The sequence below is a fragment of the Fibrobacter sp. UWS1 genome, assembly GCF_002300445.1.
Taxonomy (GTDB): domain Bacteria; phylum Fibrobacterota; class Fibrobacteria; order Fibrobacterales; family Fibrobacteraceae; genus Hallerella; species Hallerella intestinalis.
Map to the genome: position 1 here is coordinate 516,648 of NZ_NSGW01000002.1, position 115,343 is coordinate 631,990.

The following is a 115,343-nucleotide window of genomic DNA, read 5'->3' on the forward strand; positions in this document are numbered from 1 at the left end:
AAGATCCGTTTCGGGCGGAAGAAATTCGTCGAATTTTTCTTCGGCGAGCTTGGCGATTTTGTCCAGATAGTTGCGGGCGATATCCGCTTCGTTTTGAAGAGTTTGCATATTTAAAATGTAGAAAATAGCCCGCAAAAAACAACGGCACCGTTTATAGGATGCCCTTGGATGTTTGGAATCGGGGATTTTTAGGGAAGATGCGTTCCGTAAAAGACAATGTCGTCCAGGCTGAGCTCTTGCCCGTTGATACCAAAGAAATGGATGCGGGTGACGGTGGTCCGGACGCTTTCCCAACCGGTAGAGAGCGAGTCGTCTTGAGGCTGCAAAAAATCGGAAGGTTTGATGGAATATCGGCTCCATATATTGGATAGGGGAATGTCCGCCGTCCAGGCTTTCAAATTGTCTGATGCAGAATTGTTCCAGCGTTCCAGGGCGAAACGCAGGGAACCCGTCCCTTTGGCAAAAAATGTTACGGAATCCAAGCCGCTTAAATCTACGCCTTCCGCAGAAATCCGCGAACCGAAAATGACGTAATTATTGTTTTGTATGAGAGGCGAAGAGGAGTAGTAGCCGCTGAATACTTTTCCTTGGCGGTCGGCATTTTCGACGACTCCTTTCCAGGCGGAATCCGCAGGGAACGAGATTGTCGCCAAGGATGCGGAATCCTTGCTGAAATACCACGCCTTTTCCGCAAAGGAAACGGAATCTTCAAAGCTTTCCCAAAGTATTTGAACGCTGGAATCTTGTGCGACCGTATCTTGAAACGAGGTGTCCGGTTGCAGTGTATCGGCGGGCAATGTGTCCGTCGGCGTGCGGGAAATATGAATCCATTCCGTGGTTGTCGCCGATTGAATGGATAGAAGCGTATCGGCGATGATGGAAAGCCGGGATTCATTGAGTGCGTAAAGCTTCAACGAACCTGCGGGGAGACCGTGCAGAACAAAATGGCCATTGGAATCGATTCGGGAAAGGATATCGAGCCCATAAACTCCAATCCATTCCGCTTTTTCCGGATCTTCTTGGTTCGCGATGGTTCCCGAAATGTTTCCCGGTTTTTTCAGGATGATTTGGCCCAAGTCCGTAAGGCTATCGGTGATGAAAATTTCTTGCGAGAAAATAAGGCTGTCAGATACAACTGTCAGACGGTATTCGCCGGGTTCGATGGCGTTTATTTCCAGAAGCCCCGCAGAATCGGAGAAATAGTCCGCCGAAATTGCCGCTTGGGAAGAGTCTCGGACGGTGAAGTCCGTTTTGCGGAGAGCGGCACCTATTGTGTGTGCGGGAATGCCTTCTTCGGTTAGAATTGTGGCGAAAATCCCGTTCGTCGTTTCGCTGCCGGGGCCGCTGGCCTGTGTCGAACTGTTGTCGCAGCCAGAAAACGTTATGGCAAGAATCGCCGGGAAAAGAAAGGTCGAAAAGAATCCCCGCATTTTCATTTTCCGCTCCCTTTTTGCAACAGGGCGATGGGAAAAAATTGCACATTCAGCTGGTAAACGGTATCGTCTCCGGTTCCCTCGCTGGAAAGGCGCAAAAGTTCCCGCCGAAATTCCCGGATGCGCTCCCGCACAAGGTCTATGCTGTTCCTGTTGAATGTCATTGTGGCCGTGCTGATGTCTCGCAAGGGCGGCTTGTGCCTAGAAAGGGATTGCCCTGCCAAAGAAATCGTGTCTTCTTGAAAGCGTCGCACCGCTTCGGAACGCCAGTTTCCTCCTGTGCCAATGAATGTATCTGTCACCGTCCATATTTTATTTTCGTCGAGACGGATCATTTTCAGGGATTTCAGGAGTTTTACCGCTTCTTTCGCTTCTTTCAAGGAAATTTCCGGAGTGCAGGATTCCGCAAGCCGCCGGTAACTTTCCTCGTCGTCGCGGAAAGTGCCGATTCCCAAAAGAGAACGGATCGCGTTGGAATGCCAGTGCCTGTAAAATTCCAGTTCTTTGACGTCTAGCCGTTTGATGGTGACGCCTTTGATGGAAAGCATTTTTTCGTAGTGGTCCAGGGCTTCCTTGTCGCTCTTGGCGCGTCCGAAAAGAACCAATTCCGTCCAGTAGGCACTTTGCTTTTCGTCTAGGGAAAAAAACTTGGCGATGGGCTGGATATATTTAATGGAAAGCTGGATTTTTCCTTGGGTCACTCGAAGAAGATTTCCCGGATCGCCGCCGATTTTTGCCGCCAAGTAACGCCAGGAAACCGCACAATGTTCTTTCTTGAAGTTGTCGAATGCGTCTCGCAGCCAGGCATGGTAATCGGTATAATCAAAAATGGCGTTCATCATTTGAAAAATAACGTCAAAATGGGAAATGAATGCTCAAGGAAGTGAAAATTTTGTTGTAAAGAATTACAATGTTCCTGCAAACCGCTACTTAAACATCAGAAAATTTTCAGATTTTCAATTTTGCCTTCGGTGTTGCAGCGGGCGGTAAAATTGCAGTTTTTTCCGCTTGAAAGGGAAAGGGGCACTTTTTCCATGTCGAAGCTTTCTGTTTGGACGGCACTTTGCCCTCGGAAAATCGCTTGCGTTTTGCCCTCTGTGGAAATGCCGAAATATTGAACGTGGTATTCCTGTACACCGGCGGAACATTCTCGCAGGGATTGGCTTTCCATCAATGCCCGGGTCATCGAAATCAGGCAAGTCTCTTCTTGGGACGAATCGATGGCTGCGGATGGAGCCTTTTCGCCGACGGATTGCAAATCGCCTTGGTATTCATACCAATTCAGCGAAATGGGAATGTATTCCGGATTCTTTTGGGCGCATCCCGAAAAAATGAAAAGGACGACGGGCAAAAGCAGTGCGCGGAACAGGAAAATTCTGGACTTCATAAAAGATTTCCTTTAAAGTCGAAGCTCGGTTGCAGCCCTTCGATAAACTCAGGGACCGCCGGTTAGTGTGCTTCGACAAGCTCAGCAGCCGCTTGTCGAACTAGTCGAAGCATTCGATGTTGCCAAAAATTAAACCCTCTTGATAGCGGCGGTCACGGTATTTCTGCCGTTCTTCTTGGAACTGTAGAGAGCCTTGTCCATGCGTTCGAACACCGCTTTCGGGTCTTCGTTGGGTGCCATTTCTGCAACGCCGAAGGAGCAAGTAATCTGCTGCTGGGAAATCAATTGGGTGCTTTCCACATTTGTCCGGAGTTTTTCGGCAAGGAATTGCGCATTTTGCAGGGGAGTGTCGCTGCACAGAATGACGAATTCTTCGCCGCCCCAGCGAACCAGAGCGTCGGTTGTCCGGATTCGGCTGCGGATCAGTTTGGAAAGATTCACCAGGACTTCGTCGCCGACGCTGTGTCCCCAAGTGTCATTGACCTTTTTGAAAAAGTCGATGTCGAGCATGATGAACGAGAGTGCTCCTCCGCCGTTGTTCAAGTGTTCCTGCTCTTGGGTCAGGACGCTGGTAAAGCCCGCTCTGTTCAGGCAGCCCGTCAAAGCGTCCTCTTTGCTCGCTTTTTCGTAATCGGATTTTTCCACTTCGAGGATGACCAAGTTGTGTTCCAGCTCTTCGCGGCGTTTCCGTTCCACATTCCGTTGGATGCTGTAATCGCGGAGCCGCAACATCAGGTAGAAGAAGAAAGTGAAGAACCAGAGCGCGATAAGTCCAAACATCAGCTTTTCGGAGGAGACGAGTTTTCCTTTAAAGGAAATTCCCATGATTTCCAAAGTGCCGTAGCCGAGCGGGGCGGCAGTTCCTGTCTGAATTTCTATCAAGGGGATGTTGGAAAAGTCCACTCGGGCGCGATGGGCATTGACATTGTTTTGCGAAACCCACCAACCGGCGACCCGGAATTCCTGAGGGACAAAGACCGCCGGACTGGTTTCTTCCAACGGGAAAAATTCGATCTCGTTGAACTTGAGAGTGGATTGCTCTCCCGGTTTGGAAATGGAATCGTCCCAGGCTCGCAGATAGAGGCGGACGGAGCCTTCGCCACGGGGCTTTATCCAGACATAGATGCTGTCGTAATGGGAAAGATCCTTGCCCCGGCTTTTGCCGTCTCCCAGATAGATTTGCAGATTGACGTAAGGATAGGGATAGCCTTCACGAAGTTCGTAGTCCATGATGATGGACGAATCCGTGCGCGAGATTTCCAAAATGGAAGACCCGCCATCGACCGAATCGGTTTGCGCTATAATATAAGGATAACTCGACGGAGAAATCGTGTAGATGTCGTCCATGCCGTACTGATACCCGAAGAAAGCGATGACTGTCACTGAGAGCAGGAACGCAATCATCAGGTTCAGACGGAAAATGGACATCAATTTATGCCAGAAACTCTTCATACCTTGTAATAAAATACATTATAATACAATTTTTTTGCGGGAAAAACTTTGAATTTCCTGAAACAATGCCTTGGCCATTTGCTCGTGGCGGGCAAAATGGGGGTGAAAATCCAGGCCGGCGTTGCGCGGAGTTTCTAAATACAGGTGGCGGACGTCTCGATTGCCTTTGGAAATTTCCCGGGCGCAAACGCTTTCCACCCGTTCCGATAGGCAATTTTGCGGATAGATGTCGGTAGAAAGCAGGACGAATTGCGGCGACTCGTAATGCGTGCGGAGAATGTTCAGAAAGTCGGCGTAGGCCGTATCGAAAAGCTGGGGATTGGGATGGCAGCATTCTCCTTGCCAGTCGTTGATGCCAATGAACAGGCAGACGACGTCTGGCGAAAAGCGGGAAAAATCCCAAGGAGGAGAATTGCCCAGCATCGCTTCGCCGCCAAGAGCGTATTCGTAGAGTCTGGGGATGTTCCAACGGGGAGCGATTCCCATATAATTCTGTACGAGACCGCGCCCGCTGTAGGCGTTGATTTGAAAATTGGCTCCGAGCTTTTGGGCGGTCAGCGCTCCGTAGCTGCGGGTGGCGTCCGTTGTCGTAAAGGCCGTTCCTGTAATGGGATCGCGCGCCATATTGCCAAAGCCTACGGTATATGAATCGCCGATAAATTCAAGTCGGGAGCGTGAATTCGGTTCGGACGGGGACCGGGGGACGGGTTCCGGTTGGATGCGAAACAGGGAAATGCAGCCTAGTTCGGTTTCGGTCTTTTTGACGATGCTCGCTTGATGAAGTCCCGCTTCCAGATTTTGGGCGACGACATACAGATTTCTTTCTCGGGTTCGGAGTTCGCCGGTTTCGACTCCGTCGATTTCGATGCGGAATCGCGCTTCCCCTTCGAGTTCTACAGCCAAAGAGCGGCCTTCAAAAGCAAAGCTGAAAGAGGTGGCGGGGGCGCTGGCTCGCGCCGCGGACGGTTCTAGCAACCATCGTCCGTGGAAAGTGACTTCAGAAAATGGCATGGAAAATAAAGAAAGAATTTTCTAAAAAATATAAAATGCGTTTTGGAAAAAAAGGGAACATAAGTCTAAAGGAAGCGGAGTTTCCAATGCTCCAGTGATGAGTGCCCTTCGGCAGGCGGTTCCTGAGTTTATCGAAGGGCAGGGACCACCCTTCGGCTAGTTCGACAAGCGGTTGGGAGTTGGAAGTTGGAACTAATAACTGAGTTCACCTTGCGAAAAGAAAGTACACGCTTGGAAAAATTTAATTGCGAGTATCTGTTGGTGGTTTGTGTATGATTCCTCAAATTAGCTATGTTGAAGCTATGAAACGGAGAACGTTGGGAAGAATACTTTGCGCTCTGCCAGCCGTTTACGCGGTGGCTCTGTGGATGGATGTCTGTTTTGGAGATTCCTCTTTGCCGGAGCCGGGGTCCCGCGGCGATACGCTGACCGTTGAAGATCGCCGGATGGCTTACCTTGTTTACAATTTATTGGATTCCAACGGGATGATTCTGGGGGCGGATTTGGCGCGGGGCGAAAAATTGTTCATGCGCAACTGCCGACCTTGCCACGGAGACGACGGTCGCCGGATGAATTTGTCCGGAGATATGAGGCGTCCGCATTACATCGGAACGACGGCTCATGACGAGGCCCCCACGTTTTGGTTTATGATGAACTTTGGGGATTCCATTCGGGGAATGCTGCCGTACATCGATGAGATTCCGCTTGCCGATATGGTGGATCTCGCCGGATTTGCGCAGACCTTGCCTCGGCTTCCGTGGACTCGGGAAGAACTTGCCGAAGTGGAAAAAGCGAACGCCCTTCGCAAGGAAGAGCGTGAAAAAGAAAGGCTGAAAGAAAAAGCGGGAAGTCCCTGAATTCGGAAATGCCTCTTAATTTGGCATCATATCGGAGAAGTCGTGCTTCTTTGCTTTTTTGGATGCGGACGGCTCTTTGGCGAATTTGCGGCTGGTGACGGAACCGACCGTATAGTAGCGCCCGTCCTTGTAAATAATCGCCGTATAGATATTGAGCGTCTTGTGGTTTGTCCATTGCTTGTAGAGGTTGTGGACGCTGGGCTTGATGTCGGCTTCTTGCAGTTCCGTCGTGCGGATTTTTTTGCCGTACCTGTCTGCGAATTTATCCGACATATATTCCAACGCTTCGAAAACTTTGGGAAGCCGATCGACTTCCATGCGTCCCGTGCGGACTTCAAATGCGTAGAAGTGATCGTTTTTGTTGAAGAGAAAATCAACCTGAACAGGCAGTTCGTCCATCATATAGACGGGGATGACCACCCGGTCTGCTCCGTCCGACGAGCCTAGCGGGTCGTAGCCCAGTTTCATGATTTCTTCGATGACCCGCTCCCGATCCAAGCCAAAAACGATGCCGGCAAAACCTGCTGACGTTTGAGCCCAGAGCTGGACCGATAGAAATGCTAAAACAAAGAAGGTTATCTTTTTCATTATCACTCGATGGATAAACCACACTTGTAAAACATAGCAAACAAATGTTAAAATGGAAGTTGAAGAAAATCAAAAAAAAGGGAAAATCCGGATAAAATGGGCCTGGCTCGCTTTTTACAACGCAATTAAAAGAAAATTCATTTATCAAGGCGGAGAGATTGGCGATTTCGGCGTTCTTTTTGCGGCGGCAGCATTGCTATATTTGGCGCATCTATGTCTAGTATTTACGGAAAGTTGTTTTCGGTTTCGACGTGGGGGGAATCCCATGGCGAAGCTGTCGGGGCGGTGATCGACGGCTGCCCAGCTGGAATTCCTCTTGATGCGGCAGAAATCCAGGCGGCCATGGACAGGCGGCGTCCTGGGCAAAATGCGCTGGTGACTCCTCGAAACGAAGCGGATTCGGTGCGCATCCTTTCGGGCATTTTTGAAGGCAAGACGACGGGAACTCCCATTTGTCTCGCGGTCTGGAATCAGAACCAGCATTCGGGCGATTATTCCGAAATGGCGAACTGGTATCGTCCCGGTCACGCCGATTTGACTTATGATTTAAAATACGGCTTTCGCGATTATCGGGGGGGCGGGCGTGCGTCGGCACGGGAAACCCTCGCTCGGGTTGCGGCGGGCACCGTGGCGAACAAGATTTTGAAAACCGCCTGCGGAACGGAGATTTTGAGCTGGGTGGAGTCCGTGGGCGAGGTGGATTCCCATGTGGATTCTTCGCAAGTGACGGCAGAAGCCATAGAAGCTTCTCCGGTTCGCTGCCCGGATCCGGAAGCGAGCGCAAAAATGGAGGCGCGCATTCGCGAAGCGAAACTGGCGAAGGATTCCGTCGGCGCGGTCTTGGCCTTGGAAATTCGGAAACCGCCGGTGGCTCTCGGGGAACCCGTGTTCGATAAAGTGCAGGCGGTTCTTGCCGGGGCGATGCTCAGCATTCCGGCGGTCAAGGGCTTTGAAATCGGCGAGGGATTTCGGGCGGCGAGAATGAAAGGTTCGGAGCACAACGATACGATTCGCTTTGAAAATGGAAAATTCCATACGCTTACAAATCATGCAGGCGGCGTTCTTGGCGGGATTACGAACGGGGAAACGATTCGCTGTCGTTTGGCGTTCAAGCCGACGGCGACGATTTTGCAACCGCAAGAAACGGCGGGCAGGGACAAACAGAACGGCGTTCTCTCGGCGCGCGGACGGCACGATCCTTGCGTGGCGATTCGTGCTCCGGTCATCGTCGAGAGTATGGCGGCGATAGCTCTTGTCAACTTGTATCTGGAACAGAAAGCTCGCTGTTAAAAAAGGACATTCAAAAAGAAAGGCAAAAGGAATTTCCTTTTGCCTTTTGCTTTAGTGCCTGCCGAATCTTCTGGTTTTGCGGAATGGCCTGTCGTCGCGTTCGCGGAAAGGCCTGTCGTGGGAATCCCGCTTTCCGTGTCGGCGTTCCTTGCGGCTGATGGAATCCCGATGGCGCTTTTCGCCAAAAGAAGGGCGCTCTTTGGGAAACGGCTTGTCGTCCGTCATCAGTCGGAATTTTGTCGGGTAGCCGCGGATAGTCATTTCTTCGAGAATGAGCTTGATTTCCGGAGCAAGGCCTTCGGGCAGTTCCACGGTACTGAAGCGGTCGAACAGCTTGATACGTCCGATTTCCGAAGATTCCATTCCCGATTCGCCGGCAATCGCCCCGACAATATCCCGCGGGGAAACGTGATCCCTTTTTCCCACTCCCAAGTAGTAGCGTTCAAATCCGGCTTCGACGCCGTTTTCGTTTTCCTCTCGGCGGCCTCGTTCGGCTCTGTCTTCTTTGGGGCCGTTCCCGAATTTGTCTTCGCGCGCTTTTTTGCGTTCTTCGCGGAGGGGAACCGATTTGATGTCGGGAAGATCGGTGGGGAAAATGGGTTGCCCGGCCTGAGCCAGCTTGGTGACCGCTGCGGCGATTTCGAGTGCGGGGATGCCCTTTTCTTCTACCAGCTTTTCAATCAGGTTGCGGAATTCTTCCAGATTTCCCGCATCGATGGTGTCGAACACTTTTTGCTTGAAAGCGTTTACGCGGTGTTCGCTAATCTGTTCTCCGGTCGGAACTTCCATCGGGTCGATAGCCTTGCGCGTCGCCTTTTCGATCATTTTGAGCAGACGTCTTTCGCGCGGAGTGATGAAAAGAATGGCATTGCCTTCGCGTCCGGCGCGGGCGGTTCTACCAATCCGGTGGACGTAAGATTCCGTATCGTAGGGGATGTCGTAGTTGATGACATGGGAAATGCGTTCCACGTCCAGCCCTCGGGCGGCCACGTCTGTCGCGACGACAATATCGATTTTGCCTTCTTTCAAGCGGTTGATCGTTCTTTCCCGGAGGGTCTGCGCCAGATCTCCGCTGAGCGGGGCGGCATTGAATCCGCGGGCTTCCAGACGTTCGGCGACTTCGGCAGTCGATTGCTTGGTGCGAACGAAAATAATCACACCGTCATAGGTTTCGCCCTCGAGAACGCGGGTCAGTGCTTCCATTTTCTGCTCGGAGCGGATGGTCAGGTAGCGTTGGCGCACTTTATCTACGGTTGCCGTCTTGGCTTCGATGCACGCCTCTTCGTATTTGCCGAGGTAACGTTCGATAATTTTTTTGACATTTGCCGGCATGGTCGCGCTAAAAAGTCCGCGCTGCGCTTCGGCGGGGATTTTGGATAGGATTTCTTCCACTTCGTCCATAAATCCCATGTCGAGCATTTCGTCGGCTTCGTCCAGAACGACGGCCTGCACATTTTCCAGGCTGATGGTCTTGCGCTTCAGATGGTCGATAAGGCGGCCGGGAGTCGCAACGACAATTTGCGGAGTCCTTTTCAGGGCGCGGAGCTGGATGCCGATGTCTTGCCCGCCATAAACGGGGACAATGTGCACTTGAGGCATTGCAACGGCAAAATGCTGGATGGCTTCGGCGACTTGGATGGCCAGTTCGCGGGTCGGCGAAAGAACGAGCATGGAAGTTTCGTTCTTTTTAAAGGCGATGCGGGAAAGGAGCGGGAGGGTGAAAGCGGCGGTTTTGCCGGTTCCCGTCTGCGCGGTTCCCAAAAGATTTTTTCCGGAGAGGAAAATGGGAATCGCTTTGGCTTGAATAGGCGAAGGCGTTTCGTACCCCGCCTTTTGAACCCCTTCCAATACTTCGGCGGAGAGTCCTAAATCGCTGAATTTCAGGCTTTTTTCGCTGGAATCCGAATTTTCTTGTTGAATGGCTGTGCTGTTTGGATCAAGGACTTCTTGACCGGGGAGATTATTGGGATTTTCAATTTGTGTCATCGGGGGAGCAATATAGAAATAGATGGCTTTTTTTGTAAGCCCCTAGGAATTTTTAAAAATTTTTGTAAATTTGGTTCTACCAACGGAGAGATGTCGGAGTTGGTCGATCGAGACGGTCTCGAAAACCGTAGACTCCTTTTCGGGGTCCGAGGGTTCGAATCCCTCTCTCTCCTCGCAAAAAAGGTCCTGGATTCCGGGACCTTTTTCGTTTTTCTCCTTTCTTTTTTGGAAACGGGGCGTACCCGGCTCGGGGAGAATGTGGAATCCTGTCTGAAAAAAAAATCCTTTGTCCGTAGGGACAAAGGAAATCGCATTTACCGGAATCTACCCGGGTATTGTCAAACCAGCTTGCTTCCGAATGCCTCGTTCCACGGGAGTCCCCATTTGCCGATTTCTTCCATAAACGGATCCGGGTCGAATTGTTCCATATTGAAAACGCCCTTGCCGCTCCACTTGCCGGAAAGCATCATGGCGCCGCCGAGCATAACGGGAACGCCTGTCGTGTAGCTGACCGCCTGGGCTTTGACTTCTTTAAAACATTCCGCATGGTCGCAGACGTTGTAAATGAAGTACGTTTGCGGCTTGCCGTCCTTGGTTCCGGTGAGCTGGCAGCCAATGCAGGTTTTTCCCGTGTAGTTCTGTCCGAGAGTTCCCGGTTCCGGGAGCAGCGCTTTCAGAAATTCCAGCGGGATAATCTTGTGTCCCTGAAATTCGACCGGATCGATGCGGGTCATGCCGACGTCTTCGAGTACCCGGAGGTGCGTCAGGTATTCCTGCCCGAAGGTCATCCAGAAGCGCGCCTGCTTGATTTCGGGAATGTGCTTTACCAGGGATTCCAGCTCTTCGTGCCAGAGCAAATAGCTTTCGCGCGGGCCGACTTGCGGATAATCGACGCTTTTATGCTCGGACATGGGCGGAATTTCGTGGAAGCCGCCGTCTTTGTAGAATTTGCCGTTCTGGGTGATTTCGCGGATGTTGATTTCCGGGTTGAAATTGGTCGCAAAAGCTTGACCGTGATTGCCCGCATTGCAATCCACAATGTCGAGGGTGTCTATGGTGTCGAAGTGGTGCTTTTTGGCGTAGGCGGTATAGACGTTGGTAACGCCGGGGTCGAAGCCCGAACCGAGAAGCGCCATGATCCCGGCTTCCTTGAATCGGTCGTGATAGGCCCATTGCCAGGAGTATTCAAAGTGCGCTTTGTCTTTGGGTTCGTAGTTGGCCGCGTCGAGGTAATTGACGCCCTCGGCAAGGCAAGCGTCCATAATGGGCAAATCCTGATAGGGAAGCGCGACGTTCAGCACGAGTTCCGGATGGAAATCCCGGATGAGGGCGGCGACTTCTGCGGCGTTGTCCGCATCGACTTTTGCCGTGTGGACGGGTATGTTTTTAATATCCTGGGCGATGGCGTCGCATTTGGATTTCGTCCTGCTGGCGAGAAGGATTTCGGAATAGACGGCGGAATTTTGCGCGCATTTACGGACGACGACATTGGAAACGCCTCCGGCGCCGATAATCAATACCTTGGACATTTTAAACTCCATTGAAAGGGTTCCGGGAACAAATATATTATTTTCCGTTTTTTGCAAAATGGAAAATTTCCATTCGTAATCGTGTCCCGAGGGGAAAATTATGGCGACAATTCTTTGGATAGCCGTCATAGCGAACGAAGTTATATGACAGTTGCCGATTTAGTGGAGTTGGCCTCTATGGGGAGAAGCCATCTGTTTAGCCGGCGAGATTGCCGCGTCATTCACTACGTTCATTCCTCGCAATGACGGTTTTTTCACTACTGGCCATCCTTCTTTTTTTCTGAAGACTGCTTCTCCTTTTCCTTTGCAAGGGAATCCAGATAGTTCCGCCGGTGCTTCTGGTAATAGGGCGAAAGGGAATCGAGCAGGTCCTTGAATTGTAGGGTGTCGAGAGGATAAGTGTCAAAATAATAACCTTCCCATTTTTTCCACAGACGAATTACGTCTTTGTCTATGATATCATGTTCTTTTGGGTTATCCAAATACCAAATTTCCCCGTCAGAATTCCCTTTACAGAAAGGGAAATATTTCTTGGTAACGGGATTTATCGGTGAATTTGAATGAAACGCCATGTGAGAAACTTTCCCGCAATCGAAAGTAATTCCCATACTCAGATAGCTTGTATCGTTTTCATCTGTTTGGCAGTCCAAACACCGATAACCTATATAATCCGTAACAAAGGAAGCCGCGATGCTGTCTTTTGCTCCGGGAAACAACAAATCCAAGGGAATTTTCGTACGAAATCTTTTGATTGAATACCAGTCGTCGTCTTGGAAAAGGAAGCAGATGTCGAGTCCTGTCAGGAAAAGGGTCGAGTCTTGAAGCCTGTATCGTCCGGCGAGACCGCTTAAAGGAGCCGATTTTTTTCTCGGAAAATATTTCGCGAATTTTCACCGTCAATGCGACTGATATAGGTTGAATCGGGAAGAAAAAAAGTTCCCTAGGGCTAGCCCCTGGGGAACCTGGCCGAAACTTTTCTACCTTGCCGATTCTACCAAAAAAGGACATGGCGGTGAGTCTCAACCAAGCACAAAGATACGAAATACGAGCGCTCAATGCGGCAAAGATCCCCCCGAAAAACATAGCCTTGCAGCTGAAGGTCCACAAATCCACAATCTACAGGGAACTAAACAGGGGCGGCGGCCGCCAGCATTACGACCCGGTCAAGTCGCAGGAACGGGCAGACCTCCTTGCCGCGACAAGTCACCTGCATTACGACTACGACGAGGACGACTGGAAAATCGTGGACGGGAAAATCAAGGAAGACTACTCTCCCGAACAGGTGAACGGACGCGCGAAACTCGATGGGATGGGTGTCCCTAGCGTCGCCACGATATACAGGCATGTGAACAAGGACGAGGACCTGAAGAAGCACTTGCGGCACGGCAAGAAACCATACCGTAAGCGCGGGGAGAAGAAGGACAAGAGAGGCCAGATTGTAGGCCGCGTGCCCATCGAGGAACGTCCGGCAATCGTGGACGAGAAATCACGCGTAGGCGACATCGAGATAGACCTGATAAACAGCGCGGACCATGACGCGAACCTGCTCACGATCAACGACAGGATGACGAATTACAGCCTGATAAGGTATCTTCCGACGAAGAACGCGAAAGACCTGAAGAGAACGCTTGTGAGGGCGCTGAAGGACTTTGAGAAAACGTTCGAAGTCAAGATTCTCACAATCACTTCGGACAACGGGAAGGAGTTCGCCTGTCACGCAGAAATAGCGAAAGCTATGAAGGCGGATTACTACTTTGCGAACCCGTACCACTCCTGGGAGCGCGGTGCCAACGAGAACATGAACGGTCTAATACGCCAATATCTTCCCAAGAAGGAGTCGTTCAAGGGAATCTCTCCCCGGAAAGTTCGCTGGATACAGGATAAACTGAACAACAGGCCTCGAAAAAGGCTTGACTTTATGACCCCTTTAGAGTATATTTATACGCAAGTTAAACTACAAACCTAAGTCGCGTTAGCGACGAAAATCCGCCTTTTCTAACGCATTCGTTAGTGCGACAAGTTCCCAATGATGACCTCCGTATTCCAGAATATCTCTACAGGGAAACGAATAATGTTGTTTGAAGTTGGAATCCTGTACATCCTCTTGGTCAGGATATTCGGGGTCGGACCAATTAGCGAGGCAACTTGGGTTATTTTTACACCCTTCCCAACCAATAACCTGCACAGAATCCTGGCTGGTTGCCAACAGGGAATTTGCCGATAGGGCGAGCAGGGCGATGAGGAAAATGGGGTTGCGCAAGGAAGGCTTCATTTGGAAAATTTCCTTTAGTCTTGTTCCAAAGTCGGTTTGATGTAACTAGAATGTTTGCCGCTATATTTATAAGACTCGTAGAGTCTTCGTGCTTTTTTATATGTATTTCTGGCATTTTCTGCTTGATTCTCTGCAAAAAATCGTTCAAGTTCCTTATAGCGGTGTTCTGACGCCAAAATAGACAAAGAATCCAGTTTCTCTAGTGTCTTCTCAAGGTAATCCATATAGTTTTGCAGGTGCATCTGGTAATAGGGCGAAAGGGAATCGATCAGGTCATTGAATTGGAGGATATCCAATTGCTCGGGAAGATTTTTCGGACCTATGCGATGCAAATCATCTACAGCAAGAATTTCTTCTTTCGAGTTTTGAATCCAAATGTAGGCAACCACTAAAAATAGCATAGAACGCCGTCATTCCGGCATTTTAATGTCGATTTATTCGTAATTTAGCCGTTTGATGGGCCTTTTCGGCTCCGGTTCCCGGGCGTTTCCGCCCGGAGTATGCCCCGGAGGGCGCCCGCTATGCGGGCTGGGCGCACTTCTCCCGTGGTCGTTTCGGCCCCTTTACGAGGGTGGCGAATCTCGATATGTTGTACACGAACACGCTCCCCATGATTGTAGCCTTCGCCCTGGCCATGCCGATAGTCCGTATGAACAGTCCCATGCTTCCGAATATGAACCCGTAAACATGCTCGACCCGGGCGCGGATGTGCGACTTCTTCCGGTTGTTCCTCTTCTGTTCATCGGTGAGCGGATGGTTGCGGTAGCCCTTCTCGCAGACGACCTCCTCGTAAGTCTGCGGCAAGGCGTCCTTGCTGTTCAGATAACCGCTGTCCGCATGGACTCGCTTCACGTCGTTCTTGTCGCCCTTGGTAAGCTTGCCGTACACGTTGCTGTCGTGCACGCTGGCGTCGGTGACCATCGCCTTCCTCACGAACTTGTGCTTCACGTCCACCAGTGTGTGGAGCTTGTAGCCGAAGTAGTTCTGCCCACGTTTCTGCACCCAGCGGGCGTCGGTATCCTTCTGCCTCAGTTTGTTCGGGACCTTTTCCCATTCCTCGGGGATATTCCCCTCCTTGATTGTCCTGTTTTCTTCGGGGGTATTGCGCTGGCGCGGGGCCTCCACGATGGAGGCGTCAACGATGGAGCCTTCCTGGGCCTTGTAGCCGGCCTTCTCCAGTATCTTGTCGAACGTCCTTATCAACTTGTCCCAGGCGCCGGTTTCCTTGTATTGCTCGAAATAGTTGCGTACGGTGTTCTCGTCGGGTACGGTACCGTTCAGGCCCACGCCGACAAAGCGCATGAAGGAAAGTCTGTCCTTCAGCTGGTATTCCACCTGTTCGAAGGAAAGGTTGTAGAGATGCTTGAGTACCAGCACCTTGAGCATCGTGCGCGAACCGAAGCTCTTGCGCCCGGCGTTGCTGTGGCACTCGCGTGCCTCGCGGCCTTTTTTCTTCACGTAGGCGAGAATGTCGTCAAATTCTTTCCAGTCGATAACCTCGTCAAGTCTCTCCAACGGATCGCCCTTCTTTGAAAGCTGCGAATAACGGTCCGTAAGGTCAAAGAAGCTGAGCTGGTTATCCATAAGGGCATCCTCTTGGTTATGCCCTCAATATAGAAAAAGTTAGTTTGTTTGTAAATACGGAAAATTAGGAATTTTTAGTGATTGCCTGTATCCAGTTAGAGCCTTCTCCCTTTCTATAAAAGGCGTCTTTGTCATAGGATTTAGCGGAGAATGTGCTTTGAACATCATGTGACTGATTTTTCCGCGAAGAAAGCTGGCGTACATATTGATGTGAATGGTTTCATTTTTATCCGTTTGGCAATTCAAACAAGAGAAAATCGTAAAATCCGAGAAAAAAGAAGCCGCAACTTGTTTTTTTGCTCCGGGAAATAGAATTTTCAGGGGAACTTTGGTCCGATGTTTTTTTGCCGGATTATCGTCATCTACTTGTGCATAAAAGCAGATGTCAAGACCCGTCAGGTAAAGAGTCGAGTCTTGAAGCTTGTATCGCCCGGCGATGCCGCTTAATGGCCGCGAGGATTTCTCTCGGAAAAAATCCTCTAGAATAGGAGAAAACAATCCCTTCCACTCATAGCCTCCGTATTCTAGAATATCTTCACAAGGAGACAAATAATGTCGCTTGAAGTTGAAATCCTGTACATCTTCTTCGGATGGGTAAAATGGTTCTTCTGGAGAGGAAGACGCAAACAGGGAATTTGCCGATAGGGTGAGCAGGGCGACGATGAAAATGGAACATTGAAAGAGGTGATTCATTGGGAAAACCTTCAAATGGAATCATTTACGAAAGGAGAAAAGCAATTCTAAAAACGGGTCGGCGATGCACACTACTGGCCATCCTTCCTTTTTTCTGAAGACAGCTTCTCTTTTTCCTTTGCAAGGGAATCCAGATAGTTCCGCCGGTGCTTCTGGTAATAGGGCGAAAGGGAATCGATCAAATCCTTGAACTGGAGGGTGTCCAGCGGATACTTGTAAAAATGGTCCCATTTTTTTGCATGACGATAGAAATCTTCCTGTAGGAGATCGTATTCTTTTTTATTGTCCAAGTACCAGAACTTTCCATTAAAAGAGCCTACGCACAATGGAAAATACTCCTTTGTGATGGGATTTATCGGTGAATTCGAAACGAATGCCTTGTGTGAGATTTTCCCGCGTTTGAAAGAGATTTCCATATTCACGAGGTTCTTGCTGTCTCCATTTGTTTGGCAATCCAAACAGATGTATTTCATATAATCTGTGACAAAAGACGCCACGATGCTGTCCTTCGCTCCGGGAAACAACAGGTCCAAGGGAACCTTTGTATGGAATTTCCCGTCCGGATAAAAACCATCGGCTTGGGAATCGAAACAGATGTCCAGCTCCGTCAGGTAAAGAGTCGAGTCTTGCAGCTTGTACCGTCCGGCGAGACCGCTTAATCGATGTGATTTTTTTTCAAAGAAGAAATTGTCCAAAGCATACGTTACAGTAACAATAAGCGCCCAGTTGTACCCCTTGTATTCCAGAATGTCAAAACAGGGCATCGAATAATGCTGTTTGAAATTGGAATCCTGTATATCCTCTTTGTCGGGATAGTCTTCGAGTGCAATGTTGATTACGCAATCTTTGCAATTTTCTAGATCAATAGCAAACAGGGAATTTGCCGATAGGGCGAACAGGGCAAAAAGGAAAATGGAACATTGAAAGAGGTGATTCATTGGGAAAACCTTCAAATGGAATCATTTACGAAAGGAGAAAAGCAATTCTAAAAACGGGTCGGCGATGCACACTACTGGCCATCCTTCTTTTTTTCTGAAGACTGCTTCTCCTTTTCCTTTGCAAGGGAATCCAGATAGTTCCGCCGATGCTTCTGGTAATAGGGCGAAAGGGAATCGATCAAATCCTTGAACTGGATGGTGTCCAGCGGATACTTGTAAAAATGGTCCCATTTTTTTGCATGACGATAGAAATCTTCCTGTAGGAGATCGTATTCTTTTTTATTGTCCAAGTACCAGAACTTTCCATTAAAAGAGCCTACGCACAATGGAAAATACTCCTTTGTGATGGGATTTATCGGTGAATTCGAAACGAATGCCTTGTGTGAGATTTTCCCGCGTTTGAAAGAGATTTCCATATTCACGAGGTTCTTGCTGTCTCCATTTGTTTGGCAATCCAAACAGATGTATTTCATATAATCTGTGACAAAAGACGCCACGATGCTGTCTTTCGCTCCGGGAAACAACAGGTCCAAGGGAACCTTTGTATGGAATTTCCCGTCCGGATAAAAACCATCGTCTTGGGAATCGAAACAGATGTCCAGCTCCGTCAGGTAAAGAGTCGAGTCTTGCAGCTTGTACCGTCCGGCGAGACCGCTTAATCGATGTGATTTTTTTTCAAAGAAGAAATTGTCCAAAGCATACGTTACAGTAACAATAAGCGCCCAGTTGTACCCCTTGTATTCCAGAATGTCAAAACAGGGCATCGAATAATGCTGTTTGAAATTGGAATCCTGTATATCCTCTTTGTCGGGATAGTCTTCGAGTGCAATGTTGATTACGCAATCTTTGCAATTTTCTAGATCAATAGCAAACAGGGAATTTGCCAACAGGGTGAGCAGGGCAAAGAGGAAAATGGAACATTGAAAGAGGTGATTCATTGGGAAAGTTTCCTTTCGTAATAGTCCAATGGAGGAAGAAAGTAATTAGATCCTTTATCATCGTCTTCATAAATAGAAAAAATTCTTCTTGCCTTTGCACGATTCTTTTGTGGCAGATTCATGCAATCATCCTCATCTATTGTTTTAAAAAATTTCCGAAACGCATCAATGGGGCGTCCAGACGCCGGAATGCCCAGCAAATCATCAAAATGCATCTGCTGCACATAAGCGTCAAATTCAACGTCAATATTATGTTCCTTGTTTGGACCGCTATGGTAGAGGGAACTCCACTCCGGATTGTTCCTTTGCCATACATGGCGGAATTCGTGCAAAAGATCGGACTTCATTCTGTCCGAAACGAAGGGACCTTGGGGGGAGAGTAAATGATAGTTTATGCCTACTTCATAACCATCGTCCTTTTGAACCGTGTAGCCGTCAGGGGCTTTTTGGGAGGGATCCGTGGCAAATATGTTCAGATAGGTCGGGACATCTTTCATCTCGTAGAGCCACGTCGCATCCGCGCGTTTTGCCTTATATATGGCCGCAAGTTCATTAAAAAGCGCAAGCCGGTCTTCCTCTGTCAAACGCAACAGGGACTTATTTGGGGTAATTTGCCCCGCTTCTTGCATTTTTTCGACAATGCCCTGTAGCTTCCTATTCAAAGCGTCCATCCGGATTTGTTGCAGAATTTTGCTGGCGAGGACACCGAATTCGTTCACCATCCGCGCGTTGTAATTGTCGTAGAGGGTGTAGATGACGTCATCCGAAGCATTTTTTTCGGCAAAGAACTTGCTTTTCGAATAGCGACGGGCCTTTTCCAAAAGGAAGTTTGCCATATTTTGCCGGTTGCCAAAATTCTTATTTCGCAGAACCTGGTCTGCAATGGCTGCAGCGGTGATTTCGTTGGTGCCTAATTGGAACGGCTTCAAAAGCGGACTTAGGATGAAGTCGTAGTTTTCCCGGAATTCCTGAACTCGACGGGGAAGGTCTTCTGGAAGATCGACTTGCAGAAAGTCGTTGGGAATGACTTGAAAAGTTCGATTGCCTGTAACTGTTTTTCCCGAAAAAGCGATAGTGCGGTTCGCCCATTCTTTGTCGCGGATGTCTGCATTATAGGGATTGATGCCGAGAGCATCTGCATAGTTTGCAAGCCTCTGCCGGATGCCCTGGACGATTTCCCGCTTCACATCGTTCAAAATGGGATTTTTCTCGAAAAGAGCGAGGCACTCTGAGATATTCCGCACCTCTTCAAAAGTTTGGGGAGTTTCGTTTCTTTTCGCCTTTTCCAAAAAATCCAGGACTCTTTCTGGAAAGTCCGTTGCTGGTAAATTTCCCCGAACAAACTGGATGGTGGCGTAGTCTGCACAGTTTTTCAGGGCATTTAGCTCGTTCACGTCGAGAAAGTCCGTTGAATTTTGGTTCAAATTTGCCTGGATGGAGTCCAGATGGGCTTTGTCTAAGAGACGGTCGGATGTAAATGGCATAGGCACTCCTGGATTATTTGTCGCGTAGATCCGGCGGAGGTATCTCGCTTATCTAAAATATATTCTTTGCTATTTATTTTGGCAAGTTTTTGGGGATGCAATCCGTCCCAGCGAGGAACGCCAGCGACCCATGAGCCTTGGAAGCTCTGCTTCCTTTAGGCGAATTGTGCAAAGCCATAGCAATTCATATGGGCATCTCGTCATTGCGAGGAGCAAAGCTCCATGGCAATCCTTGGCTGGCACCTCGTCATTGCGAGTCGCGATAGCGGCGTGGCAATCTAGTCTGCAAAAAAAAAAGGATTGCTTCACCCCTGCGGGGTTCGCAATGACGTAAAAACAACAGCCTGCACAAGGAGCGCAAGCGGGCAGGCAGTCCTATCTGCAAAAAAAGGATTGCGCCTCGCCGGGTGCTTTCGCTACTATCAATGACTCGAGAGGAATATGCCGCTCCCGAAAAATCGTCCAGGGCATCCGGCAGAGGCTTGCAAACTATGCAGATGCTCTCGGCATCAATCCCTATAATGCAGACATCCGCGACAAAGAATGGGCGAACCGCGCTACCGCCTTCTCGGATAAAACAACCACAGGGAACCGAACTTTTCAAGTCATCTCCAACGACTTTCTGCAAGTCGATCTTCCAGAAGACCTTCCCCGTTGGGTTCAGGAATTCCGGGAAAACTATGTAATGAAGAAGGATGTCCCTATGGGTAAAATTCGTCTCATTTTGGCTTTTTTATTTTCGGTAACTGCGGATTGGGTTCTCGACGGGAAATTGACAAAAAATGAAAATTCCATGGAAACGGATATTGTCGGCGTAACGGTTTCACGGACAGGGTATGTAATCAGGAATTTGGATGGATCGACCCTAAGTGGCAAATATAAAACTCCCGATTTGCCTGCACTACGCATTCTACTTTCGAGGTGAGCATGGTTAAAGTTTTCCCATTTTTTATTTCTTTGCTGTTATTGGGGTGCGGACTCGCTTTTAACGGGGACGAGGGTTGTGAAGAGACGTACTCATTAAAGACAACAGTGCATAAGCCATTGGGTTTTGATTTTGTGTGGATAGATGGTTCTTTAGCATCAGCTTATGCCTATTTGCAATCCGAAGAAAGTGTTCAACATTGCTCCTATTGTAGCTCGAAATGTTGTTGGTGTAAAATTACTTCTGGCCACTATGCCTTAGAATCCAATGCAGCAGGTGTAGATTCGTTGCATGTAGGAACGTCAGTTGGATTCGGATATAAAATAGATTCAACCTTTGTAGATTTGCTCCATTCTATCGATTCTACGCAGCACCTTAAATTCTCCCTGAAGGACTCGATTGGAGTAATCAAATCTTATGATCTGGATTTTGCCCCCATACTTCCCCATATCAATAATCCGAAACCTTGCGAAATTCGTGGCGATTCCATCGACATATTCCTTCCCGAAGGGAATTTTTATGTCGTGTATTCCGGTTCATGCTATAATGGCGTTGATAATTTTAATGATTTTAGTAAAGAATGCAGAAAATACAAAACATCTAAAGACCCGCAAACCATTACTTTGGAAATAGCCGCGTTGGGCCGTTTATCTTATGAGATTCGCTATGATTTTGATGAAGAAGACAAGATGGGAGAAGACACCTTTACTTTTAAGTGGATTTACTATGACGCGTTATAGAATCCTTTGCCTTTTCAGCCTGATATTTTTAGGTTGCTCCGATCTGTCGGATATTTTCTCTTCTGATAACTCCCAAGAAGTGGAGAAGGCAAAAACCCACGGCTCTTATTTATTTGTTTATCTTGCCGTTCATTGCGAACGGGACATGTCGTGTCGTTCCAGCGTACGCGTTAAGGGAACTCCTTCACCCAAAAGCGAATACAAATATGGATTCCATTATACATTCATCGCCGGAAACGATACCCTTGTTGCGGAATCCGACCGATTTATTGATAGTGGGGACACGTTGCCGTCATGGAATTTTCCCGTGACAGATGGGCATGTCCGCTTTTCCCTTTTGGATAAGAAGAAAAGGCACAAGGATTACGACTTTGATTTAGCTCACTGGCTGGGAGAAGCATCGCCATCGCAGGATTCGGTCGCCTTTACCAATTTTGAGGTGGGTTCTAGAGTTTGCTTTTACAAAGTTCAAGGCGAATCCTACTGCCAAACCATTCAAGAAAGAACGGAAAAGATCACGGTTCCGAACGACTCCACTTTCTATCCGTTTTTCAGAGTTTGGCACGACGATTTTTACTTTGATGTCGGCAAATATACGGATGAATTGTATCTTTGGCTTACTGCCTATTGGCGGTAGCCGAACTCGTTGAACCACGGTTGGTGAGCATCTCGAACCATCCTCGCGGTGGCGGAACAATCCACTCCCGACTTCTTTCTATATTATTTGAAAGATTGTATGGAAAAAGTTTTTTTCAGAATCATTTGCGTTGCGCTGTTTTTGGGATTCGCCTTCGGGGTTGCCGGTTGCAATTCCTTGGAACAGTCGGGGAGCGAAGCTCTTCAGGTCGGCGATTATGATCGGGCGATGAAAGCTTTTTCGGCTGCCCTGGACAAGCGTCCGGCAGACAGGAATGCCCGCTATGGTATGGCACTTGCCTGTTTCGGCAAAGCGGAATCGGCGGAAAAAATCGGCCAGCATTCTGTGGAACTTTGGACAAAAACCCTTTCGGAATTTGCAATTCTTGCCAAAATCGATTCTTCGCTGGCTCGGGAAATGCACTCTTCCGCCCTTTTTTATTTGGCTCGCGCCAAGGTCGAAGAAAATCCCCGGGCAAAGGTTCTCGGCATTTTGAACCGTTCCCTGGACTTGGACAGCACCAATTATTTCAGTTTGAATTTGAAAGCGCTCGTCTTGCAGAAAATGGGGGAAAACGATTTGGCGCAGAAAATTTTTACCGGAATCCTTTCCGAAAATCCAGATTTCGCTCCCGCCTATTCCAACTTGGGAAATCTGTATTGGGAACTCGGGTCCGTCGAGGACGCTTGGGACGTCTGGTCGCTGGGGGCCGCCCAGTTTCCCCAAAACCGTCATTTGCAGCGCTGGATGAAAGTGGCGGAAGACAGTTTGAAAGCGATGGAACTTCGGAAAGGAAAGTCTCGTGGACGCTGATTGGGGAAAAAGGCTTTCGGCTTTTCGGAAAATGGGCGAGGGCGGCGAAGCCGTCGTTTACCGCGCTTTGCTGGATGGGACGCACCCGGTCGTTTTGAAATGGGCGCGCGAAAGTCCTTCGGGAAATGGGGAAATGGCGGAATGGATCGGGCTGGAATCGCCGGGCGTTGACCGCATTTTGGGCAAGGGAATTTTGAACGGTCGTCCGTTTGTCGTCTTGGAATATGTCAGAGGGGTATCGACCGCTTTGCTTGCTCCCATGCCGCCCCGCGTTGCCGTAAAAATGCTGCGGCAGATTTGCAGAACTCTTTTGGCGCTGTCGGACGCGGGAACTTTCCATGGGGATTTGAGCCCGGAAAACGTGCTGGTCGATGGGGAGGGAAATCCGCATCTGGTCGATGGGGGAACCGGCGTGTTGGGAACTCCGCGGTATGCGGCACCGGAACGTTTTGAAGGTTCGGAACCGACGGAAAAAAGCGAAATGTTCAGCTTGGGCGCCCTGCTGTATTTTTGGATTGCGGGCGAGCCGCTGTTTGCGGGCGAAAGCTTGGGTCTGGTAGAGAACGCCGTGTTTCAAGTGGATTCTTACGATGCTTCCATGCGTCTGTGCAGCTTGGGAAAATTGCCGCCGGAGATGCTCCGAAAATTTCGCCCCCTGTGGAAAGGAACGCTCCGGAGGTTTCCTGCGGATCGGTTCGAAGATTTGGAAGAACTCGACGAAAGTCTGGAAATTGCGGAAAGCGAACTCTCTTTGGATGACTCGTCGGAAAATCGGGCAAAGGAAACGGCATGGAAAAACGAACTGGTGCTCCGGATTCGGGAGTGGGAAGCGGGCATTGCTCGGCATCCAGAAGAAAATCCGTTTCAAAATGCGGACGGGGAAAGTTTCGGGGTGAATCGTTCCAAAAGGGTGGCTCGGCTCAAAAAACTTTGCGCCGGTTTCGCGGTATTGCTGGCCGTTCTTTTTTCTTCCTATATATATTCTTTGGGAAAACGTCTTTGCCGGATGTCGAACAGGTCGGAAAAACGATGTTGGAAAATACCCGTTCGCTGCCTGTAGATGAGTCGGCGGCGTCCTTGTCCCGAGACACTCAAGCTGTCCGTGGCATTTTGACGGATGCCGACACTCTCGCCGACGAAGTTCGCTAAAGGAGAACGGATGAATCAGGAATCGATGAAAATGTCGTCGGATTTGCTGGATATGCTTTCCCAGCTTTTGGACGAATCGACCCCGCAGGAACTGTTGCCGATGATTGCGCGGGTGGCGTGTCAGGCCTTGCGCGCCGATGCGGCGGTCTTGGAAATCCCGGCGGAACTTGCGAACGAGCCGTTCCGTTTTGCGTATCCTTCGTCCGTGGCCATTTCGTCGAGTGCGGTTCGCCGAGCCCGAGAAGAAAAAAAGGCGATTCTCTGGAATCAGGTGGATTGCGATGCCGGGGACGTTTCCAAATCGATTGTGCGGAACAGGCTGACTAGCATTATGGTGGCGCCGTTCCAGACTCTTTCGGCGGATGTGGTTTCGGGATTTTTGTATTTGCAACGGGAAGCCCGGCGGGATCCTTTCGGTGAAGAGGAGAAGAAACTTTTCGACAAGTTCGTTTCCGTTTCGGAAAAAATAGCGTTTTCCGCCTACAATCGCCAAAGCGATAGGGAAACTTTGGACGCGTTCCGCGGCGTGACTCGGAAAGGCTCCATCGTGTATGTTTCCAAAGGAATGTCGGATGTGATTTCCCAGGCGGAAAAGTTCATTGCGCTGCCGACTCCCATTATCATCCGCGGCGAAACGGGAACCGGAAAGGAAGTGCTTGCCCGCTGGATTCACAGTCAGAGTCCTCGTGCCGAAAAGCCTTTTGTCGCTATCAACTGCGGTGCCATTCCTGAAAATCTGATCGAATCCATTCTATTCGGCCATGTCAGGGGATCTTTTTCGGGCGCGATTGATACCCGCAAGGGCGTATTTGAAGAAGCGGACGGAGGGACTCTTTTTCTCGATGAAATTGGGGATCTTCCGCTGGGCATGCAGGTGAAGCTTTTACGCGTTTTGCAGGAGCATCGGATTGCTCGAGTGGGGGACAATCGGGAAATTCCCATCAACGTGCGCATTATTTCGGCAACGCACGTGGATTTGGAACTGGCGATGAAGGAACACCGCTTTCGGGAAGACCTCTATTACCGCATTCAGGTGATGTCTTTGAAAATGCCGCCGCTCCGGGAACGCGGTCAGGACGTTCTTCTGCTTGCCGAAGATTTTGCCAAGCGTTACGCCTCCGAATACGGCCTTGGAAAATTCCATTTTTCCCGTGCAGCGGAAAAGGCGCTGCTCGCGTATTCCTGGCCGGGGAATGTGCGGGAGTTGGAAAATCGGATTCAAAAAGCCCTTGTTCAGGCCGAAAAATGCGTCATCCAGCCGAAAGATTTGGAACTGGATGTTTTGCGGGAAAAGGTCAAGGAGTCGCCGCGCACTTTGAAAGAATCCCGTGAAATTTCGGATCGGGCGGTCATCGACGCTTCGCTCCGCGACGCGAATGGGAATCTGACCCTGGCCGCGACGATTCTGGGAGTGGACCGCAAAGTTCTCCGCGAAATCATGGATCGCTTGAATATCCGCAAAGAAGACTATAAACGGAATTCCCCGAAGAAAAAGTAGAGGCGGCTTCTAAAAATGCCTTTTCAAAAATCGGTAGCATTAAAGCGGCTAGTTGTCAGAGATTAGCCGTTAGTTAGCCGTTAGTGAAAAGTGACTAGAGTTCAGAGCGGAGTTTTTTTCAAACGGGGCATTTTCTTTTGCAAGCTGAACTCATCTTCAAAACGTGAATTTCTTTTTCAAAGTGCATTTTTCTCGATGGCTGCGAGATGCTTCGCATTCTTTAAGTTTTGAAGGAATTTTAGAATTGAATACAGGGAAAGCTGCATAAAGAAAATACCAAGTAGCGAAAGAACGGCCTCCCGATTGTCAAACTAATCGAGGCATGGTTGCTGAGCTTGTCGAAGCATGGTTGCTGCCCTTCGACAGGCACTCGCCGCTAATCGCTAATCCCTAATTCTTCCCCATTTTTCTTCTCCGGAGCGATTTTTTTTAGATGATCTAGTATGATTTTAGCTATCTTAATAAAACAGGCATACTTTTTGCAAGAACCGCGGATATGAATAAGAATTTCTTTTGTATTTCCGTATTGTTCGGTGCCGCTCTTTTGGGGGCGGCTCGCGCTCAGTCCATGCCCGAATCCCAGGTTTCCAGCCCTGTGGAAGAGACCGTCCAGTCCGGACGCAGCCTAGATGGTACAAAGAACGCTTCTTGGGAGCAGAAACGCGCTGAACGTCGCGTAGCACGGGAAAAACTCCTTTCCAAATTGCGGGAAAGTTCGCCGCAGGAAAAGATTTTTATCCATGAAGCGCTTTCTAAAAAGCGAAACGAAAGTTCTCGAAATACGGGTGATTTTTCAAAAAGAGGTACGCCGCCACGCCGTATGGAAAATGAACGTCGCCAGATGAACGACAATCATCGGGCGATGAACTCGGGAAGGGACGTGTTTGCGCCGCCCTCTCCGGAGTATGGCGACCCGAAATTCTGATCGATGGCCGCTGCTCAAAATTCATTTTCAAAAAATCGCCTGTTGTGCCTTGACTGGCTCGGCAACCGCTTCTTGACGCATCGCTCGGTCTCACGCGATTTTTCTTCGCCAAAACAATTTTTAGAAGAGGCCTGATGCGTTTCGGGTTTTCGTTCTGGTTGTTTGGAATCTGTATTCTGCTGCAAATGAATGGAGTCTTTGCCGATACGGTGCAGGATTCGCTGTTTGAAAAAGTGCTGGAAGCGGAGGATGCGGGCGACGCCGTGCAGACCATCGCACTGCTGGAAATGGCGCGTGAGCGGGAGGGAACCCATAGTGAGGAAATCCGCCAGATTTTGTCGGAATATTATGACGCTCTTGGCGTTTCGGGAACGGACTTTGGGGAGGAACGGCGGCTGCATTTTTTCTCAAAGATGGAACTGGTGGGAATTTATTATAAGGAGTTCGGCGATTCGCTGGAAGCCAGTGAATTTTCGGGAGAAGGCTACTTGTTGCTGGGCGTGGAATACAGACGTCGCTTTGGCGGTCTTCAGCATACTTGGGCGATTCGCGGAATGTCGAACCTGTTTTGGCATGAAGACGAAACCGTTTTTGACACTAGCCGCTGGGTGTTCTTGCCGATGTTGGAGTATTCTCTTCAGGGGGAACGCTTTGAAGTGGATGCGGGCGCAGGCGTTCAGTTCTCGGATGGAAACGAGGCAGTTTTTTCGGGAACGTTTTCGGGAAAATTCGCCTTGTATTCCCAAGGAAATTTTCAAAACGGATTGGAACTTTTCAGTTTTTTCGACGAAAACGGGCGAGGGCGGGTGAAATTGGGTGCCTATGCGGAAAATCGACCGGCTAAAGGATTTTGGGCGAACGCGGTTTTGTCGGCGCGCTTTGACCGGGATACTTCGGTGAACGCCTATTTTTGGTATCCTAAGCCGCCTTCGGATTTTCCAATACCCGGTGAAGATGCTGGCTTTGAATTTGGAAACGGTTTTGCGGTGGCGGATTCTGTCCGGGAACGCTATTATTATGGCAGCGATAAAAAGCTGGGTCCGGAAATCGATGGAAAAATCGGGTATCGTTTTCAGGAATTGTTTTCCTTGGAGCTTTGGGGGAATCTCTTTGTCGCCTGGAATCCCGAAGCGGACGAATGGAAAGCGGCGCAGGAAGATTTCGGCGGCGTCCCTCGTTGGAAAAATGTGACATGGAACCGGAAAACGCTTCAGGGCTTTTTTCGGTTGCAGGGTGGAATTCAAGGAGAAGTGCTGGGCGCCTATCTTTCCGTGGGAATGTTTTTCCACCGATTCTTGGATTTGCCGTCTGGACATCCCGAATACAGTGCCGACACCTATTGGATTGGCGACATGAGGATGGGCGTGTCCGCCTGTTTTTGAACGGCCACGACGAGGCGTGTCGCTTGCTTTTCGCTGGGTGAATTGCCCCTAATTGAAAAGGAAAAGGGATTTCGGCAAACAAAATTTCTATTTTTGGCGGTATGTTTACAGGAATTATTCAAGCGACCGGCGAAATCCTTTCTTTGGAAAATCGCGGTGACGCCCTTTCGATGCGGTTGCGCTCTCCCGGATTTTTTGCCCATTGTCACGAGGGCGACAGCGTCGCCAATGATGGCGTGTGTCTGTCGGTGGAAAAGTGCACGGCGGACGAAGCGACCTTCTGCATCATGCACCAGACTGTGGAAAACACCTCTTTTAAACAGGCTTCAGTCGGAAAATGGGTCAATTTGGAATTGCCGGTTCGCGCGGATTCCTTGATGGGCGGACATTTTGTAATGGGTCACGTGGACACGGTGATTCGGGTCCTGAACGTTTTTCCTCGGGAAACCGGCGTGGAAGTGGATTTGGAACTTCCCGCGGATTTGAATCGCTATGTGATTCGCCGTGGATCGATTTCCTTGAACGGAATCAGCCTGACCGTCGCCGAAAAAAATAAAGATTCGCTTCGGGTCTGCATTATTCCAGAAACCCTTTCCCGTACGAATTTGAAGAATTGGATTCCCGGCACTCTCGTGAACGTGGAAGTGGATATGCTGGGCAAGTATATCGAAAACTATTTGAAGGACAGAAACCTTGCTGAATAAAATTGAAGACGCCATCGAAGATTTTAGAAACGGCAAATTTTTGATTGTCGTCGATGACGAAGATCGCGAAAACGAAGGCGATTTCATTATCGCCGCCGAAAAAATCACTCCGGAAAAGGTGAATTTCATGCTGCACGAAGGGCGTGGCGTCCTTTGCTGCCCCTTGCCGAAAAGCCGTTGCCGGGAATTGGAACTTTCCCGTCAGACGGTGGAAAATACTTCCGCTTTGGGAACGCCTTTCACCATCATGGTCGATAAAATCGAAGGCTGCACGACGGGGGTTTCTGCCCACGACCGCGCGGAAACGATTTTGGCTTTGGCAAATCCGAATTCGAAGCCGAGCGATTTTGGGCGTCCGGGGCACATCTCTCCGCTTTATGCGCAGGACGAAGGCGTGCTGCGCCGCGCGGGGCACACGGAAGCCGCTGTGGATTTGGCAAGGCTAGCCGGTTTTCGCCCTGCAGCCGCTCTCATTGAAATCATGAATGAAGACGGCACGATGGCTCGGATGCCGCAATTGCAGGAAGTCGCTCAAAAATTCGGGCTTAAAATTATCTCTATCAAGGATTTGATCGAATACCGTCTGCGCACGGAATCATTTGTGGAGCGTATCGCTGCGCCGAATGTGCCGACTCGGTTTGGGCTGTTCCGCGCTTATGGCTATCGTAGCAAAACGGATGGCTCGGAGCACGTCGCCTGGGTTTCTGGCGAATTGGATTTTTCAAAACCCGTTTATGTGCGCGTTCACAGCGAATGTCTCACCGGAGACATCTTCGGTTCAAAGCGTTGCGATTGTGGAGCCCAACTGGAAAGCGCCATGCGCTTTATCGGCAAGAACGGCGGCGTTTTCCTTTACATGAGAAATCAGGAAGGTCGGGGTATCGGCCTCTGCAACAAGCTCCGCGCTTATGAATTGCAGGAGCAGGGATTGGATACGGTGGAAGCAAACCGTCGCCTCGGGTTTAAACCGGATCTTCGGGAATATGGAATCGGGGCGCAGATTTTAAAAGATTTAGGAGTTCGCCGGATGCGTCTTTTGACAAATAACCCGGCAAAGGTGACTGGCATCGAAGGCTACGGACTTGAAATCGTAGAACGCGTACCTATCGAGATTCCTCCGACTCCGGAAGATCGTTTTTATCTGCAAACCAAAAAAGAAAAGATGGGACACATCTTGAATAATCTGAACGAATAAGGGCGTTCCTTTTATGAAAAACGAAGTCAATGTTTTTAAAAAGCGTCTTGCGGGAAATGGAATGAAAATCGCCATTGCCGTCGCGGACTTCAATACGACAGTGACCGAAAGCCTTCTTTCCGGGGCTATTGCCAAATTGGAAGAAGTCGGCGTTGAAGCGTCGGCGATTTCTGTCGCCCATGTTCCGGGAGCTTTTGAACTTCCTGGAGTCGCCAAGCGCTTTGTGGATTCTCAAAAATTTGATGCAGTGATTGTTCTTGGGGCTGTGATTCGCGGAGAAACGCCGCATTTCGATTGCGTGGTGAATGCCGTGACGAGCGGCATTGCGAATCTGGCGGCTGCTGGGCAGATCCCGGTTATTTTCGGCGTGCTGACGACGGATACCGTGGATCAGGCGATGGCTCGCTCCGGGCTCAAGGGTGGCAATAAGGGCGCTGATTGTGCAGAAAGTGCTGTGGAAATGGTGAATCTTTACAAGGAACTCGCATGACCTCTTTCGGTATCAGCAAAAGAAGTGCTCGGGTTTTTGCCATGGAACTTCTGTATGCCATGGAATTGACCAAACAGCCCGTTGGCAAATGCGTGGACGGCATTTTGGACAGTATGCGGGCAGCGTCCAAAAAAGAACTTGCCGCCGAAATGAAACGCTACGGCATGTCGCTGGTGGATTTGATTCAGGAGCATCGCGCAGAACTCGACGCTCTTTTGGAAGAATATTCGCAAGGTTGGTCGCTGGATCGTTTGGCGATTCTGGACCGTCTGCTCTTGTACATCGCACTTACGGAACTCCAATACAAGCCGGATGTTCCCGTGAAGGTCGTCATCAATGAAGCCGTGGAAATCGCCAATAAATTCAGCACGGAAAACTCTTCTCGTTTTATCAACGGAATTTTGAACCAGTTTGCCCGAAGCAAGGGAATGCTCGCTTCGGATAATCAGGAGGAACGCTCAAAGTGAAAAAAATATCGGAAAATCTGCTGAAGTATATGACGGCGGGACTCGCTGCCGTTGTTGCTTTTATTGTTTACGCCATGACGATGGCGCCGACGGTGAGTTTCTGGGATTGCGGTGAATTTATCGCCTGCTCGAATATTTTAGGCATTCCGCACCCTCCTGGAACGCCGTTTTTTGTACTGCTTTCTCGAGCGGTCATTCTCGCACTTCCGTTTGTGGAAGAAATCGCGAAACGCGTCAATTACATTTCCGTATTCTGTTCCGCGGCGACGGTTTTTGTCACTTCGCTTTTTGCGTGGGACTTCTTGGCGAAAATCCTTTCCAAAGACAGTCTGGTGGACAGGGTTTCGGCGGGATTTCGCAAGCTGATTCTCTTCACGGCGGCTTTGACTGCCGGAACTTTGCTGACGTTCAGCGATACTTTCTGGTTCAATGCGGTTGAAGCCGAAGTTTACGGCTTTGCCATGTTCATCGTGATGCTGGTTTCTTACCTGGCGTTCAAATGGCTCGACCACAAGGACGACGGTTGGGGTAATCGGATTCTCATCTTTATTTGCTACATCGCTTTTGTCGGTGTCGGGGCGCATCTGTACACCCTTCTCACCATTCCCGCCGTTTTCGCTCTGTTGCTTTTGGCGGAGCCCAAGAAAATCGTTTCGCGGATTCCCGTCTGGATTACCGGCACGCTGCTTTGCTCGGTCATTTATGCGGTTTCCAGTTTTATCGCGATAGCGATTGCGTCGGCCTTTGTGCTGGGCGTGCTAGTTCTTGCTCGGGTGGGTTCGCCCGAAGTGAAAAAGAGTTTCCGCCTTTCCTTTGCCTTTGCGCTGGTCGCCCTTTTGGGTTATAGCTCGCATCTTTATTTGCCTATTCGTTCGGAACTGAATCCGGCAATCGACGAAAATGATCCCGAAATCAATTTCAAGGACGAACAGGGAAATCTGCAGCTGGGGAATCTTTTGGATTCCAAGAACTGGAAATCTTTCAACGATTTTGTTGAGCGCAAGCAATACGGTTCTGAAAGCATGTTGAGCCGAGCAATGCACCGCCGCGCTCGCACGGCGCACCAATTCCTCTCTTTCCCGAATATGGGCTATGGCGGATATCAGATCGCGCAGTATTTGCCGTTCAAAGTCGGCGGGGTTTCTTTTGGAAATGGAACGTATGTTTTTGACCCGTCGGAAAACGAGCCTCTGGAACGTTTCGGTTTTTATTTCCCCACCCAGATGCAGTTGATGGGCGACAATGTCCCGGCGCAATTGATCTGGTTCTTGCTCTTTAACGGGGCGATTGTCGCTGTTTGCGTGTTCTCTTACCGTCGGAGCAAAAAGCTCGGCGTTTATTTGGGCTTTCTGTACGCGCTGTGTTCGTTCGGGCTTCTTTTCTATGTGAATTTTGCCGATGGCACGCGTATGGATTCTTCAAGGGATTTCAATTACTGGAAGTCGGCGATGGAATCGAACGTCCGCGATCTGAAACAGGCGGGAATTTCCATTCCGTCGGTTCCGAATCCGAACGCTCTGATCGATGCCCGCCAGAATATCGAGCATGCCAAGATGGCTTTGAATACGCTGCGCTACCGCAACGCATCGGCTTCGGAAATCTCGGCTGCGGAACAGAAATTGCACGCATTGGAAAGCGCTCCGATCTGGCAGAGTTGGAAGCTAATAGAAGCCGCCTATGCCAAAGTGGGACGCCGCGCGCCATTCCCGGAAACGGTGCACATCGAGGTCCGTGAACGGGATTATTTCTATACGCCGGCCTTTATTTTTATGAGCCTGATTTTTGGCGTGGGCGTCGGCATTCTGGTTTATCTGCTGGCGATCAAGGCTTCTGCGTTTGCGGCTCCGGTCGCGGTGGCGTTTATTGCCATCTGTTCCGTAATCCCGTGCATTTCGAATTATCGCGAACACGATCGCTCCGGCCTTTGGGTGCCGTGGGATTATGCGTATAACCTGCTGATGAGCTGCCGCCCGAATGCGATTTTGTTCACGAACGGCGACAATGATACTTTCCCGCTGTGGTTTGCCCAGCAAGTTGCGGGAGTCCGCAAGGATGTCCGGGTGGTGAACCTCTCTTTGGGCAATACGGACTGGTATATCAAACAGATGCTGACCCAGGAACCGATTCTCAAGTTGAGCTACGACAAGGAAGGCATTGAAAAGCGCATGGCGATCGGCGATTTGAACGAGCGTAACCCGGAACACTACACGCAAACATGGATTGCCAAAGCGGATAGGGCTATTCCGGCATTGCAGAGTCGAATTGCCAACATGACGGACTCCACAGGGGCGGCAAAGCCCGATGCGGATACCCTCAAGCTCAAGCAGTACCGCGTGATGCTGCAGGTCTATTCCGCATTCAAGGAATGGCAAGCGAAATCGCACGCCGGTCTGATGCTCACCCAGTATAAGCTGGTTCTGGACTTGGCGATGAACAATGTGGATCGACCGCTGCATTTTTCGACGACGGTCGGACAGTCCAATTTTATGGGGCTGGAAAAATACATGGTTCAGGAAGGCATGATTTTCAACCTGATGCAGGGTGACACGACGGACAGGCGTTCTGTAAATCAGGATTTCGATTTGGAAAGAACCGCCTACTTGATCGACAGCGTTTACAAGTTCCGCGGCTTGGGCGATGGCACGGCTTACATCGATGGAGAAACGACGCGTTTGCTTTCTAGCTACACTTCGCTTTATTTGCAAATCGCTTTCCAAGTGCGAGAAAATATCGTGGCTTTGCTGCAAAACGCTCCGCTCACAACTTCAAAGAAACAGCAGATAGACGCCTTGGTCGAAAAGGCTCTGCATTTCTTGGACAAGGGCATTGCGCAATTCCCCGAAGAATGGCGTTGCTATTGGGCGGCTTCCTATATTCTGGAGCCGGTTCGCGAGAAAAAGCGGGCTTTGGAATACTTGGACAAGGGACTTAAAAATGTGTCGGTTTTTGACGAGCAGGGACGTGCCCGTCTAGAAATAAACCGCCAGTCTTTTGAATCGATGCCGGATATGCCGCTTGCGGTTGTTCCGGATTCGGTGGCGGTTTCGGATTCTTCGGCCTTGCCTACCAAATAAGAGCGCTCTAGGAATTTTGTATGGATTTAAGTCTGGTCATTCCCGTCAAAGATGAAGCGGAAAATCTGCCGCCTTTGATGGAAGAAATCGTCGCAGCGATAACGCCGACGGGAAAAACGTTTGAAGTCATCGTCATCGATGACGGGAGCCGAGACGCTTCATGGAGCATCCTTTTGGACTTGGCGAAGAAATACGAATTCTTGCGACTCTTCCGGTTCCAGTTTAATTGCGGAAAAGCGGACGCCCTTTCTTTGGGCTTCTCGAAAAGCCGTGGCGATTTGATTGCGACTTTGGACGGGGACCTTCAGGACGATCCTCGCGAAATTCCCAAAATGATGAAAATCCTTGACGACGGTTACGATTTGGTTTCTGGTTGGAAAGTGCGTCGGTATGATCCGTGGCACAAGACTTGGCCGTCAAAGCTTTTTAATTTGACAGTCTCCTTGATTTGCGGCAAGCGTCTGCACGATTTTAATTGCGGCATTAAATTGTACCGGAGTTCGGTCGTTCGCTTTATCAATTTGTATGGGGATTTTCACCGTTTCATCCCGGTGATGGCGAAGTGGCAGGGCGCGCGGATTACCGAAATGCCTGTCGCTCATCGCGCTCGGGTTCACGGAACATCCAAATACGGGGTTTCCCGCTTGGTTTCGGGATTCTTGGATTTGCTGACCTTGCTTTTCTTGAGTCGGTTTGCGACAAAGCCCTTGCATTTCTTTGGACTTTTCGGGCTCTTGTTTTTGCTTTTTGGCGGCGGAGTCTTCGGCTATTTCGGGTGGGAGTGGTTCCGAACGGGAGCTTTGCATTTGCGCCCGCTCATCGTTGTTGGCGGCTTTTCGCTTTTAATGGGCGTTCAGCTTTTTTCGCTGGGCTTTTTGGCGGAACTTTTCAACCGCAATAAAAAGCAACGCTATCCGATTGCGGAAACGGTTCGTGGAAACATGGATTTATCGTTGGAGGCAAGCGCATGAATTATCCCAAAAGTCTGGTCATCATTCCGACGTACAACGAAAAAGACAACATTTCGTTGATTATTCCGGCGGCATTGGCGCAGGATCCTTGCTTGGAAGTTTTGATTGTGGATGACGGCTCTCCGGATGGGACGGGGGACATTGTCGAAAAGATGGCTGCGGAAAATGCGAAGGTTCACCTTTTGCGTCGTCCGGGAAAAATGGGACTGGGTTCTGCTTATGTCGCCGGCTTTCGCTGGGCTTTGGAACGGGACTTTGAACGCGTCTTTGAAATGGACGCCGATTTCAGTCACAATCCCGAAGATTTGCCGCGATTTCTTGCGGCGGCAGAAGAAGCGGACTTGGTTCTCGGCAGCCGTTACAATGAAAAGAAACTCGGCGTGGTGAATTGGGATTGGAAACGTCTTCTTCTCAGCTATTTTGCCAACCTTTACACGAGAATCGTGACTGGGCTTCCCGTAAAAGATGCGACTGGCGGTTTTAAATGCTTTCGGCGTTCCGCGTTGGAATCGCTTGACCTTTCGGGCATGAAAAGCGACGGCTACTGCTTTCAAATCGAGACGACTTTTAAAATTTGGAAGAAAGGGCTTCGCGTCAAGGAAATCCCGATTGTTTTTACAGATCGCATTCGCGGCGTTTCCAAGATGAGCGGGGGAATTATTTCCGAGGCGTTTTTTCTGGTGTTGAAGCTCCGTTTCAAGCGCTCTTGATGGAGATGGTCGATGGAAGCTCCGTACTCCTGTTCTGTGATTATTGTCGCTTATAATTCCCGGGATTATATTCCGGCTTGTCTTTCTTCGGTGACGAGCGCTCTGGAAAATATCGATTCCGAAATTATTGTCGTGGATAACGGTTCGCCGGTTCCGATTTTGCCCGCGCAAAAACAAGCGTTCCCTCAAGTCAAGTGGGTGGACAGTTCGGAAAATTTGGGATTTGGAAAAGGCTGTAATCTGGCAGCTCGCTCGGCAACCAAGGACGTTCTGTTTTTTGTCAATCCCGACACGGTCGTATCCAAGGAAACCTTTGCGAAAACGTTGTCTTATATGGCATCGAAAGCGGATGCGGGGGCCGTCGGCTGTAAAATTTTGAACGGAGATGGAACGTTGCAGTGGGCTTGCCGCCGCTCTTTTCCTTCGCCATTTGCGGCCATTTGCAAAACGATCGGCCTCTCTGCTCTCTTTCCCAAAAGCAAACTTTTTGCTTCGTATAATATGACGTATTTGAACCCGGATGAAGAAACTCCCGTCGATGCGGTGAGTGGTTCTTTTCTGGGCGTCAAGCGCAGCACTTTTGAACAGCTGGGCGGCTTTGACGAAGACTACTTTATGTACGGCGAGGATTTGGACATTTGCCTGCGGATAAAAAAGCTGGGGTTCAACAATTACTATTACCCGGGAACGAGCATCCTGCATTTTAAGGGGCAGAGCAGCAAAACCAGACGCTTCCGCACCTTTGTGGAATTTTATTTGGCGATGATTATTTTTGCCAAGAAACACCACAATTATCATCTGCCGACTTTTGTCATCGCTTTGGGCATTTTTTTCGCTTCGCTTGTCGGCGTTTTTTCTCGTCTGGTTCCCCAGTGGTGGAAAATGCTGGTCGATATTTTTTGCGTTGGCTTGTGCGCTTTCGGCTACTCTTACCATACGGAAATTTCGGGGCATTTATTCGGGGTGCTCGCTTTATCCATTTGGCTTCCGATGGTCGCAGCCGGGGATTATGTCTCGCCCAAGCTCGCGGGATTTTCTCTTTTCAAATTTTTGTTGCCGTTTTCCGCCATCGGGGTTCTGGTCTCGGTATTTTTGCTGAACGCGGACTGGGTGATTTCTATCGCCGCCCTGACATCGGTCTTGGCTTGCGTCTTTTGGCGAAGGCTTTTGTTCTGGCTCCGCTATTTTTATCGGATTTTTTCGGGAAACGCAAAACGTTCCATTCTGCTCGGCGGGACGACCGACGCGCTTTCATGCTGGTTTGACCGCTATCATTTGAAAACCGGTTTGAACATCTTGGGCTGTGTCACGAATAATCCGGAGCGAGTTTCAGAAGAAAATCGCGAACATCTTTTGGGAGGATTTGAACAGCTGTCAGCGATTTGCAGACGAACGGGCTGCAAGGAGTTGCTGGTTCTTTCGGATGCCAATGGCTTTCGGGAAAATTATGATAAGGATTTGATTGCGGCTCTGGGAATCCGTCCGAAGTTGTTAATCGGGACGGAAAATAACACAAATTACGCCGTAGTGGATCTAAATTACTTTTGCTGACAGATTCAAATAAGAAAAAGAATTATTTTTAGAGAAGTCAAAAAGGTGAATTATGGATTCTGAAATGCTTTCGATTTTGTGCACTCCCGATACCCGGGAACCCCTTGAAGGGGCTTCTGAAGAATTGCTTTTAAACGTCAATGAGAAAATCGCTCAGGGAACTGTAAAGACTGCGGGAGGAACACTTGTGTCCGAAACTCTCGAAGAGGCCCTGGTTTCTAAAGATGGAAAAAAACTTTACCCTGTAAAAAACGGAATTCCCATTCTTTTGGCGGATGAAGCGATTGCGTTATAAGTTTTAGGATTGAGGTAAATATGGCAACAACGGTTGAATTTCTGCGCAAGTCAATAGGCAAAAAGAAACAGTCGATGGCTTTTGCATGGCTTGCCGATTTGATGCGTCAACGCGGTGATTTAGACGAAGCGTTGCAGTGTGCCAGGTCGGGGCTTGCCGCTTTTCCGGAAAGTTTAGAAGGGCGTTTAGTTCTTTCGCAAATTTTAGAAGAGAAGCAGGATTGGGACGGCGTTATCGAAGCGTGCGAATATGTCCTTCTTCGCAACACCTATTGCCTTTCCGCTCTACGCCGGATGTATGTTGCCTACGCTGCCAAGGAAGATTTGGCAAACCGGAATCGCTATTATCAGATGTTGCGTGATTTGGATCCGTTCTGGAAAGAGCCGGCAATCGATGAGGCTTTGGAACAGCAGATGAGCGCACTTGAAATGCCTGTGGAAACGACCGCAGCTGTCGCCATCGAAGATACTTCTTTGGATAAATTGCTTCAGGAACAGCCGTTGGATTTGCCCGTTGCAGAAGAACCTTTGCTTGAAAAAAGTCCGGAAGTTGCTTCAGAACAATCGGCGGTGGAAGAAGAGGATCCGTTTGCTTCTTTCGCTTCCATGACGCCTACGGATGATGAAAACGACGGCGAAGTCTCGTTCAACGATTTGGAACACAGTTTGAACGATGCGATTGCGGGTTTTGCTCCGACCAATACAGAAAAGGATTTTTTCCCTGTCGATGAAATTGAAGGGAATGATATTTCGGCAGCTTTATCGGGAATTTTTGGAACGCAGGAAACGGAATCCGAAACGTTGCCGGAAGAAAAGGCAATGGGGGCGGTTGAAGAGGCTTCGCCCGAGTCTTTCACCGTTCCCAAAGCGGAAGATAAACCGCAGACTCTTTCCGATGCTTTTGATGATATCTTTGGCGAAGATGAATTGCCGGAAGAATTTGTGCCGACAAAATCTGCTCCGTCAAACGAAAACGTTTCTCCTACCGCCGAATCCATAGAGTTGCCGACAGCGAGCAGCGTGGAAACTCCCGCAGAAGCAGCACCGGCATCACCCAGCGAGACATTGGACTTGGATGCGGATGTTTCCCAATCCTTCGACAGCCTTTTCGGTAAGGACAGCGACGACATTCCGACCGAATCCTTGGAGTTGCCGACAGCAAGCAGCGTGGAAACTCCCGCAGAAGCAGCACCGACATCACCCAGCGAGACATTGGACTTGGATGCGGATGTTTCCCAATCCTTCGACAGCCTTTTCGGTAAGGACAGCGACGACGTTCCGACGGAATCCTTGGAGTTGCCGACAGCAAGCAGCGTGGAAACTCCCGCAGAAGCAGCACCGGCATCACCCAGCGAGACATTGGACTTGGATGCGGATGTTTCCCAATCCTTCGACAGCCTTTTCGGTAAGGACAGCGACGACGTTCCGGTAGAATCCTTGGAGTTGCCGACAGCCAGCACGGAATCCCCCGCAGAAACAGCACCGGCAGCACCCAATGACACATTGGACTTGGATGCGGACGTTTCCCAATCCTTCGACAGCCTTTTCGGTAAGGACAGCGACGACGTTCCGGTAGAATCCTTGGAGTTGCCGCCAACGACCGGCGCGGAAACTCCCGCTGAAGCAGCTCCGGCGGCACCCAGCGATACATTGGACTTGGATGCGGACGTTTCCCAATCCTTCGACAGTCTTTTCGGCAAAGACAGCGACGACGTTCCGGCTGAATCCTTGGAGTTGCCGACAGCGAGCAGCGTGGAAACTCCCGCAGAAGCAGCTCCGGCAGCACCCAGTGACACATTGGACTTGGATGCGGATGTTTCCCAATCCTTCGACAGTCTTTTCGGCAAAGACAGCGACGACGTTCCGGCTGAATCCTTGGAGTTGCCGACAGCGAGCAGCGTGGAAACTCCCGCAGAAGCAGCTCCGGCAGCACCCAGTGACACATTGGACTTGGATGCGGATGTTTCCCAATCCTTCGACAGTCTTTTCGGCAAAGACAGCGACGACGTTCCGGCTGAATCCTTGGAGTTGCCGACAACGAGCGGCGTGGAAACTCCCGCAGAAACTTCTCCCTCGGCACCCAGTGACACATTGGACTTGGATGCGGACGTTTCCCAATCCTTCGACAGTCTTTTCGGCAAAGACAGCGACGACGTTCCGACCGAATCCTTGGAGTTGCCGACAACGAGCGGCGTGGAAACTCCCGCAGAAACTTCTCCGGCGGCACCCAGCGACACATTGGACTTGGACGCGGACGTTTCCCAATCCTTCGACAGTCTTTTCGGTAAGGAGAGCGACGATGTTCCGGCTGAATCCTTGGAGTTGCCGCCAGCGAGCAGCGTGGAAACTCCCGCAGAAACTTCTCCCTCGGCATCCGGCGAGACTTTGGACTTGGATGCGGACGTTTCCCAATCCTTCGACAGTCTTTTCGGTAAGGAGAGCGACGACGTTCCGGCTGAATCCTTGGAGTTGCCGCCAACGAGCGGCGTGGAAACTCCCGCAGAAACTTCTCCCTCGGCATCCGGCGAGACTTTGGACTTGGACACGGACGTTTCCCAATCTTTCGACAGCCTTTTCGGTAAGGACAGCGATGATTTGCCGTTAGAAGATGCCACAACCAGCACACGAACTTTGGCGGAAATTTATTTCGGACAAGGTGTTTATGAAGAAGCGATTCGGATTTATAAAGATTTAATTCGCAAGTCGCCGGACGACGCTTCTCTTCAAAAGCGATTGGCTGAAATTGAAAAAGCCCGTAACGACAAATCGAATTTCGGTTAGTTCGGCAAAACGGAGAATTTTATGTCTGCAGTAAAAATTGAACAGCTTTTGCGTTTGATGGCGCAAAAGAAAGCTTCGGATTTACACATTCGGGTCGGTGTTCCTCCGATTTATCGTATCAATGGGAAATTGACAAAGCTTGTGGATATTCCGATTGATGCGGCGACCATGGATGAATTTTTGACCGACATGATGAATCGCGATCAGATGAACCGTTTTGAATCGGAAAAGGAGTGCGATTTCGCTGTAGGCGCTCGGGACATGGGACGTTTTCGTGTAAACGTTTTTCGTCAGCGGGGATCTTCGGCAATGGTGATTCGCCATATCAAAGCGAGCATTCCGAAGTTTGAAGAGTTGAATTTGCCGCCTGTTATTTTGGAACTTGCAGAACGCAAACGCGGTCTGGTTCTGGTTACGGGTACGACGGGTTCCGGAAAATCGACGTGTCTGGCTTCGATGATCGACCATTTGAACGATACGGTTTCGGACAACATTATCACGGTGGAAGACCCGATTGAATATCTGCATCGGGATAAAAAATCCATTGTTTCCCAACGTGAAATCGGCGTGGATACAAATTCTTATGCGAATGCTCTGCGCTCCGCCTTGCGCCAGGATCCGGACGTTTTGCTGGTCGGTGAAATTCGAGATTTGGAAACCATGCAGATTGCGCTGACCGCAGCCGATACGGGACACATGGTGTTTGCAACCATTCACACGACGAATGCGACGGAAACGATTGCTCGTGTGCTTTCCATGTATCCGCCCCACCAACACGATGAAGTTCGTTTGCTTTTGGGAGAATGTCTGGCGGGCATCGTAAGCCTTCGCCTTTTGCCGACTGTAGAAGGTCAAGGCCGAGTTCCTGCGGCAGAAATCATGATAAACACGGCGGCAATTCGGGACTACATCATTGACAAAGATAAAACGGGCATGATTGAACAGGCGATTGCAGAAGGCCACATGCAATATCATAGCCAGACGTTTGACCAGGCGCTTTTGGATTTGTATGCGAAAAAGCTAATCACTTATGAAGTCGCTTTGGCGGCGGCAACAAATCCGGATGATTTCGATTTGAAGGTTCGAGGAATTTCTGGAACATCGGATCGCGGCTGGATGTAGCTTACGCTTTTTGGGGCGAATGGATAAAATAAAATCCAATAGAGAAAATATGAAAATCTACATTGCACAGATGGAAGTCATTCCCGGAAGTCCGGAGAAGAATTTTTCCGCTATTCAAAAATTTGTTGAAGAGGGAAGGCGACAAGATGCCGATTTGGTCGTGTTTCCTGAAATGGCGGTTCCAGGATATTTGCTTTCGGACTTGTGGGAAGAAGATTCTTTTGTAGAACGTTGTTTGCACATCAATGAAGCGGTTTGTGCTCTGTCCAATCAAGTCGATATTTTATTTGGCAGCGTTGCCAAAGAAAAAGAAAACGGAGAAAATGGCCGCCCGCTTTTGTATAATGCAGCCTTTTATGCGTCTCGGGGAGAGTTTAAAACCCTTGTGGACTGCAAAGGCGTACGCAAAAACTTTTTGCCGAAGACATTGCTCCCTTGCTATCGGGAATTTGAAGAAACGCGTTATTTTTCGGACTTGAGAAAACTCGCGCAAACGATAAATGCCCCGATGTCGGAAATGATTGCCCCGTTGCAGTTGGACGGTTTTCAATTGGGCATCACGATTTGCGAAGACGGTTGGGATTCTCTGTATAAAATCAAGCCGTTTGAAATTTTGCGAAGCAAAATGGGCGCTGGGGATTTGCTCATCAATATCTCTTGCTCGCCTTATACTCAGGGAAAAGACCGGGCGCGGGATCGTGTATTTGGAACTCATGCAAAACACGCCGGCATTCCGCTTTTATATGTGAACGCGGTGGGATCGCAGAATAACGGGAAAAATATTTACGCTTTTGAAGGGGATTCCAGCGTTTACGATGCCGCGGGCAAGAGCATTTTTTCTTTACCGCTTTTTGAAGAGCATGGAACTCTGGTCCATTTTGAAAAAGGCATTGTGCGTGTGGACGAAGCGGAATCGCCGAGAACAACGGGAATTGCCGAAGTGCACCAGGCTCTGGTTTATATGATTCGCAAGAATTTGGCGCGATTTGGCATTCAAAAAATGGTAATCGGCGCTTCGGGCGGAATCGATAGCGCTGTCAGTGCGGCTTTATATGCCGAGGCCTTGGGCGCAGAAAATGTTTTTTTGGTGAACATGCCCACGCGTTTCAATTCCCATACGACACGTAATGCGGCAAAGGATCTGGCGGATAATCTGGGTTGCCCTTATATGGTGGCTCCTATTGAATCGGTGGCGAACGCCCTCTGCGAAAGTCTTGCCGAAGATTCATTTGTGCGAAATCCGGTAAAAATGGACGTGTCCGGCATTCATTATGAAAATTTGCAGGCGCGTCTTCGCAGTGCCGCTTTTTTAGCGACGATAGCAAGCGTTGTCGGTGCGGGATTTACTTGCAACGGAAACAAGAGTGAAGTGGCTGTAGGCTACTGTACTTTGTATGGAGATACTTCGGGAGTGATGTGCGCTTTGGGCGATTTGTGGAAAACGCAGGTGTATGAACTCGCCGAAGAAATCAATTCTCGGCGTTCGGTCATTCCTCAGGCTTCCATCGATATTCCAGCAAGCGCAGAACTTTCCAGTGCGCAAAACGTTGATGAAGGCAAAGGCGACCCGATAATTTATCCGTATCACGACAAGCTTTTTTCTTTTTGGATGGAACGCTGGCAGAGAAACAGCATTGCGGATTCCGAAGCTTTGTTAAATAAAGGATTCGATGTTTATTGCGAACAGCTCGGGGTCGATAAGGAATTTTTCAAAAGTAAATTCCATACAAAAGAAGAAGTGATGGACGATATGCGCCGCTGGTGGCACCGTTACAAGGGAATCGCTTTGGCAAAACGCATCCAGATGCCGCCGATTCTTTCGGTCTCCCGTCGGGCATTCGGATTTGATTTTCGGGAATCGCAGCTAGGATAATGTTTCGCATTTTCGGACATTTTCTGACGATTACAAAACACCGCCATGAAGTCGTCCGGTTGTGCTTTCGTGCGGGAATCGGTTTTCAAGGATTGTTCCATGACTTGTCGAAATACTCGCCGACGGAATTTATTCCCGGGGTTCGTTTTTATACGGGAAAGGAATCGCCGAATAATGGAGAAAGGCGTTCCTGCGGTTACAGTCTCGCATGGATGCACCACAAGGGAAGAAATAAGCACCATTTTGAATACTGGTATGATTACGACATGGTGACGAAAAAAATTGTCCCCGTCGATATGCCGGATCGTTACATCAAGGAAATGTGCTGCGACCGGATTGCGGCATCAAAAGTTTATAACAAAGAAAATTACACGACCAAATCCCCGTTGAACTATCTGCAAAAAAGCGTCGCTAGAGAAAAAATGACGGAAACGACGTACCGAAAATTGCTGTATCTTTTGACGATGCTGGCGGAAAAAGGAGAAAAGGAAACGTTGAAACGGATGCGCCAAATGCGGGAAATTCCCGAAGCGGTGGCGAATTCTGCATCGGATATTGAAAGAAATGTTTCCTGTGAATAAAGAATTGGAAAGCGGTTTCAAGCATCGAAACGAAATAGAATCGCAAAATTTTTACCGCTGAATCTGTAAAATTTCGAAGTCTTTGAATAAATGATGCACGGATGAGCATTGTGACGGCGGTCGCTGTATATTTTGACATCTTTAAAAAATGAGGGGAATCCGTCATATTCAGTTGTTCACTATTGAAACCGGTGGGGAATTGTGGTTATATTTGTAGTGTTGTGGATTAAAGTGGGTAAACTTTTAATGGAAGACTTGAACGAATTCATAGGACAAGCCAAAACGGCTCTCGACGAAAAGGGACGTACACCCGTTCCTAGGGAATTTCGTCGTCTGCTCTCGGATGAAGAGAGCAAGTCGTTGATTGTGTCCTTTGGAATTGGCGAATCCCTCATTTTGTGGACCATCGAGGAATATCGCAAGTTCGTTGTCCATATTGAAACGCGCCCAGCAACCCCGAAGAACGTAAATTTCCGCCGTTTGTTTAAAGCGAACTCGCATCTGGTTTCTATGGACGGGCAAAACCGCATTCTGCTCTCCAAAGAAGACAAAAGCCGGGCGAAGTTGGAAGGAGAGGTGCTTTATGTAGCCCGCTCTGGCAAGTCTGCGGAACTTTGGAATCCTGCAATCTACAACTCGAAGTTCGGCTTCAATACGGAAGAAGACAATCAAGAGTTCGATGACGGATTTTTTGATGACGTGTCTTTGAGGGGTGCGGATGAAAATCGCTGAATACCATTCCCCGGTTCTTTTTGAAGAAAGCTTGCGGGCTCTGCTTTGGAACCCGAACGGCGTGTATGCGGACTGCACTTTGGGCGGAGGCGGTCATTCTGAAGGAATTTTGAAACGGCTGGAACCTGCGGGGCATCTGCATTCTTTTGATCGCGATCCGGAAGCCATTGCCTATGCGAGAAAGCGGCTTGCGCCCTTTGCCGACCGCGTGACTTTTCATCCGGTTCCCTTTGGCCGACTGGCAGACGAGGTCTGCGCAAACTCTCTTTCGGGAGTTCTTTACGATTTGGGAATCAGTAGTCACCAAGTTGATGACGATTCTCGAGGCTTTACTTTCCAAGGGACGAATCCTGTCGATTTGCGAATGGACTCGCGCGCCGCTTTTAGTGCCCAGGATTGGATGCGTACAAATTCACTTGATGAAATGGCGAGGGCCTTTAAGGAAAATGCGGATTTGGATCGTGCGTATAAATTAAGTCAAAATGTACAGAATGTCGTTTCGGCTTTATCGACACCGATTTTGCCGGAGCATTTGAAACTTGCCGCCGAAAAAACGTATCCGGATCGTATTCGAGATATCAACAGCATTCTGGCTCGGATTTTTCAGGCGATTCGGATGGAAGTCAATGGCGAGTTGGATGAAATTCGGACAAGCATGCGCGCGGCGGTAGAGGCTTTGGTAAAAGGCGGGCGCCTGGTCGTCATTTCGTATCACTCTGTAGAAGATCGCACGGTGAAACTGGTCTGTGCAGAATTTGAAAAGAACTGTATTTGTCCTCCACAGTCTCCTGTTTGTTTGTGCGGAGACAATCATCAGAAACTGAAAAAAGTTTTCCGCAAGCCCATCCTTCCGACCGGAGAAGAGATCGCCAAGAACCCGCGGGCCCGTTCTGCAAAACTGAGGGTGTACGAAAAAGTATGAGACGCCTTGTTTTTGCTAGTATGGTATTGTTGATTCTCGTAGCGGCATATCTTTGCGGGAATTTATGGCTGCAGAATCGCTACGAAAAAATCGCGATGGAAAAAGCGGCTCTGCTTCGTCAGATTACGGAGCTTCGCGGACAGGTCGTTTTATACGAATTGGAAAATCGGGAGCTTGCTTCGTTGGAGAGAATTTTGCAAGTCGCCCCCTTGCTCGGCCTGGACTATATTCAGGTTCCTCGGAAATTGAGAAATGCGGGGGGACGATAGCGATGCATTTATCTGGGATTACATGGGTGATGGTCATCGCGGCGGCTGTATGGGCGATGCTGCTCGCTCGGACTTTTCAAATCCAGGTCGTCGATGGGGAAAAATATCGTCAGATTGCCAGCAATCGCGCTCAGGATCGCACGATTCGCGTCGCGCCTCGAGGAAGAATTTTAGATAGGAATGGCAATGTTTTGGCGCAAAGCATTCAAGAGCGGAATAAGGACGAAGCGAATAAGTGGGACACCCGCCGTGTGTATCCTCAAGGCGTTTTGGCTTCGCAACTGTTGGGACGCGTGGGAAGAGACGGTCAAGGCCTTTTTGGCTTGGAATATCAATTCGACGAAGAATTTCGGGGAACGGACGGTTGGCAAATTCGTGTGCTGAGTGGAAATCGGGTTGTGCAGGCTGGTCGCAAAATGGAAGGTGCCGATCCGATCCCGGGAAAAGATCTGGTGCTTACAATCGATAAAAACATTCAAGAGATTGCCGAAAATGCTCTGAAAGCTGGCGTGGAAAAATACCGTGCACAAAGCGCAAGTGCCATTATAGCGGATCCAGCCACGGGCGAAATTTTGGCGATGGCGAATTATCCCTCTTTTGACCCGAATGTTCCTTTGACCGCGAAATCTCAAGCGAAGCAGAACGACTGCATTTCAAAGATTTATGAACCGGGTTCTACGTTTAAAGCGATTACGGCGGCGACAGCGATAGAAACGAAGTCGGTGAATCCGAAAACGGTTTTTAGCGGAGAAAAAGGACGGTGGGCTTTTGGCTCTGGATCGAAAGATGTGATTCACGATGACGGAGGAAGAGATCATGGCGATCATGATATGACAGGTGCTATGGCCGTTTCGTCGAATATTATTTTTGCAAAAATAGCGGATAGCATCGGCGATGAAAAATTTTTCTCTTATATTCGCAAATTCGGCTTTAGGACGAAAACCTCGATAGAACTCCCCGGCGAAGAAGTAATGCCGTTGAAAGAACTGGGCGAATGGAGCGGGCGCACGGGAAAGACCGTGGGTTTTGGCCACGAGATTATGGTCAATCCGATGCAGATGGTGATGAGCTATTGCGCAATCGCCAATGGCGGAAATCTGTTGCAGCCGACGATTGTCCGGGAATGGCGATCTTCAGACGGCGAGGTTTTGGAAAGGAATTCGCCGGAGAAAGTTCGTCGGGTTATTTCGGAAGAATCCGCAGCTCAAGTGCGCACGATGCTTCGCAAGGTGGTGGAAACGGGAACAGGCCAAAGGGTTAATTCTAAATATTTATCCGACATTTATTTTGGCGGAAAAACCGGCACGGCAGAAAAATACAGCTCGGACTTGAAGGGTTACGACAAGTCAAAGCAGATATCTTCGTTTATCGGGCTCGTTCCCGCAGAAAATCCTAGCTATGTCTGCATGGTTTTTGTCGATGAACCCAAGGGTAGCACTTCCGGAGGAGCGACTGCAGGACCGATTTTCCGCAAAATTATGGAGGACATTTATTTTAGTCCGCTGATTTCTCCGGCTTATTACAATTTGGAAAATATCGTGCCGAATGAAAAATGCAATTTGGAATTTGTCGGATTGTCCCGGATTGCGGCGAAAAAACAGGCGGATCAAAGCGGATGTCCCATTTCTTTTGTCAATGGGGAAAACGAAGGCTCTACGGTCGTAGCGACGGAATATGACTTTGAAAATGGAGGGCGCAAATTGCGTCTGGGTTCTTTGCGGCTTCAAAAAATGCCGGATCTCAAGGGGCTTTCTTTGCGGGATGCCTTGGAACAAATCGGAGAACTTTCGGGAGTTGTCGAATACGAGGGAAAGGGCTGGGTGAAACGGCAGATTCCCGAACCGAATGCGCCTTTGAAACGCAATGAAAAGTTTAAACTCGTTCTTTCGGAGAAGGGGTAATCGTATGTTGTCTGAAACAGCTTTGAAGAATATGGGAATTCGGGGACTTTGCGATGATTCTCGCAAAGCTTCTCCTGGAGATTTGTTCTTTGCTTTGCCAGGAGCGCAGGCGGAAGAATTTGCCCGCATTGCGTTGAGTAAGGGGGCGGTAGCAGTCGTTGGCGAAACGGAAGCTCCCCAGGATTTGGCGAGCAAGTGGATTCGGGTTTCGAGCGTCAAAGAAGAGCGCGCATCGACAGCCAAAACTTTTTTCAAAGACCCCTTTTCCAAGCTTTCGGCCCATGCCGTCACGGGAACAAATGGAAAAACGACAAGTGCTTTCTTGATGGATGCGATGCTTTCGGGCGAAGGGCGAAAAACCGCTTTGCTCGGAACGATTTGCAAAAGAATCGGCGATCGTGTAGTCGCTTCCAATTTGACGACTCCCGGAATTTTGGAATTGTATGCCTTTGCTGCGGAAGCGGTGAATGCAGGCTGCTCCGACTTGGTGATGGAAGTCTCGTCGCATTCCCTGCATCAGGGACGCATTCAGGGGATTCATTACCAGAGCGCCCTTTTTTCCAATTTGACTGAAGACCATCTGGATTACCACAAAACGATGGAGAATTATTTTCAGGCGAAGAAGTTGCTGTTTACGCATTACCTCTCGGAAGATGGCGTTGCCGTTATCAATATCGACGATGCGTATGGAATGCGCTTGTTTGACGAAGTGGATGTCGCTCAAAAAGTTTCGGTTTCTCGCTTGGGTAATGCGAAAGCCGTGATTGTTCCTCAAAGCGTTCAAAGCGGCGAAGATGGGATGATTTTACAAGTTCCCGCTATTTCGGAAAAGCCTTTTCAAACGGGGCTTGTTGGGGAATTCAATGCGGACAATGTTTTGCTGGTGATGAGCTGGGCAAAAAGCATTGGCATTTCGGAAAATTCGATTCGGCAGGCTTTGAATACGGTCAAGGTCCCCGGGCGTTTTGAAATGACATTTAATGACGGCTCCCGTCGCGTTTTTGTGGACTATGCGCATACGCCGGATGCTTTGGAACGGGTTTTGCGGGTTGCTAGAACACTTTGCCGAGGAAAGCTTTCTGTGGTCTTTGGCTGCGGAGGCGACCGCGATCGCAATAAGCGGCATATCATGGGGGAAATTGCAGAACGGGATGCCGATTTTGTTTGGGTGACTTCGGATAATCCGCGAACCGAAAAACCGGAAGATATCATTGCCGAGATTATCGGCGGAATGCACTCCGACCATTTTAAAGTGATTGTTTCACGAGAAGAGGCAATTCGGGCTGCTTGCAAGGCGATGCAGGCGGGAGACGTTCTTATTGTCGCGGGCAAGGGACATGAAAATTACCAGATCATCGGAAAGACAAAGCAGCATTTCGATGACCATGAAATCATCCTTCGGGAGATGTGCTGATGCAAAATTTGGATTTGACAATTGGCGAATTGTGCAAAATACTGGAAAGCGAACCGGTGGGCCTTACCGCTCGTGTTGCCAAACGCAAAGTGAAACTCTGTTTGGACAGCCGAGAAGCTGCGCCGGGAGTTGTTTTTTGGCCGTTGAAAGGAGGTCGTTTTGACGGGCATGATTTTATTCCTGAGGTGATGAAAAAAGGAGCTCTGATGAGTGTGATGGATGCCGATAGAACCGGAGATTCATTGTCGGACGTTTATGTCCCTGTAGATGATTCCAATAAAGCGTTGCTCAAGCTGGCAAAGGGTTATCAGCGCTTGTTCAAATTGAAAAAAATCGCTATCACCGGATCCAACGGTAAAACGACGACCAAGGAAATGCTCAAAACGATTCTTTCGGAGCAGTTTAAAACGGTGGCGACGGAAGGGAATTTCAACAACCAAATCGGCGTTCCCAAAACCATTTTCCGTTTCAAGCATTCCGATGAAGTCGCGGTTGTGGAAATGGGAACGAGCGCGCCGGGCGAAATCCATCCGCTTTCGATGACCGTGGAACCCGATATTGCCGTCATCACCAACGTCGGCGCAAGCCATTTGGAATGTTTAGGCGATATGGACAACGTTTTCAAGGAAAAAATCACCATTGCGGACGGATTGAAAAAAGGCGGTCTTTTGGTCGTCAATGCGGACGACTCTCGTCTTTCGAAATTGCGAACGAATACGCGCTACCGCGTTTTGACTTTCGGCATTAAGCGTGGAGTTGTCAAACCGGAAAATTTGACTTGGGATGCGAACGCCTGCGCCCGATTTAAAATCGGACGGACGGAATTTCATCTGAATGTTCCGGGAATTCACAATGTCTATAATGCGTTGGCGGCTATCGCTGTGACAACGGCAATGCGTATGCCCAAATCGGTCATCGCTTCGGCTCTCGAAAAATTTCATGCGGCGAATATGCGCATGGAAATTCGGAATGGCGTCGGGATTAAAGTGGTGTCTGACTGTTACAATGCGAACCCTTCTTCGACGAAAATGGCTTTGCAAACGATTGGTGCGCTTTCAAATACGAACCGCAAAATCGCGGTCCTCGGCGATATGCTGGAACTCGGCAGTAAATCGGAAGAGCTTCATCGGGAAATCGGCGGGCTGGTGTCGCAGTTCCATTTCGATATGCTTGTTGCTGTTGGAAATTTGAGCAAAGCAATCCAGGCTGGAGCACTTGCTTCTGGAATGGACGAAAAGAGCGCTCTGCATTTTGATTCGGTTCAAAAGGCAATGGATTTTTTGAATGCGAATGTCCGTTTGGGAGACATCCTTTTGGTGAAGGGTTCCCGCGGAATGAAAATGGAACAAATCGTGGATCAGCTGCTGCGTTTGGAACCGGCGGTTTGCTCAAAGTAGGCGCAAAAAGATGAATAACAAAATGGCTTCCATTATGAGTTTGGACAAATGTCTATTGGGCGCAGTACTTATACTGCTCTTCATTGGGCTGTATGTCATTTATAGTGGAAGCAGTTTTGATGCGGCAAGAAAAGGCCTCCCGACATATTACTATGCATTAAAACATTTCAAATTTATGTTGGCCGGTTTTGTGTTGATGGGAATAACCACAGGCCTGGATCACAGTTTATGGTATAAGCTTTCTCGTCCGATTTTTTATGTGGTGCTGTTGATGTTGTTGGCTGTTATTGTTTATGGCTCTGTGACAAAAGGCGCTGCTCGTTGGCTTTCGTTTAGCGGTTATTCTTTGCAGCCTTCCGAACTGATGAAAGTCGCTCTGTTTGCTTATTTATCCCGCCGTTTTTCGGAGATGGGAGATGACATTGCCGATATAAAAAAAGGATTGATTGCGCCTGGAATTATTGTGATAGTCGTTGCCACGTTGATTATGTTGCAGCCGAATTTTTCAATGACTTTGATGATGTTGGCCACATCGTTTGCGTTGTTCTGTGTTGCTGGAGTGAGAGTGAAAACCCGCTACCTTTTGGGATTTTTGGGCGTATTTGTCGTAGGCTGCGTGGCGGTTGGATTAGGAGCTTCGTATCGGTTAAAGCGCATAGAAGCGTGGCTTCATCCCGAAGAACATTTAAATGATGGCGGCTATCAACTTTATAGCGCTCTGATCAGTTTGGGAAATGGGGGCTTGACAGGAACGGGCATTGGACAAGGAACGCAAAAGTTGGGTTTTTTGCCCGAAGCTTATAAGGATGTGATTTTCAGTGTGCTAGGAGAGGAACACGGATTTGTAGGGACCACAATAGTACTCTTGCTTTTTGGCGTTGTTGTTTGGCGCGGCTTGGTGATTGCCCAAAATGCGCAGACCCGTTTTTCCAAGTATTTTGCGCTATGTCTCACTTGTACGATTGCGCTCAATGCGATATTCCATATTTGTGTCAATACGGGACTCATGCCGACGACGGGTCAGCCGTTGCCTTTTATTAGTTTTGGCGGTTCCAATCTGATTGTGTCCATGGCGTCTGTCGGCATTTTGCTGAATATCTCCCGTTCGGGAACAGGTCGGAACATTGTGGAACCCAGAAGCATTATTCAAGATGTGAGGTCAATGTGAAACAGAAAAAGTTTTTATTTGCGTGCGGCGGAACGGGCGGTCATGTTTTTCCGGCGATTGCGATCGCGGAAAGCTTAAAGAAAATGGGAATTTCCCAAATCTCTTTTGCGGGCCGAAAAGATTCGATGGAATCTCGCTTGGTGACGCCTTATTTTGAATTTGATGAAATTTCGGCGGTTCCTTTTCATCGCGGTTCGTTTATGCAGAATCTTTCCCTTCCGTATAATTTACTGAAGGCCGTACAGAGCGCAAAATTGGTTTTGAAAAAGCGCAAGCCCGATGTGGTTGTCGCAACCGGTGGATACGTGTCTTTGCCGATTGTAATTGCTGCGGGGCGTGCAAAAATTCCGGTTTATATTCAGGAACAGAATGCCGTTGCGGGAATTGCCAACAAGTGGGGTTCTCGCAGTGCTAAAAAGATTTTTGTGACCTCGGAAGATGCGCAGAAATTTTTCCCGAAAGCGAAAACGATGGTCTTTGGAAATCCCGTTCGCGAATTGCCGTCGTTGGAAAATCTGCCCCGTCCTCAGGAATTTCGGGAAGGGACAAAAAACATTTTGATTGTCGGAGGTTCTCAGGGAGCGCGCGGAATCAATTTGAAAATGGAAGAGGCTCTGCCGGAAATTGCCAAGCGTTCCGATGTTTCCGTTGTTTGGCAAGTCGGAGCGAAAAATGAAGAGACGATTCGGCAATCGGTTCGGATTCCTGAAAATGTGACAGTCAAGGCTTTTTTGGACAATATCTATGCTTATTTGGGTCATGCGGATTTGATTGTCAGCCGTGCGGGAGCATCGACTTTGGCCGAAATTTTGGCGTTTGGAAAGCCTTCCATTTTATTCCCGTTCCCCTTTGCGACCGCAAACCATCAGGAATTTAACGCCCGGGTGATTGAAAAGGCGGGTGCTGCTTTGGTCGAATTGGATAATGAACCCAATGATTTGTGGAACAAGGTGCAGTCGCTTCTTTCCCATGAAGAGAAATTGAAGCAGATGTCGGTGGCGGCAAAGTCCATTGGAATGCCGGATGCGGCAGACCAGATTGCCAAAGTCATTATCGATGCGGAGTGTTAAATGAATCTAATTCCTAGCAGTCGCGTAAAAAGGTTGCATTTTGTGGGCATCGGTGGCACCGGAATGTCCGGGATTGCCGAAGTCCTGTTCGAAAATGGTTTTGTAGTGACCGGAAGCGATACGGGCGACGGTCCCTCTATCGAATATTTAAAAGAATTGGGCATCCCGATTTTTCCTTCCCATGAAGCGAAGAATGTGGAAAACGCCGACCTTCTGGTGTATTCTTCTGCGGTGCAAATGGACAATCCCGAAATCGTGGAAGCGAAGTCGCGTCGTATTCCCGTCATCCGTCGCGCCGAAATGCTTGGCGAGTTGATGCGTCTGAAATACACTCTCGCGGTTTCTGGAACGCACGGCAAGACGACCACAACGTCTATGCTGGGCTCCATTTGGGAAGCTGCGGGCGAGGACCCGACGGTGATTGTCGGAGGAGTCGTCAAAGGAAAAGGCAGCGGGGCGAAAGTCGGTCGCGGGCGTTATCTCATTGCGGAAAGCGATGAATTTGATCGGAGTTTTCTTTCGATGATGCCGTCTTCGGCGATTATCACGAATATCGACCGGGAACATTTGGACACTTATGGAACTCTTGATGCCATCAAGGATGCCTTTGTGGCTTTTGCCAATAAAGTTCCTTTTTATGGACAGGTCGTGGTGTGCATAGACAATCCGAACATCCAGTCTGTTTTGACCCGCTTTACCAAGCCGGTTGTGACCTATGGATTCAGCCGACAGGCGATGTATCGGGCGGAAAATGTGCGCGTGGAACAGGGAGTTTCCCATTTTGATGTCCTGAAGAATAATCAGCTTCTGGGCGAATTTTCGATTCGCATTCCCGGCAAGCATAATGTGCTGAATGCGACGGCGACGATTGCGCTTTCTCACGAAGAAAATATTCCGCTGGAAATTGTCCGCCGGGCGCTTTCGGAATTTACCGGGGTCAAGCGGCGCTTTGAATGGATTGGCGAAGCCGCTGGCGTGATGGTTTATGACGATTATGCGCATCACCCGACAGAAACCGCAGCGACTTTGCAGGGTGCCCGCGACACTTTTCCGGACAAGCGGATTGTGGTTGTTTTCCAGCCGCATCTTTACACGCGTACGCGCGATCAATATGAAACCTTTGCAGAAGTCTTTGCCAACTGCGATGAGCTTCTGACTTTGGAAATTTATAAGGCTCGGGAAAAACCGATTCCCGGAATCTCTGGAAAATTGATTGTCGATTCGGCAATCGCCCGCGGACATCAGAATGCCAAATTTGTGGAGACCAAGGAAAATGCTCTTGCCGTTTTGACGCAAGATGTTCGGCCCGGAGATCTGGTGCTTTTTATGGGTGCCGGTGATATTTGGAAAATGGAACGCCCCTTTTTGGAGGCCTTGAAAAAATAATGGCCCATTACGGTTACAACGCTATTCGGCAACGTCAAAAGCGACGCGAATCCCGCAAAAAGTTTTTTGCGAGTTCCTGGAGCTGGTTCCGAAAGAAAGGCTGGAAAATTTTTCTGGTTGTGGCCGTGTTGTCTGTCGCTGTTTGGCAGGGCTGGTTCTTTATTCGCAAGTTCAATCCGATGGGATGGCGTACGTTAAAAACGGTGTCCATCACTGGAAATCATATTTTGACGTGGGAAGAAATTCTTCAGACGGCAGGGCTGGAAACGGGAATGCCCATGTCGGAAATCCATGCGGATTCGGTGCGGAATAATCTTCTCTCCTTGCCCTTTTTACATGACGCCCAGGTCGATGTAGGTTTTTTTTGGAAAGTGTCGATAAATATCGAGGAAACGACGCCGCTGATGCAAGTTTATGAAAACGGAGAATGGAATGCGTATTCGGAACGGGGGCAGCAGTTGCCCGCTCTGGCTTCCGCCCGTTTTGAATATCCCGTTGCAACGATTCAAAAAAAGCGGGATGTAAAAGCGCTCGCCCATTTTTTGCAAAAGTTGCGCCAGTCGGACGCTTTGCTTTACAAGGAAGTTTCCCAAGTTTCCGTGGACGAGAAACGCCATGCGGTAGAAGTGTTCTTTCGCAATGTGCGTTTTAAGGTGCTGTTTCCGTTGGATAGCGTATCGGCAAGTTCGTTTTCCCATTACCGCTTGCTGGTAGATGGACTTTCGACGGAAATGAATCAATTGAAATTGTTGGATATGCGTTTTGAAGGTTTTGCTTATGCTCACCCTTCCAATCATGAGGTCAAATGATGGCAAAAGAAGAAAAAACGGTCGGCGTTGAACCGAACCACTTGATTGTTGGATTGGATATCGGAAGTTCCAAAATCGATGTCTTTATCGGCGAAGAAACCGATAAGGGCAACATTCGGGTTTTGGGACTGGGAACTCCTCCGCTAGGAAGAGGCGCAGCGAACGAATTGGAGGCGACCGTTGCCGTATTGAAAAAGGCGGTCGAAGATGCCGAGATGACTAGCGGCATTGATGTGAAAGAAGTTTATGTGGGCATTGCTGGGAACAATACCCGTTCGTATGCGAGCCGAGCTACGATTCCTCTGCGCGATTTTGGCGGAGTCGTTACAAAGATGGCAATGTCCCGCGTTGTGGAACAGGCGAGCGAACTGGTTCAGCGTCCTGCCGATATGGACATCATCCATATTTTGCCCGGCGACTACATTCTGGACAACAGAACCGGAATCAAGAATCCGCAGGGAATGGAAGGCACTAGTCTGAGCGTTGACGTGCAGCTTGTCATGGCGCAAAAAGGAATCATCCGAAATATCAAAAAGGCTGTTGAAAATGCGGGGCTTACGGTAAAAGAACTCGTGTTGGAACAGCTCGCCGATGCTTACTGCGTCTTGGAAGATGCCGAAAAGGAATTGGGAGTGGCCATTGTCGATATTGGCGCGTCTTCGACGGATGTCGCCGTTTTTAAGGACGATAAAGTCATTTACACCATGTCGTTTGAATTGGCGGGCAATGCGGTCACGCATGATATCGCAATCGGTTTGAAAACTCCGCTGGACAGGGCCGAGGAAATCAAAAAGATGTACGGGACTTGCCGCAGTTCAAATTGCTTCAATGACGAATCGTTTCCGGTTCCTGGAATCGGCGGTCGGCCCAACACGGAATGCAGCAAGAAGCATTTGGCCTATATCATCTATTGCCGCATCGAAGAAATTTTGGGAAAAATCCGGGACGACTTGAAAAATAAGGGCTTGTGGGAAGGCCTGGGGGCGGGCATTGTCATCACGGGTGGCACGGCGATGCTGGACGGAATTTTGGAACGGGCGGAACAGGCCTACGATGGAATTCCCGTGCGCAAAGGAATGCCCCAAAAAGCAGAAGACGGATTGGGTGAAATCGTTTGCTTGCCCATTCATTCGACGGGTGTCGGGCTTTTGTACTATGCGGCAAAAGCGGATTCGCCGAAAGATCTTCGCGACACGAGAACGACAAAAATTGTCGGCACTGTTGGAAACGGCTGGCGTCGTATCTTGCATTTTATCAGAACTTATCTCTAACCATGGAATTTTAAACAATAAAACAGGGAGTCCAAAATGAACGAAAACCAGAACAACATGATTCCGGAAAAATCCGAAGTCAAACATATTTTTGCCCAAGCGGATTCGGACCATTTGGCAAAAATCAAAATCGTCGGTGTCGGCGGTGCCGGTGGAAACGCCGTCAATCGTATGGTAAAAATGAACATCAAAGGTGTTGAATACATTTCTATCAATACGGATGCGCTGGCTTTGGACAATAATTTGGCCGATGAGAAAATTGCCATCGGTATGCAGACGACCAAAAATCTGGGGGCCGGAGCCAAGCCGGAAATCGGTCGCCAGGCGCTGATGGAAGACAAGGACATTGTCGAAAAGAAAATCGAAGGGGCGGATATGCTCTTTATTTCGGCGGGTCTAGGCGGTGGCACGGGAACGGGTGCTGCTCCGGTTGTTGCCGAAATTTCTCGCAAGCTGGGCATTTTGACCGTTGCTGTCGTCACGATGCCTTTCCAGTGGGAAGGCGTCATTCGCCGTCGCAATGCGGAAAAAGGCCTTGCCGCCCTTCGCAAGTGCGTGGATTCGATTATCGTCATCAACAACCAGCGGATTTTGGATGTTGTTGAAAAGACGACGTCCATCCAGGACGCGTTCCTGAAGGTGGATGAAGTTCTGGGCAATGCGGTTCGCAGCATTTGCGATATTATGTTTATCCATGGCACGATCAACGTGGACTTTAACGATGCCCGCACGATTATGTCGAATGGCGGTTCCGCTTTGATGGGAACAGGTACGGCGTCGGGCGAAGGCCGGGCGTTGAAAGCGGCTCAAGAAGCGATTCATTGCCAGCTTTTGGACAATGTAAGCCTCAAGGGTGCTTCGGGAGCTTTGATCAACGTTTCCCATGGCGAAAATTTCTCGATGATGGAATATGGCGAGGCTCTCTCCTTCCTGTATGAACAAATCGGGGAAAACAACGACCCGAACATTATTGCGGGCGACGTGGTGATACCTGAATTGGGCGACCGGGTAAGCATTACGGTTATCGCTACCGGCTTTGACAAGCGCCCTGCGGATGACATCGAAGATGTTCCTGCGGAAGCAACCCAGAATGCAACTGTTCGGCAGACGGTGAAAGCCACTCCGCGCCGTTTTGATGGCCTGGATTTTGTAGCGGCTGCGGGCATTGCCGAAATGCCGACGGTGGCGATGCCAAAGGTTGCAGAAGAACCTCGTCAGCCCATTCAGAAAAAAGAGGAATTTTCTTCGACCGCTCGGATCCCGGTGATTAAACCGGTGGAAGAACCCCGTGAGGAAGCGCAAGAAGAAGCGCGAAATGAAAATCGTCCTTTTTTCAATTCGAACTTTAATGCAGCAAGACCTGTGGGAAATGAAGAAGAAGTTTCCGTGAATACGACAAAGATGTCCTCGACGGCTTCTTTGATGCTCGACAACGAAGAATCTCTTTCTATAGAGAGCGATTCCCGCTACGGAATTCCCACATTCCTCAAAAACGCATCGATTTCGGAACAAGACTTTTAAAATTTCCACAACAACAAAAAAAGACTGGTACGGTATCCCTGCCGCGCCAGTCTTTTCTTTTTGAAAGGAACGGATTATTCGATATTCATCGTCTGCTCGCGGATGGTTTCCACGCTGTCCTTGAGCTGAATGGCGAGTGCCGCAATTTTTGCGCTTTGGCATTTGGTCGCGAGCGTATTGGCTTCTCGTCCCATTTCCTGCAAAATGAAGGTGAGCTTTTTGCCTTGATTCGCTCCGAGCTCCAACGTCGAAAGGAAAAGTTTGTTGTGGCTTTTAAAACGGGTGATTTCTTCGTTGATGTCCAGGCGGTCTGCGATGATGCTCGCTTCCTGAACAACGCGGACAGGATCGATTCCGGAGTTTCCGACGAGCGCTTTCAGGCGTTCTTCAAATTTCTTTTTCCATTCGACAATGCGTTCCGGATCGAGCTGCTGGATTTCGTCTAAAATTTTGTCCATGGCGAAAACGCGTTTTTCCAAATCGCTTTTCAGGTTCAGCCCTTCCTTTTCGCGCATCTGCACCAGGGATTGCAAAGCTTTGTCCAAGGATTCCTTGATGCGCTTTTCGTTTTCCTTTTGTTCGGCGTCCGCTCCGTACACCAGAACGTTGGGAAGAGCCAAGACCTGCTCCAGAGAAGGTTCTCCGGATACGCCGTATTTCTTTTGAATGTCCCGGGCGATTTTCAGGTACGCTTCCACGACGTCGTCTGCATATCCGGTGGGAATCGCCGAGTCCTCCCGGTCTCCCAGATTGAGCGAAAGATTGACGGAACCGCGCGAAAGAAATTTTTTGACTTCTTCTTTCAGCTCAAATTCCAAATAGGAATAGTTTTTGGGTAGATGGCAGGTGATTTCCAAAAAGCGACTGTTTACAGAACGCACTTCAACAGAACATGGCATCCCGTGAAGAAGGAAGGTGTCTTTGCCATAACCGGTCATCGATATAATTGCCATGGGGCAAATATATTTTAATTAAGCTTTTTTGACCATAGCGACGACCCGTTCTGCCCCCAAGTTGACAAGTCCCATGCCTGTCAGCCATTTGCTCAGGCTGTGCTCGTTTACCGTGACGATTTTTTCGATTTCCAGTTTTTCCGCTTCGGCCAACCGGACAAAATCCCGATAGGTAAAGCAATGGATGTTCGGCGTCTCGTACCATTCGTAGGGAAATTCGGGGGATTTGGGCATCCGTCCGTGGTAGCAAAGTGCCCAGCGCATTTCCCAGGAACCGAAATTCGGGAAGGTGATGATGGCGTGCTTGGCGATTCGCATGATTTCCCGGAGGATCAGTCGCTGATTCCGTACTTCGGGAAGGGTCCTGTTGAAAACCGCATAATCAAAGCTGTTGTCCGCAAAGGATTCCAACGCTTTGAGGTTCAGTTTCTTTTCGATGACGGGAACGTCCCGTTCGATGCAGCGGAGGATGTTGGCAAAATTTTTTTCGACGCCGACGCCGGTCACTTTTTTCTTTTTCCAGAGGGTGTCTATCAAAAGTCCATCGCCTGCGCCTAAATCCAGAATGCTCGCTTTCGCCGGAATCAGGGCGTCGATAATCGAAATGTCCTTTTCGCTGTGGAATGCCGGCGTCCCTGTCGCTTGGATTTCGCCGATATGCCCGCCCAAAAAGCGGGAAATCGCCATGCCAAGAGCACCGCATTCGATAAGAAAGCCGTCGTGTCCGAAGTTCGTGTCGAGTTCCAGGCTGGTCACGACCTTGCCCGCGTTTAACAGGGCTTCGGTAATTTTCCGGGATTCGTTCGGGGGGAAGAGCCAGTCCGAGGAAAGGTTCACATTCAAAAAAGTGGCCTTGACGTTTTTAAAGGCGTTTTCCAAAGAGCCGTATTCCGTAGCGAGGTCGAATGTGTCGGTAGCGTGAGCGATGTGCAGGTAGCTGTTCGCGTCAAAGCGGTCCACAAATTTGGAACCCTGATGCTCCAGATAGGTTTCCAGCGACGAGCCGGAATAGAATTTTTCGGGATGCTCGATGCGAATGTCGGAACGGGTGAATCGGGACTCCATGCCTTTGGCGGAGAGGTAGGTGATATGGGCGAGCTTTCTCGCGTTGGAAAGTCCGGTCGCCGGAATTTGCTTGTCGTAGTAGTCGCCGTTATTGTAATTCGGGTCTTGTGTAATCACGTCCCGCCCGACGATTTCAAAGCCGAGCGCCTGCGCCGAAAAACCGGGAGACGTGGCGATAAGAACAACGCGGTCGATGATTTCCGGGTAGTAGATGGCCCATTTCATCGCTTGGAAGCCGCCCATGGAGCCGCCGATGATGCAATAAAAACTTTGAATGCCCAGAGTGTCGGCTAGCAGTTTCTGGGCTTTGACCATATCGCCGATGGTAATCGTGGGAAATGTGGAGCCGTAGGGCTTTCCCGTTCTTGGGTCGATGCTTGCGGGACCCGTAGAACCTTTGCAGCCTCCCAATATATTGGAGCAGACGACAAAAAATTTATCCGTATCGACGGCTTTTCCTTTGCCGATAAGGGCGTCCCACCAGCCGACGTGCTTGTCGTCCGGATTGTAGAAACCTGCCACATGAGCGTCGGCAGTCAGGGGCGAGCAGATCCAAATGACGTTGGATTTGTCCGGATTGAGTGTCCCATAGGTTTCGTAACGGATGGAGACTTCGGGAAGGGATTTTCCGCTTTCCAGAATAAAGCCTTCTGGACCGAGTGGCAATTTCTGGTCGTGGACGGAAACGGGGCCGATACTATCTTTATGCAAAGATTCGCTCATACGCATATAATATAGGAAAAGCAAAATGTTTTTGCGGCAAACAGGATTGAAATCGTATTTTTGGCCGTTTTGCTGTGACTTTCGTTGAAAAATACTTGGAAACGATTTTGCTCTTCAAGTATTGGAAAGGGAATCAAAATTCTGGGTTAAGCGATGACGAGGGCGGCCAGAGAAAGTTCCAAGCCCATGCGGCTTTCGCAGCGTCCGTTTTTAATGTCGCTGTCCAGTTCGCCCAAGCGCTTGATGACCCGGCATAGCCGGGTGGACGACCAGTTGCGAGCCATGCGGGGTTCGTTCAGCTTTTTCTCGAAAAGCCACAGATTGGCACCCAGGGCGGCGGCGATGTCTTTGACCGCCATGTTCCTTTTGAGCATCGTGTTGATGTGCAAAAGCCGGACAGCGTAGGCTTCCAGCGTGGCGATGATTTTGATGCCTTCAACTCCGGAGTCCAAAAGTTCACGAAGCTTTTGAGTGTAGGCGATGGGGTCGTGGTTGCCGAAGGATTCCCGAATTTCAAATGCGGCGATTTCCCTCTGCGGGGCGATCATCAACTTGGCCTGTTCCAGCGAAATGTTCTTGCCGTTCGGATCCAGTGTCAGAATTTTTTGCAGCTCGGCATCGACGAGTGCCTGGTTGTTGCCCAGCGCGTTGGAAACGTATTCGGCGGCGAGAGGATCTATCCGGCGTCCCAGATTGGTTTCGCAGTGGGTCGTAATCCACTGCGGCATTTCGTATTCCCTGGGGGATTTGCACTCCTTGATTTTGGAGAGTCCGGCGAGTGCTTTATAAAGTTTGCTCGTCTTGAGAAGTTTTTCAAATTCCAAAAGCAGATTGGCGTCCGGATTGGTCTTGAGCCAGCTCTCGATGGCGGACGCATCGTCGGCTTTAAGAGTTTCGCCTTTGCGGACGACGACCGTCTGTTCGGATGCAAAAAGGGAGCACGAGTCGCAGGCTTCGATGACCGCGTCGGCGACGGAGGGAATGTTCGAATCGTTGGCGAAAATGATTTTTCGCGCCAAGGGATCGTCCTTGCGGTTTCCCAAAGTTTTTTGCAGAAACTGCTCGATCAGGCGTTCCTTTTCAAAATCGCTGTCTCCGATCAAGACGACAATCATTTATTGCACGTCCAGAATTTCAAAGAAATTTTTGCCTTTGGGCGTGATGACTTCGGCGACGTCGCCTTTCTTTTTGCCTAGAAGCGCTTTGCCGATGGGACTTGTGAAACTGATCTTGCCGTTGATGGCGTCCACGCCTTCCGGGGAAACAATCGTATAGGTGATGGGACGGTTCGTCTTTTTATTTAAAAGCTTGACGGTGGCTCCGAATTTGATTTCGCCGCTGCCGTTGTATTTGACGATGACGGCCCGGGCCACGCGGTCTTCCAGATAATTGATTCGGGATTCGATTTCCCCTTGGCGATCCTTGGCGGCGTGATAGGCAAAATTTTCGCTCAAGTCGCCTTGTGCGCGGGCTTCGGCGATTTCGTCGATAATCTTGGGACGCTCCACTTTTTTAAGCTGTTCCAATTCCTGCTTGAGCTGATCGTAGGTTTCTTGTGTTACGGGTATATTGTCCATACCGGGAAAATTATAAAATTTTGAATTTTTTGCCTGCCTCTTTGAAAAAATTGAGGCAAAAGGAAGCGAAAATGCGTTTTCAAAAATCGTTAGTATTGGAAAGTCTAGTTGACGGCAGGGAGAGTGGAGTTGGGAGTGGGAAGTTGGGAAGTGTCCACGTCGCTCCGAACCTCTTCTTTCCCGTCATCCCAAACCCTCGCTTCCGCGTCATTGCGAACCCTTTAGGGTGAAGCAATCTTCTCGCACACAAGGATTGCCGTGTCGCTTTGCTCCCCGCAATGACTGAATTCGCTCCGCTCCTCGGGGTGACGGTGTACGTTCCGTTTCTCGGGATGAGGCGAGATACCGTTTCATGCTTAGCAATGACGGAATTTATTTCGCTTTTGAGGGATAATTTCCTGACATGGGAACGTTATCTTCTTCGTCCCCCCCTGAACGTAGTGAAGCAATCTTTAGCGCGTATAAAGATTGCCGTGTTTTTCGCAGAATCTCTCGTTCCTAGAAAACCTTCTAAAAGTGCTATGGCTTTGTGAGTAGTTTTCTGGATGGAATTTCGTATATAATTCCCAGAAATTGCTTTGGCAAAGAAGAAACAGGAGCGCACGATGGGAGAAACAAAAAGCGGCCAATAAAAAAGAGCGGAATTAGAAGCGGATTTGGAAATTGCGGGTTCCCTTTACTAAATTTTTCATGCCTCGACAATCGGGGCAAAGGAATTGGAATATGTTGACGATGCTGAAAGATGGAGGCGTTTGTTCTCCCAAGGGTTTTACCGCTTGCGGATGGACTGCGGGAATCAAGGCCAGTGGAAATCCGGACATGGCACTTTTGAAAAGCGAGAAGGCGGCTCGTTGTTTTGCCGTGTTCACTACGAACAAAGTGAAAGCGGCTCCGGTTCTTTACGACAAATCGGTTTTGGAACACGCGCACTTTGCGTCCGCCGTCATTGTCAATAGTGGCAACGCCAACGCTTGCACCGGGCCGAAGGGCTTGGAAGACAGCGCGCGCACGGCGACCCTCGTGGAAGATCTTTTGGGGCTTGCGCCGAAGAGCGTTCTGGTTTGCAGTACGGGCGTCATCGGGCACCTGATGCCTATGGACAAAGTGGAAGCGGCGATTCCGCATTTGGTCGAGGGGCTGCACGCCGATGCTTCGAAAGATTTCGCTTCGGCGATTTTGACGACGGACAAGGTGCTGAAATCGTTAGCGATAGAAATTGAAACCGCCAAGGGAAAAGTCACGGTGGGAGGCTGCTGCAAGGGCAGCGGCATGATTCACCCCAACATGGCGACAATGCTCGCATTCATTACGACGGATCTCGGGCTTCCTTTGGATTTCTTTGCCGAGTTCCGCGCGGATATTTCCGATTCGTTCAATGCAATTACGGTCGATGGCGATACCAGCACGAACGACACCTGTATTCTGCTTGCGAACGGTGTTTCGGGAATCCAATACGAAGACTTGACACTCAGCGAAAAAAGCGAATTCCGGGCGGCATTGATGACCGTGATGAAGGAGCTGGCCAAGGACATTGCACGGGACGGCGAAGGGGCGACGAAGTTTATTGAAATCCGGGTGGAAAAAGCGGAAAGCCATGCGGACGCACTGAAAATGGCGCGCTTTATCGGAACGAGCAATTTGGCGAAGTGCGCTATGTTTGGCGAGGACCCGAACTGGGGCCGGATTCTTTCGAGCGCGGGTTCGAGCGGCGTGAACATGATTGCCGAACAGACGGATCTCTACTTTGGCGACGTGCAGGTTCTCTCGGGCGGGCGCCCGTTGGAATGCGACCAGAAAAAATTGGAAGAGGTCGTTAAGCAGCGGGAATATAAAGTCACGGTGGTGCTGAATATCGGAGACGCCGCCGCTTCTGCATATACCTGCGATTTGAGTTATGAATATGTCAAAATCAATGCGGAATACACGACCTGATTTTTAGAACCCCCGAAATGCAAATCGCCTGGAAATCTTCCGGGCGATTTTTTATGAGTTTTTGAGTCTTTATCAAAAGTGTTGTGGAATTAAATCCGGCATAAACTCCCGAACGAAAACGCCCCTTTCCCTGCAAGCAACATTTTACACAAATCGAGGTGGAAAAAACGTCCGCAAAAACGTTTAAAGGAGTTGGACTTTCATTGGGGAAAGTCCGTAAAAACGAGATATGAAATGACAAAAATCAACAGCACCCCGCACGACTCCTATTTCCGCTCCGTCTTCAAGGCTCCCGACCGGGCTGCGGAACTTTTGCGCCTCGTCGCCCGAAACAACAGGAGTCTTTCCGAATTCCTGAAGACCGTGGACCTCTCGACCCTCACCGAAATCTCCGAATCCTTCAGCGACACGGAAACCTTCGGCTACGCGGACCTGGCGTTCACCGTCAAGATCGCCGGGGATGGAAGCGGCAGCAACGATGTAAAAGACGGCGAGAAAACGAAGCGCTCCGCTGATCTCTTGGTCGGCATCCTCGAGGAACACAAGTCCTCGAAAGACCCGAATGTCGTGGCGCAGCTCGTCAAGTACTGGTACCACATCATGGTCAAGAATCAAAGGAACATCCCCACCGTCGCCATCGTCTTCTACAACGGCAGGGAACATTGGGAACTGGACGTGAGAACCATGTTCCCGGACTACCCGGAATACTACCACCGCATCGGCCTGCCGTTCGTGCTGGAGCTGGTGGACATCGGCGACACTTTCAGCACAAACGAAATCCGAGAAATTTCCCCGAAAATCGCGCTGGCCCTGGTCGCCATGAAATACGTCTTCCACGGCGAAAAGATGCAAAGCCACTTGCGCACCGCCGTGAAAATGCTGAAGGAATTGCCCCGGGACGAGGCGGAAAACTTTCTCACGCAGACTTTACTATATTTGAAGAAGCTTCTCCCCAAAGAAGAAAAAGAGGAATTCAAAATGGACTTCATCAAGACATCCGAAGCCTACGGCTACGAGACCATCGCCGACGCCGAAGAGAAGGCCCTCGCCGCCAAGTATGAGGAAGGCCGAAGTGAAGGTCGCGACGAAGGCATCGGGATAGGCATGGAAAAGGGACGGGAAGAAGGTATTGAAATTGGCGATTTAAATGCCCGCAGGGAAATGGCGAAAGCTCTTAAAAACAATGGAGCGTCTCTAGACCTTATAGCGAATGTTTCCTGCCTTTCTGAAGAAGAAATCCGGAATTTGTAAATCCCATTTCCGAACTTAAGCTTTACTTTGTTTTGGGCTTTTTTATTGGGTTTCAGCTCTTTATTATGCTGTTCTTCCCTGCGAAGAGGCTGAGAATTTCCTCACGGAGACTTTTCTATATTTGAAGAAGCTGCTCCCGAAAGAAGAGAAAGAGGAATTCCAAATGGACTTTGTCAAGACATCCGAAGCCTACGGCTACGAGACCATCGCCGACGCCGAAGAGAAGGCCCTCGCCGCCAAGTACGAAGAGGGGAGAAGCGAAGGACGGGAGGAAGGCATTGGAATTGGTGTTGAAAAAGGTATCGGGATTGGCATGGAACGGGGACGAGAAGAAGGTGATATAATCGCCTGCCGAAGAATTGCTAAACGTCTCAAGGATGGCGGGGCTTCGTTGGATCTCATCGCGAATGTTTCCGGCCTTTCCGAAGAAGAAATCCAAAGCCTGTAAAAAGCTGTCTTGACTTTACAAATTCAGCCCCGCCTCGTGCGGGGCTTTTGAAAGTTCTTTTTTGAACCGAAAGACTTTGTGAAGTTTTTCAGTTAGCCTTTTCTATATTTGAAGAAACTGCTCCCGAAGGAAGAGAAAGAGGAATTCAAAATGGACTTCATCAAGACATCCGAAGCCTACGGCTACGAGACCATCGCCGACGCCGAAGAGAAGGCCCTCGCCGCCAAGTATGAGGAAGGCGTCGGAATCGGATTTGAAAAGGGTCGTGACGAAGGTATCGGGATTGGCATGGAAAGGGGACGGGAAGAAGGCGACTTGAATGCCCGCAGGGAAATGGCGAAAGCTCTTAAAAACAATGGAGCATCTCTAGACCTTATCGCGAATGTTTCCGGCCTCTCTGAAGAAGAAATCCGGAATTTGTAAATCCCATTTCCGAACTTAGGCCTCGCTTTGTGCGGGGCTTTTTTTGATGATGATGCAAAAAAGGTCAGTTAAGAACCGACCTTCCTTGAATTCGTTGAATGGTTTTAAACATTGTTGTTGGCGTCGTTGTGACTTCAATTGGCGAGGCAACAATAAACTCGAAACAATCTTTTACGGAATCAAATGTTAAAGTTAAAGAAGAAATCCGTATTGTGGAAGATCATCTTGCAATTTTGAAAAAATGCTTGGATAATACTCGTGGTCAGGGTCTTTCGCAAAAATAGTTTGTTCCTACTCCAGCTTCCTTCGTCTAGTTACTCCATCACTTCGGCGATAAGCGCAAACGCTTCGGCGCGAACGATTTTCACGGTTAGCGATTTGCCGACGGGGTAGTCTCCAGTCAGCGCGATGGGGCGATACGCATGGTCGCGAGCAATCGTCGTTCCTACTCGTTGCCCCGGCTTTTCGACGACAACGGTTTCCGTTTGCCCGATAAGGCTCTGGTTGTTTTCGAGAGCTATCTGCTGAAAAATGCGGGAAAGCTCTGCGGACCTGGCGTTGCGCTCTTTAGGTGGAATGTCGTTCGGCAAGAGGTATGCCCGTGTGCCTTCGCGCGGAACAAATCGGGTGATATTGCAGATGGATGGACGGGTCGCTTTGACGAGTTCTACGCTGGCCTGGAAATCGGCGGGCGATTCGCCGGGGAATGCGACGATGATATCCGTTCCCAAAACCATGTCGGGAAAATGCTTGCGGAAAGCGTCGGCGATTTGAAAGTATTCGACGACGGAATGGCGGCGGTTCATCGCTTTTAAAATACGGTCGCTTCCGCTTTGAACGGGAATGTGTAAAAATTTATACAGGTGGTCGTCGTGAAAAGTTTCTTGCAGGGCGTCCAGATAGCGCAGAATGTGCCGCGGGTTTCCCATGCCGACCCGGATTTTGTAATCGCCACGGACCTGTACGAGAATCTTTTGCAGAAGCTCCGCCAAATTGGTGTTCCGATCGAATCCATAGCAGCTGGTGTCTTGCCCCGTCAAAAAAATCTGCTTGGCACCGTCTTCCACTTTGCGCTGCACCCGGCGGACAATCCATTCGGCGGGGATGCTTTGCAGCGTGCCTTTCACCAGATGGGTCGAGCAGTAGCTGCAAGAATCCAGACAGCCCTCTTCGATATTCACCAGCCCGATTCCCGCATGGCAAAATAGGGAAGGAAGCGGCTCTGTTTTTTGGCCATCGGCAAGTTTGCCGGACTCTAGCCGGGAAAGAAATTCCTGGAAGGCGTTTTCGTTTTGATGCGCGTCTTTGGGGCCAAAGCAGAAGTCGGGATAAAGGCGGGCGAGTTCCCTTTTCAGGTCTTCGGTGGCGCAGCCCGTAACCCATACGGGTGCCGGAAATGTCGAACGGATTTTCTTGGCGAGCTTGACGGCGCTGGAAATGCCTTTGACCGTACAGGCGTTCAGGACTATCGCGTCGGGAGGTGCGGAGGGCATTTCAAATTGGACGGCGAATCCCTCTTGGGCGAAGCGTTCCCCGATCTTTTCTCCGTCCCCAAAGTTCGCCGCACAGCCTTCGCTGAGAATGGCTACTGTTCGCTGTGAACGCATTGGAGAGATGTCCCCGGGTAGTAGGCTTGCAGAATTTCCTGGAAACTTTGGCCGGCTTTGGCGCGCGCCCGGGCTCCCATCTGGCACATGCCGATTCCATGTCCAAAACCCGAACCGTCAAGAACCCACGCCTTGCCGTTCTTTTCGATGGTAAAGCGGGAAGAGGGGAGAATTTTGGAACCTTCTTTAAAAAGGAATCGGATTTTGTCGCCTTGGACGGTAAAGATGCCTTTATCGGTAAGGACTTCAAGGGTGTCGATGCGTCTGCCGGGAAGGGTGGTCCGTATTTGGACTTGCTGGATTTTGCTGAATCCCGATTTTCCATTGGCGCGGGCGTCCTTGAAATTTTTTTGGAATAGGGAGACGAGTTCTTTTTCGCTGTAAACTTTTTTCCAAGAAGAATAGGAGCTGGCAATGCACCAGGAGGAATCCGCATTTTTCTTGTCGATTTGGCTTTTTAAATAGGAGACGGGGGATATTCCCCAGGTTTCCACGCCTTCCGTTGCGCCGCCGCAAGTGGAGTGGTAATACGCTTCGATCAGTTCGTTTTCAAAGGTGAGGACGATTCCCGCTGTGGAGTCGATGGCCGCGCTGGGGAGGGCGGATTCGTTTGCACAGCCGTTATACACCTGATCCTGCACGGTGGCGTAAACATCAAAGCCGAGAGAACTGCGGGAATTGTAGTGGCGGTAGGCGTAGGTTCTGGCGGCGACGGCTTGCACTTTGAGCGCTTCGAACATGCTGGAATCGAGTTTGCCGATTTCATTGGGCACGACGCCTTTGAGGTAATCTTCGATGGGCAGAATGTTGATGATGGTCAGTTTTTTGGATCGGTTGATGACCAGAATTTTTCCTCGGTATTCTCGCCCGTCCACGGACAGGCGCGCATTTTCGGCTGGAGTGATGCAGACCGAGTCCGCATTCTCGGAATTGACGGCGATTTTGGAGCCGCTGGCGGATATTTTGATCGTTCCCGATTGATCGGAAAGCTTTTCGCCTTTTCCGTGGAGTTCGATGGTGTAATGGCTTCCGGAAATTTCCGCTTTGGAGACGCCGACTTGAATGCCTACTCGAAAATCGCGTTGCGCTTCCGCGGGAAGAGTCCAAGTTGGGTAATTTTGCCGGGATGCTTCGGGGTTGCTTGCCGGAGCTATTGGTTCAAAGTTTTCTTTGGAGAGGGAATCCGGGCTTTCTGCTTCGGCGACTTCGGAGTGAGCCGTTTTTGCGGCGACCGTTTCGGTGGCGGTAGAGGAATCGTTTTGCGGAGTGGCTGTGGCAGCTTCTTCCGCGGGCTGTGCTTCTTGGGGCGGGTCTGTAACAAGCGGTGGCAGAGGTGCGCAGCTGACAAGTCCAGCCGCAAGGAAGAGCAGCGAAAAACGATTCATCTTTTAGAGTTCGCCTTTTTGGATTTTTTGGCCATGTCGCGCAGTTTGGAACGGTTGAGTTCCCTGTCCGCAGTCGAAATCATATCGACGAAAAGTTTTCCGTCCAGATGATCCGTTTCGTGCTGGAAACAGCGGCAAAGGAGGCCTTCGACGTTGTGTTCTTCGACGGTCTCTCCGTTTTCGTTCATGTAGCGGATCCAGATTTTTCCCGGCCGATAGACGTTGCAGAAAATGTCGGGAACCGAAAGGCAGCCTTCGTCGTAAGGGACGTTTTCGGAATCGGGTTCTTCTCCCCATTCCGGATTGAAAATAATCCGCGGTTCGGGCTTTTCGTCTTCGTCAGGTCTGGCCGGGTCGATGACAACCAGCCGAATGTCTTTAGCGACTTGAGGAGCGGCAAGTCCGACTCCGCCAGCGTCGTACATCGTTTCGAGCATGTCGTGCGCCAAAGCGACGAGTTCCGGCGTTATTTGCGAAACCGGTTTGCACTTGACGCGCAGCGCCTGATTCCCGTAGATGGTAAGATCCAATATGGCCATTTTTATTTTGCCGCTTTCGTTTCTGCTTTTTTGTCTTCGGCGTTCAAGACGCGGACGATAGCGCTTTGTTCAAAATCAAGACGCGTGTCGCTGCCGGTTTTGACAGAGACGATGTTGCCTTCCACGCTCATGACGGTGCCGATAATGCCTGCGGCGGTCAGAACCTGGTCGCCCTTTTTCAAAGCCTTGCGCATCGCGTCGAGCTTCTTCATTTCCTTTTGTTTCGGCATGATGAAAAAGAGATACATGACGACGAACATCAGGATGAACGGGAGAAATCCCATAAGGGGAGATCCCTGCTGTTCCGGAGCGGCTTCCTGTGCAAAAGCGGATACGGCAAGTGCGAGGGCAAAAAAGGCGGAAAATTTCATAGAGAATCCTTTTGAAAAAAATGTTGCGTTCAATTTAGAAAAATAATGGATGAAATTATGGCTCTCTCGAAATTCATTTTCAAAAAACGGAGGAGTTGTCGGTGATGAGCGGTTAGTGCCCTTCGACTAGTTCAACAAACGGTTGAGAGTTGGAACTGAGAACTGAGAATTAAGTTCCCTTGCGGAAAGAAGTTCCCGTTTTGAAAATTTCATCTGCTTTCCATCGACTCGATGAGCTTTTTGTCCAAAAGGGGATAGACTCGGTTCAGCTCCAGCAAATCCTTGACCGCTTCTTTGTCGGCGTAGAATTGTGAAATGTCCTTGAAATTGGGTGTCGATAGGAATTCGGGAACGGAAAACAGATAGCCGCATTGTACCAGATTTTCAAAAGCGCGGTGCGTCAGCTTGACTCCGGGAAATAATTCCTTGTATTTGGCGACAAAATCTTTTTGGTGGATAAACGTGGTGCCCTGCTTTTCTTGCCCCTTTGTTTTGGCGACCGAAGCGAATACGGTGAGAATCGTCTGGTCGTTTGCCGAAAGCAGGGATCGCGGAATGTTTTTGCTCTTTTTTCGAGCGAGAAGAGTGCGATAGAGGAGCGACGGCAGATTTTTGCGGTAAAAGTGAATTTGTGTGAGGTCGCCTGGAATGAGCTTGGCGGTGCCGAGGTCGCAGAGTGCGCGGAGCAGTTCAAAAGCGTCGTTATGGCCGAGTCCATGGATGACGCCGAGGTCTTCGATTAAAGGGGCTAGTGGGAAGGTTCCGTCTTCGCTTTTTTGGGCATATTTTGCGCATAGAAACAGGAGCGCGGGCAGGGCGTAAATCTTGGCCAGTTTTTTCCGGTTATGCTCCAGTTTTCGCGCATGCCTGTCCATAAAACGCAACAGCGGAGGAAACCAGACGGGGAGCTTGTCAAAAGCCTCTTGCAAATTTTCGGGAGTGATTTCCAAGACTTCGACGGGTTCGGTTGCGCGGAGCGTATATGCGTAGGGCATTTTGCTCAACAGAGCTTCTTCGCCGATGATGGAGCGCGGACCCCAAAATCCATAGTTTTGGAGCTTGGTCCCTTCTTTTTTTTGAATTTGCAATTCCCCTTTGAGGACGATGTAGAGCTTCTCTCCCGCATCGCCTTCTTTGACCAGAATGTCTCGCGGTTGCAATTTTTTTCTCATAGAAGCCCCCGGATATTGTGCTCTCCGTGGATGGCGTTCAGGTATTTATCCAGGACGCTTGTCTCCAGGAAAAGCTTTGGGGATTCCGGAATTTCCGAAAAAATGCCGAGTTCCAAAAATTTGATGACGATAATGATGTCGGCGTCGGGGCAGGAGATTTTCAAGTATTGAATCCATTCGTCGCGGGTCCGCGTAAAAAGGGAATTTTCGAGCCCTAAAAATTCTAGGCAGGCTCGCTCCCTTTTGGAAAGTCCGTAAGCGGGGTAGGTTTCCCCTCGGCGTTCCGATTGCAGATATTCTACGAGAATGCGGAACAGCTTCGGCTTGACCAGGCGCATTTTGGCGTTTTGTTCTCCGTTTTCTCCTGCTACCAGCTTGACGAATTTGCGCCGGATAAGCTCTTTCAAAGCTTGATTCGCTTTGTCGGCGTTGGCGCGGGACTGCCAGAGATATTCCCGAAGGGTCGGCTCTGTATCGAGCGGCTTTCCGTTGGCTTTGACGGCGAGGAACAAGGCAAGGCTTTCCAGCGTATTTGAAAACAGCGGCTGTTGGGCGGCTGCCTTTTGCTGCTTTGCTTTTTGGGAAAGGGAATTGATTGTCGCGAGCATCCAGGGCGGAACCTGTTTGAGAACTTGCGCCATGGAACTTGGACCGATTTTAATAATGGTCGAGGGTTTTCCCGCTCGGACGGAATAAGCAAAAGCGCTCCCTTCCATCACAGAGGAAACGCCGATAAGGGAGCCTTGAGGGATGTTGTACAAAATGTCTTCGTTGTCGAAAGCTTCGAGTTCGCCTTCTTCGACATAGAGCATCTCGGCTGCCTTTTGCCCTTTTTTAAAAAGCAAAAAACCCGCTTGGACGGAAACCCGCTCAAGCGGAACGTTTTTTTTTGTATCGGGATTGCCCGGATTCACGGGACACCGCCGCAGCAATTAAGCGTTTTGCTTCTCGACGCGTTCTTCGATACGGGCAGCCTTGCCAGAAAGCTTGCGCATATAGTAGATGCGAGCTTGGCGAACTTTACCCTTGCGGTTTACTTCGAGGGAAGCGATACGCGGGCTGTGCAGCGGGAAAATACGTTCGATTGCAACGCCATCGGTCATTTTACGGACAGTGACGGTTTCGCCGATTCCGGTATTCTTCTGCTGGATAATGACACCCTTGAACGGCTGGATGCGTTCTTTGGTGCCTTCGATAACTTTCACGTTCACCGTGATGGTATCGCCGGCGCGGAGTTCCGGAATATCCGTTTTCTTGTTTTCTTGCTGAATCGTTTGAATGTTAAGGGACATAAGATGTGACCTCTGTTATTGTGTGCCAAATTTAGTATCTATTTGCAGTTTTTCGTAGATGTCGGGGCGTCTTTCTTGCGTTCTTTTTAAAGATTTCGACCTTCTCCACTCGGAAATCCGCTTGTGGTGCCCAGAAAGGAGCACTTCGGGGACGGATTTGCCTTCAAAAACTTCGGGTCTGGTATAGACGGGCCAGCCCAGGGGACCTTGCGCGAAGGAGTCGGTTTCGCCGGATTCCTTGTGACCGAGGGCTCCGGGAAGCAGGCGCACGACCGCATCGATAAGGAGCATTGCCGGAATTTCGCCGCCGCTGACCACAAAATCGCCGATGGAAATTTCCATATCGACATAATTTTCGCGGATGCGCTCATCGATTCCCTTGTAATGCCCGCAAACCAGCGTCAGGTGTTCTTCTTGAGAAAGAGCCGCTGCCATCTGATGCGTAAAGGGGACTCCGTCCGCCGTCAGGTAGATGACTTTGCCGCCATCTTCTTTGACCCGAGTGCTTCGGATGGCTGCAGCCAGCGGTTCTGGTCGGAGCACCATGCCCGGTTCGCCTCCGTAGGGAGAATCGTCCACTTGACCGTAGTCGTTGATGGCGAAGTCCCGAAGGTATATCGGATGAAACGAGAACAGTCCGTTCTTTTGCGCCCTGCCGACAATGGAGTGCTCCAGCGGGGAGAACATTTCGGGGAAAATGGTGATGCAGTCGATTTTCATTTCACCCTCATGTCGAAAAGCTTGGCAAGGAATTCTTCCGAAATGCGGACTTTCTTGCCGTTTTCATCGATTTCGCGGACGCATTCGTTAATCCATGGGGCGAGGATTTCGCTTCCTTTATATGTAAAACGAAAGGCGTTTACGCTGGGAAGGGATTCCACCGAAAGGACTTTTCCGATTTCCTGACCGGCGTCTCCGATAATGGAGAAACCTTCCAGATCCGAAAAATAATACTGGCCGACGGGCGCGGGAATGCGTTCGCTCATCGGGACGCCAATGTCTGCATTGACAAGTTCTTTCAGGGATTCCGAAGAATCGTAGCCTTTGAATTTGAAAATCCAGATGTTTCCGGCCAACCGCACGTTTTCGACTTCAATAGGGAGAACCGCTTTGGGGGCAAGCGCATAAACCGTTGCCAACCGTTTGCAGCGTTGCAGGTCGTGCGTTTGTGGAGCGCATTTGATTTCGCCCTTGAAACCGTGGGGGCGCATCAAGTGTCCGATGACGACCAAATCTTTGTTGTCGATAACGTTTGCCATATTCTTCAAAAGAAAACCCCGTGCGAATTGCGGCACAGGGTTCTGCCTTGAAGTTGAAAAAATTAAGCCTGCGGAGCTTCTTCGGCTTGAGGAGCTTCCTTGGCGGCCTTTTCCGCTTCGATACGGGCTTTTGCCTTAGGACCGAGCTTGGCTTTTTTCTGCTTGTCCGGACGAGGAGTCGCGGTCTTACCTTCAATGGAACGGCCTGCCCTGATTTCGTGGAAGAGATCGAGGATGCCGACTTTCTTCAGAAGGGAACGGACGGTGTCAGACGGTTGCGCACCGGTCTTGAGCCACTTCAAAACTTTTTCCTGATCGAAAGAGATGTTGGGCTGCTTGAGGTTCGGATCGTAGAAGCCGACCTGTTCGATAAAACTGTCGTTGCGCGCTTTGCGGTTGTCGATGACGACGGCGCGATAAACAGAGTGGTGACGCTTGCCAAAACGAGCGAGACGGATAACTGTGGACATTGAAGATACCTCTTGTTTGATTAACGCCCGCAAATATAGAAAGAATTTTGAAAAATCCGTCGTTTGAATACAAATTAATTTAAAAAAGTCGAAAAAATGCCGATTTTGGCGCAAAAAACAAAGATTTTAAATGAAGATTCTCTCTAAATAGAGGTGCCAGAAAATAAAAACTTACGCTTTTTTTCGGTTTTGCCATACGTCGGTGTGAAAAAGCTGCCCTTGGGCGATTCCGTATTTTTCTTCGGCGCCGATGAGTTTTGCGGCGGTATCGAAGGGAAGCCTTCCCCGGATGGCTTCTGTATAAAGGCGGATCTTGTCTGCGGTTTCGGAGGAGCTTTCTTCGAGCATTTCCAACCGAAATCGATAGACTCCCCGTTTGGCAAATAGGGAGACCAGATTTAGGGCGGATTGCGGCTGTTCCAAATAGAGCGTATTGCGGCATTCCGCGTCGGGAACGAGGGAATGGCGGGCTCCCTTGTGATCCACGATGTCGATGTGGTGCTTGGCGCAGGCCTGTTTACAATAGGGAAAGCGAATCGCTTCCGTCAGATGGGCGGCGTAAAGGCAATGCTCCATATAGAAAGCGGGCAAGTGGAGAAAAACCGAAAGTTCAAAATGGGAACCGCCGAAATTTTCGAGCAGGCGTTCGGTTCCCTTCGCATTTAAATCCAGGGACGGGTGCAGGGAGCGCAGCCCTTGTTCCAAAAACCACTCCGCCGAAAGGACGTTGGAAATGTTCAAGCTGTAATCGCCTTCCAGCGGTATTCCGGAAGATTGCAGGTAGAGTAGTGCGCCTGGATTGCGGACAAGGATAAAGTCCGGCTTGAACTCTACGATTTTTTTTAAGTTTCGCGTTTCGCCTTCTTTGAGTACCCGGATGGTGGCGATTCCCACTTGGAATCCGAAAGAGCGGGCGAGTTCCATGGGCTTTTGACAGTCCACTCCCCAATCCAGATCGAGAATGACGCGGTCGATGTCTTTGCCCGCCAAATCGTGGAGCTGTTGCGGACGTCGGATGAGAACGGTGATTTGCGCTCTGCTTTGGGGGGCGGATTGGTGCGCACAGCGGGCGTGAGAAAGTAAGGATTTTCCGTCGTCGGCAGAGGCTTTGGGCGGCTGGCTGTGAAGGCGTTTACGGTCAAGCGCTTCGACGGCTTCTTTTCGCAGGTGCCGAATTTCCTTGTTGAGTATAAAGGCGTCGCTGGGGATTTCGATACGGATGCTCTCTGCAAAGTAGGCGGTGCCGCTCAATGCCGAAAGTTCCTTTTGCAGTGCTTCGACGTTGTCCCGCGGGTTTTGGGCTCTTTCAAGAAGACCTTCGGATTGCGCTTGCGCAGTGTTGCCTTCGTCGTCTTGGAGTTCCAGGGTCAGAGGCTTCCCGAATTGGCCGCAAAGACGAATCCGGATGGGGAATTGCCGTTCGTTTTCCCGATTTGCAAAAGTCTTGCCCAGCCTTTTTTCGATAGCGGGCGAGTCGTTGCGGAAGGCGCTCATCCCTGTTTGAATGCGGCGCAAATCAAAAGCGTTGCCGAATTCCATTCGGGTGCTGCCGTTTACGGATTGATGGGCGAACAGGCGTCCGCCGACGGAATTTTCTTCTCCCGGATTTTCAAAAAGAATGCCGTCGCCCGCTTCAAGATGGTGGTTTCCTTCCACGAAAACGTGTTTGTGATCGACGCGTTTCACGTTGCCAAGGAATTGCCCGTGATGATTTGAAAAAAAGCCATTGACCAGATTTTGCTGATCTACGCCGTGGAGCCAGCCGGGGCCGAGCCCGCGGGAAAATAGGACTTCCAACGGTTCACGCAGCTCCGGGCGGACGTTGCCGCAGTCGATTTTTTCTCGGAAAGCCCGAGTGACAGCAGCTACGTATTCCGGGCTTTTCAGTCGCCCTTCCACTTTAAAAGCCTTGATGCCGATGGATTTTAGCTCGTCCATGTCGTCGAGAGCGGAAAGGTCTCTGGGACTGAACAGGTAATTTTTCCCGTATGAATTTTGCTTTTTCCCATCGACAATCATTTGATAGGGGAGTCTGCAACTTTGTGCGCATTGCCCGCGATTGGCGGAACGTCCACCGATATTTTCACTGGTCAGGCATTGCCCGCTAAAGGAAACGCAGAGTGCGCCGTGTACAAAAACCTCCAGTTCCAAAGATTTGCGTCCGGCGATTTTCCGAATGTCTTCCAGGGAGAGTTCCCGAGCGAGAACCGCCCTTGTACAACCCAGGCGCTTTGCCATTTCGACCCCTTCGGCAGAGGCGATGGTCATTTGCGTGGAAGCGTGGATTTCCATTTCGGGGGCGATGGATTGAAAAAGCCGCATCAATCCGACATCCTGAACGATGATGGCGTCGGGTTCCAGAGCGGCGAGATTTTCGATGTACTCTGTCAGCGCGTCAATTTCGTCTTCGAAGACGAGGATGTTCATAGCGAGGAAGGTGCGGACACGGCGAATGCGCGCATAGCGAATCATTTCCCGCAAATCATCGAACGAAAAATCCAGAGAACGTCCGCGGGCGTTCCAGCGAGGAGCCCCCAGATAGACGGCGTTCGCCCCATTTTTCACAGCGGCGTAAAACATATCCTTGTCGCCTACAGGGAGCATCAGTTCGAATTTTGGAGAATTTCGCATTTGCAGAGGAAAGTAGAAAAATTTGACGACTGGCGATTTTGCAAAATTCATTTTCAAAAATCGGAGCGATATATAGCGGGAGTTTGGCGGCTTGTTTTCGACATCGCCAGCAGAACGCCCGTGCCGAATGAATTTATATTGCCAATGTTCTTTAACGTCAAAGGAAACTTATGCATAAAATCGGAATTTTGATTTTTCCTTTTGTGTTTTTAGCTGCGTGCGGAGATTCTTCCAGTTCGGCTTCGGATGAAAATTTGCCGTTCTCTTCGTCGCAGACATCGGATTTTTCTTCATCCTCGTTCGTGTTGGAAAGTTCGTCGGCAGAAATTCCCGCTTCTTCGGAATCGGAAGGCGAATGGAGTTCTGCCTCTTCGCCGGATGCTTTGCCGATAGTTCCCGATGCTGATGGATTTTATGCGATGGAAGAAATTTACAAGGCTACCCCGGCAACGAGCAAAATCGTTTTCGTCATTCGCCATGCGGAGCGGGAAGACAGCCTTGGGCGACTTTCGGATTTGACGGAAAATGGCAAAGCGGCGGCTCGCTCTTTAGGAGAAAAACTTGTCGGCGAATCGGAAAGTTTTTTCTACGCATCGACCGATTTTGTGCGGACCCGCGAAACCTGCCGGCAAATCGCTTTGGGCCGTGGCGAATCGGATGCAGAAGCGCAGACTTGGGAAGGCATCGACGGCGGCTATTTTTTGAAAGTTCCATCGGACAGCTTGGACAAGTTTGCCAAAAATCGCGGCGGGACCTGGAAAATCATTTCCCGCTGGGCGTATGCGGATCCGAAAATGAACGAAAATTTGGCGTCGCTTGTCAATGCGCATTTTTACGATTTGTTTGAACGGGGCGCGCAATTTGTTCAGGAAAATATCGTCCCGAACATTCCCGACTGGAAACGCGTCAGCGTCTTGGTCTCTCACGACGTGCTTTTGGAACCCTTGCTGGTCTATGCGACGAATCGGCAAATCGACTTGCGATTTTATGAAAGCGGACGTTGGGCGAATTATCTTTCGGGAGTCGCGATTGTGCAAAGCGAAAACGGCATTTCCCTCTATCCGGTTCGCGGAATGGATGTCGGCTACATGACGGCGAATTCTTCAAAATAAAGTGCAAATTTTTGGGCGTGCCCCGGCTAGAAACAATGCGGAACGTGAATTTCCGCCGGGTCGGGCTATATTGCACTAAGCGACAAATCGGAAAAATAAATGCGCACGGGATGTCGCCAAGTGCAACGGAGCCGCTCCGTCGCGTCTCCGCCCGTTCGGGTCACTATCCCTCACGCAAAAATCACCTACATTTATCGCTCCGCTGGATGAATGGAAAAAGCGGAGAAATGAAGAGTGCGCTTTTGGGGCGGCAAAAATATGGGAATTATGTACAATCCTACGCTAAACTTTCGCAAGCATTTTTTTCAAAGGGGGAATTTTTTTCAAACTGGAACTCTCTTTCACAAGGTGAATTTCTTCTCGCGGGCCGCGAGGTACTCGCCTGCCCATGAGCCTTGGGAACTTGTTCCCTTAGACGAATTGTCCCTTGCAGGGATACTTCAACTATGGAATCAGAGATTCCTAGTTTCAGGGATGCGCCGCCGAAGCAATCCTTGCTGGCATCTCGTCATTGCGAGGCGCGATAGCACCGTGGCAATCTGTGCGGGTTTCCCGTCATTGCGAGGCGCGATAACGCCGAGGCAATCCAAGCCAGCGGTACGTCATTGCGAGGCGCGATAGCGTCGTGGCAATCCTGTCTGCAAAAAAAGGATTGCTTCACCCCTGTGGGGTTCGCAATGACGAAAAATCCCCAGCGGGGTTGTGGGAAACCGGAAAAACACTCAAAAATTGTCAGCGAGAGTTTGGGCAAATGGAAAAACGCCAAACACAATGGCGAAGTAATCTTTGCAGCCATCCCGTCATTGCGAGCAAAGCGCGCTTCTCCTCATTGAGCATAGACCTCCGGTTACTTTCTGCGCAGAATTGTTTAAATTTTTTGGACGAGGATTTGATGATGCGTAAAATTTTATTCGTTCTTGCGGGCTTGCTTTGCTTGTCCGCTTGCTCCGACAAAGAAGCGGAAAAGGAAATCGTTCGCAAACAAAATGAATTGCAGCAAATTCAAACGCAAATAGACAAGGTGAATGCCGAAATGGACAGTCTGAAAGCTGTCGATGAAATGCTGAAAAAGGAATTGGATTCGCTGGATATGAATCCCTGATGCGGACGTTGATTCTTTACAGTTCTTCGGCGTTATTTCTTTTGCTGACGGCGGCTTTCGGCGTTGTTTTGTGGAAAGGCATTGACGGGGATTGCTTTCAAATATACCGGTTTGAATGTATCGGCGTGTTGCTCTACATTGCGCTTCGGATTCTTTTTGTTTTTTTGCGGCGCAATCTGGAATTTGCCGAGACTTTTTACCATGAATTGAATCATACTTTTTTTGCGCTCCTTTGCTTTCATAAAGTGGAATCTTTTTCGGCTCATGCGAAAAAAGGCGGACTGGTGACTTTTAACGGCGATTTAAATCCGATTATTGCGCTTGCTCCCTATTCGTTCCCGCTGTTTGCATTTTGGTGTTCGCTGCTTTCGTTGATTCTGATTCCCGAAGCCCGATCCGTCGCGCGGATTTTCGTCGGCTTTTTTTTGGCATTTCATCTGATCTGTGTTTTGCGAACGACGCGCCCATATCAGACGGATTTGCAACTTTACGGTTTTGTATTTTCTTATTCTGCCATTTTATTTTCCAATGTGTTTTGGATTCCGCTTACGGCAAGGCTTTGCGCAATGGGAATTTCTTCTGCTATGTCTTGGTGTTTGTCGGGTTTTGAAATGGCTAAAAACGGAATTTTTCTGGCGGTAAATTGAAATGAATCAGATACTAATTCGCTCCGTTCTTTTGGACAATCGATTTTCCGACGTTCTGATTGAAGGCAATGTTTTTAAGGCAATCGCTCCGGCAGGAACGCTTCGGACGACGGAACCTGATGCGATGGAAATAGACGGTTCGCATCGGGCAATCGTTCCCGCTTTTTACAATACGCACACCCATGCGGCAATGACTTTTTGCCGCGGACTTTCCGACGACGTTCCTCTTCAGGTCTGGTTGGAAAAGTATATCTGGCCGCGGGAGGCGAAGCTTTCTGCCGAAGACGTCTATGTCGCCTCTCGCTTTGCCATTTTGGAAATGATCCGTTCGGGTACGGTGTTCTTTGCCGATATGTATTGGCATCGGACGGAAACGGCTCGGGCGGCGCGCGAAATGGGCGTTCGGGCTTGCATCGGCGTGACTTTTGCCGACGTTCTCAAAAAGGATTCCGATGAAAATTTCCGTTTTATCGAAGAAAACATCTCGGCGTATTCGGACAGGATCCGCCTTGCGGTGGCGCCCCATGCCATCTATACGAATTCCGCAGAATCCCTGAAACGCTGCGCGGAGTACTCGGAGCGTTTCCATTTGCCGCTTCACATTCACGTCGCCGAAACGGTTGGCGAAGAAAATCGCAGCGTTACGCCGACAAACGGACTTTCTCCGGTGGAATATCTGGATTCCTTGGGATTGATTTCGGAGCGGACGGTGGCGGCGCATCTGGTTCACGTTTCGGAAAAAGACTTGCAAATCCTTTCAAAACGCAAAGCGACTTGTGCGCACAATCCTTGCTCCAATATGAAACTTTCCAGCGGAACATTTCAAATGAAACGCTTTTTGGAACACGGTATTCGCGTCGCGTTGGGGACGGACGGTGCAGCGTCGAACAACAATTTGGATATGCGGGAAGAAATGAAATTCGCATCGCTGCTCGCTAAAATGACTTCGGGCGATCCGACGGTTCTTTCGGCGACGGAAACTTTGAAAATGGCCACGCGGAATGGTGCAGAAGCCTTTGGCCTGAATGCCGGCGTTATCGCCGAAGGAAAACTCGCCGATGCGCTTTTGCTGAATTTGGATGAGCCGTGTTTTGCGACGGGAGATGTCGTTTCCAATTGGGTTTATGCGGCAAATTCCTCGGTCATCGACACCGTTATTTGTGACGGGAAATTGCTGATGCGCCATCGTGAAATTCCGGGCTCGGAAGAAATCGAACGCGATTTCCGCAATCGTTTTTCCGCGCGTTCCTAGGCGAAAATATGCGGCATTTTATTCGTTATAATCTCATTGGAATTGTCAATACGGCGATTACTTTTGTTGTCGTTTGGATTTTATATGAATGTTTCCATTGGAATTTGGAACTTTCCAATTTTTTGGGTTTTGTCGCGGGCGGTATCAATTCTTATATCATGAATCGCTCGTGGAATTTTAAAAGCAAAAATCGAAAATCCAAAGAAATGCTTCGATTTGCCATCGTCTTTTGTTGCGCCTATCTGGTGAATTTATTTGTTCTGGAATCGCTGAAAGAAGCGGTGCCGGCAGCGGGAAATTATTTTAGCGCGGGCTATGTCGCCAATGTTTTGGCGAATTTGGCTTATATCGTGGTCAGCTATATATTGTATCGCTTTTGGGTTTTTAAAGCGAAGTAGTTTCTCGCTAAGGTCAGCGAGTAAAGTGGTTCACTTTTTCCAACAGAAAAAATTGATTTCTTAGTTGAATTAGTCCGACCTAGGCGACCTTGTCTGCATTCCGTCACGGTCTCGTATCCCCTGATGTAGTCAACTAGGAAAATATCACCATCGCTATAATTTTTTCTAGGAAATTTTCTGCCGTAGTCGAAATTTTTCAAATTCTGCATCAGCATAGTGCCCGTAGGAAATCCGTACGGGACACTGCAACTGGCATCTATGATAAAGACATCAGACATTATTTTTTATCGCCACTTTTATCGCCGTTCAGGATTTCTATTCTACCTAAATATAGCTCCATCGACTTGACACAAAGTGACAAAATGAGTTATTCATGTTTTTACCGCAATCATTTATATTTGACCTGATTGGTTTTCGAGAGTTCCAGGAAGCCTGCGGTTTGGAGGGAGTCTATCAGGCTTTGAATATTTGCTTCGGTCAGCTTTTCTGCAGCGAACCAGTTCTTTAGCGTCTTCTGCAACTTGGCCTTGGTGGTGGGCGGATTCTTTGACATACCCTTCAGATTCGCCTTCGCCTTTTCGAGAGACTTTTGCAAGTCAAATGCCTTTTGTGGCGTAGCCTTTTTCGCGGCCTTCGCCGGTTGCGGAGCGGGCTTCTTGGGCGCAGCGACCTTTTTCGCTTCCTGTGGCTTCGCGATTAGCCCCAGGCGTTTCGCCAGTTCCTCGTACGATTCCACGCGTTCGCAGCGGTCTTCGCCGAACTGCTTTTGCACGTGCAGGACGAGCGGGTCGTAGTCGTGATCTTTCGAAAGAATCACGCAATGGCTGTTGAACGGTTCGCGGGGCATCACCTGGCCCATGTAAAATGCGATGTAGAAGTCGAGCGCATTTTCGGCCTGCTTCTTGGTCATCTTCTCGGGAATCGCAAGTTCCACAAGTTCGACGCGACCCTCGTTCAGGGCGTAGCCGAAATCCTTCAGCTGCGTAAGCGAAAGGTTTATCTTGTTCGTGGAATTGTGGAACAGCACGAACTTTAGCGGAGAGCCGTCCGTATTCACGACAAGGTCGGTCAGGCCGTTCAGCCCGACATTTTCGCAGTCCACAAGGACATGGGATATGGGGAATTTAGGAGTGGGCATAAACAAAAATCCTTTAAAAATTGTAACGTCAAATAGTCGGTAAACTATAGAAGTTTATCCGTATTTTTTACTTTAAATATTCGATACAATACATTTTTTTCTTTGCAATAATCGTCTTTTGAAAGAAAATCTGAAGGCAATACACTTGGGAAAGCGGGTTCTCCATCCACATTTCCAACGAATATAACGCGATAATCCTTTCTTTTTTCAGAGGCTACCGCAACTTCATTATCTGACATAAAGAAGACACATTTATTGCCCCTAGAGCCTTTCACTTCAATATAAAGCATCTCGCCATTGGGGCCGCATATTTCCATATCATAGCCCAAAGCATCGTCACAGTTTGGCTTACCCTCTTTTTCTGCATTACCTGATCTCCAATCTAACTTGGCGCCCACTAATTCAAATGGAGAACAAAGAGCGCTTTTCAAATCAGAACTGGCCTCGGGATCATTCTCTATAATCTTTTTCAACTCTGAATACACAATTTTTTCGGCCCGCATACCAATTTTTTCATTTTCTAGAACCTGTTGTCCTAATTCGTCTGACGAAACTGTTCTACCGGATTTCTTTTTCTTAATGTCACCTTTTCTCTCAGGTGGCTTTACGTACGGAGGAACAACCTGCACAACAATTTTCGGCAAAGGTTTTGTTCTACTTTGCTCTCCAGCCCTTTTATTTTTATTCTTTTCCTCTATCCACTGTTTTAAACAACTTTTCGTTGGTTCAACATCAAAAAAGAGAAGGCTTTTGTATTCCACATTGTGTTTGAAGAAACCGTTTATATCAATACCAGTCTCAATTTCCATTTTTTTGAAATTTTCAGAATATAACGCATCAACATCTATAATTTCAGCCACACTTATGTCTTGACCAAAACGTTGATTATATGCCTTTGACAAAGTTTCTTCTGCATCAAAATTTAAAGTTTCAAATTCAATCTCTTCCAACAAGTCGTCTTCCAAAGATTGTTTTTCTCTTTCAAAAGTCTTCTTTCGCTCCTCTGTTTCAGAACATTCTCTCCATAAAGCAGAAACAAATTTAGGCTTTTCTTTTTTAAAGCATTTCCTTAGGCTCCATTCATTTAATTCCTTAAAGGAATAATGTTCGCCCATTATCTCCTCAAAATCGTGCAGAGGCACCTGTAATTCATTTAGCAGATTCTTTATTTTTTCACGATTCTCAAAATCAGAATTCCAAGGAGAAAAGTCTATTGAAGCTATTCTTTCTTTTAGGCCATCCTTCCAGAGCCCTTTCTCCTTTAAATAATTCTCTAAATCAATTTCATAAGAAGAATAGCCATACAATTCATCGCGGCATCCTCTTATCGTCGCCTCATAATCACCAAAATCTTTTTTTATTATGTGTATATTATCATTTTCATTGGCAAAGAAAAAGCTCACCAATTTCTGGAGAAAATCGCTATTCTCAGATTTTAAAATTATTGAAAGGATTTGCTCTAAAGAATCAAAAAGAGCATTCTTCTGTGATTCTATGATGTCATCAAAATCAATGGACGGAACCTTGATAACCCATTCTTTAGTTCCACTTTGTAAAACGGCAAAATCTGGAATATCTTGCCCTACATTCGATTCCTCAGAAAGAGAAATGCTTGACGCCAAATGAATAGACCATTCCTTGAAAACCCTCTTCTCTTGCTCCGTTGCCGAATCACGGCGATAGCAATAGACTAGAGGACGATAATCCTGAAATCTATTTTGAAATTCAGTATCCGCATCCGCTTTCTCATAATCATGCAAAGTAGCGTTTTCCGTAAACTTTTCCACAAAAAATAATTTTTTTGCATTTTCCGAGCTTCCTGTTCGCAAGGGCATATCTAACAGGAATTTCTGAGAAATATTGACCTCAACCTTATTTGAAAAGTAAACTTCGGAATGGTGATGGAACTGGCCGTCATTCTTGCTTAAAACAAGGCCGTCGTTCATAAATTTCGTTCTATTATTAGAACTGGCTGTTATTCGTTCAATATCATCTAATGCAAAACATTGACGATAGATTCTTCGAGTAATATCTTTTGCTTCACGTGAATTTTCTTCTGATAGTTTAATCAATAGTCCGTATAAGGTATCTGATGGCAAGGAAACAAAACTATCAGGGACATCCATTTTTTGAAGGAACTTTTTTATTTCCTTCATCATAGAACTATTTTTAGACCATCTTTTTAATTCCTGCTGCGAAACACACGATGGCAATATCGTTTTAAGATACTTGTCATCCGTCAAAAAGCATTCATTTAAAGAATAGTACGAACCGTTTATTTTCAGCCATTTTGCATTTCTGAGAAAGAAATGCAAATAACTAAACGATCTGAAATTGTAAGATTTTCTACGTCGCTCTTTGAAGTAAACGTAGTCTCTATTTGAAAAAACAAAATCATTCTCTATTTCAAGCAACCATTGAAAAACGTCTTTTGGATCCGGATCTTTTAAAAAACAAAAATTTACATATCTCAACTGTGTGGCATCCCCAAAATAATAATCAAAAGTGTAATCTACTTCTGAATCATGCGAAGACATTTCTCCATAAAGATAATCCCGAAATCCTATCGAAAAAGGTGTTTGTTCTATATGATTAACAATTATTGTTATCCGCTAAACTTTAATTCATGAATTCATAATCCCCAAAACGTCCCGTTTTCAAGGAAAACGGGACTTATTTCAAAATACGAGCCCCCCTCAGTTCAGTTGGGACAGGAATGACTGCTGTGATTGCGGTGGAGCGAGTCCACCGACGTATGCATCCCTTACAGCCTTTATTGGAGATTCCAGGAGTTTGTACAGGTCTACGTAGTAGGTTGCACACTGGCGTATCAGCAGAACCGTGCTGGAGAAACTCAGCTTCCTTTTTGTCTGCGCACGAACAATGGCTGTCAGCAGGTTAGCTATCATTACTATCCAGATCTGTATCCGGATCGCATTCTCGCTGTCTCCGTAAAAGAAATGAAGCGGAAAATTCTGCTTGAGACTGCGGTAGAAGGTTTCTATCTGCCAGCGTCTTCGATAAATTTCGACTATTTCCTTGGCAGGAAGTTCATTGTTGTTCGTAAGCAGCCGCCATGTCTTTCCCGTCTCCTCGACATAATGTTCGACTATGCGGGCCCTGTGAACTCGCTCCTTCTTGCGGGAGACAAAATGAAATTGGACATTCTCGTCCCGAAGTATGTTGTCTGAAACGGGGTTGTCCGACACATGGTCGTACTTGAGGTTCTTCTTCATCCTGGTCACGTAGGTCGTTTTCTTTTTGGAGAAGCTCTCGAACAACTTGTAGTCGATGTATGCCCTGTCTATAGCAAGAAATGATTCCGAGGGAAGCTTGACTTTCTTGAGTTCAGTGCTGTCATGTTTCGCTGCCGGGGTCACGATGACGAACTCCGGCGCTCCAGACGAATCCTTCATCACGGTGTGCGCCTTGACTCCGCCCTTCTTCTTGCCCAGCTTCGGGTTCCTGCCGGCACCCTTCATCACGTCGGTGAAGAGGGAGACAGTCGTCGAGTCCATGACATAAAGCCTTTTGGACCAAAAATAGTCCCGGCTGTCCGCTAAACAGTGCTCGTACTTCTTGTGCAACTCATGGTAGAGCCGTTCGAATATCGCGGCCGGTCTCCGTCCGTTCGCGTCAGCGAATGTGCTTCTTTTGGGGATCTCCGTAAGTCCGGCGTGGACTAGCCGTCTCGATTCCGCTTCGAGCCCCAGCAAGATTTGATTGATGGACTTGTACTGCTCCATGACGGAAAACAAGAGCACAAGCAAATGCTGGTACGCATCGAACTTCTTGACATAGCGTTCCCCGCCGTTCTGTCTAGATAGGGACAGGACAAGGTTCTTGGGAATAAGCTTCATTATCTGGGAAAATACCGGCTGTCCGCTAAAGTTGCTATCTTTCATACTGCTTTTGGTTCCTTTTATTTGTGGTTATTTAAAACGATACCAAAAGTGACGGCTCTCGATTATCGGGAACCGTCTTTTTTTATAACTTTTCTACGAAATTGATTAACTTTTAGCGGACACTATTAATTAACAATATATATGGGAGGCCGTTTTCGAACATCCATTTTAATCAGCAATTCTTTCAAACTTTCTAAGTCACCTTCTTGCGTAGCAAACTCAAACCAGCTAGGAGCGCAAAGGCGTGCAAAATCGGTCGATGAACGGAAAAGCGATTCAGTTATGGAGTATTCTTCTCCATAGTCAGTTCCAAAATAAAGTTTTTCCGCCATTTTTAAGTTTAAATCACTATCAGGCAACTTGAACGATATATTTTCCAGTTTTCCTTGAAAAATTTCATCTTGATATTGGAACAACCATTCAAGCAGTCGTATACACCGGTCCAAGTCATCGCCAACCAAAGCATTTAGCGGAGATACCAAATTGGCGGCAGAATATTCCTTAAAAATAATGGGACTTTTTTCCTTGTAGAATTCTATTACGCAACGCTTTTTGCTGGGCGGTTTGTCAGATTTGAAGGAGTTTCTGATCTTCTGAATATCATCGGGATATTGAGTGCAAGTATAATCAACCAACGCTTTACAATAGTCTTCATCTAGAATTTTTAATTCAGCCCATTCCGGCAATTCAATCTTCTTGTCATCACTATCTAAATCCTTATTATCACTATCTTTGGGGAACAAACACCTTGTACCCTTTGATAGCCAATTCCCTTTTTGATCCAGTAGCACATGCGGCAGTTCCTTTTCTGCCCCAAACTTTCTAACCCACCAGTCAAAAGTTTCAACATTTTCACAAATAAAATCTTCGTCCAAAGATTCTTTTTCTTTTCCCTGAGCATTGATTTTTTCAAAGAGATCCTCTTGCGAGTAGCAAGAACTATTCCCCAACAGCACCTGCAAAAAGTCATTATCGTCACAATACTTTATCAACTTCTCAAATTGAGGACCCTTAAAATGCTTCGGATAACCATCGTTTAATATCAACCCTTCTGTTAGACTCTATCCATAAAACTGTGTCATTCACCACCAAGCATCATTTGAAAAATGATGTAAATTGAGGAACTATGATGACACACGAAGAATATAAAGAGATGATCAAAAAAGCAGCATCTCAGTTCAAAACAGGAAAGCCAATTTTTGGCAAAGACGGAGCATTTCACCAAGTATTGGAAGATTTTTTGAATGCTGCATTAGAAGCGGAAATGGATGTTCATTTGGAAAAAACAAAGCCCGAAAATCGAGAAAATCGGCGCAATGGGAAAATGCCGAAAGAGATAAAAACGGCATACGGAGCAGTCCAAATAAACACGCCTAGAGACCGCGAAGGAAGCTTTAATCCTGAGATTGTGAAGAAACGTCAAACCGTGCTTGCCGAAGGTCTTGCAGACCGAATTATCGGCCTTTACGGACTCGGACAAAGTATGCGCGATATTCAAAAATATTTGGAAGATGATTTTGGCGAATACATTTCAGCCGATACCATTAGCAACATCACAGAACGCGTGTGGCCAGAGATTAACGAATGGAGAACGAGACGTTTAGAAACGGTTTATCCCATCGTTTGGATGGACGCAATTCATTACAAAGTAAAAGATGAATCAGGCATCGTAACAACGCGAGCAATTTACAATGTCATCGGTGTTGATTCAAATGGTTACAAAGATTTGCTAGGCATGTATGTGTCGCAAAGCGAGGGTGCAAAATTCTGGATGCAAGTCCTTTCCGATTTGAAAAATCGCGGAGTGGAAGACATTCTCATCGCTTGTGTAGACGGACTTTCAGGCTTTCCGGACGCAATAGAATCCGTGTTTCCAAAGACCAATGTTCAGTTGTGTGTAGTGCATCAAATTCGAAATTCACTCAAGTACATTAACGCAAAATCACAAAAAGAATTTTTGAAAGAACTGAAGTTAGTTTATGCGGCATCGACCAAAACGGAAGCCGAAATTGCACTAAAAAAATTAGAAGAAAATTGGGCAAAAAAATATCCAATCGTCATTCAATCTTGGAAAGAAAAATGGGATAAACTTTCGTGTTATTTTGATTATCCAAGTGAAATTCGTCGCATTATTTATACGACAAATACTGTCGAAGGTTATCATCGCCAAATTCGAAAAGTGACAAAAACAAAAGGTCTGTTTCCAAATGATGACTCGCTTGTAAAACTCGTGTACTTGGCGTATCGAAATATCAAAAAGAAGTGGAAAAAGCCATTGCAAAACTGGACAACTTGCGTACAAAAATTATCGATTCTTTTTGGTCAAAGATTTAATCCACTCAACTTAAATCAAATTCCAAAATGAATTTTCTCCGCCCCCAAACGGAAACACAAAAACTTTAATTGGATGATTTTTTTTCAAACAAGGAATGATAATTTTATCATTTCTTGTTATATTTGAATTGCTTCAAAAGGAGAAATTTGAAGTTGTCGCAAAGACAAAATCGAGTTGAAAAAACATCGCTTTGATTTTGCTTTTCGCTTCTTCAATTTTGAAATTTCAAAGCTCTTTTTTTAGCTAACAAAAACTAAATGACACAGTTTATTTGACAGAACCATTAATGAAAATGGAATTGATTTGTTCATTGATTTAGGTACATCGCAATTTAAAAGGACAATACCTTCAAATATTGATTTAATGATTTCTCATTCACATGCGGATCATATGGATGGAGGGATTGTTGGTGCTAATGCAGGAATAAACATGCTTTATGTTCCGGCTTATTTTCCTGAATATTCGGCAATTATTAATCGACTTTTAAGTAGACCGAACTTTCCTTTTCCCGGTAATGTCAAATTTGTATATGATGGCATGTCGTTATATTCAGGTTTGATTCAAATTATGAATCCTCCGTTAGATCCGTGGAATTATTGGCCAGACATTGAAGACGACGCATCTTCAATAGATAATTTTTTGCGAAGTATAGAAAATCCAATTAGGGGAAAGGATGTCTTTGTTAATTCAATTTATGATGATATTCGAAATGTAACTCGGGACCAAATATCTAAAGAAAATTCACTCCTTTTTATTGAACGAATGCTGGCTAGATTGGCTTGGTTGTATGTTAATGGAGGGAATAATTTAATATACGCAATCAATAGTTTTCGTAATTATGATGCAAATGTATTGTCAATTATTTTTTCATACAAGAGAGATGATGGAAAAGTTTTTTTGTTTACGGGAGACGCCAATAAAAAGCAATTTTACAGAATTATGCAAAACTCGACGAATGCATTAAAATGTAATTTATTGAAAGTCCCTCATCATGGAAGCAAAAAAAGCTCGCGAATTTTCACCGTCAATGCGACTGATATAGGTTGAATCGGGAAGAAAAAAAGTTCCCTAGGGCTAGCCCCTGGGGAACCTGGCCGAAACTTTTCTACCTTGCCGATTCTACCAAAAAAGGACATGGCGGTGAGTCTCAACCAAGCACAAAGATACGAAATACGAGCGCTCAATGCGGCAAAGATCCCCCCGAAAAACATAGCCTTGCAGCTGAAGGTCCACAAATCCACAATCTACAGGGAACTAAACAGGGGCGGCGGCCGCCAGCATTACGACCCGGTCAAGTCGCAGGAACGGGCAGACCTCCTTGCCGCGACAAGTCACCTGCATTACGACTACGACGAGGACGACTGGAAAATCGTGGACGGGAAAATCAAGGAAGACTACTCTCCCGAACAGGTGAACGGACGCGCGAAACTCGATGGGATGGGTGTCCCTAGCGTCGCCACGATATACAGGCATGTGAACAAGGACGAGGACCTGAAGAAGCACTTGCGGCACGGCAAGAAACCATACCGTAAGCGCGGGGAGAAGAAGGACAAGAGAGGCCAGATTGTAGGCCGCGTGCCCATCGAGGAACGTCCGGCAATCGTGGACGAGAAATCACGCGTAGGCGACATCGAGATAGACCTGATAAACAGCGCGGACCATGACGCGAACCTGCTCACGATCAACGACAGGATGACGAATTACAGCCTGATAAGGTATCTTCCGACGAAGAACGCGAAAGACCTGAAGAGAACGCTTGTGAGGGCGCTGAAGGACTTTGAGAAAACGTTCGAAGTCAAGATTCTCACAATCACTTCGGACAACGGGAAGGAGTTCGCCTGTCACGCAGAAATAGCGAAAGCTATGAAGGCGGATTACTACTTTGCGAACCCGTACCACTCCTGGGAGCGCGGTGCCAACGAGAACATGAACGGTCTAATACGCCAATATCTTCCCAAGAAGGAGTCGTTCAAGGGAATCTCTCCCCGGAAAGTTCGCTGGATACAGGATAAACTGAACAACAGGCCTCGAAAAAGGCTTGACTTTATGACCCCTTTAGAGTATATTTATACGCAAGTTAAACTACAAACCTAAGTCGCGTTAGCGACGAAAATCCGCCTGTGAAAAAGACCCTACTCTATGCATTCCGATGCTTTCTACCCCGGAATGGGAAGATGATTGTCAAAAAGAAAAGGATTTTGATACTACCATTGAACTAAATGTCATCAATGACACAGAAGATATGGGGGTAATGCATCAGGTAAATGCTTTTGATGCTTATACTCTGATTTTTTTAAGAAATGTCACCCATGTTATTTTTAAGACAGATACAGATTCTATTGAGTACAAAAAAGATTGCATTAACGATGGCGGTAGGCAAAAAGTTACACTGAAAAAACTTGTGCAAGGTGAAGAAAAAGAGATTGGAGTGTTTTATTACTTTGATGAAGATGATGGAAAATTTGGTCCCAAATACGCTATAGCCATCCCCTGTAATTTTGACGAGAATTTCCGTGGATGCATGTATACCTTTTTCCCGATATTGGATAAAAAAAGTCCTTTCCCGTTATTAATGCATTCAACTTTTGATTTGTCTTCTAACCGAAATTCTATAAATGCTGGACAACGCAATAGGCAACTATTTGAAAATTTATTGGATTTTTTTGTTGGCCAGGTGACGAAGTATTTTACCACGAAAGAAGACTGTGCGAATGTTCTAAAACTGATAAAACCTATCAGTTTTAGTGAATCATACGATTTTAGTACTCCTTTTGAAGGCTTATTTGACAAATATCTGGAAATTTGCAGGAAATATGTAAAACTTCAAACGGTTAACGATGAATTTTTTGCGATAACAGAGGTTCTGTCAAATAAACTGTGTCATTTAGTTTTTGTTAGCTAAAAAAAGAGCTTTGAAATTTCAAAATTGAAGAAGCGAAAAGCAAAATCAAAGCGATGTTTTTTCAACTCGATTTTGTCTTTGCGACAACTTCAAATTTCTCCTTTTGAAGCAATTCAAATATAACAAGAAATGATAAAATTATCATTCCTTGTTTGAAAAAAAATCATCCAATTAAAGTTTTTGTGTTTCCGTTTGGGGGCGGAGAAAATTCATTTTGGAATTTGATTTAAGTTGAGTGGATTAAATCTTTGACCAAAAAGAATCGATAATTTTTGTACGCAAGTTGTCCAGTTTTGCAATGGCTTTTTCCACTTCTTTTTGATATTTCGATACGCCAAGTACACGAGTTTTACAAGCGAGTCATCATTTGGAAACAGACCTTTTGTTTTTGTCACTTTTCGAATTTGGCGATGATAACCTTCGACAGTATTTGTCGTATAAATAATGCGACGAATTTCACTTGGATAATCAAAATAACACGAAAGTTTATCCCATTTTTCTTTCCAAGATTGAATGACGATTGGATATTTTTTTGCCCAATTTTCTTCTAATTTTTTTAGTGCAATTTCGGCTTCCGTTTTGGTCGATGCCGCATAAACTAACTTCAGTTCTTTCAAAAATTCTTTTTGTGATTTTGCGTTAATGTACTTGAGTGAATTTCGAATTTGATGCACTACACACAACTGAACATTGGTCTTTGGAAACACGGATTCTATTGCGTCCGGAAAGCCTGAAAGTCCGTCTACACAAGCGATGAGAATGTCTTCCACTCCGCGATTTTTCAAATCGGAAAGGACTTGCATCCAGAATTTTGCACCCTCGCTTTGCGACACATACATGCCTAGCAAATCTTTGTAACCATTTGAATCAACACCGATGACATTGTAAATTGCTCGCGTTGTTACGATGCCTGATTCATCTTTTACTTTGTAATGAATTGCGTCCATCCAAACGATGGGATAAACCGTTTCTAAACGTCTCGTTCTCCATTCGTTAATCTCTGGCCACACGCGTTCTGTGATGTTGCTAATGGTATCGGCTGAAATGTATTCGCCAAAATCATCTTCCAAATATTTTTGAATATCGCGCATACTTTGTCCGAGTCCGTAAAGGCCGATAATTCGGTCTGCAAGACCTTCGGCAAGCACGGTTTGACGTTTCTTCACAATCTCAGGATTAAAGCTTCCTTCGCGGTCTCTAGGCGTGTTTATTTGGACTGCTCCGTATGCCGTTTTTATCTCTTTCGGCATTTTCCCATTGCGCCGATTTTCTCGATTTTCGGGCTTTGTTTTTTCCAAATGAACATCCATTTCCGCTTCTAATGCAGCATTCAAAAAATCTTCCAATACTTGGTGAAATGCTCCGTCTTTGCCAAAAATTGGCTTTCCTGTTTTGAACTGAGATGCTGCTTTTTTGATCATCTCTTTATATTCTTCGTGTGTCATCATAGTTCCTCAATTTACATCATTTTTCAAATGATGCTTGGTGGTGAATGACACAGTTTTATGGATAGAGTCTTTAAATCCGCCATACGAATACCTCGTTGCGCAACACCATGTGCATGCAGATCACAATAAGATTGAACGTCGTCAGATAAAAGCATTAAATACAAGAACTCTTTTGACACGCATTCGTTTACTCTCATTGTAAAGACTGATTCACTAACATTCCAATTATTTGTTGGAATATCAATAAGATATACTCGCCCTATTGTGCCAATGCCCGAAAAAAGAATATCACCAGTTTTTAAATCAGATCGTTTGTTTATTTTTTCCAAGGCTTCATCATTTACTCGGTCACATTTATCATCAAGATAAATATTGTTATCACCCATATTTTTTATGGTTACATAAAAATTTTTCCCTTGACCTAAAACAAAATTCTTTCTCGGGTTTAATCCCGTTGTTATCTTAGAAAGAGCACTTCCAAGAGTAACTTTCCTCCACCCCTCCGGCAGTCCATCTACGATTTTGATGGTTTCGTAGCCGGGGAAGCGGAGGTCGATGAACCATTGTTTGTAGAGGCGTTGGGCGGCTTCTTCGAGGAGTTTTATTTGCTTCTGGTTGTTTTCAATTAGGTCATCGTAGGCGGAAAGGATGTCGGCAATGCGTTTTTGCGTTTTAAAAGACGGAACAGAAATCTCTAAATTTTTTATACCATCTATCGTTACGGCTTTTTGAGCGGTCCCCTTTGCTATAGCATCTATTTTCTTTTGACCTTCATGTGAACAAATCCAATAATAAAGAAATCTAACATCAATGTCTTCTTTGAAATCCTTCAACCATGTCAAATTTCCATCTGCAAAGTAAAATTTATCGTTGTCTTTATAAATATAAGGAACTCCATATGAGCCACGTGTGGTTATCAACAAATCACCTGGTTCTGGAACTCCATATTGCTTCTTTACGTTTTCGTAAAATTCTTCACGAATATAGTCGTAGTCCGAGACAAGTTCCCCTCTGACTTTTTGAATAATCTGCTTTGAACAATAAAAGGGAACACCAGAATCACTTCTTTCTGACAAATGAAATCTTTTGCTCGATGTAACAATTGCAATATCGCCTAATTTCACTTTCTGCCAAGCCATCAGAAAACATCCTCCTTGGATTGCCACGGGCTTCGCCCTTGTAGCGCTTAACCGCAACTTGGAAAAAATTGAGGAAGCTAATAAGGTGTATATTTCCAACCAAGGAGCCACCTTATGGCAGAAGAAAATAAACCTGAAAAACAGAAACGTCGCCGCCTGAGTGCGGAGGACAAAGTCAAAATCCTGAGCGAAATTCTCCTCAAGGGCAGGGGCTTATCTGAACTTGCGGACGAGTACAAGATACATCCGAACAAAATTCTCGAATGGAGGAAGGTACTTTTCGAATCCGCTACGGGGATTTTCGAGCAGAAACGCCCCGACATAACCGAAAAGGCGCAACAGCGTAAAATAGACGCTCTCGAGAAAACCCTGGCCGACAAGGATGCCGTCATCGCCGACATCGCTCAGGAGAACCTGGCCCTCAAAAAAAAATTAACTGGCCGTCCCTAGGAAAGAAGAAAATGAGCCTCTCCGAACGGACCGCCATCATTGCGGAAATCGACGCCATTTACGCAAGGACGGGAATCGCCCCGTCCAGGCTGGTATCCTTTTTGGGAATCCCGCAAAGTACATGGAACAACTGGGTTTCGCGGAGGAAGGCGGAAACGCGGCATAACCACGATACGCCGAAGTCCAACTGGATGACCCCGGAAGAGACTCGCGCCATCGTCGACTTCTGCAAACAGTACAAGGACCATCTGCATGGATACCGCTACCTGGCCTGGCTTATGGTAGACAGGGATATCGCATACGCCCGTCCATCGACGGTTTACAACATACTGAAGAGGAACAACCTTTTCGGCAAATGGGCTTTTCCTGCGGAAGCGCGGAAAAAGGGGTTCGACCAGCCGACACGTCCGAATGAACAGTGGCATACGGATTATTCCTACGTCAGAGTTTGCGGAGTGTTCTTCTACTTCGCCTGCGTCCTGGACGGGTTCAGCCGCAAGGTTCTCGTCTGGGACCTTTTCTCCACGATGGAAGGCTTGAACGTTGAAATTCTCGTGACCAGGGCGAAGGAACTCCATCCCGATGCGCATGCCCGCATAATCCACGATAACGGGAAGCAGTTCGCCTCGAAGGATTTCCTCGATCTGGTTTCGAAACTTGAACTCAGGGAGACCTCTACATCTCCCTTCCATCCGCAAAGCAACGGGAAAGTGGAACGTTTTCACAAGACCCTCAAGGCGGAGGAAGTCCGTCGTGACGCTTACCAGGACTATTCCGATGCAAAGAGGAAAATGTCGGACTGGATCAATTACTACAACTCGGAACGGCTACATTCCGCAATCGGATTCCTGACTCCTGACGAGGTTTTCGCAGGAAAGATGGAGGAACGACTTGCAGAACGAAGAACAAAATTGTATAATGCGACAAGAGAACGTGAGGACTATTGGGCTAACCAACCGACCTGACGGAATCCCTTATTAGCTTTGTTAAAATTTTCCAAGTTCAACTTGGGCGGGACACCCTCGCAATGACGCATTGGGAGGTTCTTTTGCTCCGCTCTTGTTTCTTCGCTTTGATTTGCCGTGGTTGGCATGTTCGGTTAGTCCGCGTAAATCTACTTTGTATGTTCCCAAATCCATTTTTTCGTTATTCAGGAACATCAGCATGTATATGGGGCAATACAAGACTTTTTCTTTGACGCAGAGATTGTCGTTGCAGAAAACGACGGCCTCATGAATGTCGTAATTTACCGTTTCCAGGGCATTCTTTAAGGCATTGTGCCGCTTGTAATCCTTGCCCGACTTGATTTCTATGGGGAGAACACGCCCATTCCGCTCAATGACAAAATCCAGTTCGCCTTGTTTTTTGCTATTGAAATAATAAAGGTCAAATCCGTGTGCTTTCAATTCCATCGCAGCCACGTTTTCATAAACGGAACCGAAATGGATGGCGTTTTCACCATTCAAGATTTTCAGTTGTATTCCGTTCGCGTATTGGCAAGTAAGGAGTCCGACATCGTTCAAGAACAGCTTAAACAAGTTGCGCGAACGCGAAAGGAGCAAGGGGATTTTAGGTTCATCTACGTTGTAAACGGGGAGAGCCACCCCTGCTTCTTTCAACCAGATAAAGGAATTTTCATGACGGGAAAATTTGATATTCTCGTTCAATTTTTTTAGAATGAATCTCTTGTTCTGGTTATTCAGTTCCGGCGGGATCAGGTCAAAAATTTCGTTCAGATAAAGTTTGTTTTCTGGGTCGTACTTGGCAATGTCCTTCTTGTACAATTCAATGATGCCCTGTTGAATTTCCAATATGTTTTGGATATTATTCGATTCTAAATACTCGGCAACTGCAGCGGGCATGCCACCAACAACCAAATACAGGCGGAAAATCTCCATCATCTTTTCGTGGATTACAGAATCAACTTCCACCTTGTTCTCGAAAGCGGCTCGTACCGAATCCAGGACCTCGGCCTGAACGCCCACCGCCCTTGCAAATTCCTCAAAATCCAGAGGGTACATTTCCTTGATGGTTAAAAAACCGACAGGAAGGGAACGTATGTCCTTGAGTTCAACTCCAAGAAGCGATCCGCTCAGAATATAACGGTAAGACCCGTCCTCAACCAGAAACTTGATTGCGGTAACGGCATCGGGGCATTCCTGGATCTCGTCCAAGAAAATCAGGGTTTCGCCCTTGACCAATTTTGTTTCGGCGTAGGCCGACAGGCGTAAAAGGATGTTTGAACTATCAGCACCTTCGAACACGGACTTGGCAGACGGAGATTCAAGGAAGTTGATTTCTACAAAACGCTTGAAATGCGTCCTTCCGAACTCCCGAATGGAACTGGTCTTGCCGATTTGCCTGGCACCGGTCACAAGCAACGCGTTCTTGTGCTTTGCATAGAAATCAGCCAAATAGTTGTCGATTTTACGTTGAATCATCAGTTTTTCCGTTTATCCAACCTTAAAATATCTAATTTTGTCCGTTTTTCCAACTATTTTTACAATATTTTTGCCCGTTTTTCCATTTTCTCACAAGCCGAGTTCCTTCATGTTCTTGGAGATGGTCTTCATGAGGGCGTTGCTTTCGTCCTGGAGTTTCAGGAGTTCCTGGTGGATTTCGGTCATGCGTTCGGCAAAATCCACGCCGTCGTCTTCTACGGGAGCGACACCTACATAGGCGCCGGGGGTCAGGCTGTAGTTCTTTTCGGCGATTTCAGCACGGGTGGCAATTTTGCAGAGTCCAAGAATATCCTTGTACTTGCCGTCACCGAATTTTTCGTAGAGCCAGTCGGCTTCCTTGGCGACTCCGATGATTTCGTCGAGTTCCGCAAGGCGGGCGTCCCATTCTTCCTGGGTTTTCTTCTTGCTCTTTTTGTCGGCGGCTTCTACGGCGGTTTTCGCCTGCGCACGGAGCGTTTCGCGGTGTTCCTTGAGTTCCGCGAATATTTTTGCAATCTTTGCGGACTTGCGGAGAATCTTTTCGAGTTGTTTGTCTTCGGTGGTGTCGGCGTAGGCAAGCAAGGCGTTGCGGTATTCCACAAGCAAGTATTCATACTTGTCCGTTTCGCCGCGGTAGAGCCAAACGATGGCGTTCAAGTTCTTGAGTTGCCATTCGTTCCATTCGTTTAGGGTGCGGTCCACAACGGTGTAATAGTTGCGGGCGTCGATGAACAGGACCTTGTCCTGAATTTTCTTCTTTTTGCCCTTGTCAAAGAACCACAGGGTGCACGGCAGGCTCTTGGTATAAAAGAAGTTGTTGCCCACGCTTATCATGCAATCCACGTGTCCCGTAGCCACCAGCTTTTCGCGGATGTCCTTGTCCTTGCTCTGGCTGTCTGTCGCGGAGGCGGCCATCACAAAGCCCGCGCGGCCGGTTTCGTTCAGGTAGCTGTAGAAGTAAGAAATCCACAGGTAGTTTCCGTTGCCGATTTCCTTGTCTTTGTTTACCGCAGGGAGCCCGAAAGGGAGTCGCCCGGCATTCAGGCAGCTTTCCGCTTTTACCTTATCCACATTGAAGGGCGGGTTCGCCATCACGTAATCGCATTCGCCTGCAAGGTTGTGCGCATCGTGATAGAAAGAGTTTGCCTCGTCGCCCGATTTTACAACTCCGGTAAGCCCGTGCACCGCCATGTTCATCTGGCAAAGTTGTGCGTTGTATTCCACCTTTTCCTGGCCGTAAAAAGTCATGGTTTCGTTGCTTGCCATGCCGGCGGCATTTACAAAGTCGCCGGTCTGCACGAACATGCCACCGCTTCCGCAGGCAGGGTCCAAAAGCACGCCATAAGCGGGCTCCAGCACATTTACGATCATTTTCACCAAGGACTTGGGCGTAAAAAAAACGCCATCGTCGCTAGCGATATTCTTGGCAAATTTACTGAGGAAGTACTCGTAAATTCGGCCCATCACGTCGCCGCCCACATCATCGAGGGCATTGTTGTTGAAGGTGCGCAAAAGTTCGGCAAGCAGTTCGTCCTTGAAATCGGTGTAGGTCTTGGGCAATACGCCTTTCAGCTTTTCACTCTGGGCTTCGACAAGTTCCATGGCGTTGTTCACGACTTCGCCAAGGCTGTTGAGCGGCTGACCGTGCGCGTTCTTGAGTTTTGCCGATGCAATATTTGCGGGCAAGTTCACCAGATAATTAAATTGAGCTTCTTTCGGGAGGAACAACGCACTCTTGGACGCAAAATCGCTAGGTTCAACAGGGAGAACGCGGCCACCGCGACTCGGGCGGTTCTTGAGAATTTCGGCTTCGACTCTCTTGAAGCGTCCATAGGCATAACGCAGGAACAAAAGTCCCAAAACAGGCATGCAATACTGATTCGACGTCAACTTGGAATCGGCACGGAGCAAGTCCGCAGATTCCCACAAATCGGCTTCAAGTTTCTTTAAACTCTTGTTATCCATTTTGGTCCTTAGTATTCTTTTCTATAAAAAACACGTATTTGCCCTTACCAATCCCTGTGACTGGTTCAATGATATTCATCAATTTCATTTTCTTTATAAGGCCCGTTGCCGTCGGTGGAGAACATTTCAAAATATCCATAAGAAGACTTGCTCCAAAAACCTGGTTGATATGGATATTTTCGACAATTTTCAGCAATTTTTCCCTTGTAGTCGCGTTCATACTAGCATCTAAAATTGCAGATTTCAGCCGATCAATCCCAAGGTTTTCAGGGTCAATCCCAAGGTTTTCGGGATCAATCCCAAGGTTTTCGGGGTCAATCCCAAGGTTTTTGGGGTCATTTCCCGTTTTTTGGGGGTCAATCCCAAGGTTTTGGGAGGCAAATCCCGCATTTTTGACGATTGCCTTCAAAATAAAGGAGTCCTGTTTGTATTCCGGCTTGGGCAGTCCCTGCGCTTCCATTTCCCGGCACATACGGTCCACACCTTCGCCAAAATCCTTCACGTACTTGTAATCTTTCAAGTATTCCGCGATATGGGAATTGCGGGCAAAGTGGGAATTACGAATCTTGTTGATTTTCACCTGACTGGGCAAATTCCCCGGAGATTCAACTACCAAATGGTCATCGAACATCTTGATTTGGATTTCGGTTCCGCGAATGGAATAATCCCTATGGGTTACCGCATTTACGACCAGTTCCGTACGCACAAATTCCGGATATTCAAGTTCGGTGGTAAAGATTCCGCCCGCAGTCAAATAAGTGCGTTCCTTGATTTGCGTTTGGATGTAGGCAACCGCCTGGCGAACCTGCTCCAAAATGCGACCTTCAAAAGTCACATCCTTGATAACGTTCATCTCGGCACCGAACTTTTCTTCTGTACCTTCGTAACGGATAAATCTGACTCGGGCCCTCGGGAAAAACGACTGGGGTTTCTTGCCGAACAGCAAAATTGCAGCAACGCTGAGTTGCAATTCGCCCTCTTTCTCTTTTGCAAAGTTCTTGTTCTGCAGCAAATACTCTCGTGGGGATTTAGAATATCCGATTAAGTCCAAGTATTCTTTAAGATAAGATTCCTCTATATCTTCGTAGCAGGAGTCTGGAACAAGAAAATCTTCAAAGGAACGCAACCCTTTGTCGAGGGGCAACGTCAAACGGTCATCGTAAGAAAGGAGCTTAGACTTGTCGCCCACACGCATATAAACATCATGCGCCTGGTTTTCGTGAACAAAGGGGCTTGCCTCTATGTGGAATACCAGCACATGGTTCGGCTTACCTTTAGCATCAACGCATTCAACAAGTTCATGAGCAAAAGGAACCGTCGGCGAACAAAAATCCATCGGAACACGCAAGAGTTCATTGACATCTTTTTCACGATGGTCAACACCCTCGATGCGACGATTTTTATCAGAAATGCCGACAACGATGATTCCCCCGTCGGCATTTGCAAAAGCGCACACATGGTTAGAAAAATCCTTCGGAGCAATGTTTACGCTCTTGCGGTCAAAAGCCTGGGATTCTTCCATAGCGAGAATATCTTCTATACGCACTGGTCCTCCAGATTTATGCTACTCTATAATGGGTGTAAACGTATTCGTAAACGCGGGCGCGATACATGTTGATGGCCACGTCGTCGTAACTTTCGGGCAACTCTTTCCAGAGCGTGTCGCGAATGAGAGTGTCCACAGCGGCCTTGGTTTCTTGCTTGTCGGTCCAGTGGTCCAGACTCCCAATTTTCGCCTTTATCTTTTCGAGCAATTCTACGGCGACCGATTTCAACTTCTTGATGTCCTGCTTGCTCAAGTTGTCCTTGAAAAGCAAGTCATACATGGAGAGTTCTTCGTCGTTCTTGAAACCTTCACGGACAAAGCGCTGTTGCTCGGAATCCATGGACGACGCCAAATCCATCAAGTCCATAAAGGTCTTTTCGATGGTCGCACGGTCCTGTTCGCTATTGTAGGCGTTGATGATTTCTTGGTAACGCTCGTAGAAATTGATTCTGCCAGCGTTGGTCGCCAACAGCAAAGAAAGTCGCTCCTTTAACAGTTCTTCCAAATCGCGGAGCAAAAGGTTTTTATGCTTTGCCCTGGCAAATTCCCGACCGAGCAATTCAAAGTCAATCTTGCTGATGTCGAACTGCTTGGGGTTCTTTTTACCGCCTACGTCCATCTGAACGTATTCGTTCACAATCTTGTTCAGTTCCACCATCAAATCCACATTGGTCACATGACGGCGTTTTGCCTTCAGGTTGCGGGCGACCGCGTCAATCGCGTTTATCTTGGCGCGATTTTCGGCTGTGACGTCTTCGCGGTTCGTGTAGCGTACCAGGCGAGAAAGTTCGGCGGCGTATGTGGAGAAGGTCTTCTTGTTTTCTGCCGAAGAACAGACTGCATTTGCTGTGTCTTGGATTGCGGCAATCTTATCAAAGCCCTTGGATTCAACAACCTTTGCAAGGGGAGCGTTGAGGCCGCCTAAAAATGCTTCCGTTTGTGCAATAATTTCGATAATGCGATTCAGCAATTCCGACTTGTCGATTGTCGGGTCGGCACGCCCGCCGCTCACATTGTTCGTATAATCGGCGAGAGCCTTGCGCAATGCCTTCACGATGCCCGCATAATCTACAATCAGGCCGTTGCTCTTGCCCTCGTTCACACGGTTCGCACGGGCAATCGTCTGCATCAGCGTGTGAGCCTTCAACAGTTTATCCAAGTAAAGGCAACTGAGGCACTTGACATCGAAACCGGTGAGCCACATGGCACAAACGAACACAACGCGGAATTTATTTTTGGGGTCCTTGAATTCCTTGTCCAGTTCCCGCTTTTCCATCTTGGTGCGGTGCGGAGTAATGTCCAAGCCCCACTTGGCAAAAGTCTGCTGTTCGTTCTGTTCTTGGCTTACGACGACCGCCATTTCCGTTTCGCGCATCCACTGGATTTTGCGCTCCAGTTCCTGGGCTTCTTGCTGGGTTGCAATTTTCAACTGCTTTTCGAGAGCTACGATTTCTTCGGCCCAATATTCCTGAACGAAATTGTACATGCGGACGCAAGTCACCTTGTTCAGGCAAACAAACATCGCCTTGCCGCTAGTCCAAAGGTCTGAATAATGATGTGCAAAATCTTTTGCAACCAAGCGCAATCGCGGCTCTGCCGTAAGCAGGTGGTATTCCTTGGCAAAATCCTTTTCCAATTTTTCTTGCTGTTCCGGGTCAAGGTCTGCGGCTTCAATCGCATTGAGAATCTTGTCCGTAATTTCAGGATTCTTGAGTTCCTTGATTTTGTCGGCACGATTTTCGTAATAGAGCGGAACTGTCGCACCATCTTCTACGGCTCGCTTGAAATCGTAAATAGAAATGTAGCCGCCGAAAGTTCTTTCGGTGATGTTGTCATCTTTCAAAAGCGGAGTGCCCGTAAAGCCGATACGCGATGCCGTCGGGAGCAAGGCACACATGTTGTCTGCAAAAATTCCGTTCTGGCTACGGTGCGCTTCGTCGGACATCACTAAAATATCGTGATCCGGATAAATCGGGGTCAAATCTTTCTTGTTGAACTTTTGAATCAGCGTAAAGATGAAACTCGGGTTGCCCTTGAGTTTTGCGACAAGGTCGTTCCCGCTCGTGGCAATGAACTTGGATGCTTTTACCTTGCCGAGCATTCCGCAATTTTCAAACGTATCGCTAATCTGCTTGTTCAGTTCGTCACGGTCCGTAAGGATGACGATTGTGGGCGAACCTTTTGCACAACGGCGAATCTTCTGCGACAGGAACAACATCGAGTAGCTTTTGCCGCTCCCTTGCGTATGCCAGAAAACGCCCAACTTGCCATTGCGAAGTTTGCGGTCTTCGTACGCTTTGAAAGCTTCGTTTACGCCAAGATACTGGTGGTTGCGGGCGAGAATCTTGACCGTATTTCCATCGGAATGATCGTAAAGAATGAAATTCGCCAACAGGTCAAGGAATGTTTCTTTTTTGCAAATTCCGCGAAGCATCGTCTGGAGCGCAACGGAACCCGCATCGGATTCCTTGAGGCGTTTCCATTCGTGGAAAAAATCATACTTGCTGCCAAGCGTTCCGACTTTCGCCTCTACGCCATTAGAAAGCATCAAAAACGCGTTGTAATAGAAAAGCTGCGGAATCGTCGAAAGATAATCCGTGTAGTTGTCATCGTAGGCGTTTTGCACAGCGACATCGTTACGCTTGAGTTCCACAAACAAAAGCGGGATGCCATTAACAAAGCCGACTATATCGGTACGGCGGCGATAAATTTCGCCGTGAATTTTCATCTCCTTGACGGCGAGAAAATCGTTGTTTTCGGGGTTCGAAAAATCAATGACAAGAGCCCGCTTGACATCCGAAGTTCCATCAGGTTTCTTGTAAGAGACAGGAATGCCATCACGAATAAAGCCGTACTTTTCTTCGTTGATTTGAAGCAGCGAAGACGTGCTGAGTGTCGCCGTGAATTTTTGCACGGCCTCGTCAATTTGCGCAGGCGTTATCCACGGATTCAGCTTTTGAAGTGCTTTGCGAAAATACCGATGCAACAAAACTTCTCTGTAAGAGGTGCGCCCGAATGTTCCGTTTTCGCCTAACTCTTCTTCATTATACGCAAATACAACACGCCAGCCCAGCTCGTGCTGGAGCAGGTCGCCGACGCTCTCTTGAACAAGGATATTTTCGCTGTATTCGTAGGACATAAAAGCCAAACTATTCCAATGTAAATATAAACAAAATAGGTTGTCATAAAGTGCCAGAAACCTCGGGCCAATTAACAAGGGGATTTTTTGAGATTAGATATTAGTGAATGTTTGTTCAGTCAAACAAAAGGCAACTAACTTTCTGCCTTTTCGCATGTAGGCAGATGGAAGTATATAACTGGCTTGATGTTCCTTTTTTAATAATGTATATTAGACTGGAGGAGATACGTAGAATGGCTACATCGAGCATAAAAAAGAACTTTACCGTGGCAGGGACCAAGCAACTTGAGTCCTTCATCAAAGCCGTGGATCACTCGCTAAAGGCCCCCGCTCTCAAGAGCCAGGTCAAATCAGACTTTCTAAGCGGAGTTTCCGGTTTAAGAAAACTTTCTCGCCTTAGAAAAAAAAATGGTTTCTAAATCCTATTTTGTTGTTAACATCATGGAGTATCTAGACAAAGCTCCTATGGAAGAGGACTTTTCCCGTCTTCGAAATTTTTACGAATGTCCCCAGAACAAAGATGTCGAGTGCTTCTTGAAAAAGTCGTCTGTAGATTTCGCCAAAAAACATCAAGCTGTAAGTTACCTGGTCTTTTCGCAAGCGAACGGAGCGTTCTTGGGATACTTCTCGTTAGCTATAAAAACTATTTCTGTGAAAGCGCAAAATGTTTCCAAAACCATTCAAAAAAAGCTCTCGCGTTTGAGTGCATTAGATGACGACGGTGTGTACAACATCCCCGCATACCTGATTGCACAACTTGGCAAAAATTTTCAGGCAGGGTTAAACGACACCATTTCTGGAAATGAACTATTGTCCCTTGCAATGGAGCAGATTTTACTTATGCAGCACAGCGTCGGCGGGGTTCTTTGTGTTTTGGAATGTGAAAACAACGAAAAGCTTTTGAATTTTTATTGCACACAGAACCATTTTGTCGAATTCGGAACAAGAAAAACAAAATCTTCCGACAAGAATCTTTTACAACTGCTAAAGACAATCTAGTTGCAGCTTGATAATTACGGTTTATAGATAACGAGAATAAGAGCTAACTCAATGTTAAACTCGCGCCCCAAACCGCGAGGAAAGGGGCTATGTCTGTGGGAAATGATGGAAAAAAGGGGACGGAGATTTTGGCGTGCGTGGCTGGAAAAAGACAGAAGAGTTCTTTCCGAACGGTTTTCTATCCGAAAATGCGGTTCACGCGGAGCAAACCTTCGACAAGCCTATCGATTTCCCATTTTTCCGTGTAGGCACCAAAGCTTGCGCGAATCGTCGCCGGGATGCCGAAGCGCGTCATGACCGGTTGTGCGCAATGATGCCCGCTGCGAACGGCAATGCCGTCTTCGTCTAAAAGGGTGGCCACGTCGTGCGGGTGCGCAGCGTCTAGTGTGAAGCTCAAAAGGGAACCCCGCCGTTTTGGATTTCCCAAAATATGTAGTCCCGAAATGCCCGAAAGTTTTTCTTCGGCGTATTGCAGAATTTCTTGTTCGTGGGCGTATATCGCATCGATTCCCACGTTGTTTATCCAATCGATGGCGGCCCCGAGTCCAATCACTTCGGCAATGGGAGGCGTTCCCGCTTCAAAACGGTCAGGCGGAAGAGCGAAAGTCGTCTTTTCAAAAGTCACCTGGTCGATCATTTCTCCGCCGCCTTCGACCGGGGGCATTTCTTTGAGGATGTCGTATTTGCCGTAGAGAACGCCGATTCCCGTGGGGCCGTACATTTTATGGCCCGAGAAGGCGAGAAAGTCGCAATCCAAATCCTGCACGTCGATTTTTATATGGGGGGCGCTTTGGGCGGCATCGATGAGAATTTTGATTTCCGGATCGATCTTTCGGATGGTCCGGATCATTTCCTTGACCGGATTTTCGGTGCCGATCGTGTTGCTGATGTGCGCAAAGGCGACAATCTTCGTTTTGCCGGGGATGACAAGTTCCGGGATTTTTTCGAGAATCAGGTCTCCGTCATCGGCTACGGGAATCACTTTGAGCTTTGCTCTGCGCTCTTCGGCGATGAGCTGCCACGAGACGATGTTGGCGTGATGTTCGAGTGCGCTGATGACGATTTCGTCACCATCCTTCAAAAATTTCCTGCCGTAGCTCCAGGCGCAGAGATTGATGCTTGCCGTGGTGCCGCGAGTAAAGACGATTTCGTTTTCGCTTTGGGCGTTGATGAATTTGGCAACTTTCTTGCGGGCGGATTCGTAGGCGTCTGTCGTTTGGGCGGACATCGTATAAACACCGCGCTTAATGGAACTGTAGTGCTTGCGATAAAAATTATCCATGGCGTCGATGACGAATTCCGGCTTTTGCGTCGTTGCAGTGCTGTCTAAAAAGGCGAAAGGCTTGGAATCTTTGTCGTGCAATGCCAAAACGGGAAATTGCTTGCGGATTTCATCAACGTTATAATTCATGCGCAGAAAATAGAAAATTTAACCTCTAACCACGAATCCCTTACCGTTCGGAAGGCCTGCCGCTCATGGACCGGTTATCGAAGGGAGAAAGTCGAAGCAAACCGGTTTTTGCACGTTTTCACGTGAAAATTTGTTGCCGCAGGAAGTTTTGGCTCGTTTTCAGATGAAAATGGCCCGGCTCGGAAATTTTTGGCCCGTTTTCACGTGAAAATGGCTACAAAATGTGCAAGCTACAGTCGTCATTGCGAACCCCAAGGGGGTGTGGCAATCTTTTTTCCTGTTGACAAGATTGCTTCGCTTTGCTCGCAATGACGAGGTGCCAGCAAGGATTGCTTCGGCTTTGTATCCCTGAAACTAGGGATCTCCGATTCCGTAGTTGAAGTATCCCTGGAAGAGACAATTCGCCTAAAGGAAGCGGAGCTTCCAAGGCTCATGGGGCCTTGCTCGCAATGACGTGCCGCTGGTGTGGATTGCCACGGCTTTGCATCCCTGAAACTAGGGATCTCCGATTCCGTAGTTGAAGTATCCCTGGAAGAGACAATTCGCCTAAAGGAAGCAGAGCTTCCAAGGCTCATGGGCCGCTATCGTGGCTCGCAATGACGGGAAACCCGCACAGATTGCCACGGCGCTATCGCGCCTCGCAATGACGAGATGCCAGCCAAGATTGCTTCGGCTTGTTCGCAATGACGTACTCTGACTACTTGCGATTCATTTGACGAAGGCCGACTTTGCGCTGAAACGGGCTTTCCCCCGAAAACGAGAAAGAAACGGCTGGATGCCGTTTCTCCTATACTCCCAACTGCTTGTCGAACTAGTCGAAGGGCACAAGTCGCTAATCCTTAACAAATAAATCGGGTGGAATTTTATATAAGTCCCAAATTTTTATATTGTGCGCATGAAAAAATCGCTATTCTTACTTCTTTTTTTCGCTGGCGTTGTGAGTGCCGCCGCCCCCAAAGTTTCTAAAGCCTGTTCTAAATCAAATGGAGAAAAATCTTGCTCGGAATCGTTGCTTCAGCTTGCGGAGCAAGGCCGCGCGGGGGATACTTCCGCCATCCAGCTTTACGGCAAAACCCTTGCCGTTGTGCGCAAAAACAAGAAGATGATGAAGCCCGTCATGGTCAAGGTCGATACTCTTGTCTGGGAAAATTGCAAAAAGAAAGAATCGGAAGCTTGCATTGAAGCTTGTGTCGCTCGTACGGATTCCTCTTTTTTGCGGAGCGACGCTCCGGATTCCGCAGCCTGCGCCGAACGTCCGCAGAAACTGGTATCGAAAAAAATCAGCCTTCCCACGCCGTCGCCGATGAAAAATTTTATAGACTCCCTTTCGACGGATGTGTTTTGGAATTCTCCGTTCTCTCTGGCTAAAAATTGGCTTCTTGCCATTGGCGACTCGGTGATTCCGAGTATCGATTCGGCGCAGGCTTTCTTGCTTGCCGCAGACCCTTCCGATTTTATCAGTGCCCGCAGAAAATTCCATTTTTGCGCAGCCTATGGCGATTCTTTGGACGCCCGCTTGGATTCTCTGAATGCTCCGGTTCGCTGCCCGGTAATTGGAAGCATCGTGGATTCGCGGGACAATCGTTCCTACCGTGTAGAACGTTTCGGGGAAAAAATCTGGACCATTGACAATGCGAATTTTGACATCCCGGATTCTTCGGCGTGTTACGACGGGGATTCGTTGAATTGCGAAAAGTATGGCCGCCTTTATACATTTGCTGCTGCGCAAAACGCTTGCCCAGAGGGTTTCCATGCGGCAACGGACGAAGACTTTGATGCGCTTTCTCCATTGGATGCGGCGGATTTTGCTGTTACTGTGGAATTTGGCGGCTACTTCAATCAGAATGGCATTTGCGCTTTGGCTGGTGAGGGAACTTATTTTTGGACGGCGACCGAAGAAGATGCTTCCCGAGGATATGTGCGCAATCTTTTCTCGGATGCGACGGCGTTGGACAAGGCTTCCGTGGACAAGCGTTTTGGGCTTTCCGTTCGCTGCGTGAAGGATTGATTTTGTCATCCGAAAATCAAGTGCGTGCGGTGCGTTTTGAACCGAATTGCTCTTTGGAAACGTGGAAAGCTCGGCTGGCTTTGACCGAAAAAGTTCGTGCCTTTTTTAAAGCGCGTGGCGTGATGGAAGTTTCGACTCCTGTGCTTTCGCGGGCGAGCGGAACCGATGCGCATCTGGATTATTTTGAAACGGTCGGCAAACCGGCGCGTTATTTGATGACGAGTCCGGAATTTCATCTGAAGCGGCTTCTGGCGTCAGGTTTCGGCGATATTTTTGAAATCGCTCACGCATTCCGTCAAGACGAAGTCGGGCGCAAGCACAATTCGGAATTTGAACTGGTGGAATGGTATCGCGTCGGAATGCCTTACGAGGAATTGATGTGCGAAGTCGAAGATCTGGCTTCGGAAATTTTGGGCGATTCGGTAAAAGCGGAACGCTTGACTTTTCGGGAAGCCTATTTGCGGTATGCGCAGGTGGATCCGTTTACGGGAAGCCCTGACGATTTTAGACTTGCTTTGAAAAAAAACGACGTGCCCGATGTGGAAGGTTCCGATTCGTTTACGCGCGAAGACTGGTGGGACTATCTGATGGTGACGCTGGTGGAATCGCATTTGGGAAAGGAGTCCCCGCAATTTTTAATGGATTATCCGGAAAGCTGTGCGGCTTTGGCGCAGACATACGTGAATGCGAAGGGCGATCGGGTGGCCAAACGCTTTGAACTTTATATCCGGAATATGGAACTTTGCAACGGTTACGAAGAATTGACCGATGCGGCGGAACAGCGTCGTCGTTTTGAAGCCGACATCGCCTGGCGCAAAGCGCAGAATAAGCCTGTGCCGGCCATGGATGAACGTTTCCTTGCCGCGTTGGACCATGGAATGCCTGCGGCTTCGGGCGTCGCTATGGGGTTGGATCGCTTGTTTATGCTCGCTCTGGGAAAATCGAAAATCGAGGACGTCGTTTTGTTTATGGACGACAATTCTTAGCGGCGTCGCCTAAGGCCCGTTCGATTTGGCTTCGGACGATTTCGTCATTCAGAGGGCCGACTTCCCGCAGTTTAATGCTTCCGCTGCTGTCGATTAAAAAATGGGTGGGGATGGCCCTCGGGTGTCCGAATTTCTTCATCAGCTGAAAATTCCAGTATTCGACCGGATAAGGAATCTGCTTGGCTTTTACAAATTCCCGCATCGTCTTTTCGTCGTCGTCCTCGTTGATGCCGATGACGTGAAGCCCGCATGGGGAATAGTCGGCGTAAATCTGCTTGAGAGTCGGCAATTCCATGTTGCAGTAGCCGCACCAGGACGTATGAAAAACGAAAAGGGTCACGCCATCGTAGCCTTCGATTTTCTCCGGAATGCGGTCGTAGGCGGCGTCGCTGCAAGCCGCACAGAAAAGCGCCGAAATGAGGGATGCGCCTAAAAGGATTTTTTGAAAGTTGAGCATTGTATAAACAATTTAGTTATATTCAAAACATGGCTTACAATATTCAAGATCTTCTTTCTGAAATGGTGAAACGCGGCGCTTCGGACTTGCACATTACGGCGGGAATTCCTCCGATGCTCCGCTTGGCGGGAAAGCTTGCTCCGATGGGAACGGAAACCCTGAAACCGGACGAGACGATGCGCATGACTTACAGTCTGATGAACGAACTCCAAAAAAAAGCGTTTGAACAGAACAAGGAATGCGATTTTTCTTTTGGCATTGCGAATCTTGCCCGCTTCCGGGCGAACGCCTATCTGCAGCGCGGTTGCGTCGCCTTGGCTCTTCGAATTATTCCTCTGGAAATCAAGACTTTTAAGGATTTGGATTTGCCGCCGATCATTGCCGAGTTTACGACCCGTCCTTCGGGACTCGTTTTGGTGACGGGATCTACGGGTAGCGGTAAATCGACGACTCTTGCTGCGATGATTGACAAAATCAACAAGGAACGGCACGAGCATATTTTGACGATTGAAGACCCGATTGAATTTTTGCACAAGCACCAGAATTGCATGGTGAATCAGCGCGAAGTCGGCAACGATACGAACAGTTTTTCGCAGGCTTTGAAAATGGCTCTCCGTCAGGATCCGGATATTGTTCTCATCGGCGAAATGCGCGATTTGGAAACCATCCGGGCGGCATTGACGATTGCCGAAACGGGCCACTTGACATTGGCGACTCTCCATACCAATTCGGCGGTGCAGACCATTAACCGTATCGTGGACGCCTTTCCGCAAGGGGAACAGCAGACCGTTCGGACGCAGCTTTCCTTTGTGCTGCAAGGCGTCGTCTGCCAGATGCTTCTTCCCAAAATTGGCGGCGGTCGTGTGATGTGCTACGAAGTGATGAATGTGACGCCAGCCATTCGCGCGCTTATCCGCGACAATAAATCGCACCAGATCGGATCGATGATTGAAATCGGCCAGAAGTTCGGCATGAACACGATGAATATGCGTCTTGCGGAATTGGTCCGTCAAGGAAAACTCGAACATTTTGAAGCTCTTGCCAAATCTCCGGATCCGAACCAGCTCGAAAAAGAGCTTGAAAAAATAGGAGTCTAATCCATGCCGGTCTTTTTATACAAGGCGCAGAATACCCAGGGAAACCAGTTCAACGGGGAAATTGAAGCCAAGGACAAGAATGAAGCGGAATCCCTGCTTCGCCGAAAGCACTTGGTGGTCGAAAGCGTCAAACGCAAACCGATGGAAATTAAAATCCAAATCGGCTCCGGCATTAAATCCAAGGACATTTCCCGCTTTACCCGAATGTTCAGCTCGATGACTTCGGCGGGTCTTCCCATGCTCCAGTGCTTGACGATTCTCGAAGAGCAGATGGATAATCCGGCGATGAGGGATGTCGTGCATAAGCTCACCATGTCTATCAGTGGCGGTTCCAGCTTGGCCGATGCGCTGACCCAACATCCGAAGGTCTTTGACAAGCTGTATTGCAACATGGTAGCGGCAGGTGAAGCGGGCGGTATTCTCGACGGCATTTTGCTGCGCCTTGCGGACTATCAGGAAGCGAACGAACGCTTGGTGCGCAAAGTGAAAAAGGCTTTGACTTATCCGGTGATGGTTGCGGTTGTCGCCGTGCTCGTGGTGATTCTCATGCTCTCTTTTGTGGTGCCGACCTTTGCCGCATCCTTTACGGAACTCGGCGGAGAATTGCCGTGGCCGACGCAGTTCGTGATGGATCTTTCCGACATTATCCGCGATTACGCGGCGTTTTGGATTTTGGGAGCTGTCGCGATTGTCGTGGCGTTTAAAATCGTGATGAAAGTTCCCAAGCTGCATTTTGCCTTTGACCGATTTTTGCTGAAAGTGCCAAAGGTGGGCGATTTGCAAATCAAGAGTGCCGTTGCCCGTTTTAGCCGGACCTTGGGAACGCTTTTGAATGCGGGCGTCTCGGTCACGGAAGCGTTGCAGGTGACGGCAAAGACTTCGGGAAACTCGGTTGTCGAAGCGGCGATCATGAAAATTGCCGTGGGGCTTGCGGGCGGTAAAAGTATTGTGGAACCGATGAAGGACGTGGGCATTTTCCCGGCGATGGTCATCCAAATGGTGGGCGTCGGTGAAAAAACCGGCCAGCTCGGGGCGATGCTTTTGAAAGTCGCGGATTTCTATGACGAAGAAGTGGATGCGGCGATTGACGCTCTGACATCTATGATGGAACCGCTTATCATGGTGGTTCTCGGCGGTGCGGTCGGCTTCCTGATGATTGCGATGTATATGCCGATGTTCAGCATGTCCGATGCGATCAAAGGCTGATTAATCGCTAGCGTTTTTCGTTTAATCATTTCTCCTGTTGTAAAAGCGGCTCATTTTTTGGCAAAATGGGCCGTTTTCTTTTTGGCACGCATTTTGCATTTCTGATATTGCCCCGATGTTGGGGTTATGATAAGGAGCGTAAAATGCCAATAAAAAAGACGGTTTCTACCGAAAAAGAAAAAAACAATGCCGCCCCCAAAGCGTCGGAATACGATTGCCTTGTGGTGACCAATGTTCGAGTCTTTCCTTTTAAGGATGGTGCCAATATGGGGCACGTCAAAGCTCTTGCCAAGGTTGTTTTGAACGACCAGATGCAGCTGACGGGACTCCGCGTGATGGATGGCGAAAACGGTCTGTTTGTCAGTTATCCTTTTGACCCGTTCTATAAAGGGGAAGAATACCGCAGCATTTTTTTCCCGATAACGCGGGAATGTCGGCAGCACATTGAAAATTGTGTTTTGGAAAAATATCAGGAAATTGTTGCCGCATAGGAAATGTAACGTGTTCCAGAGAATTCGCACCAGTTGCCTTTTGGGAATTAAAGCTATTCCAGTTCATGTCGAAGTGGACTCCTCAGCGGGGCTTCCCGGATTCACATTGGTCGGCTTGCCGGACAATGCGGTTCGCGAATCCAGGGAACGCGTTGTTTCCAGTATTCGAAGTTCCGGTTATGCGGCGAGTGGAAGTCGCATGACTGTGAACTTGTCGCCTGCCGATTTAAAAAAAGAGGGTACGTCTTTGGACTTGCCGCTGGCGATAGGAATGCTGATTGCCAGCGAAGAAATTCAGGTGGAATCCCCGGAAAAATTTGTCTTTATGGGAGAACTTTCGCTGGATGGAAAAGTAAAAGCGATTCGCGGCGTTCTTTCTGTGGCGATGAGCCTTTCTAAAAAGAACGATGTTTTTGTAGTGCCCAAAGAAAATGTAGCGGAAGCCAGTCTTGTTGAAGGTCTCTCGGTGATAGGGGTTTCAACTCTTTCGGAATGTATCGAAGCGATTTCTCCGGGTTCCGAAAGGAAGGCGCTTCGATCGCCGGGTATTTTTCGGAAGGACGGGAATACGGAATCGTCTTTGCCGAATTTTCGTTCGGTTGTGGGGATGGAGGGGGTGAAGCGGGCGCTAGAAATTGCGGCGGCAGGGGCGCATAACTTCTTGCTCGTCGGTTCTCCCGGTTCCGGGAAAACTTTCAGCGCCCGCTGTCTTCCCGGAATTTTACCGCCGATGACCGACGAAGAAATCTTGGAATGTACGCAAATCTATTCGTCTATTCGCATTTTGGGAGATTTGGGAGCTGAAACATTTTTAAATCGCCGGCCTTTTCGTTCGCCGCACCATTCTTCTTCCATGGTCGCTTTGGTTGGCGGAGGACCTCATTTACGTCCGGGCGAGGCAAGTTTGGCGCATAACGGTGTTTTATTTTTAGATGAATTGCCCGAGTTCAACCGGAACGTTTTAGAAGCTTTACGGGAACCGATGGAAGAGGGAATTATTCGTGTCAGCCGGGCTTGTGGCACGGTGACATGGCCTGCCCGATTTATGATGGGTGCAGCAATGAATCCTTGTCCCTGCGGGTATTCGATGGATGCCAAAAGAGGTTGCACATGTCTGCCGGATGCCGTTCGCCGTTACCGTCAGCGTGTCTCGGGTCCGATGCTCGATCGGATTGACATTCAGGTCGCCGTGCCTTCTACGGATCCGCAAAGCCTTATGCAAAATGCGCACGGGGAATCTTCGGCAACTATTAGGGAAAGGGTAATTGCCGCTAGAAATGGGCAACGTTTGCGATTTGCAAAAAGTTCCAGTCGTTCCAATGCCGAAATGTCTAGTGAAGAAACGAAAATTTTTGCTCGGATGGATGTTTCTACGGAACATTTTGCCGTATCCGCAGCGGAAAAAATGCGATTAAGTGCTCGGGGTTATTATCGGATGTTGAAAGTGGCCCGGACAATTGCCGATTTGCGGGTTGCGCAATATGGAATTTCTGGCATCAAGGATTCTTCTATTGAATGTCCGGATGTCGCAGAGGCTTTGCGTTATCGGGCTTTTGCCGACCTTGCCGGTTAGTCTCTTTCCAGTTTTATCTCAGCTGCAGAAATTGCTTTTCCGGGGAGGGCCTCGGGTTTTTCTACATGAACCCAGGCGGCTTGGATGCGGGGGGATTGGGCCAGCAGAAATTTTGCTGTCCGAAAAACCAGAGTCTCTATCAATTGGAATTTGGATTTCTGGATAAAGCTCTTTACTTTTTCAGCGAGCTCGGCGTAATCGACGGTATCATCCAGCGCGTCGTTTGTTGCGACGCTTTTGAAATCCAGCCACAAAGAAAAATGGAGTTGAATCGGCTGGGGTTTTTGGCGTTCAAAAGGAAGGGCTCCGAGAATTGACTCAAAGCCCAGATTTTGAACGGTTATTTTTCCGAGTTCCATTACCAGGTGAAGAGGACGATGGAACCGCCGATGGAAAGCGCCGCAATGCCAAACCAGATGTTGCGAGCCATTGAATAGGAATCCATCGCGTCTTTGTTCTTCTTGTTCTTGGAATGGAGCAGGTAGAGGGCGGAATGCTTCCCCATAGATGTTCCATTTTTATAGGCCATGTCGTTCGTTTCGTACCAGACCATGGATTCGTAGCAGTCTTTTTTCCCGCCGCAAGCCTCTTGAATATTCTTTTTGTGGGTGTCCATCAAGTCGTCCACATCGTCGTGGGCGGATTTCGCATCGCTGTATTGCATCTGGTTGTAAACGCCAACTCCGATTCCCGCTGCCGCGACACCGACCAGACCCCAGGCGCTCCATTTGCGGACTTCGTCGGCGATGCCGAATCTGTCTGTGACATCGTTGGATGCGGAATTCGCTGCATAGTCTTCGTCATTCGCCTGATTGGCGGTGGCGGCAACATCGCCTTGGACGTCGTAGTTGTAATCGTCTTCGCCTTCGCAATCCGGATCGTCGTCATCGCAATATTCATCGTCAGCGGCGGCGGAGGAACTTTCTGCTACAGGAGCGGCGGCGAGAGTGTCTTCTTCGGAGGAGCTAGAAGAGGATTCCGCTTCGACGGGGGCTGCCGGGGCCGGTTCTGTGGCATTGACAGGGACCAGGGCGATTGTTTTGACGCCACGATGCATATACATTTCGCTCACGCCTTCGGCAAAAATGGACTTGCCGTCAAAATAGACTTTTTCGATATCGCTATTCGCATCGGCGTTTTCGCTGGAATAGGCTTTTGCTTTGATGGCGAATCCGTAGGCGATGCCGGCTGGAAGCGTGTATTCATTGAGATTGGCCGCTTCGGAACCTTTCCGTCCTTCGTAAAGTTGGTATGTCGTGGGGGATTCTCCGAATGGGTCTTCAAATTTTTGGCGGACGTAGAAGCGACCGTCTTGGACGTTTTCCACGGTTCCTGTAGAGGAAATTTTAAGGGAGCCGCCGAATTCAGCGTCAATGTATTGGTCGGGAGTTCCGACATCTTCGCCAGAAAATTTCTGGATGGTATAATTGTCGGCAGCCAGTGCGGTAACGGCAAAGAAGCCGAGCATTGCAAATAGAGTGGACTTCATTCGTAAAACTCCAAAAAATATTCTGCACTAAATATATATAATCCTTTTTTGAATGGAAGCTTCTGAAAATTTTTCTAGCTTAAGATATGGGAAAAAGTGATGAAAAATAAAGAAAATACGCATTGTGTTGTTTTAGGTGCAAGCCATAAAACCTGTCCGGTCGCTTTAAGGGACAAGTTGAGCTTTTCGGAATCCCAGTTGGAGAAAGGGCTTTCCAGTCTGGGAAATTTGCCCGGTTTTTCGGAAGCGGTCATCCTTTCGACGTGCAATCGGACGGAAATTTATGCGGCGACCCTGTATCCAGAAGCTTTGCGCGACACGCTGATCAACTGGTGGGCGGAATTTTCGCATATCGATGTGGGCGAACTGATTCCGCATTGCTTTTATTTGACGCATACGGAAGCGATTTCGCATTTGTATTCGGT

107 protein-coding genes and 1 tRNA gene (2 of these 108 cut by a window edge) are annotated in these 115,343 nt (G+C 48.4%); 62 read left to right on the top strand and 46 right to left on the bottom strand.

Features of this window, described 5'->3' with window-relative positions; all coding sequences use genetic code 11:
- The 6 genes from BGX14_RS12330 to BGX14_RS12355 all read right to left on the bottom strand — a co-directional run.
- A protein-coding gene (locus tag BGX14_RS12330) for a polyprenyl synthetase family protein (protein WP_073305945.1) crosses the window boundary here: on the bottom strand, window positions 1-108 show its start. The gene continues 780 nt to the left of window position 1, outside the view; 108 of the gene's 888 nt are visible here — the first part of the coding sequence; the start codon lies at window positions 106-108; its stop codon lies beyond the left edge, outside the window.
- Window positions 109-188: 80 nt separating this feature from the next.
- Window positions 189-1,436 (bottom strand): hypothetical protein, encoded by a 1,248-nt coding sequence (locus BGX14_RS12335; RefSeq protein ID WP_073305944.1) that lies wholly within the window; start codon window positions 1,434-1,436, stop codon window positions 189-191.
- Window positions 1,433-2,275 carry a TIGR02147 family protein gene (locus tag BGX14_RS12340; protein WP_233126546.1) on the bottom strand — a complete coding sequence of 281 codons (843 nt, stop codon included), beginning with the start codon at window positions 2,273-2,275 and terminating at the stop codon, window positions 1,433-1,435. The genes BGX14_RS12335 and BGX14_RS12340 overlap by 4 nt, the downstream gene beginning before the upstream one ends.
- 95 nt (window positions 2,276-2,370) lie before the next feature.
- Window positions 2,371-2,820 carry a hypothetical protein gene (locus BGX14_RS12345; protein ID WP_095880041.1) on the bottom strand — a complete coding sequence of 150 codons (450 nt, stop codon included), beginning with the start codon at window positions 2,818-2,820 and terminating at the stop codon, window positions 2,371-2,373.
- Between the two features lie 129 nt (window positions 2,821-2,949).
- Window positions 2,950-4,272 carry a GGDEF domain-containing protein gene (locus tag BGX14_RS12350; RefSeq protein WP_073305941.1) on the bottom strand — a complete coding sequence of 441 codons (1,323 nt, stop codon included), beginning with the start codon at window positions 4,270-4,272 and terminating at the stop codon, window positions 2,950-2,952.
- An 18-nt stretch (window positions 4,273-4,290) separates the two neighbouring features.
- Window positions 4,291-5,283, bottom strand: a complete 993-nt coding sequence (locus tag BGX14_RS12355) for a GDSL-type esterase/lipase family protein (protein ID WP_078776464.1) — start codon at window positions 5,281-5,283, stop codon at window positions 4,291-4,293.
- A gap of 272 nt (window positions 5,284-5,555) precedes the next feature.
- On the opposite strand from BGX14_RS12355, the gene BGX14_RS12360 reads away from it, so the two are divergent.
- On the top strand, window positions 5,556-6,140 hold the full coding sequence (locus BGX14_RS12360; protein ID WP_095880042.1) for a cytochrome c: 585 nt from the start codon (window positions 5,556-5,558) through the stop codon (window positions 6,138-6,140).
- Between the two features lie 15 nt (window positions 6,141-6,155).
- Here the strand turns inward: BGX14_RS12360 and BGX14_RS12365 are convergent, their stop codons facing one another.
- The gene (locus BGX14_RS12365) at window positions 6,156-6,728 is read right to left on the bottom strand and encodes a hypothetical protein (RefSeq protein WP_073305936.1); all 573 of its coding nucleotides are present in this window, start codon (window positions 6,726-6,728) and stop codon (window positions 6,156-6,158) included.
- A gap of 213 nt (window positions 6,729-6,941) precedes the next feature.
- On the opposite strand from BGX14_RS12365, the gene aroC reads away from it, so the two are divergent.
- Complete coding sequence (aroC, locus tag BGX14_RS12370) at window positions 6,942-8,018, top strand: chorismate synthase (protein ID WP_095880043.1); 1,077 nt, start codon at window positions 6,942-6,944, stop codon at window positions 8,016-8,018.
- Window positions 8,019-8,069: 51 nt separating this feature from the next.
- On the opposite strand, the gene BGX14_RS12375 is transcribed toward aroC, so the two are convergent.
- The gene (locus tag BGX14_RS12375; protein ID WP_078776467.1) at window positions 8,070-10,004 is read right to left on the bottom strand and encodes a DEAD/DEAH box helicase; all 1,935 of its coding nucleotides are present in this window, start codon (window positions 10,002-10,004) and stop codon (window positions 8,070-8,072) included.
- An 84-nt stretch (window positions 10,005-10,088) separates the two neighbouring features.
- Here BGX14_RS12375 and BGX14_RS12380 point away from each other — a divergent pair.
- Window positions 10,089-10,177, top strand: a tRNA-Ser gene (locus BGX14_RS12380).
- 165 nt (window positions 10,178-10,342) lie between these two features.
- Here the strand turns inward: BGX14_RS12380 and BGX14_RS12385 are convergent.
- Window positions 10,343-11,533, bottom strand: coding sequence for a saccharopine dehydrogenase family protein (locus BGX14_RS12385; protein ID WP_073305953.1), 1,191 nt, complete (start codon window positions 11,531-11,533; stop codon window positions 10,343-10,345).
- Window positions 11,534-11,790: 257 nt separating this feature from the next.
- The gene (locus BGX14_RS15365; protein WP_143394242.1) at window positions 11,791-12,015 is read right to left on the bottom strand and encodes a hypothetical protein; all 225 of its coding nucleotides are present in this window, start codon (window positions 12,013-12,015) and stop codon (window positions 11,791-11,793) included.
- 524 nt (window positions 12,016-12,539) lie between these two features.
- Here BGX14_RS15365 and BGX14_RS12395 point away from each other — a divergent pair.
- Window positions 12,540-13,499, top strand: a complete 960-nt coding sequence (locus BGX14_RS12395) for an IS30 family transposase (protein WP_095878741.1) — start codon at window positions 12,540-12,542, stop codon at window positions 13,497-13,499.
- Window positions 13,500-13,505: 6 nt separating this feature from the next.
- Here the strand turns inward: BGX14_RS12395 and BGX14_RS12400 are convergent, their stop codons facing one another.
- The 7 genes from BGX14_RS12400 to BGX14_RS12430 form a co-directional block, all read right to left on the bottom strand.
- Window positions 13,506-13,805 carry a hypothetical protein gene (locus BGX14_RS12400; RefSeq protein WP_095880045.1) on the bottom strand — a complete coding sequence of 100 codons (300 nt, stop codon included), beginning with the start codon at window positions 13,803-13,805 and terminating at the stop codon, window positions 13,506-13,508.
- A 14-nt stretch (window positions 13,806-13,819) separates the two neighbouring features.
- Window positions 13,820-14,206 carry a hypothetical protein gene (locus tag BGX14_RS12405; protein WP_143394243.1) on the bottom strand — a complete coding sequence of 129 codons (387 nt, stop codon included), beginning with the start codon at window positions 14,204-14,206 and terminating at the stop codon, window positions 13,820-13,822.
- A 118-nt stretch (window positions 14,207-14,324) separates the two neighbouring features.
- Window positions 14,325-15,389, bottom strand: a complete 1,065-nt coding sequence (locus BGX14_RS12410) for an IS5 family transposase (protein ID WP_095879174.1) — start codon at window positions 15,387-15,389, stop codon at window positions 14,325-14,327.
- 39 nt (window positions 15,390-15,428) lie between these two features.
- On the bottom strand, window positions 15,429-16,082 hold the full coding sequence (locus BGX14_RS12415; protein ID WP_095880047.1) for a hypothetical protein: 654 nt from the start codon (window positions 16,080-16,082) through the stop codon (window positions 15,429-15,431).
- A 71-nt stretch (window positions 16,083-16,153) separates the two neighbouring features.
- Window positions 16,154-17,020: a hypothetical protein gene (locus BGX14_RS12420; RefSeq protein ID WP_095880048.1), complete on the bottom strand. Its 867-nt coding sequence runs from the start codon at window positions 17,018-17,020 to the stop codon at window positions 16,154-16,156.
- A 71-nt stretch (window positions 17,021-17,091) separates the two neighbouring features.
- On the bottom strand, window positions 17,092-17,958 hold the full coding sequence (locus BGX14_RS12425; RefSeq protein WP_095880049.1) for a hypothetical protein: 867 nt from the start codon (window positions 17,956-17,958) through the stop codon (window positions 17,092-17,094).
- Complete coding sequence (locus BGX14_RS12430) at window positions 17,955-19,442, bottom strand: hypothetical protein (protein ID WP_095880050.1); 1,488 nt, start codon at window positions 19,440-19,442, stop codon at window positions 17,955-17,957. The genes BGX14_RS12425 and BGX14_RS12430 overlap by 4 nt, the downstream gene beginning before the upstream one ends.
- A 703-nt stretch (window positions 19,443-20,145) precedes the next feature.
- Here BGX14_RS12430 and BGX14_RS12435 point away from each other — a divergent pair.
- The 33 genes from BGX14_RS12435 (at window position 20,146) to ftsZ (ending at window position 57,184) form a co-directional block, all read left to right on the top strand.
- Complete coding sequence (locus BGX14_RS12435) at window positions 20,146-20,367, top strand: hypothetical protein (protein WP_143394244.1); 222 nt, start codon at window positions 20,146-20,148, stop codon at window positions 20,365-20,367.
- A 2-nt stretch (window positions 20,368-20,369) separates the two neighbouring features.
- Entirely contained in the window at window positions 20,370-21,107 is a 738-nt protein-coding gene (locus BGX14_RS15370) for a hypothetical protein (RefSeq protein WP_143394245.1), read from the top strand.
- Window positions 21,094-21,744 carry a hypothetical protein gene (locus tag BGX14_RS12445; RefSeq protein ID WP_095880052.1) on the top strand — a complete coding sequence of 217 codons (651 nt, stop codon included), beginning with the start codon at window positions 21,094-21,096 and terminating at the stop codon, window positions 21,742-21,744. The genes BGX14_RS15370 and BGX14_RS12445 overlap by 14 nt, the downstream gene beginning before the upstream one ends.
- Before the next feature lie 99 nt (window positions 21,745-21,843).
- Window positions 21,844-22,557: a lipopolysaccharide assembly protein LapB gene (locus BGX14_RS12450; protein WP_073305600.1), complete on the top strand. Its 714-nt coding sequence runs from the start codon at window positions 21,844-21,846 to the stop codon at window positions 22,555-22,557.
- Complete coding sequence (locus tag BGX14_RS12455) at window positions 22,547-23,617, top strand: hypothetical protein (protein WP_095880053.1); 1,071 nt, start codon at window positions 22,547-22,549, stop codon at window positions 23,615-23,617. Before BGX14_RS12450 ends, BGX14_RS12455 begins: the two co-directional genes overlap by 11 nt.
- A gap of 57 nt (window positions 23,618-23,674) precedes the next feature.
- Window positions 23,675-25,204: a sigma-54-dependent Fis family transcriptional regulator gene (locus BGX14_RS12460; protein WP_233126547.1), complete on the top strand. Its 1,530-nt coding sequence runs from the start codon at window positions 23,675-23,677 to the stop codon at window positions 25,202-25,204.
- Between the two features lie 496 nt (window positions 25,205-25,700).
- Window positions 25,701-26,129 (top strand): hypothetical protein, encoded by a 429-nt coding sequence (locus tag BGX14_RS12465; RefSeq protein WP_095880054.1) that lies wholly within the window; start codon window positions 25,701-25,703, stop codon window positions 26,127-26,129.
- A gap of 134 nt (window positions 26,130-26,263) precedes the next feature.
- Window positions 26,264-27,511 (top strand): hypothetical protein, encoded by a 1,248-nt coding sequence (locus tag BGX14_RS12470; protein ID WP_095880055.1) that lies wholly within the window; start codon window positions 26,264-26,266, stop codon window positions 27,509-27,511.
- Between the two features lie 101 nt (window positions 27,512-27,612).
- Complete coding sequence (locus BGX14_RS12475) at window positions 27,613-28,215, top strand: riboflavin synthase (RefSeq protein WP_078777266.1); 603 nt, start codon at window positions 27,613-27,615, stop codon at window positions 28,213-28,215.
- Complete coding sequence (locus BGX14_RS12480; RefSeq protein ID WP_073305587.1) at window positions 28,205-29,410, top strand: bifunctional 3,4-dihydroxy-2-butanone-4-phosphate synthase/GTP cyclohydrolase II; 1,206 nt, start codon at window positions 28,205-28,207, stop codon at window positions 29,408-29,410. The genes BGX14_RS12475 and BGX14_RS12480 overlap by 11 nt, the downstream gene beginning before the upstream one ends.
- Window positions 29,411-29,423: 13 nt before the next feature.
- Window positions 29,424-29,900, top strand: a complete 477-nt coding sequence (gene ribH, locus BGX14_RS12485) for a 6,7-dimethyl-8-ribityllumazine synthase (RefSeq protein ID WP_095880056.1) — start codon at window positions 29,424-29,426, stop codon at window positions 29,898-29,900.
- On the top strand, window positions 29,897-30,367 hold the full coding sequence (gene nusB / locus BGX14_RS12490; protein WP_073305583.1) for a transcription antitermination factor NusB: 471 nt from the start codon (window positions 29,897-29,899) through the stop codon (window positions 30,365-30,367). The genes ribH and nusB overlap by 4 nt, the downstream gene beginning before the upstream one ends.
- Window positions 30,364-33,441, top strand: coding sequence for a DUF2723 domain-containing protein (locus BGX14_RS12495; protein WP_233126548.1), 3,078 nt, complete (start codon window positions 30,364-30,366; stop codon window positions 33,439-33,441). Before nusB ends, BGX14_RS12495 begins: the two co-directional genes overlap by 4 nt.
- A gap of 20 nt (window positions 33,442-33,461) precedes the next feature.
- Window positions 33,462-34,412, top strand: coding sequence for a glycosyltransferase family 2 protein (locus tag BGX14_RS12500; protein WP_095880057.1), 951 nt, complete (start codon window positions 33,462-33,464; stop codon window positions 34,410-34,412).
- Complete coding sequence (locus BGX14_RS12505) at window positions 34,409-35,122, top strand: polyprenol monophosphomannose synthase (RefSeq protein WP_073305579.1); 714 nt, start codon at window positions 34,409-34,411, stop codon at window positions 35,120-35,122. The genes BGX14_RS12500 and BGX14_RS12505 overlap by 4 nt, the downstream gene beginning before the upstream one ends.
- 12 nt (window positions 35,123-35,134) lie before the next feature.
- The gene (locus tag BGX14_RS12510) at window positions 35,135-36,673 is read left to right on the top strand and encodes a glycosyltransferase (protein ID WP_095880058.1); all 1,539 of its coding nucleotides are present in this window, start codon (window positions 35,135-35,137) and stop codon (window positions 36,671-36,673) included.
- A gap of 52 nt (window positions 36,674-36,725) precedes the next feature.
- Window positions 36,726-36,968 (top strand): Trm112 family protein, encoded by a 243-nt coding sequence (locus BGX14_RS12515; RefSeq protein WP_073305575.1) that lies wholly within the window; start codon window positions 36,726-36,728, stop codon window positions 36,966-36,968.
- A 20-nt stretch (window positions 36,969-36,988) separates the two neighbouring features.
- Window positions 36,989-39,748 carry a tetratricopeptide repeat protein gene (locus tag BGX14_RS12520; protein ID WP_095880059.1) on the top strand — a complete coding sequence of 920 codons (2,760 nt, stop codon included), beginning with the start codon at window positions 36,989-36,991 and terminating at the stop codon, window positions 39,746-39,748.
- Between the two features lie 21 nt (window positions 39,749-39,769).
- Window positions 39,770-40,870 carry a type IV pilus twitching motility protein PilT gene (locus BGX14_RS12525; protein ID WP_073305571.1) on the top strand — a complete coding sequence of 367 codons (1,101 nt, stop codon included), beginning with the start codon at window positions 39,770-39,772 and terminating at the stop codon, window positions 40,868-40,870.
- 49 nt (window positions 40,871-40,919) lie between these two features.
- The gene (gene nadE / locus BGX14_RS12530; RefSeq protein WP_158223321.1) at window positions 40,920-42,743 is read left to right on the top strand and encodes an NAD(+) synthase; all 1,824 of its coding nucleotides are present in this window, start codon (window positions 40,920-40,922) and stop codon (window positions 42,741-42,743) included.
- Window positions 42,743-43,324, top strand: a complete 582-nt coding sequence (locus tag BGX14_RS12535) for a DUF5662 family protein (RefSeq protein WP_095880060.1) — start codon at window positions 42,743-42,745, stop codon at window positions 43,322-43,324. Before nadE ends, BGX14_RS12535 begins: the two co-directional genes overlap by 1 nt.
- Window positions 43,325-43,579: 255 nt before the next feature.
- Entirely contained in the window at window positions 43,580-44,056 is a 477-nt protein-coding gene (locus tag BGX14_RS12540) for a division/cell wall cluster transcriptional repressor MraZ (RefSeq protein WP_158223322.1), read from the top strand.
- Complete coding sequence (gene rsmH / locus BGX14_RS12545) at window positions 44,043-44,978, top strand: 16S rRNA (cytosine(1402)-N(4))-methyltransferase RsmH (RefSeq protein WP_095880061.1); 936 nt, start codon at window positions 44,043-44,045, stop codon at window positions 44,976-44,978. The genes BGX14_RS12540 and rsmH overlap by 14 nt, the downstream gene beginning before the upstream one ends.
- Window positions 44,979-44,998: 20 nt before the next feature.
- Window positions 44,999-45,247 carry a hypothetical protein gene (locus tag BGX14_RS15630; RefSeq protein ID WP_073305561.1) on the top strand — a complete coding sequence of 83 codons (249 nt, stop codon included), beginning with the start codon at window positions 44,999-45,001 and terminating at the stop codon, window positions 45,245-45,247.
- A gap of 2 nt (window positions 45,248-45,249) precedes the next feature.
- Window positions 45,250-47,148, top strand: coding sequence for a penicillin-binding protein (locus BGX14_RS12550; protein ID WP_158223323.1), 1,899 nt, complete (start codon window positions 45,250-45,252; stop codon window positions 47,146-47,148).
- Between the two features lie 4 nt (window positions 47,149-47,152).
- Window positions 47,153-48,562 carry a UDP-N-acetylmuramoyl-L-alanyl-D-glutamate--2,6-diaminopimelate ligase gene (locus BGX14_RS12555; RefSeq protein ID WP_073305557.1) on the top strand — a complete coding sequence of 470 codons (1,410 nt, stop codon included), beginning with the start codon at window positions 47,153-47,155 and terminating at the stop codon, window positions 48,560-48,562.
- Complete coding sequence (murF, locus tag BGX14_RS12560; protein WP_095880370.1) at window positions 48,562-49,959, top strand: UDP-N-acetylmuramoyl-tripeptide--D-alanyl-D-alanine ligase; 1,398 nt, start codon at window positions 48,562-48,564, stop codon at window positions 49,957-49,959. The genes BGX14_RS12555 and murF overlap by 1 nt, the downstream gene beginning before the upstream one ends.
- 34 nt (window positions 49,960-49,993) lie before the next feature.
- Entirely contained in the window at window positions 49,994-51,127 is a 1,134-nt protein-coding gene (gene ftsW / locus BGX14_RS12565) for a putative lipid II flippase FtsW (RefSeq protein ID WP_233126581.1), read from the top strand.
- Window positions 51,124-52,197 (top strand): undecaprenyldiphospho-muramoylpentapeptide beta-N-acetylglucosaminyltransferase, encoded by a 1,074-nt coding sequence (murG, locus tag BGX14_RS12570; RefSeq protein ID WP_073305553.1) that lies wholly within the window; start codon window positions 51,124-51,126, stop codon window positions 52,195-52,197. The genes ftsW and murG overlap by 4 nt, the downstream gene beginning before the upstream one ends.
- Complete coding sequence (gene murC, locus BGX14_RS12575) at window positions 52,198-53,583, top strand: UDP-N-acetylmuramate--L-alanine ligase (RefSeq protein WP_095880063.1); 1,386 nt, start codon at window positions 52,198-52,200, stop codon at window positions 53,581-53,583.
- Complete coding sequence (locus tag BGX14_RS12580) at window positions 53,583-54,392, top strand: cell division protein FtsQ/DivIB (protein WP_073305548.1); 810 nt, start codon at window positions 53,583-53,585, stop codon at window positions 54,390-54,392. Before murC ends, BGX14_RS12580 begins: the two co-directional genes overlap by 1 nt.
- Window positions 54,389-55,663: a cell division protein FtsA gene (gene ftsA / locus BGX14_RS12585; protein ID WP_078777047.1), complete on the top strand. Its 1,275-nt coding sequence runs from the start codon at window positions 54,389-54,391 to the stop codon at window positions 55,661-55,663. The genes BGX14_RS12580 and ftsA overlap by 4 nt, the downstream gene beginning before the upstream one ends.
- 36 nt (window positions 55,664-55,699) lie before the next feature.
- Entirely contained in the window at window positions 55,700-57,184 is a 1,485-nt protein-coding gene (gene ftsZ, locus BGX14_RS12590; RefSeq protein ID WP_073305546.1) for a cell division protein FtsZ, read from the top strand.
- A gap of 74 nt (window positions 57,185-57,258) precedes the next feature.
- Here ftsZ and BGX14_RS12595 read toward each other — a convergent pair whose 3' ends face one another.
- The 4 genes from BGX14_RS12595 to greA all read right to left on the bottom strand — a co-directional run bounded on the left by BGX14_RS12595 (window position 57,259) and on the right by greA (window position 61,502).
- Window positions 57,259-58,137 (bottom strand): YicC/YloC family endoribonuclease, encoded by an 879-nt coding sequence (locus BGX14_RS12595; protein ID WP_078777045.1) that lies wholly within the window; start codon window positions 58,135-58,137, stop codon window positions 57,259-57,261.
- An 18-nt stretch (window positions 58,138-58,155) separates the two neighbouring features.
- Window positions 58,156-59,925 (bottom strand): homoserine O-acetyltransferase, encoded by a 1,770-nt coding sequence (locus BGX14_RS12600; RefSeq protein ID WP_073305542.1) that lies wholly within the window; start codon window positions 59,923-59,925, stop codon window positions 58,156-58,158.
- 146 nt (window positions 59,926-60,071) lie between these two features.
- Window positions 60,072-61,040: a DNA polymerase III subunit delta gene (gene holA / locus BGX14_RS12605; RefSeq protein ID WP_073305540.1), complete on the bottom strand. Its 969-nt coding sequence runs from the start codon at window positions 61,038-61,040 to the stop codon at window positions 60,072-60,074.
- Complete coding sequence (greA, locus tag BGX14_RS12610; protein WP_073305538.1) at window positions 61,041-61,502, bottom strand: transcription elongation factor GreA; 462 nt, start codon at window positions 61,500-61,502, stop codon at window positions 61,041-61,043. It abuts the gene before it with no gap.
- Between the two features lie 732 nt (window positions 61,503-62,234).
- Here greA and argJ point away from each other — a divergent pair.
- From argJ to BGX14_RS12640, 5 genes are all read left to right on the top strand, one after another.
- Window positions 62,235-63,434, top strand: coding sequence for a bifunctional glutamate N-acetyltransferase/amino-acid acetyltransferase ArgJ (gene argJ, locus BGX14_RS12620; RefSeq protein WP_233126549.1), 1,200 nt, complete (start codon window positions 62,235-62,237; stop codon window positions 63,432-63,434).
- Between the two features lie 234 nt (window positions 63,435-63,668).
- Window positions 63,669-64,685 carry an Rpn family recombination-promoting nuclease/putative transposase gene (locus tag BGX14_RS12625; RefSeq protein ID WP_095880064.1) on the top strand — a complete coding sequence of 339 codons (1,017 nt, stop codon included), beginning with the start codon at window positions 63,669-63,671 and terminating at the stop codon, window positions 64,683-64,685.
- 163 nt (window positions 64,686-64,848) lie between these two features.
- Window positions 64,849-65,133, top strand: a complete 285-nt coding sequence (locus BGX14_RS12630; RefSeq protein ID WP_143159298.1) for a hypothetical protein — start codon at window positions 64,849-64,851, stop codon at window positions 65,131-65,133.
- A 108-nt stretch (window positions 65,134-65,241) separates the two neighbouring features.
- Window positions 65,242-65,556: a hypothetical protein gene (locus tag BGX14_RS12635; protein ID WP_095880065.1), complete on the top strand. Its 315-nt coding sequence runs from the start codon at window positions 65,242-65,244 to the stop codon at window positions 65,554-65,556.
- Between the two features lie 98 nt (window positions 65,557-65,654).
- Entirely contained in the window at window positions 65,655-65,840 is a 186-nt protein-coding gene (locus tag BGX14_RS12640) for a hypothetical protein (protein WP_073302278.1), read from the top strand.
- A 30-nt stretch (window positions 65,841-65,870) separates the two neighbouring features.
- On the opposite strand, the gene BGX14_RS12645 is transcribed toward BGX14_RS12640, so the two are convergent.
- The 11 genes from BGX14_RS12645 to BGX14_RS12695 all read right to left on the bottom strand — a co-directional run bounded on the left by BGX14_RS12645 (window position 65,871) and on the right by BGX14_RS12695 (window position 76,282).
- Complete coding sequence (locus tag BGX14_RS12645; RefSeq protein ID WP_095880066.1) at window positions 65,871-67,163, bottom strand: tRNA (N(6)-L-threonylcarbamoyladenosine(37)-C(2))-methylthiotransferase; 1,293 nt, start codon at window positions 67,161-67,163, stop codon at window positions 65,871-65,873.
- Window positions 67,142-68,548, bottom strand: a complete 1,407-nt coding sequence (locus tag BGX14_RS12650) for a SpoIID/LytB domain-containing protein (protein ID WP_095880067.1) — start codon at window positions 68,546-68,548, stop codon at window positions 67,142-67,144. The genes BGX14_RS12645 and BGX14_RS12650 overlap by 22 nt, the downstream gene beginning before the upstream one ends.
- On the bottom strand, window positions 68,545-69,087 hold the full coding sequence (gene def, locus BGX14_RS12655) for a peptide deformylase (protein ID WP_073302284.1): 543 nt from the start codon (window positions 69,085-69,087) through the stop codon (window positions 68,545-68,547). Before def ends, BGX14_RS12650 begins: the two co-directional genes overlap by 4 nt.
- A gap of 2 nt (window positions 69,088-69,089) precedes the next feature.
- The gene (yajC, locus tag BGX14_RS12660) at window positions 69,090-69,458 is read right to left on the bottom strand and encodes a preprotein translocase subunit YajC (protein ID WP_073302286.1); all 369 of its coding nucleotides are present in this window, start codon (window positions 69,456-69,458) and stop codon (window positions 69,090-69,092) included.
- A gap of 209 nt (window positions 69,459-69,667) precedes the next feature.
- Window positions 69,668-70,630 (bottom strand): cyclic nucleotide-binding domain-containing protein, encoded by a 963-nt coding sequence (locus tag BGX14_RS12665; protein ID WP_095880068.1) that lies wholly within the window; start codon window positions 70,628-70,630, stop codon window positions 69,668-69,670.
- Window positions 70,627-71,544 carry a cyclic nucleotide-binding domain-containing protein gene (locus BGX14_RS12670; protein WP_255404524.1) on the bottom strand — a complete coding sequence of 306 codons (918 nt, stop codon included), beginning with the start codon at window positions 71,542-71,544 and terminating at the stop codon, window positions 70,627-70,629. Before BGX14_RS12670 ends, BGX14_RS12665 begins: the two co-directional genes overlap by 4 nt.
- Before the next feature lie 18 nt (window positions 71,545-71,562).
- Window positions 71,563-71,922 (bottom strand): 50S ribosomal protein L19, encoded by a 360-nt coding sequence (gene rplS / locus BGX14_RS12675; RefSeq protein WP_073302292.1) that lies wholly within the window; start codon window positions 71,920-71,922, stop codon window positions 71,563-71,565.
- A gap of 15 nt (window positions 71,923-71,937) precedes the next feature.
- Window positions 71,938-72,642: a tRNA (guanosine(37)-N1)-methyltransferase TrmD gene (gene trmD / locus BGX14_RS12680; protein ID WP_095880070.1), complete on the bottom strand. Its 705-nt coding sequence runs from the start codon at window positions 72,640-72,642 to the stop codon at window positions 71,938-71,940.
- Window positions 72,639-73,181 (bottom strand): ribosome maturation factor RimM, encoded by a 543-nt coding sequence (gene rimM, locus BGX14_RS12685; protein ID WP_143394247.1) that lies wholly within the window; start codon window positions 73,179-73,181, stop codon window positions 72,639-72,641. The genes trmD and rimM overlap by 4 nt, the downstream gene beginning before the upstream one ends.
- Window positions 73,182-73,243: 62 nt before the next feature.
- Window positions 73,244-73,651 (bottom strand): 30S ribosomal protein S16, encoded by a 408-nt coding sequence (gene rpsP / locus BGX14_RS12690; protein ID WP_078776046.1) that lies wholly within the window; start codon window positions 73,649-73,651, stop codon window positions 73,244-73,246.
- Between the two features lie 171 nt (window positions 73,652-73,822).
- The gene (locus BGX14_RS12695; protein ID WP_095880371.1) at window positions 73,823-76,282 is read right to left on the bottom strand and encodes a U32 family peptidase; all 2,460 of its coding nucleotides are present in this window, start codon (window positions 76,280-76,282) and stop codon (window positions 73,823-73,825) included.
- Window positions 76,283-76,485: 203 nt separating this feature from the next.
- Between BGX14_RS12695 and BGX14_RS12700 the strand changes: the two genes are divergently transcribed.
- From BGX14_RS12700 to BGX14_RS12725, 5 genes are all read left to right on the top strand, one after another.
- Complete coding sequence (locus tag BGX14_RS12700) at window positions 76,486-77,394, top strand: histidine phosphatase family protein (protein WP_158223325.1); 909 nt, start codon at window positions 76,486-76,488, stop codon at window positions 77,392-77,394.
- An 892-nt stretch (window positions 77,395-78,286) separates the two neighbouring features.
- On the top strand, window positions 78,287-78,496 hold the full coding sequence (locus BGX14_RS15375; RefSeq protein ID WP_078776044.1) for a hypothetical protein: 210 nt from the start codon (window positions 78,287-78,289) through the stop codon (window positions 78,494-78,496).
- Window positions 78,496-79,143 (top strand): M50 family metallopeptidase, encoded by a 648-nt coding sequence (locus BGX14_RS12715; RefSeq protein ID WP_073302302.1) that lies wholly within the window; start codon window positions 78,496-78,498, stop codon window positions 79,141-79,143. Before BGX14_RS15375 ends, BGX14_RS12715 begins: the two co-directional genes overlap by 1 nt.
- 1 nt (window position 79,144) lies before the next feature.
- Entirely contained in the window at window positions 79,145-80,395 is a 1,251-nt protein-coding gene (locus BGX14_RS12720; protein ID WP_095880074.1) for an amidohydrolase, read from the top strand.
- 8 nt (window positions 80,396-80,403) lie between these two features.
- Entirely contained in the window at window positions 80,404-80,793 is a 390-nt protein-coding gene (locus BGX14_RS12725; RefSeq protein WP_095880075.1) for a GtrA family protein, read from the top strand.
- A 388-nt stretch (window positions 80,794-81,181) separates the two neighbouring features.
- On the opposite strand, the gene BGX14_RS12730 is transcribed toward BGX14_RS12725, so the two are convergent.
- The 4 genes from BGX14_RS12730 to BGX14_RS12745 all read right to left on the bottom strand — a co-directional run bounded on the left by BGX14_RS12730 (window position 81,182) and on the right by BGX14_RS12745 (window position 86,882).
- On the bottom strand, window positions 81,182-81,931 hold the full coding sequence (locus BGX14_RS12730; protein WP_095880076.1) for a PIN domain-containing protein: 750 nt from the start codon (window positions 81,929-81,931) through the stop codon (window positions 81,182-81,184).
- A 44-nt stretch (window positions 81,932-81,975) separates the two neighbouring features.
- Entirely contained in the window at window positions 81,976-84,468 is a 2,493-nt protein-coding gene (locus tag BGX14_RS12735) for a DUF3883 domain-containing protein (protein ID WP_095880077.1), read from the bottom strand.
- A 159-nt stretch (window positions 84,469-84,627) separates the two neighbouring features.
- Window positions 84,628-85,836 (bottom strand): IS4 family transposase, encoded by a 1,209-nt coding sequence (locus BGX14_RS12740; protein WP_095878730.1) that lies wholly within the window; start codon window positions 85,834-85,836, stop codon window positions 84,628-84,630.
- 125 nt (window positions 85,837-85,961) lie between these two features.
- On the bottom strand, window positions 85,962-86,882 hold the full coding sequence (locus tag BGX14_RS12745) for a hypothetical protein (protein WP_095880078.1): 921 nt from the start codon (window positions 86,880-86,882) through the stop codon (window positions 85,962-85,964).
- 83 nt (window positions 86,883-86,965) lie between these two features.
- Here BGX14_RS12745 and BGX14_RS12750 point away from each other — a divergent pair, with 83 nt between their 5' ends.
- From BGX14_RS12750 to BGX14_RS12765, 4 genes are all read left to right on the top strand, one after another.
- On the top strand, window positions 86,966-88,201 hold the full coding sequence (locus BGX14_RS12750; RefSeq protein ID WP_095879753.1) for an IS256 family transposase: 1,236 nt from the start codon (window positions 86,966-86,968) through the stop codon (window positions 88,199-88,201).
- A gap of 273 nt (window positions 88,202-88,474) precedes the next feature.
- A complete protein-coding gene (locus tag BGX14_RS12755; RefSeq protein ID WP_143394148.1) occupies window positions 88,475-89,218 on the top strand; it encodes a hypothetical protein in 744 nt (247 codons plus the stop codon).
- Between the two features lie 87 nt (window positions 89,219-89,305).
- Entirely contained in the window at window positions 89,306-90,265 is a 960-nt protein-coding gene (locus tag BGX14_RS12760) for an IS30 family transposase (protein ID WP_095878741.1), read from the top strand.
- Window positions 90,266-90,320: 55 nt separating this feature from the next.
- Window positions 90,321-91,073: a hypothetical protein gene (locus BGX14_RS12765; protein ID WP_095880079.1), complete on the top strand. Its 753-nt coding sequence runs from the start codon at window positions 90,321-90,323 to the stop codon at window positions 91,071-91,073.
- Between the two features lie 209 nt (window positions 91,074-91,282).
- Here the strand turns inward: BGX14_RS12765 and BGX14_RS12770 are convergent, their stop codons facing one another.
- Window positions 91,283-92,518: an IS256 family transposase gene (locus BGX14_RS12770; RefSeq protein ID WP_095879753.1), complete on the bottom strand. Its 1,236-nt coding sequence runs from the start codon at window positions 92,516-92,518 to the stop codon at window positions 91,283-91,285.
- A gap of 26 nt (window positions 92,519-92,544) precedes the next feature.
- On the bottom strand, window positions 92,545-93,660 hold the full coding sequence (locus BGX14_RS12775) for a restriction endonuclease subunit S (RefSeq protein ID WP_095880372.1): 1,116 nt from the start codon (window positions 93,658-93,660) through the stop codon (window positions 92,545-92,547).
- A 114-nt stretch (window positions 93,661-93,774) separates the two neighbouring features.
- Between BGX14_RS12775 and BGX14_RS12780 the strand changes: the two genes are divergently transcribed.
- Complete coding sequence (locus BGX14_RS12780; RefSeq protein ID WP_095878959.1) at window positions 93,775-94,110, top strand: transposase; 336 nt, start codon at window positions 93,775-93,777, stop codon at window positions 94,108-94,110.
- Window positions 94,111-94,121: 11 nt separating this feature from the next.
- Window positions 94,122-95,075 carry a DDE-type integrase/transposase/recombinase gene (locus BGX14_RS12785; RefSeq protein ID WP_095878958.1) on the top strand — a complete coding sequence of 318 codons (954 nt, stop codon included), beginning with the start codon at window positions 94,122-94,124 and terminating at the stop codon, window positions 95,073-95,075.
- A gap of 21 nt (window positions 95,076-95,096) precedes the next feature.
- Here the strand turns inward: BGX14_RS12785 and BGX14_RS12790 are convergent, their stop codons facing one another.
- The 4 genes from BGX14_RS12790 to BGX14_RS12805 all read right to left on the bottom strand — a co-directional run bounded on the left by BGX14_RS12790 (window position 95,097) and on the right by BGX14_RS12805 (window position 103,201).
- A complete protein-coding gene (locus tag BGX14_RS12790) occupies window positions 95,097-96,551 on the bottom strand; it encodes an ATP-binding protein (protein WP_095880080.1) in 1,455 nt (484 codons plus the stop codon).
- A gap of 90 nt (window positions 96,552-96,641) precedes the next feature.
- The gene (locus BGX14_RS12795) at window positions 96,642-98,516 is read right to left on the bottom strand and encodes a class I SAM-dependent DNA methyltransferase (protein WP_095880081.1); all 1,875 of its coding nucleotides are present in this window, start codon (window positions 98,514-98,516) and stop codon (window positions 96,642-96,644) included.
- On the bottom strand, window positions 98,509-100,062 hold the full coding sequence (locus BGX14_RS12800; protein WP_233126550.1) for an ATP-binding protein: 1,554 nt from the start codon (window positions 100,060-100,062) through the stop codon (window positions 98,509-98,511). Before BGX14_RS12800 ends, BGX14_RS12795 begins: the two co-directional genes overlap by 8 nt.
- A 13-nt stretch (window positions 100,063-100,075) precedes the next feature.
- Window positions 100,076-103,201 carry a type I restriction endonuclease subunit R gene (locus tag BGX14_RS12805; RefSeq protein WP_095880083.1) on the bottom strand — a complete coding sequence of 1,042 codons (3,126 nt, stop codon included), beginning with the start codon at window positions 103,199-103,201 and terminating at the stop codon, window positions 100,076-100,078.
- A 164-nt stretch (window positions 103,202-103,365) separates the two neighbouring features.
- Here BGX14_RS12805 and BGX14_RS12810 point away from each other — a divergent pair, with 164 nt between their 5' ends.
- Both BGX14_RS12810 and BGX14_RS12815 read left to right on the top strand, forming a co-directional pair.
- Window positions 103,366-103,620 carry a hypothetical protein gene (locus BGX14_RS12810; protein WP_143394250.1) on the top strand — a complete coding sequence of 85 codons (255 nt, stop codon included), beginning with the start codon at window positions 103,366-103,368 and terminating at the stop codon, window positions 103,618-103,620.
- Window positions 103,621-103,642: 22 nt separating this feature from the next.
- Window positions 103,643-104,200 carry a GNAT family acetyltransferase gene (locus BGX14_RS12815; protein WP_198951213.1) on the top strand — a complete coding sequence of 186 codons (558 nt, stop codon included), beginning with the start codon at window positions 103,643-103,645 and terminating at the stop codon, window positions 104,198-104,200.
- Between the two features lie 178 nt (window positions 104,201-104,378).
- On the opposite strand, the gene BGX14_RS12820 is transcribed toward BGX14_RS12815, so the two are convergent.
- Window positions 104,379-105,611, bottom strand: a complete 1,233-nt coding sequence (locus tag BGX14_RS12820) for a cysteine desulfurase (RefSeq protein ID WP_095880086.1) — start codon at window positions 105,609-105,611, stop codon at window positions 104,379-104,381.
- An 895-nt stretch (window positions 105,612-106,506) separates the two neighbouring features.
- Between BGX14_RS12820 and BGX14_RS12825 the strand changes: the two genes are divergently transcribed.
- Window positions 106,507-107,619, top strand: coding sequence for an FISUMP domain-containing protein (locus BGX14_RS12825; RefSeq protein WP_095880087.1), 1,113 nt, complete (start codon window positions 106,507-106,509; stop codon window positions 107,617-107,619).
- A 2-nt stretch (window positions 107,620-107,621) separates the two neighbouring features.
- On the top strand, window positions 107,622-108,605 hold the full coding sequence (gene epmA, locus BGX14_RS12830) for an EF-P lysine aminoacylase EpmA (RefSeq protein WP_073302579.1): 984 nt from the start codon (window positions 107,622-107,624) through the stop codon (window positions 108,603-108,605).
- Here epmA and BGX14_RS12835 read toward each other — a convergent pair.
- Window positions 108,586-109,062: a TlpA disulfide reductase family protein gene (locus BGX14_RS12835; RefSeq protein WP_078776031.1), complete on the bottom strand. Its 477-nt coding sequence runs from the start codon at window positions 109,060-109,062 to the stop codon at window positions 108,586-108,588. The genes epmA and BGX14_RS12835 overlap by 20 nt on opposite strands.
- A gap of 29 nt (window positions 109,063-109,091) precedes the next feature.
- Here BGX14_RS12835 and BGX14_RS12840 point away from each other — a divergent pair, with 29 nt between their 5' ends.
- From BGX14_RS12840 to BGX14_RS12855, 4 genes are all read left to right on the top strand, one after another.
- Window positions 109,092-110,159 carry a type IV pilus twitching motility protein PilT gene (locus BGX14_RS12840; protein ID WP_073302325.1) on the top strand — a complete coding sequence of 356 codons (1,068 nt, stop codon included), beginning with the start codon at window positions 109,092-109,094 and terminating at the stop codon, window positions 110,157-110,159.
- 3 nt (window positions 110,160-110,162) lie between these two features.
- Complete coding sequence (locus BGX14_RS12845) at window positions 110,163-111,365, top strand: type II secretion system F family protein (RefSeq protein WP_073302327.1); 1,203 nt, start codon at window positions 110,163-110,165, stop codon at window positions 111,363-111,365.
- A gap of 143 nt (window positions 111,366-111,508) precedes the next feature.
- Window positions 111,509-111,856, top strand: a complete 348-nt coding sequence (locus tag BGX14_RS12850) for a SpoVG family protein (RefSeq protein WP_233126551.1) — start codon at window positions 111,509-111,511, stop codon at window positions 111,854-111,856.
- Window positions 111,857-111,866: 10 nt separating this feature from the next.
- Window positions 111,867-113,429, top strand: coding sequence for a YifB family Mg chelatase-like AAA ATPase (locus BGX14_RS12855; protein WP_073302329.1), 1,563 nt, complete (start codon window positions 111,867-111,869; stop codon window positions 113,427-113,429).
- Here BGX14_RS12855 and BGX14_RS12860 read toward each other — a convergent pair.
- Together BGX14_RS12860 and BGX14_RS12865 are read right to left on the bottom strand one after the other, a co-directional pair.
- The gene (locus BGX14_RS12860) at window positions 113,426-113,788 is read right to left on the bottom strand and encodes a dihydroneopterin aldolase (protein WP_095880088.1); all 363 of its coding nucleotides are present in this window, start codon (window positions 113,786-113,788) and stop codon (window positions 113,426-113,428) included. The two genes, BGX14_RS12855 and BGX14_RS12860, sit on opposite strands and share 4 nt — an antisense overlap.
- Complete coding sequence (locus BGX14_RS12865) at window positions 113,788-114,918, bottom strand: hypothetical protein (RefSeq protein WP_143394251.1); 1,131 nt, start codon at window positions 114,916-114,918, stop codon at window positions 113,788-113,790. Before BGX14_RS12865 ends, BGX14_RS12860 begins: the two co-directional genes overlap by 1 nt.
- Before the next feature lie 99 nt (window positions 114,919-115,017).
- Here BGX14_RS12865 and hemA point away from each other — a divergent pair, with 99 nt between their 5' ends.
- A protein-coding gene (hemA, locus tag BGX14_RS12870; protein ID WP_095880090.1) for a glutamyl-tRNA reductase crosses the window boundary here: on the top strand, window positions 115,018-115,343 show its 5' portion. Its footprint extends 961 nt past the window's final position; only the first 326 of its 1,287 coding nucleotides appear in the window; its start codon is at window positions 115,018-115,020; the stop codon falls past the right edge of the window.

Bases quoted from the DNA above. Each gene is read 5' to 3' on its own strand.
- murC (WP_095880063.1), top strand. From the start codon at position 52,198: ATGAATCTAATTCCTAGCAGTCGCGTAAAAAGGTTGCATTTTGTGGGC.
- BGX14_RS12525 (WP_073305571.1), top strand. From the start codon at position 39,770: ATGTCTGCAGTAAAAATTGAACAGCTTTTGCGTTTGATGGCGCAAAAG.
- BGX14_RS15630 (WP_073305561.1), top strand. From the start codon at position 44,999: ATGGTATTGTTGATTCTCGTAGCGGCATATCTTTGCGGGAATTTATGG.
- BGX14_RS12445 (WP_095880052.1), top strand. From the start codon at position 21,094: ATGACGCGTTATAGAATCCTTTGCCTTTTCAGCCTGATATTTTTAGGT.
- BGX14_RS12810 (WP_143394250.1), top strand. From the start codon at position 103,366: ATGGAAGTATATAACTGGCTTGATGTTCCTTTTTTAATAATGTATATT.
- BGX14_RS12725 (WP_095880075.1), top strand. From the start codon at position 80,404: ATGCGGCATTTTATTCGTTATAATCTCATTGGAATTGTCAATACGGCG.
- BGX14_RS12760 (WP_095878741.1), top strand. From the start codon at position 89,306: ATGGCGGTGAGTCTCAACCAAGCACAAAGATACGAAATACGAGCGCTC.
- BGX14_RS12865 (WP_143394251.1), bottom strand. From the start codon at position 114,918: ATGAAGTCCACTCTATTTGCAATGCTCGGCTTCTTTGCCGTTACCGCA.
- BGX14_RS12420 (WP_095880048.1), bottom strand. From the start codon at position 17,020: ATGAATCACCTCTTTCAATGTTCCATTTTCCTTTTTGCCCTGTTCGCC.
- BGX14_RS12355 (WP_078776464.1), bottom strand. From the start codon at position 5,283: ATGCCATTTTCTGAAGTCACTTTCCACGGACGATGGTTGCTAGAACCG.
- BGX14_RS12735 (WP_095880077.1), bottom strand. From the start codon at position 84,468: ATGTCTTCGCATGATTCAGAAGTAGATTACACTTTTGATTATTATTTT.
- BGX14_RS12815 (WP_198951213.1), top strand. From the start codon at position 103,643: ATGGAGTATCTAGACAAAGCTCCTATGGAAGAGGACTTTTCCCGTCTT.
- BGX14_RS12640 (WP_073302278.1), top strand. From the start codon at position 65,655: ATGGTTTTAAACATTGTTGTTGGCGTCGTTGTGACTTCAATTGGCGAG.
- murF (WP_095880370.1), top strand. From the start codon at position 48,562: ATGCAAAATTTGGATTTGACAATTGGCGAATTGTGCAAAATACTGGAA.
- rplS (WP_073302292.1), bottom strand. From the start codon at position 71,922: ATGTCCCTTAACATTCAAACGATTCAGCAAGAAAACAAGAAAACGGAT.
- BGX14_RS12350 (WP_073305941.1), bottom strand. From the start codon at position 4,272: ATGAAGAGTTTCTGGCATAAATTGATGTCCATTTTCCGTCTGAACCTG.
- BGX14_RS12430 (WP_095880050.1), bottom strand. From the start codon at position 19,442: ATGCCATTTACATCCGACCGTCTCTTAGACAAAGCCCATCTGGACTCC.
- BGX14_RS12695 (WP_095880371.1), bottom strand. From the start codon at position 76,282: ATGCGAAATTCTCCAAAATTCGAACTGATGCTCCCTGTAGGCGACAAG.
- BGX14_RS12435 (WP_143394244.1), top strand. From the start codon at position 20,146: ATGGGTAAAATTCGTCTCATTTTGGCTTTTTTATTTTCGGTAACTGCG.
- BGX14_RS12860 (WP_095880088.1), bottom strand. From the start codon at position 113,788: ATGGAACTCGGAAAAATAACCGTTCAAAATCTGGGCTTTGAGTCAATT.
- BGX14_RS12450 (WP_073305600.1), top strand. From the start codon at position 21,844: ATGGAAAAAGTTTTTTTCAGAATCATTTGCGTTGCGCTGTTTTTGGGA.
- trmD (WP_095880070.1), bottom strand. From the start codon at position 72,642: ATGAAAATCGACTGCATCACCATTTTCCCCGAAATGTTCTCCCCGCTG.
- ftsA (WP_078777047.1), top strand. From the start codon at position 54,389: ATGATGGCAAAAGAAGAAAAAACGGTCGGCGTTGAACCGAACCACTTG.
- argJ (WP_233126549.1), top strand. From the start codon at position 62,235: ATGCTGAAAGATGGAGGCGTTTGTTCTCCCAAGGGTTTTACCGCTTGC.
- BGX14_RS12850 (WP_233126551.1), top strand. From the start codon at position 111,509: ATGCCAATAAAAAAGACGGTTTCTACCGAAAAAGAAAAAAACAATGCC.
- BGX14_RS12340 (WP_233126546.1), bottom strand. From the start codon at position 2,275: ATGATGAACGCCATTTTTGATTATACCGATTACCATGCCTGGCTGCGA.
- BGX14_RS12385 (WP_073305953.1), bottom strand. From the start codon at position 11,533: ATGTCCAAGGTATTGATTATCGGCGCCGGAGGCGTTTCCAATGTCGTC.
- BGX14_RS12715 (WP_073302302.1), top strand. From the start codon at position 78,496: ATGCGGACGTTGATTCTTTACAGTTCTTCGGCGTTATTTCTTTTGCTG.
- BGX14_RS12845 (WP_073302327.1), top strand. From the start codon at position 110,163: ATGCCGGTCTTTTTATACAAGGCGCAGAATACCCAGGGAAACCAGTTC.
- BGX14_RS12750 (WP_095879753.1), top strand. From the start codon at position 86,966: ATGACACACGAAGAATATAAAGAGATGATCAAAAAAGCAGCATCTCAG.
- BGX14_RS12720 (WP_095880074.1), top strand. From the start codon at position 79,145: ATGAATCAGATACTAATTCGCTCCGTTCTTTTGGACAATCGATTTTCC.
- rpsP (WP_078776046.1), bottom strand. From the start codon at position 73,651: ATGTCCACAGTTATCCGTCTCGCTCGTTTTGGCAAGCGTCACCACTCT.
- ftsW (WP_233126581.1), top strand. From the start codon at position 49,994: ATGAGTTTGGACAAATGTCTATTGGGCGCAGTACTTATACTGCTCTTC.
- ftsZ (WP_073305546.1), top strand. From the start codon at position 55,700: ATGAACGAAAACCAGAACAACATGATTCCGGAAAAATCCGAAGTCAAA.
- BGX14_RS12365 (WP_073305936.1), bottom strand. From the start codon at position 6,728: ATGAAAAAGATAACCTTCTTTGTTTTAGCATTTCTATCGGTCCAGCTC.
- BGX14_RS12770 (WP_095879753.1), bottom strand. From the start codon at position 92,518: ATGACACACGAAGAATATAAAGAGATGATCAAAAAAGCAGCATCTCAG.
- nadE (WP_158223321.1), top strand. From the start codon at position 40,920: ATGAAAATCTACATTGCACAGATGGAAGTCATTCCCGGAAGTCCGGAG.
- ribH (WP_095880056.1), top strand. From the start codon at position 29,424: ATGAAAAACGAAGTCAATGTTTTTAAAAAGCGTCTTGCGGGAAATGGA.
- BGX14_RS12410 (WP_095879174.1), bottom strand. From the start codon at position 15,389: ATGGATAACCAGCTCAGCTTCTTTGACCTTACGGACCGTTATTCGCAG.
- BGX14_RS12345 (WP_095880041.1), bottom strand. From the start codon at position 2,820: ATGAAGTCCAGAATTTTCCTGTTCCGCGCACTGCTTTTGCCCGTCGTC.
- BGX14_RS12630 (WP_143159298.1), top strand. From the start codon at position 64,849: ATGGACTTTGTCAAGACATCCGAAGCCTACGGCTACGAGACCATCGCC.
- BGX14_RS12415 (WP_095880047.1), bottom strand. From the start codon at position 16,082: ATGAATCACCTCTTTCAATGTTCCATTTTCATCGTCGCCCTGCTCACC.
- BGX14_RS12360 (WP_095880042.1), top strand. From the start codon at position 5,556: ATGATTCCTCAAATTAGCTATGTTGAAGCTATGAAACGGAGAACGTTG.
- BGX14_RS12625 (WP_095880064.1), top strand. From the start codon at position 63,669: ATGACAAAAATCAACAGCACCCCGCACGACTCCTATTTCCGCTCCGTC.
- BGX14_RS12835 (WP_078776031.1), bottom strand. From the start codon at position 109,062: ATGCTCAACTTTCAAAAAATCCTTTTAGGCGCATCCCTCATTTCGGCG.
- BGX14_RS12840 (WP_073302325.1), top strand. From the start codon at position 109,092: ATGGCTTACAATATTCAAGATCTTCTTTCTGAAATGGTGAAACGCGGC.
- BGX14_RS12765 (WP_095880079.1), top strand. From the start codon at position 90,321: ATGCTTTCTACCCCGGAATGGGAAGATGATTGTCAAAAAGAAAAGGAT.
- BGX14_RS12555 (WP_073305557.1), top strand. From the start codon at position 47,153: ATGTTGTCTGAAACAGCTTTGAAGAATATGGGAATTCGGGGACTTTGC.
- rimM (WP_143394247.1), bottom strand. From the start codon at position 73,181: ATGGCAAACGTTATCGACAACAAAGATTTGGTCGTCATCGGACACTTG.
- BGX14_RS12395 (WP_095878741.1), top strand. From the start codon at position 12,540: ATGGCGGTGAGTCTCAACCAAGCACAAAGATACGAAATACGAGCGCTC.
- BGX14_RS15375 (WP_078776044.1), top strand. From the start codon at position 78,287: ATGATGCGTAAAATTTTATTCGTTCTTGCGGGCTTGCTTTGCTTGTCC.
- BGX14_RS15370 (WP_143394245.1), top strand. From the start codon at position 20,370: ATGGTTAAAGTTTTCCCATTTTTTATTTCTTTGCTGTTATTGGGGTGC.
- BGX14_RS12535 (WP_095880060.1), top strand. From the start codon at position 42,743: ATGTTTCGCATTTTCGGACATTTTCTGACGATTACAAAACACCGCCAT.
- holA (WP_073305540.1), bottom strand. From the start codon at position 61,040: ATGATTGTCGTCTTGATCGGAGACAGCGATTTTGAAAAGGAACGCCTG.
- BGX14_RS12600 (WP_073305542.1), bottom strand. From the start codon at position 59,925: ATGAGCGAATCTTTGCATAAAGATAGTATCGGCCCCGTTTCCGTCCAC.
- BGX14_RS12785 (WP_095878958.1), top strand. From the start codon at position 94,122: ATGAGCCTCTCCGAACGGACCGCCATCATTGCGGAAATCGACGCCATT.
- BGX14_RS12520 (WP_095880059.1), top strand. From the start codon at position 36,989: ATGGCAACAACGGTTGAATTTCTGCGCAAGTCAATAGGCAAAAAGAAA.
- BGX14_RS12500 (WP_095880057.1), top strand. From the start codon at position 33,462: ATGGATTTAAGTCTGGTCATTCCCGTCAAAGATGAAGCGGAAAATCTG.
- yajC (WP_073302286.1), bottom strand. From the start codon at position 69,458: ATGAAATTTTCCGCCTTTTTTGCCCTCGCACTTGCCGTATCCGCTTTT.
- BGX14_RS12740 (WP_095878730.1), bottom strand. From the start codon at position 85,836: ATGAAAGATAGCAACTTTAGCGGACAGCCGGTATTTTCCCAGATAATG.
- def (WP_073302284.1), bottom strand. From the start codon at position 69,087: ATGGCCATATTGGATCTTACCATCTACGGGAATCAGGCGCTGCGCGTC.
- BGX14_RS12550 (WP_158223323.1), top strand. From the start codon at position 45,250: ATGCATTTATCTGGGATTACATGGGTGATGGTCATCGCGGCGGCTGTA.
- BGX14_RS12780 (WP_095878959.1), top strand. From the start codon at position 93,775: ATGGCAGAAGAAAATAAACCTGAAAAACAGAAACGTCGCCGCCTGAGT.
- BGX14_RS12665 (WP_095880068.1), bottom strand. From the start codon at position 70,630: ATGAGAAAAAAATTGCAACCGCGAGACATTCTGGTCAAAGAAGGCGAT.
- BGX14_RS12375 (WP_078776467.1), bottom strand. From the start codon at position 10,004: ATGACACAAATTGAAAATCCCAATAATCTCCCCGGTCAAGAAGTCCTT.
- BGX14_RS12405 (WP_143394243.1), bottom strand. From the start codon at position 14,206: ATGCTATTTTTAGTGGTTGCCTACATTTGGATTCAAAACTCGAAAGAA.
- BGX14_RS12400 (WP_095880045.1), bottom strand. From the start codon at position 13,805: ATGAAGCCTTCCTTGCGCAACCCCATTTTCCTCATCGCCCTGCTCGCC.
- BGX14_RS12790 (WP_095880080.1), bottom strand. From the start codon at position 96,551: ATGATTCAACGTAAAATCGACAACTATTTGGCTGATTTCTATGCAAAG.
- BGX14_RS12805 (WP_095880083.1), bottom strand. From the start codon at position 103,201: ATGTCCTACGAATACAGCGAAAATATCCTTGTTCAAGAGAGCGTCGGC.
- BGX14_RS12475 (WP_078777266.1), top strand. From the start codon at position 27,613: ATGTTTACAGGAATTATTCAAGCGACCGGCGAAATCCTTTCTTTGGAA.
- greA (WP_073305538.1), bottom strand. From the start codon at position 61,502: ATGGACAATATACCCGTAACACAAGAAACCTACGATCAGCTCAAGCAG.
- BGX14_RS12510 (WP_095880058.1), top strand. From the start codon at position 35,135: ATGGAAGCTCCGTACTCCTGTTCTGTGATTATTGTCGCTTATAATTCC.
- BGX14_RS12425 (WP_095880049.1), bottom strand. From the start codon at position 17,958: ATGAATCACCTCTTTCAATGTTCCATTTTCCTCTTTGCCCTGCTCACC.
- nusB (WP_073305583.1), top strand. From the start codon at position 29,897: ATGACCTCTTTCGGTATCAGCAAAAGAAGTGCTCGGGTTTTTGCCATG.
- BGX14_RS12580 (WP_073305548.1), top strand. From the start codon at position 53,583: ATGGCCCATTACGGTTACAACGCTATTCGGCAACGTCAAAAGCGACGC.
- BGX14_RS12795 (WP_095880081.1), bottom strand. From the start codon at position 98,516: ATGGATAACAAGAGTTTAAAGAAACTTGAAGCCGATTTGTGGGAATCT.
- BGX14_RS12825 (WP_095880087.1), top strand. From the start codon at position 106,507: ATGAAAAAATCGCTATTCTTACTTCTTTTTTTCGCTGGCGTTGTGAGT.
- BGX14_RS12820 (WP_095880086.1), bottom strand. From the start codon at position 105,611: ATGAATTATAACGTTGATGAAATCCGCAAGCAATTTCCCGTTTTGGCA.
- BGX14_RS12460 (WP_233126547.1), top strand. From the start codon at position 23,675: ATGCCGACACTCTCGCCGACGAAGTTCGCTAAAGGAGAACGGATGAAT.
- rsmH (WP_095880061.1), top strand. From the start codon at position 44,043: ATGAAAATCGCTGAATACCATTCCCCGGTTCTTTTTGAAGAAAGCTTG.
- BGX14_RS12465 (WP_095880054.1), top strand. From the start codon at position 25,701: ATGAATAAGAATTTCTTTTGTATTTCCGTATTGTTCGGTGCCGCTCTT.
- BGX14_RS12335 (WP_073305944.1), bottom strand. From the start codon at position 1,436: ATGAAAATGCGGGGATTCTTTTCGACCTTTCTTTTCCCGGCGATTCTT.
- BGX14_RS12775 (WP_095880372.1), bottom strand. From the start codon at position 93,660: ATGGCTTGGCAGAAAGTGAAATTAGGCGATATTGCAATTGTTACATCG.
- BGX14_RS12470 (WP_095880055.1), top strand. From the start codon at position 26,264: ATGCGTTTCGGGTTTTCGTTCTGGTTGTTTGGAATCTGTATTCTGCTG.
- BGX14_RS12505 (WP_073305579.1), top strand. From the start codon at position 34,409: ATGAATTATCCCAAAAGTCTGGTCATCATTCCGACGTACAACGAAAAA.
- BGX14_RS12645 (WP_095880066.1), bottom strand. From the start codon at position 67,163: ATGCGTTCACAGCGAACAGTAGCCATTCTCAGCGAAGGCTGTGCGGCG.
- BGX14_RS12595 (WP_078777045.1), bottom strand. From the start codon at position 58,137: ATGGCAATTATATCGATGACCGGTTATGGCAAAGACACCTTCCTTCTT.
- aroC (WP_095880043.1), top strand. From the start codon at position 6,942: ATGTCTAGTATTTACGGAAAGTTGTTTTCGGTTTCGACGTGGGGGGAA.
- BGX14_RS12730 (WP_095880076.1), bottom strand. From the start codon at position 81,931: ATGCCCACTCCTAAATTCCCCATATCCCATGTCCTTGTGGACTGCGAA.
- BGX14_RS12515 (WP_073305575.1), top strand. From the start codon at position 36,726: ATGGATTCTGAAATGCTTTCGATTTTGTGCACTCCCGATACCCGGGAA.
- BGX14_RS12650 (WP_095880067.1), bottom strand. From the start codon at position 68,548: ATGAATCGTTTTTCGCTGCTCTTCCTTGCGGCTGGACTTGTCAGCTGC.